100 protein-coding genes, 4 tRNA genes, 1 other RNA gene and 4 pseudogenes (2 of these 109 running past the window's edge) are annotated in these 114,381 nt (G+C 70.5%); 69 read left to right on the top strand and 40 right to left on the bottom strand.

Going from position 1 to position 114,381, the window contains the following annotated elements; genetic code table 11:
* Positions 1–64 carry the 5' end (the start) of an ABC transporter permease gene (locus JSY14_RS03100; RefSeq protein WP_259557304.1) on the bottom strand. The gene continues 989 nt to the left of window position 1, outside the view, so 64 of the gene's 1,053 nt are visible here — the first part of the coding sequence; its start codon is at positions 62–64; its stop codon lies beyond the left edge, outside the window.
* On the opposite strand from JSY14_RS03100, the gene JSY14_RS03095 reads away from it, so the two are divergent.
* The 4 genes from JSY14_RS03095 (at position 18) to JSY14_RS03080 (ending at position 6,169) form a co-directional block, all read left to right on the top strand.
* Entirely contained in the window at positions 18–803 is a 786-nt protein-coding gene (locus JSY14_RS03095) for a glycosyltransferase family 2 protein (RefSeq protein ID WP_259557303.1), read from the top strand. The two genes, JSY14_RS03100 and JSY14_RS03095, sit on opposite strands and share 47 nt — an antisense overlap.
* A gap of 338 nt (positions 804–1,141) precedes the next feature.
* Positions 1,142–4,345, top strand: a complete 3,204-nt coding sequence (locus JSY14_RS03090) for a glycosyltransferase family 4 protein (protein ID WP_259557302.1) — start codon at positions 1,142–1,144, stop codon at positions 4,343–4,345.
* Between the two features lie 3 nt (positions 4,346–4,348).
* The gene (locus JSY14_RS03085) at positions 4,349–5,359 is read left to right on the top strand and encodes a hypothetical protein (RefSeq protein WP_259557301.1); all 1,011 of its coding nucleotides are present in this window, start codon (positions 4,349–4,351) and stop codon (positions 5,357–5,359) included.
* Positions 5,360–5,683: 324 nt separating this feature from the next.
* The gene (locus JSY14_RS03080) at positions 5,684–6,169 is read left to right on the top strand and encodes a hypothetical protein (protein WP_259557300.1); all 486 of its coding nucleotides are present in this window, start codon (positions 5,684–5,686) and stop codon (positions 6,167–6,169) included.
* 14 nt (positions 6,170–6,183) lie between these two features.
* Here the strand turns inward: JSY14_RS03080 and JSY14_RS03075 are convergent, their stop codons facing one another.
* Positions 6,184–6,555 carry a hypothetical protein gene (locus tag JSY14_RS03075; RefSeq protein WP_259557299.1) on the bottom strand — a complete coding sequence of 124 codons (372 nt, stop codon included), beginning with the start codon at positions 6,553–6,555 and terminating at the stop codon, positions 6,184–6,186.
* A gap of 177 nt (positions 6,556–6,732) precedes the next feature.
* Here JSY14_RS03075 and pseI point away from each other — a divergent pair, with 177 nt between their 5' ends.
* Entirely contained in the window at positions 6,733–7,806 is a 1,074-nt protein-coding gene (gene pseI, locus JSY14_RS03070) for a pseudaminic acid synthase (protein WP_259557298.1), read from the top strand.
* Here pseI and JSY14_RS03065 read toward each other — a convergent pair.
* Together JSY14_RS03065 and JSY14_RS03060 are read right to left on the bottom strand one after the other, a co-directional pair.
* A complete protein-coding gene (locus JSY14_RS03065) occupies positions 7,787–9,295 on the bottom strand; it encodes a bifunctional UDP-2,4-diacetamido-2,4,6-trideoxy-beta-L-altropyranose hydrolase/GNAT family N-acetyltransferase (RefSeq protein WP_259557297.1) in 1,509 nt (502 codons plus the stop codon). The two genes, pseI and JSY14_RS03065, sit on opposite strands and share 20 nt — an antisense overlap.
* Positions 9,292–10,029, bottom strand: coding sequence for a glycosyltransferase family protein (locus JSY14_RS03060; RefSeq protein ID WP_259559520.1), 738 nt, complete (start codon positions 10,027–10,029; stop codon positions 9,292–9,294). Before JSY14_RS03060 ends, JSY14_RS03065 begins: the two co-directional genes overlap by 4 nt.
* Before the next feature lie 75 nt (positions 10,030–10,104).
* Here JSY14_RS03060 and pseB point away from each other — a divergent pair, with 75 nt between their 5' ends.
* The 3 genes from pseB (at position 10,105) to JSY14_RS03045 (ending at position 13,987) form a co-directional block, all read left to right on the top strand.
* Entirely contained in the window at positions 10,105–11,094 is a 990-nt protein-coding gene (pseB, locus tag JSY14_RS03055) for a UDP-N-acetylglucosamine 4,6-dehydratase (inverting) (RefSeq protein WP_259557296.1), read from the top strand.
* Between the two features lies 1 nt (position 11,095).
* Entirely contained in the window at positions 11,096–12,226 is a 1,131-nt protein-coding gene (gene pseC / locus JSY14_RS03050) for a UDP-4-amino-4,6-dideoxy-N-acetyl-beta-L-altrosamine transaminase (RefSeq protein ID WP_259557295.1), read from the top strand.
* 219 nt (positions 12,227–12,445) lie between these two features.
* Positions 12,446–13,987 (top strand): IS1634 family transposase, encoded by a 1,542-nt coding sequence (locus tag JSY14_RS03045; protein WP_259557294.1) that lies wholly within the window; start codon positions 12,446–12,448, stop codon positions 13,985–13,987.
* Positions 13,988–14,034: 47 nt separating this feature from the next.
* Here the strand turns inward: JSY14_RS03045 and JSY14_RS03040 are convergent, their stop codons facing one another.
* Together JSY14_RS03040 and JSY14_RS03035 are read right to left on the bottom strand one after the other, a co-directional pair.
* A complete protein-coding gene (locus JSY14_RS03040; protein WP_259557293.1) occupies positions 14,035–16,053 on the bottom strand; it encodes a DUF6541 family protein in 2,019 nt (672 codons plus the stop codon).
* Entirely contained in the window at positions 16,050–16,469 is a 420-nt protein-coding gene (locus tag JSY14_RS03035) for a DUF2304 domain-containing protein (protein WP_259557292.1), read from the bottom strand. Before JSY14_RS03035 ends, JSY14_RS03040 begins: the two co-directional genes overlap by 4 nt.
* A gap of 92 nt (positions 16,470–16,561) precedes the next feature.
* Between JSY14_RS03035 and JSY14_RS03030 the strand changes: the two genes are divergently transcribed.
* Complete coding sequence (locus JSY14_RS03030; protein ID WP_259557290.1) at positions 16,562–17,269, top strand: glycosyltransferase family 2 protein; 708 nt, start codon at positions 16,562–16,564, stop codon at positions 17,267–17,269.
* Between the two features lie 64 nt (positions 17,270–17,333).
* On the opposite strand, the gene JSY14_RS03025 is transcribed toward JSY14_RS03030, so the two are convergent.
* Positions 17,334–18,452 (bottom strand): LCP family protein, encoded by a 1,119-nt coding sequence (locus JSY14_RS03025; protein ID WP_259557289.1) that lies wholly within the window; start codon positions 18,450–18,452, stop codon positions 17,334–17,336.
* Positions 18,453–18,810: 358 nt separating this feature from the next.
* Here JSY14_RS03025 and JSY14_RS03020 point away from each other — a divergent pair, with 358 nt between their 5' ends.
* The 6 genes from JSY14_RS03020 to JSY14_RS02995 are packed head-to-tail and all read left to right on the top strand — an operon-like array spanning position 18,811 to position 25,734.
* Positions 18,811–19,791, top strand: coding sequence for a glycosyltransferase (locus tag JSY14_RS03020; RefSeq protein ID WP_259557287.1), 981 nt, complete (start codon positions 18,811–18,813; stop codon positions 19,789–19,791).
* Positions 19,788–20,768: a glycosyltransferase gene (locus JSY14_RS03015; RefSeq protein ID WP_259557285.1), complete on the top strand. Its 981-nt coding sequence runs from the start codon at positions 19,788–19,790 to the stop codon at positions 20,766–20,768. Before JSY14_RS03020 ends, JSY14_RS03015 begins: the two co-directional genes overlap by 4 nt.
* 54 nt (positions 20,769–20,822) lie before the next feature.
* The gene (gene glf / locus JSY14_RS03010; RefSeq protein WP_259557284.1) at positions 20,823–21,980 is read left to right on the top strand and encodes a UDP-galactopyranose mutase; all 1,158 of its coding nucleotides are present in this window, start codon (positions 20,823–20,825) and stop codon (positions 21,978–21,980) included.
* 9 nt (positions 21,981–21,989) lie between these two features.
* The gene (locus tag JSY14_RS03005; protein ID WP_259557282.1) at positions 21,990–24,041 is read left to right on the top strand and encodes a glycosyltransferase; all 2,052 of its coding nucleotides are present in this window, start codon (positions 21,990–21,992) and stop codon (positions 24,039–24,041) included.
* A complete protein-coding gene (locus tag JSY14_RS03000) occupies positions 24,038–24,961 on the top strand; it encodes an ABC transporter permease (RefSeq protein WP_259557281.1) in 924 nt (307 codons plus the stop codon). Before JSY14_RS03005 ends, JSY14_RS03000 begins: the two co-directional genes overlap by 4 nt.
* A gap of 56 nt (positions 24,962–25,017) precedes the next feature.
* On the top strand, positions 25,018–25,734 hold the full coding sequence (locus tag JSY14_RS02995; protein ID WP_259559518.1) for an ABC transporter ATP-binding protein: 717 nt from the start codon (positions 25,018–25,020) through the stop codon (positions 25,732–25,734).
* A 54-nt stretch (positions 25,735–25,788) separates the two neighbouring features.
* Here the strand turns inward: JSY14_RS02995 and JSY14_RS02990 are convergent, their stop codons facing one another.
* Positions 25,789–26,502 (bottom strand): TIGR03089 family protein, encoded by a 714-nt coding sequence (locus JSY14_RS02990; RefSeq protein ID WP_259557279.1) that lies wholly within the window; start codon positions 26,500–26,502, stop codon positions 25,789–25,791.
* Positions 26,499–27,587 carry a coenzyme F420-0:L-glutamate ligase gene (cofE, locus tag JSY14_RS02985; RefSeq protein ID WP_259557277.1) on the bottom strand — a complete coding sequence of 363 codons (1,089 nt, stop codon included), beginning with the start codon at positions 27,585–27,587 and terminating at the stop codon, positions 26,499–26,501. The genes JSY14_RS02990 and cofE overlap by 4 nt, the downstream gene beginning before the upstream one ends.
* A gap of 144 nt (positions 27,588–27,731) precedes the next feature.
* Between cofE and JSY14_RS02980 the strand changes: the two genes are divergently transcribed.
* The 3 genes from JSY14_RS02980 to JSY14_RS02970 are packed head-to-tail and all read left to right on the top strand — an operon-like array spanning position 27,732 to position 33,187.
* Entirely contained in the window at positions 27,732–28,028 is a 297-nt protein-coding gene (locus tag JSY14_RS02980; RefSeq protein WP_259557276.1) for a WhiB family transcriptional regulator, read from the top strand.
* A gap of 12 nt (positions 28,029–28,040) precedes the next feature.
* Positions 28,041–31,469: a glycosyltransferase family 2 protein gene (locus JSY14_RS02975; RefSeq protein ID WP_259557275.1), complete on the top strand. Its 3,429-nt coding sequence runs from the start codon at positions 28,041–28,043 to the stop codon at positions 31,467–31,469.
* On the top strand, positions 31,466–33,187 hold the full coding sequence (locus tag JSY14_RS02970; RefSeq protein WP_259557274.1) for a DUF5719 family protein: 1,722 nt from the start codon (positions 31,466–31,468) through the stop codon (positions 33,185–33,187). The genes JSY14_RS02975 and JSY14_RS02970 overlap by 4 nt, the downstream gene beginning before the upstream one ends.
* 69 nt (positions 33,188–33,256) lie before the next feature.
* Here JSY14_RS02970 and JSY14_RS02965 read toward each other — a convergent pair whose 3' ends face one another.
* Positions 33,257–33,703: a metallopeptidase family protein gene (locus tag JSY14_RS02965; RefSeq protein ID WP_259557273.1), complete on the bottom strand. Its 447-nt coding sequence runs from the start codon at positions 33,701–33,703 to the stop codon at positions 33,257–33,259.
* A gap of 105 nt (positions 33,704–33,808) precedes the next feature.
* On the opposite strand from JSY14_RS02965, the gene JSY14_RS02960 reads away from it, so the two are divergent.
* Positions 33,809–34,111: a DUF3499 family protein gene (locus JSY14_RS02960; protein WP_432803595.1), complete on the top strand. Its 303-nt coding sequence runs from the start codon at positions 33,809–33,811 to the stop codon at positions 34,109–34,111.
* Positions 34,104–35,756, top strand: coding sequence for a phosphomannomutase/phosphoglucomutase (locus tag JSY14_RS02955; RefSeq protein ID WP_259557271.1), 1,653 nt, complete (start codon positions 34,104–34,106; stop codon positions 35,754–35,756). The genes JSY14_RS02960 and JSY14_RS02955 overlap by 8 nt, the downstream gene beginning before the upstream one ends.
* On the opposite strand, the gene JSY14_RS12375 is transcribed toward JSY14_RS02955, so the two are convergent.
* Positions 35,711–36,559 (bottom strand): RDD family protein, encoded by an 849-nt coding sequence (locus JSY14_RS12375; RefSeq protein WP_285892241.1) that lies wholly within the window; start codon positions 36,557–36,559, stop codon positions 35,711–35,713. The genes JSY14_RS02955 and JSY14_RS12375 overlap by 46 nt on opposite strands.
* 117 nt (positions 36,560–36,676) lie before the next feature.
* Here JSY14_RS12375 and JSY14_RS02945 point away from each other — a divergent pair, with 117 nt between their 5' ends.
* Positions 36,677–37,672, top strand: coding sequence for a stage II sporulation protein M (locus JSY14_RS02945; protein ID WP_259557270.1), 996 nt, complete (start codon positions 36,677–36,679; stop codon positions 37,670–37,672).
* Between the two features lie 87 nt (positions 37,673–37,759).
* Here the strand turns inward: JSY14_RS02945 and JSY14_RS02940 are convergent, their stop codons facing one another.
* From JSY14_RS02940 to JSY14_RS02920, 5 genes are read right to left on the bottom strand one after another with little or no spacing between them, the layout of a single operon-like run.
* Positions 37,760–39,058 (bottom strand): DUF58 domain-containing protein, encoded by a 1,299-nt coding sequence (locus JSY14_RS02940; protein WP_259557269.1) that lies wholly within the window; start codon positions 39,056–39,058, stop codon positions 37,760–37,762.
* A 2-nt stretch (positions 39,059–39,060) separates the two neighbouring features.
* Positions 39,061–40,089 (bottom strand): AAA family ATPase, encoded by a 1,029-nt coding sequence (locus JSY14_RS02935; protein ID WP_259557268.1) that lies wholly within the window; start codon positions 40,087–40,089, stop codon positions 39,061–39,063.
* Positions 40,086–41,270: a DUF4350 domain-containing protein gene (locus JSY14_RS02930; RefSeq protein ID WP_259557267.1), complete on the bottom strand. Its 1,185-nt coding sequence runs from the start codon at positions 41,268–41,270 to the stop codon at positions 40,086–40,088. Before JSY14_RS02930 ends, JSY14_RS02935 begins: the two co-directional genes overlap by 4 nt.
* Entirely contained in the window at positions 41,267–41,917 is a 651-nt protein-coding gene (locus tag JSY14_RS02925; RefSeq protein WP_259557266.1) for a DUF4129 domain-containing protein, read from the bottom strand. The genes JSY14_RS02930 and JSY14_RS02925 overlap by 4 nt, the downstream gene beginning before the upstream one ends.
* A gap of 3 nt (positions 41,918–41,920) precedes the next feature.
* Positions 41,921–42,910: a hypothetical protein gene (locus JSY14_RS02920; protein ID WP_259557265.1), complete on the bottom strand. Its 990-nt coding sequence runs from the start codon at positions 42,908–42,910 to the stop codon at positions 41,921–41,923.
* Positions 42,911–43,316: 406 nt separating this feature from the next.
* On the opposite strand from JSY14_RS02920, the gene mtrA reads away from it, so the two are divergent.
* The 7 genes from mtrA to secA all read left to right on the top strand — a co-directional run bounded on the left by mtrA (position 43,317) and on the right by secA (position 53,395).
* Positions 43,317–44,000 carry an MtrAB system response regulator MtrA gene (gene mtrA / locus JSY14_RS02915; RefSeq protein ID WP_259557264.1) on the top strand — a complete coding sequence of 228 codons (684 nt, stop codon included), beginning with the start codon at positions 43,317–43,319 and terminating at the stop codon, positions 43,998–44,000.
* Complete coding sequence (gene mtrB, locus JSY14_RS02910; protein WP_259557263.1) at positions 43,997–45,649, top strand: MtrAB system histidine kinase MtrB; 1,653 nt, start codon at positions 43,997–43,999, stop codon at positions 45,647–45,649. The genes mtrA and mtrB overlap by 4 nt, the downstream gene beginning before the upstream one ends.
* Positions 45,646–47,343 carry an LpqB family beta-propeller domain-containing protein gene (locus tag JSY14_RS02905; RefSeq protein WP_259557262.1) on the top strand — a complete coding sequence of 566 codons (1,698 nt, stop codon included), beginning with the start codon at positions 45,646–45,648 and terminating at the stop codon, positions 47,341–47,343. The genes mtrB and JSY14_RS02905 overlap by 4 nt, the downstream gene beginning before the upstream one ends.
* Positions 47,344–47,499: 156 nt before the next feature.
* Positions 47,500–48,312 (top strand): ComF family protein, encoded by an 813-nt coding sequence (locus JSY14_RS02900; protein ID WP_259557261.1) that lies wholly within the window; start codon positions 47,500–47,502, stop codon positions 48,310–48,312.
* Between the two features lie 67 nt (positions 48,313–48,379).
* Positions 48,380–49,042 (top strand): ribosome hibernation-promoting factor, HPF/YfiA family, encoded by a 663-nt coding sequence (gene hpf / locus JSY14_RS02895; RefSeq protein ID WP_259557260.1) that lies wholly within the window; start codon positions 48,380–48,382, stop codon positions 49,040–49,042.
* A gap of 64 nt (positions 49,043–49,106) precedes the next feature.
* Complete coding sequence (locus tag JSY14_RS02890) at positions 49,107–50,576, top strand: winged helix-turn-helix domain-containing protein (RefSeq protein WP_259557259.1); 1,470 nt, start codon at positions 49,107–49,109, stop codon at positions 50,574–50,576.
* Positions 50,465–53,395 carry a preprotein translocase subunit SecA gene (secA, locus tag JSY14_RS02885; RefSeq protein WP_259557258.1) on the top strand — a complete coding sequence of 977 codons (2,931 nt, stop codon included), beginning with the start codon at positions 50,465–50,467 and terminating at the stop codon, positions 53,393–53,395. The genes JSY14_RS02890 and secA overlap by 112 nt, the downstream gene beginning before the upstream one ends.
* A 69-nt stretch (positions 53,396–53,464) precedes the next feature.
* Here secA and JSY14_RS02880 read toward each other — a convergent pair whose 3' ends face one another.
* Both JSY14_RS02880 and JSY14_RS02875 read right to left on the bottom strand, forming a co-directional pair.
* Positions 53,465–53,866, bottom strand: a complete 402-nt coding sequence (locus JSY14_RS02880) for an Rv3235 family protein (protein ID WP_259557257.1) — start codon at positions 53,864–53,866, stop codon at positions 53,465–53,467.
* Positions 53,866–54,765, bottom strand: coding sequence for a LysM peptidoglycan-binding domain-containing protein (locus JSY14_RS02875; protein WP_259557256.1), 900 nt, complete (start codon positions 54,763–54,765; stop codon positions 53,866–53,868). Before JSY14_RS02875 ends, JSY14_RS02880 begins: the two co-directional genes overlap by 1 nt.
* A 253-nt stretch (positions 54,766–55,018) precedes the next feature.
* Between JSY14_RS02875 and JSY14_RS02870 the strand changes: the two genes are divergently transcribed.
* A complete protein-coding gene (locus JSY14_RS02870; protein WP_259557255.1) occupies positions 55,019–55,567 on the top strand; it encodes a hypothetical protein in 549 nt (182 codons plus the stop codon).
* Between the two features lie 49 nt (positions 55,568–55,616).
* Here the strand turns inward: JSY14_RS02870 and JSY14_RS02865 are convergent, their stop codons facing one another.
* On the bottom strand, positions 55,617–55,859 hold the full coding sequence (locus JSY14_RS02865) for a helix-turn-helix domain-containing protein (RefSeq protein ID WP_259557253.1): 243 nt from the start codon (positions 55,857–55,859) through the stop codon (positions 55,617–55,619).
* Positions 55,860–56,099: 240 nt separating this feature from the next.
* Here JSY14_RS02865 and JSY14_RS02860 point away from each other — a divergent pair, with 240 nt between their 5' ends.
* Genes JSY14_RS02860 through JSY14_RS02850 form a run of 3 tightly spaced genes read left to right on the top strand, consistent with a single transcriptional unit; the run spans position 56,100 to position 58,424 of the window.
* Positions 56,100–56,744, top strand: coding sequence for a flagellar biosynthesis protein FlgA (locus tag JSY14_RS02860; protein ID WP_259557252.1), 645 nt, complete (start codon positions 56,100–56,102; stop codon positions 56,742–56,744).
* Positions 56,741–57,967, top strand: a complete 1,227-nt coding sequence (locus JSY14_RS02855) for a CpaE/TadZ family protein (protein WP_259557251.1) — start codon at positions 56,741–56,743, stop codon at positions 57,965–57,967. The genes JSY14_RS02860 and JSY14_RS02855 overlap by 4 nt, the downstream gene beginning before the upstream one ends.
* 4 nt (positions 57,968–57,971) lie before the next feature.
* A complete protein-coding gene (locus tag JSY14_RS02850; RefSeq protein WP_259557250.1) occupies positions 57,972–58,424 on the top strand; it encodes a DUF6912 family protein in 453 nt (150 codons plus the stop codon).
* On the opposite strand, the gene JSY14_RS02845 is transcribed toward JSY14_RS02850, so the two are convergent.
* Positions 58,403–58,903, bottom strand: coding sequence for a DUF2505 domain-containing protein (locus JSY14_RS02845; protein ID WP_259557249.1), 501 nt, complete (start codon positions 58,901–58,903; stop codon positions 58,403–58,405). The genes JSY14_RS02850 and JSY14_RS02845 overlap by 22 nt on opposite strands.
* A gap of 203 nt (positions 58,904–59,106) precedes the next feature.
* Here JSY14_RS02845 and JSY14_RS02840 point away from each other — a divergent pair, with 203 nt between their 5' ends.
* Positions 59,107–60,597: a sensor histidine kinase gene (locus tag JSY14_RS02840; protein ID WP_259557247.1), complete on the top strand. Its 1,491-nt coding sequence runs from the start codon at positions 59,107–59,109 to the stop codon at positions 60,595–60,597.
* A gap of 90 nt (positions 60,598–60,687) precedes the next feature.
* Here the strand turns inward: JSY14_RS02840 and JSY14_RS02835 are convergent, their stop codons facing one another.
* On the bottom strand, positions 60,688–60,936 hold the full coding sequence (locus tag JSY14_RS02835; protein ID WP_259557246.1) for a WhiB family transcriptional regulator: 249 nt from the start codon (positions 60,934–60,936) through the stop codon (positions 60,688–60,690).
* Between the two features lie 350 nt (positions 60,937–61,286).
* On the opposite strand from JSY14_RS02835, the gene JSY14_RS02830 reads away from it, so the two are divergent.
* Positions 61,287–61,805 (top strand): hypothetical protein, encoded by a 519-nt coding sequence (locus JSY14_RS02830; RefSeq protein WP_259557245.1) that lies wholly within the window; start codon positions 61,287–61,289, stop codon positions 61,803–61,805.
* Here the strand turns inward: JSY14_RS02830 and JSY14_RS02825 are convergent.
* Positions 61,772–62,481 (bottom strand): annotated as a pseudogene (locus JSY14_RS02825) (response regulator). The gene JSY14_RS02830 and the pseudogene JSY14_RS02825 overlap by 34 nt on opposite strands.
* Positions 62,478–63,596: a sensor histidine kinase gene (locus JSY14_RS02820; RefSeq protein ID WP_259557244.1), complete on the bottom strand. Its 1,119-nt coding sequence runs from the start codon at positions 63,594–63,596 to the stop codon at positions 62,478–62,480. The pseudogene JSY14_RS02825 and the gene JSY14_RS02820 overlap by 4 nt, the downstream one beginning before the upstream one ends.
* A gap of 69 nt (positions 63,597–63,665) precedes the next feature.
* Here JSY14_RS02820 and JSY14_RS02815 point away from each other — a divergent pair.
* Positions 63,666–64,551 (top strand): IS5 family transposase gene (locus JSY14_RS02815; RefSeq protein WP_259557243.1). Its coding sequence is split into 2 segments (ribosomal slippage): positions 63,666–64,013 and positions 64,015–64,551, totalling 885 coding nucleotides; the frame shifts between segments, so codons are not numbered across the junction.
* 223 nt (positions 64,552–64,774) lie between these two features.
* Here JSY14_RS02815 and JSY14_RS02810 read toward each other — a convergent pair.
* The gene (locus JSY14_RS02810) at positions 64,775–65,518 is read right to left on the bottom strand and encodes an SOS response-associated peptidase (protein WP_259557242.1); all 744 of its coding nucleotides are present in this window, start codon (positions 65,516–65,518) and stop codon (positions 64,775–64,777) included.
* Between the two features lie 2 nt (positions 65,519–65,520).
* Positions 65,521–66,933 carry a YihY/virulence factor BrkB family protein gene (locus tag JSY14_RS02805; protein WP_259557241.1) on the bottom strand — a complete coding sequence of 471 codons (1,413 nt, stop codon included), beginning with the start codon at positions 66,931–66,933 and terminating at the stop codon, positions 65,521–65,523.
* A gap of 293 nt (positions 66,934–67,226) precedes the next feature.
* Here JSY14_RS02805 and JSY14_RS02800 point away from each other — a divergent pair, with 293 nt between their 5' ends.
* The 13 genes from JSY14_RS02800 to ssrA all read left to right on the top strand — a co-directional run bounded on the left by JSY14_RS02800 (position 67,227) and on the right by ssrA (position 78,954).
* Positions 67,227–68,447: a TadA family conjugal transfer-associated ATPase gene (locus tag JSY14_RS02800; protein ID WP_259557240.1), complete on the top strand. Its 1,221-nt coding sequence runs from the start codon at positions 67,227–67,229 to the stop codon at positions 68,445–68,447.
* Positions 68,444–69,316 (top strand): type II secretion system F family protein, encoded by an 873-nt coding sequence (locus JSY14_RS02795; protein WP_259559516.1) that lies wholly within the window; start codon positions 68,444–68,446, stop codon positions 69,314–69,316. The genes JSY14_RS02800 and JSY14_RS02795 overlap by 4 nt, the downstream gene beginning before the upstream one ends.
* Positions 69,313–70,257 carry a type II secretion system F family protein gene (locus tag JSY14_RS02790; protein ID WP_259557239.1) on the top strand — a complete coding sequence of 315 codons (945 nt, stop codon included), beginning with the start codon at positions 69,313–69,315 and terminating at the stop codon, positions 70,255–70,257. Before JSY14_RS02795 ends, JSY14_RS02790 begins: the two co-directional genes overlap by 4 nt.
* A 58-nt stretch (positions 70,258–70,315) precedes the next feature.
* A complete protein-coding gene (locus tag JSY14_RS02785; protein WP_259557238.1) occupies positions 70,316–70,591 on the top strand; it encodes a hypothetical protein in 276 nt (91 codons plus the stop codon).
* A gap of 41 nt (positions 70,592–70,632) precedes the next feature.
* A complete protein-coding gene (locus JSY14_RS02780; RefSeq protein WP_259557237.1) occupies positions 70,633–71,040 on the top strand; it encodes a TadE/TadG family type IV pilus assembly protein in 408 nt (135 codons plus the stop codon).
* 68 nt (positions 71,041–71,108) lie between these two features.
* Positions 71,109–71,606 (top strand): TadE/TadG family type IV pilus assembly protein, encoded by a 498-nt coding sequence (locus tag JSY14_RS02775; RefSeq protein WP_259557236.1) that lies wholly within the window; start codon positions 71,109–71,111, stop codon positions 71,604–71,606.
* A 40-nt stretch (positions 71,607–71,646) separates the two neighbouring features.
* Positions 71,647–73,209 carry a glycerate kinase gene (locus JSY14_RS02770; RefSeq protein WP_259557235.1) on the top strand — a complete coding sequence of 521 codons (1,563 nt, stop codon included), beginning with the start codon at positions 71,647–71,649 and terminating at the stop codon, positions 73,207–73,209.
* Positions 73,210–73,220: 11 nt separating this feature from the next.
* Positions 73,221–74,342, top strand: a complete 1,122-nt coding sequence (gene prfB / locus JSY14_RS02765) for a peptide chain release factor 2 (RefSeq protein WP_259557234.1) — start codon at positions 73,221–73,223, stop codon at positions 74,340–74,342.
* A gap of 102 nt (positions 74,343–74,444) precedes the next feature.
* Positions 74,445–75,371, top strand: coding sequence for a cell division ATP-binding protein FtsE (gene ftsE, locus JSY14_RS02760; RefSeq protein WP_259557233.1), 927 nt, complete (start codon positions 74,445–74,447; stop codon positions 75,369–75,371).
* Positions 75,368–76,285 (top strand): permease-like cell division protein FtsX, encoded by a 918-nt coding sequence (ftsX, locus tag JSY14_RS02755; RefSeq protein ID WP_259557232.1) that lies wholly within the window; start codon positions 75,368–75,370, stop codon positions 76,283–76,285. The genes ftsE and ftsX overlap by 4 nt, the downstream gene beginning before the upstream one ends.
* A 139-nt stretch (positions 76,286–76,424) precedes the next feature.
* The gene (locus tag JSY14_RS02750; protein ID WP_259557231.1) at positions 76,425–77,729 is read left to right on the top strand and encodes a M23 family metallopeptidase; all 1,305 of its coding nucleotides are present in this window, start codon (positions 76,425–76,427) and stop codon (positions 77,727–77,729) included.
* A 121-nt stretch (positions 77,730–77,850) separates the two neighbouring features.
* Positions 77,851–78,357 (top strand): SsrA-binding protein SmpB, encoded by a 507-nt coding sequence (gene smpB / locus JSY14_RS02745; protein WP_259557230.1) that lies wholly within the window; start codon positions 77,851–77,853, stop codon positions 78,355–78,357.
* 226 nt (positions 78,358–78,583) lie between these two features.
* Positions 78,584–78,954, top strand: a transfer-messenger RNA (tmRNA) gene (gene ssrA / locus JSY14_RS02740).
* A 106-nt stretch (positions 78,955–79,060) separates the two neighbouring features.
* Here ssrA and JSY14_RS02735 read toward each other — a convergent pair.
* The 3 genes from JSY14_RS02735 to tdh all read right to left on the bottom strand — a co-directional run bounded on the left by JSY14_RS02735 (position 79,061) and on the right by tdh (position 83,202).
* Positions 79,061–80,752, bottom strand: a complete 1,692-nt coding sequence (locus JSY14_RS02735; protein WP_259557229.1) for a 3-ketosteroid-delta-1-dehydrogenase — start codon at positions 80,750–80,752, stop codon at positions 79,061–79,063.
* A gap of 111 nt (positions 80,753–80,863) precedes the next feature.
* The gene (locus tag JSY14_RS02730; RefSeq protein ID WP_259557228.1) at positions 80,864–82,084 is read right to left on the bottom strand and encodes a glycine C-acetyltransferase; all 1,221 of its coding nucleotides are present in this window, start codon (positions 82,082–82,084) and stop codon (positions 80,864–80,866) included.
* Between the two features lie 53 nt (positions 82,085–82,137).
* The gene (tdh, locus tag JSY14_RS02725; RefSeq protein ID WP_259559514.1) at positions 82,138–83,202 is read right to left on the bottom strand and encodes an L-threonine 3-dehydrogenase; all 1,065 of its coding nucleotides are present in this window, start codon (positions 83,200–83,202) and stop codon (positions 82,138–82,140) included.
* A gap of 426 nt (positions 83,203–83,628) precedes the next feature.
* Between tdh and JSY14_RS02720 the strand changes: the two genes are divergently transcribed.
* Positions 83,629–84,105 carry a COG1361 family protein gene (locus JSY14_RS02720; RefSeq protein WP_259557227.1) on the top strand — a complete coding sequence of 159 codons (477 nt, stop codon included), beginning with the start codon at positions 83,629–83,631 and terminating at the stop codon, positions 84,103–84,105.
* A gap of 433 nt (positions 84,106–84,538) precedes the next feature.
* Here the strand turns inward: JSY14_RS02720 and JSY14_RS02715 are convergent, their stop codons facing one another.
* A complete protein-coding gene (locus JSY14_RS02715; RefSeq protein WP_259557226.1) occupies positions 84,539–86,014 on the bottom strand; it encodes an IS1182 family transposase in 1,476 nt (491 codons plus the stop codon).
* A gap of 174 nt (positions 86,015–86,188) precedes the next feature.
* On the opposite strand from JSY14_RS02715, the gene JSY14_RS02710 reads away from it, so the two are divergent.
* The 3 genes from JSY14_RS02710 (at position 86,189) to JSY14_RS02700 (ending at position 92,169) form a co-directional block, all read left to right on the top strand.
* Complete coding sequence (locus JSY14_RS02710; protein WP_259557225.1) at positions 86,189–86,695, top strand: hypothetical protein; 507 nt, start codon at positions 86,189–86,191, stop codon at positions 86,693–86,695.
* A gap of 41 nt (positions 86,696–86,736) precedes the next feature.
* The gene (gene hrpA / locus JSY14_RS02705) at positions 86,737–90,606 is read left to right on the top strand and encodes an ATP-dependent RNA helicase HrpA (RefSeq protein ID WP_259557224.1); all 3,870 of its coding nucleotides are present in this window, start codon (positions 86,737–86,739) and stop codon (positions 90,604–90,606) included.
* Between the two features lie 111 nt (positions 90,607–90,717).
* On the top strand, positions 90,718–92,169 hold the full coding sequence (locus tag JSY14_RS02700; protein ID WP_259557223.1) for an NAD-dependent malic enzyme: 1,452 nt from the start codon (positions 90,718–90,720) through the stop codon (positions 92,167–92,169).
* On the opposite strand, the gene JSY14_RS02695 is transcribed toward JSY14_RS02700, so the two are convergent.
* On the bottom strand, positions 92,159–92,620 hold the full coding sequence (locus JSY14_RS02695; protein WP_259557222.1) for a VanZ family protein: 462 nt from the start codon (positions 92,618–92,620) through the stop codon (positions 92,159–92,161). The two genes, JSY14_RS02700 and JSY14_RS02695, sit on opposite strands and share 11 nt — an antisense overlap.
* A gap of 110 nt (positions 92,621–92,730) precedes the next feature.
* Here JSY14_RS02695 and JSY14_RS02690 point away from each other — a divergent pair, with 110 nt between their 5' ends.
* The 8 genes and pseudogenes from JSY14_RS02690 to rdgB all read left to right on the top strand — a co-directional run bounded on the left by JSY14_RS02690 (position 92,731) and on the right by rdgB (position 99,351).
* Complete coding sequence (locus JSY14_RS02690) at positions 92,731–93,135, top strand: DUF3039 domain-containing protein (RefSeq protein ID WP_432803594.1); 405 nt, start codon at positions 92,731–92,733, stop codon at positions 93,133–93,135.
* Positions 93,136–93,267: 132 nt separating this feature from the next.
* Positions 93,268–95,009 (top strand): annotated as a pseudogene (locus tag JSY14_RS02685) (DEAD/DEAH box helicase).
* 168 nt (positions 95,010–95,177) lie between these two features.
* Complete coding sequence (gene clpS / locus JSY14_RS02680) at positions 95,178–95,525, top strand: ATP-dependent Clp protease adapter ClpS (RefSeq protein WP_259557221.1); 348 nt, start codon at positions 95,178–95,180, stop codon at positions 95,523–95,525.
* Entirely contained in the window at positions 95,525–96,238 is a 714-nt protein-coding gene (locus tag JSY14_RS02675) for a DUF2017 family protein (protein WP_259557220.1), read from the top strand. The genes clpS and JSY14_RS02675 overlap by 1 nt, the downstream gene beginning before the upstream one ends.
* Before the next feature lie 82 nt (positions 96,239–96,320).
* On the top strand, positions 96,321–97,136 hold the full coding sequence (murI, locus tag JSY14_RS02670; protein ID WP_259557219.1) for a glutamate racemase: 816 nt from the start codon (positions 96,321–96,323) through the stop codon (positions 97,134–97,136).
* Positions 97,133–97,921: an MBL fold metallo-hydrolase gene (locus tag JSY14_RS02665; RefSeq protein WP_259557217.1), complete on the top strand. Its 789-nt coding sequence runs from the start codon at positions 97,133–97,135 to the stop codon at positions 97,919–97,921. The genes murI and JSY14_RS02665 overlap by 4 nt, the downstream gene beginning before the upstream one ends.
* A gap of 30 nt (positions 97,922–97,951) precedes the next feature.
* Complete coding sequence (gene rph, locus JSY14_RS02660) at positions 97,952–98,719, top strand: ribonuclease PH (protein WP_259557216.1); 768 nt, start codon at positions 97,952–97,954, stop codon at positions 98,717–98,719.
* Positions 98,716–99,351, top strand: coding sequence for an RdgB/HAM1 family non-canonical purine NTP pyrophosphatase (gene rdgB, locus JSY14_RS02655; RefSeq protein WP_259557214.1), 636 nt, complete (start codon positions 98,716–98,718; stop codon positions 99,349–99,351). Before rph ends, rdgB begins: the two co-directional genes overlap by 4 nt.
* A gap of 12 nt (positions 99,352–99,363) precedes the next feature.
* On the opposite strand, the gene JSY14_RS02650 is transcribed toward rdgB, so the two are convergent.
* The 3 genes from JSY14_RS02650 to JSY14_RS02640 form a co-directional block, all read right to left on the bottom strand.
* Positions 99,364–99,900, bottom strand: coding sequence for an NUDIX hydrolase family protein (locus tag JSY14_RS02650; RefSeq protein WP_259557213.1), 537 nt, complete (start codon positions 99,898–99,900; stop codon positions 99,364–99,366).
* Between the two features lie 29 nt (positions 99,901–99,929).
* Positions 99,930–100,577, bottom strand: coding sequence for a histidine phosphatase family protein (locus JSY14_RS02645; protein ID WP_259557212.1), 648 nt, complete (start codon positions 100,575–100,577; stop codon positions 99,930–99,932).
* Between the two features lie 61 nt (positions 100,578–100,638).
* A tRNA-Leu gene (locus JSY14_RS02640) sits at positions 100,639–100,720 on the bottom strand.
* 100 nt (positions 100,721–100,820) lie between these two features.
* On the opposite strand from JSY14_RS02640, the gene JSY14_RS02635 reads away from it, so the two are divergent.
* The 5 genes and pseudogenes from JSY14_RS02635 to JSY14_RS02620 all read left to right on the top strand — a co-directional run bounded on the left by JSY14_RS02635 (position 100,821) and on the right by JSY14_RS02620 (position 106,546).
* Positions 100,821–101,105, top strand: coding sequence for a hypothetical protein (locus JSY14_RS02635; protein WP_259557211.1), 285 nt, complete (start codon positions 100,821–100,823; stop codon positions 101,103–101,105).
* Between the two features lie 111 nt (positions 101,106–101,216).
* Entirely contained in the window at positions 101,217–101,987 is a 771-nt protein-coding gene (locus JSY14_RS02630; protein ID WP_259557210.1) for an SDR family oxidoreductase, read from the top strand.
* Positions 101,905–102,120, top strand: a pseudogene (locus JSY14_RS12515) (TetR/AcrR family transcriptional regulator); the annotation flags it as partial. The gene JSY14_RS02630 and the pseudogene JSY14_RS12515, both read left to right, overlap by 83 nt.
* Positions 102,121–102,698: 578 nt before the next feature.
* The gene (locus tag JSY14_RS02625) at positions 102,699–104,456 is read left to right on the top strand and encodes an ABC transporter ATP-binding protein (protein WP_259557209.1); all 1,758 of its coding nucleotides are present in this window, start codon (positions 102,699–102,701) and stop codon (positions 104,454–104,456) included.
* Entirely contained in the window at positions 104,453–106,546 is a 2,094-nt protein-coding gene (locus JSY14_RS02620) for an ABC transporter ATP-binding protein (protein ID WP_285892240.1), read from the top strand. Before JSY14_RS02625 ends, JSY14_RS02620 begins: the two co-directional genes overlap by 4 nt.
* A gap of 25 nt (positions 106,547–106,571) precedes the next feature.
* Here JSY14_RS02620 and JSY14_RS02615 read toward each other — a convergent pair.
* Positions 106,572–106,903: pseudogene (locus JSY14_RS02615) on the bottom strand (1-acyl-sn-glycerol-3-phosphate acyltransferase); the annotation flags it as partial.
* 111 nt (positions 106,904–107,014) lie between these two features.
* A tRNA-Lys gene (locus JSY14_RS02610) sits at positions 107,015–107,088 on the bottom strand.
* 130 nt (positions 107,089–107,218) lie between these two features.
* On the opposite strand from JSY14_RS02610, the gene JSY14_RS02605 reads away from it, so the two are divergent.
* Positions 107,219–108,115 carry an NAD-dependent epimerase/dehydratase family protein gene (locus JSY14_RS02605; RefSeq protein WP_259557208.1) on the top strand — a complete coding sequence of 299 codons (897 nt, stop codon included), beginning with the start codon at positions 107,219–107,221 and terminating at the stop codon, positions 108,113–108,115.
* Positions 108,116–108,122: 7 nt separating this feature from the next.
* On the opposite strand, the gene JSY14_RS02600 is transcribed toward JSY14_RS02605, so the two are convergent.
* Positions 108,123–108,953, bottom strand: coding sequence for an NAD-dependent epimerase/dehydratase family protein (locus JSY14_RS02600; RefSeq protein ID WP_259557207.1), 831 nt, complete (start codon positions 108,951–108,953; stop codon positions 108,123–108,125).
* Between the two features lie 597 nt (positions 108,954–109,550).
* Between JSY14_RS02600 and JSY14_RS02595 the strand changes: the two genes are divergently transcribed.
* Positions 109,551–110,411 (top strand): choice-of-anchor Z repeating domain-containing protein, encoded by an 861-nt coding sequence (locus JSY14_RS02595; protein ID WP_259557206.1) that lies wholly within the window; start codon positions 109,551–109,553, stop codon positions 110,409–110,411.
* 213 nt (positions 110,412–110,624) lie between these two features.
* Here the strand turns inward: JSY14_RS02595 and JSY14_RS02590 are convergent.
* Positions 110,625–110,700 (bottom strand) — tRNA-His (locus JSY14_RS02590).
* Positions 110,701–110,833: 133 nt separating this feature from the next.
* On the opposite strand from JSY14_RS02590, the gene JSY14_RS02585 reads away from it, so the two are divergent.
* The gene (locus tag JSY14_RS02585) at positions 110,834–111,211 is read left to right on the top strand and encodes a thiamine-binding protein (protein WP_259557205.1); all 378 of its coding nucleotides are present in this window, start codon (positions 110,834–110,836) and stop codon (positions 111,209–111,211) included.
* 15 nt (positions 111,212–111,226) lie between these two features.
* Here the strand turns inward: JSY14_RS02585 and orn are convergent, their stop codons facing one another.
* Positions 111,227–113,092 carry an oligoribonuclease gene (orn, locus tag JSY14_RS12440; protein ID WP_432803647.1) on the bottom strand — a complete coding sequence of 622 codons (1,866 nt, stop codon included), beginning with the start codon at positions 113,090–113,092 and terminating at the stop codon, positions 111,227–111,229.
* A gap of 176 nt (positions 113,093–113,268) precedes the next feature.
* Here orn and JSY14_RS02570 point away from each other — a divergent pair, with 176 nt between their 5' ends.
* Positions 113,269–113,964 carry an NADPH-dependent F420 reductase gene (locus JSY14_RS02570; RefSeq protein WP_259557204.1) on the top strand — a complete coding sequence of 232 codons (696 nt, stop codon included), beginning with the start codon at positions 113,269–113,271 and terminating at the stop codon, positions 113,962–113,964.
* Between the two features lie 95 nt (positions 113,965–114,059).
* Here the strand turns inward: JSY14_RS02570 and JSY14_RS02565 are convergent.
* Positions 114,060–114,132 (bottom strand) — tRNA-Arg (locus JSY14_RS02565).
* Positions 114,133–114,158: 26 nt separating this feature from the next.
* Positions 114,159–114,381, bottom strand: the 3' end of a protein-coding gene (locus JSY14_RS02560; protein WP_259557202.1) for a DNA-formamidopyrimidine glycosylase family protein. It continues 707 nt past the right edge of the window; 223 of the gene's 930 nt are visible here — the last part of the coding sequence; its start codon lies beyond the right edge, outside the window — the gene reads right to left on this strand; the stop codon is at positions 114,159–114,161.

Raw genomic sequence — 114,381 nt, 5'->3', positions numbered from 1 at the left:
CGGACGATGTGACTGCCGTGACGGAGAAGCTCCCGCTGGTGTCGGTCGTGATGCCCGTCTTCAACGGCGCTCACACCCTTGAGCAGTCGATGGGGAGTGTACTCGATCAGACCTGCGCCGATTTGGAGCTGCTGGTCGTCGATGACGCTTCCACGGACTCGTCGGCACAGGTGGTGGAACGCGCCGCGAGCGCCGATCCCCGCGTCCGCCTTCTGCGTCGCGCCAGCAGTGGCGGCCCGGCCGCAGCGCGCAACACGGCTCTCGCGTCCGCCCGAGGGAGGTACGTGGCCTTCTGCGACGCCGATGACCTTTGGCTGTCGCACAAGTTGGAGCGTCAGCTGGAGCTCGCCCGGACGTCGGGAGCAGCGCTCGTCTACTGCGGCTACCACCGGATCGCTGCAGACTATGCAGGCAGCGTGGCGCAGTTCACGCCCGATGGGCGTGTCGTGCGAGTTCCGTCGCGACTGACCCATGCCCAGCTGTTGCGTCGCAATGTCATCGGCAACCTCACCGCGGTGGTGGACACCGCACGAACAGGTCCGGTGCGAATGCCAGACCTTCCCGGTGCGGAGGATTGGGCGCTGTGGTTGAAGGTGGTGCGCGAACACGGACCAGCGGCCGGCATCGATCAGCCTCTGGCTCTGTACCGCACCGCGCAGGCTCATTCACATTCGGCCGATCGAGGCCGGGCGGTCCGCGCGGTGTGGCGCGTGCTCCGTCAGCAGGAGCACCTCAGCCGGCCCGGCGCCGCGGTGCGACTCCTCACTGGGATCGCGGCGGCGCTGCGGAAGCGCCGGATCTGAAACCGACGATGGCACGCCTACGGTGCCGCTGAGCTCGGCCGGAGCTGCCGCCCCTACGGGCCACACCGGGTAGTCTTCTGCGCATCATGATTCTTCTCTGTGTGAATGAGCTGGCCGGCCCGACGGGTTACCACAAATCGATTGTGGAGACTGCCAATGCACTGCATCGCGGTGGCTACCCCGTGTCCATGCTCTCCACGATTCCGGCTCCGGAGCGCTACCGGCAGGTCCAGAGGTGGCCGCTGGATCCCGGCATCCCAGCACTGGAGCTGAAGAACCTGCCCGCGGAGGGTGGAAGACTGCTCGCCCGCAACGTGCACCCCGTGTTGGAGGGGCGGGTGGCCGGGGTCCGCTACGCCCTGACCGAGAACCAGCTCGCCGCACTGCGTCAGCTCAACGCCTCCCTCGGCCCGGCCGACGTCGTTGTGTTCACGACTGCTCTGCAGGCCGCTATCTACCACTGGGCTCTCGACGGAGCCCCCCGTCGCGTCCGGACGGTTCTGCAAGTCCACGGTGACTACCGCACCCACAATGAGCTGTGGAACCTGGTGCTTGAGGCTCGCGACAGCATCGATGTCGTGCAGACTGTCGCAGAGGGCCTCAAGGGACAGTTCATTCCGATCTTCGGCGCTTCGAACGTTGTCTGTGTGCCGAACATCCACCACCCCAGCTCGATCGTCCGAGCCCCCCATGAGGGCGTCGAGGTGGTCCTGCCCGCGTCGTTCCAACATCGCAAGAACCAGCTGGACGCCCTGAGGGCTCTAGCACGGGTGGAAGACCCCTCAGTACGACTGAGTCTCTGGGGAAACATCAGCCACCTGAACCCCTACTTCATTGCAGTGCAGGAACAGATCCAGAAACTCGGTCTCCAGGATCGGGTCCGCATCCCGGGCTTCGGAACTGAGCAGGACGTCTACTCTCGGGCGGACATTGTGCTGATGACGTCCCTCTCGGAGGGCTTCGGGTACCCCCTGCTCGAGGCGGCCTACCACAGCCTGCCCACTCTCACCTACGACTACGACTTCGGTCCCCAGGACGTCGTCGAGGACGGCGCCAGCGGCTTTGTTGTGCCGATCGGCGATGTCGATGGTCTGGCTGCCCGGCTACGTGAGCTCGCCGCCGACCCGGGTCTGCGGGAAAGACTCGGGCGCCGTGCGCGCGAAGTCTTCGACGAGCGCTTCTCCCCAGAGGCGGTCGTGGCACAGTACCGCGAGCTGTTCGGAGCTCCGGCCGGGCGGTCATCTGCACTCGCTGATCTCTTCCCCGTGTCCGGTGGCGAACCGGTGCCCCTCGAGTCCATCTCCCATCGCATCACTGGCCCGCGTGGGCGGCGGCTCCACCGCATCACAGTGCGTGGGGAGGTGCCCCTGCACGCGGTGCGCATCGACAACGGCGAACGCACGGCGGAGCCGAAGGTCCGTCGCGATGCATCGCACACAGTCATCGAGTTCCCCGTGGGTTCGGCGGACATCGTGTCCTACGGGGCTGAACCGGGTGACACCGACCGGCACTACCTGGCCGGCCCCGCCCAGGGGACAGCGATGCCGGTGCTTCCGCGGCTGCGCCGGGACGCGAATTACGACATGGGGACGCCGCCCGTGGAGGACACGATCCACGCGACCAGCGGTGGCGCCGCTCATGTCGGGTTGAGCACGACACCGAAGGCCCTGGTCGGCTTCGCGGGCGAGGCTGTGGGGGCTGTCGTCTGGAAAGCCCAGCAGGTGCTACCCGCGATGCGCCCGACCAGATCGGCGGCATCCTCAGAGAGCGTCCCCGTCCCCTCGGAGGGTGGCACTTCAGTCGCAGACACCCCAGCACTGCCCGGCATCGACGGTCCGGCGACTGACCCGGCCGTCGACGCCGCCATGCCCGGTACGGTGGAGCCCGCGAGCGCCACCGCATCACAGACCGCGACGCCCCAGGAGGGGCGCGTCGATACGACATCTCCCGTTATAGCCATTCGCAATCTCGGCCGCGCGGCTGGTCTGCCCGCCCAGGCGCTACGCACCATCGGGACGGTCAGTCGCACCTACGCCAACACTGCAGGGAAGCTCTTGGTGCGCTCCGTAGCTGTGCGGCCCGCCGCGCCGACACGCCGCGAGCTTCCGCGCCATCCGTGGTTCCCGGTGACTTCTGGAGTGGACAACTTCGGGGAACCGATCAACGCTCCCGGCGGGGTCGAGGTGCAGGAGGGTGGCACTGCGGAGCGTCCCACTGTCCGCATTCGAGGCGAGTACGACTGGGTGGATCTGCAGGACGGGCACGCGCGTCGGCGCGTGGTCCCGCCGTGGAGCTACGGAGAAATGTTCGAAGCCATCTGCGCTGCGGAGGCGAAATATTCGCTGTTCGATCGCACGGGCCCCGGGGGCGTCCATCTGTGGGAGCTGGGTCGTTCCGCAGCCGTGATACAACTTGCGGAGGCGGCCGGTTTCTTCGGGCCCTCGCCGCAGGCTGCCGGCGTGGTGGACGACGTGTACACCGGGGCCAAGACTCTCCGGAAGGCCCCGCGAGCTCGCACGGTGGTCTTCGACTACCCCCGCCGTGGTCAGAGCGGCTACCGCACTGCGGCGTTCGTCGAGGAGGACACGCTGTTCGTGGTGCAGCCGGGTGGGGACGGCTACCCAGATGTCACAGAGGACAACCTGGTGTACCCGATGCATGAGTTCACCCAGTGGCGTCAGCAGTGGCGTCAGCGCTGGTCGCATCTGAGGGTGCCGGAGGTCGATGCGCGACCCTACGAGGCGGCGCTCTCTGACACGTTGGGTATCCGGGTGGACCTTGGCGACCATCTGCGTAACCGGCTGGCGAAGTTCCTGGCTGAGCGGGAGTTTTGGACTCCGGTGTTCGAGCGTGTGCAACCGGAGGAAGTCCTCATTGCGTCCAGTCACTGGAGTGCTGGTGTGGTCGCTGCGGCGATGCGATCAGGTGCGCGTGTCTCCGACATTCAGTACGCTCTGACCAGCCGGTACGCCCCAAGCTTCTGGTTCGGTCAGAAACCTCACTATGGGGCAACACGCTTTTACGCGTGGTCGGACTTCTGGGCGGAGCGCACCAATGTCTACCAGGAGCACAGCGTGGTTCCGCGACAGCAGCCTGAACTCATTGAACTGGCCGAGAAGTCGGGACAGAGTGTTGAGTGGGATATCTGCATCATCTCTCAACCACGGATCCTGCGTCGCCTTTTGGCTTTCGTGAGGGATCTCGTGCGGGAGCGGCCGGGTCTCCGCCTGGTGCTCGCCCCTCATCCGGCGCAGCGCGCGACAATCGCGCAAGACCTCGCGGCTGCGGGTCTCGACGAGCATGTGGTGATCTCGCAGGATGACACACTGCGGACGATGGCGCGTGCGGAGGTGTGCGTGGGGACGTTCTCGACCTCCCTGTGGGAAGCGGCGGCGTTGGGGAAGCCTACGTATGTGATTCAGGTGCCGGGCTACGAGGAGACCTTGGAGGACATCGAGTCCGGTCTCTTCCGTCTCGCGCGCTCACCGCATGATCTGGTGCCGTTCGAGGTCCCTGAGTTCCGTCACCGCATCTTCCGCTGACCGATGGACATCCAGAACCACTACTACGGCCACAGCGCGGTCCTGGCCCTGTACGCCGCGCAGCGCTCCGTTCGGCACATCGACGGGCTTCTCCAACACGGGTGGACGGTGGCCTCTCCCGTCCGGGTGCACTTCGCAGACTTCCCGACGTTGCCTCGCGGAGCACGGCGCCTGGTGTGGAGCCATCAGGCTCGTGGCTGGGACCCGGGCGAGGAGAGCGCACCGACGACTCCGATCGGGGCACCGTTCCTGTACCTCAGTGCATTGACGGCTTCGATCCCCGTCGAACCGCTCGGTACGGCGGTGGCGTTCCCCGTGCACGACACCCGGCTGGTGAAGATCGCCCAGGACGATGTCCTTGCGAGGGAGCTCGCTGAGCGGGAAGGGCCCTCGATCGTCTGCCTGCATCCCGAGGACCTCGACAGCCCGGTGCGCCTGCGCACTTGGCAGGAGCAGGGACATCGCGTGGTCAGCGCGGGTCAGCGTCGCGATCCGCTGTTCCTTGGCCGGATCCTCCGCCTGGTGCGCGGAGCTCGATCCGTGGTCTCCAACCAGCTCTCCACCGCGGTGATCTATGCCGCCGCAGAGGGCACCCCCACTGCGCTCCACGCCACCGGCATCTCCATCGGCGCACTGGGCACCAGTACTGCCGAGCGGACGCAGCGCCTGTGGCCGGAGTTCCACGCTCAGGATGCGAACGTGGACCTGCTGCGTGGGATCGCCCGCGCCGAGCTCGGCGCCGCGCACCTGAGAGAGCCGGATGAGCTGCGCGAGATCCTGGGATGGGACCGATGTGCGTTGCGACCCGCCGCGAGCTACTGGGCAGGCGCCCCGCTGCGTAAGGCCGGCGCGGTACTGGGTGTGTTCGATCGAGCCGAGGGCGCGGCAGATGCCGGCGCCGGGGTTTCCCCACTGACATTCCTGCGCCACCCCCTCAGCCACCTGCCTGGCCGTCTTCCCCGTCTGCCGGGCGATCACGAGCTGTTGCCGAATCCTCTCAGCCCTGTCGGCTGATTCCGGATCGCCCCCGCAGCACGACGTTCCGCGCACGATGCTCGGGGCACTGTGCGGTCGCGGACTCCTGGCGATGGAGGTGGGTGCCTCTTGCGACGCCGCCGACCTGCTGGAGTCCGAGATCGGTGAGGACCCGGCGTACACGCCCGCCGCCACTGCGCTGCCTTGTCTGGGCGCACGTCTGCAGGACGACCGCACGATGGTCGACCTTCGCAATGAGATCGGGTACGGGGCCCCGGGCGCCGGCCGCGCCGGTGCCCGCCCGGGCGACCGCGAGCAGGCCCTGACCCGCATACCCAGGGTGAGTACCTGCGCAGCTGGCGGGTGTGCCGCACGGCACCGCACTGTCAGATCCTCGAGCGCCGCTTCGGTCCCGGCTTCCTCAACTATCAGTCGCTGCCGGAGGACCCGGGCGCCTCCCTCGTCGTCGTCTCCGACGACGGTGTCAGCGACGAGATCCGCGGCGCGCAGCACCTGGCAGAGCTCTCCCAGCAGTACCGGGTCACCGCCACTTGCGATTCGAGACTGTGCAGCCGCCTGGAGCACAGCTTCCCGGACGCCCGATTCGTGGACGTTCCCCGCCGCATCCGCGGGATCCTCAACCCGGTCTACGACGGACGCTGGTGCGACCCGACCCTCGCCAGCCACCTGCCGGCTCACAACGACCCCTTGGTGGCCGAGGCGGACTACGTGGCCTTCGGTCAGAATCTCACCGTCAACCGCTTCGTGGGCATCCTGTCGCGACGCGACACTGTCGGTTACCTGCTGCAGGCTCCGAACCGGGCAGTCCTCCGCCTGGGAGCGGAGTGAGGATGGGTCTGGTCTCAACCAGCCACCTCGTCAGCGCCTCGCGCCGGACGATGTACCTCGGCCTGGAAAAGCTGGCGCCCCTGCTGGATGCCGACGGAGTCGAGTTCTGGTCCCTCCAGCATGGTCTCGGGGTAGCAGACGCCGAACTCCTGGATGCCCACGGGGTCCGGCAGATCACCGACATAGATCTCTTCGACGACGCTTCCGAGGGGCTGGCAGTCCTTGCCGCCTCGATGGACCTGGTGAGCGGACTGAGCACAGCCTCGATCGAACTGCCCGCAGAGGTCGGCACGCCGATCTGGCTGCTCGGGCTCAGCCCCCGAGAACGATCTCTGTCGCACCGCGGGGAGCCGGACCAGCACCGACGGGCTGACGTCCAACTCCACGATCATCGCCTCCCCCATGAATCGACTTCACCGCGCTCTACGAGGAGTGTGTGGACCTCGTCAGTGCCGAGTGTCGGCGGTGTCTGGTGCATCTCGTCCGCTCCGCGGGGCGGACCTGAGCGGGGGGGCTCCGCTCACACCTCGGAATCAGCCGCCCCGCTCCGGTACGATCTGCGCATGCCTACCAGCCAGAACGCTTCTTCCCAACAGATCCAGATCGGCGACCTGAGCGTCGGCGAGGCGCACCGTCCGTTCGTCGCGGCCGAGATGTCCGGCAACCACAATGGAGATCTGGGTCGCGCCCTCGAGATCGTCGACGCGATCGCCGAAGCGGGCGCTCCGGCCATCAAGCTGCAGACGTACACCGCAGACACCATCACGATCGACGCCGATGGGCCGGCATTCCGCATCACTGACAGTCATGGCCTGTGGGGCGGCCGAAACCTCTACAGCCTGTACCAGGAGGCCCACACCCCCTGGGAGTGGCATGAGGCGATCTTCGCTCGCGCGCGCGAACGCGGGATGATCCCGTTCTCCAGCCCGTTCGACGCCACGGCAGTCGATCTCTTGGAAGATCTCGACACTCAGGTCTACAAGATCGCTTCGTTGGAGATCGGAGACATTCCGCTTCTTCGACGGGTGGCCCGCACCGGTAAACCGGTAATCCTCTCCACCGGGGCTGCCGACGCCGGCGACGTGGACCTAGCTGTGAAGACCATCCGCGCAGAGGGTAACGACCGGATCGCCGTGCTCGGTTGCACCTCCTCGTATCCGGCCAGTGCCGAGGCCTCGAACCTTCGCACCATCCCAGTCCTGCGAGACACGTGGAACGTGGTCAGTGGACTGTCCGACCACACCAAGGGCATCGGGGTCAGTGTCGCTGCGGTCGCATTCGGTGCTGCGATCCTGGAGAAGCATGTGACGCTGCGGCGCGCAGATGGAGGTGTGGACGCCGATTTCTCCCTCGAGCCGCACGAGCTCAAAGCCCTGGTCGACGAGTCCTACGCGGCCTGGCTTGCCATCGGTGACGTGCACGTGGGTCCCACCGCGAGCGAAGCCGAAAGCCAGCGGCTCCGCCGCTCTCTGTACGTCACCGCCGATGTTGCGGCCGGCGACATTGTCACAGAGAACAACGTTCGCTCGATTCGACCGTCCGGTGGCCTCGAGCCGCGGTGGCTGGACGTGGTCCTCGGCCGCACGTTCACCCAGGATGTCCAGCGCGGCACCCCGCTTACCTGGGATCTCGTCTGACGAATACGTCGAATGCGCCGTCGCGGCGGTTCGGGTCGAGCACGTACCCCGCTCGGCGGAAAAGTCGTTGCGACGGCGCATTGTCAGGCAGGATCGACGCCACCAGAACGATCCCGGGGTGGTCGGCGAGGAAGACACGCTGCGCGGACGCCAGCACGTCCCCGGCAAGTCCGTGACCACGAGCCTCTGGTGCCAGAGTGATGGAGACTTCCCACTCCGCGCCCGAAAAGCCCGCCTCGTTCTCAGAGGCGAGCCTATCGAAACGCACCGTACCGACGGCTGTCTGTGCCCGCTCGACGACGTACAGGCATCGATCCGATCGGTGCAGCACACCGTAGTACCAGCTGCGGTGGCTTTCCCAGGACACAGGTTCAGTGGACCGCGAGACGGCCCGGGTCGCCGGATCATTCCGCCAACGCAACAGCAGTAGCGAATCCCCGGGGCCCGCAGGCCGGGCAGTGATCTCAGCGGAGTCACCACCGAGACGAGAAGCAAGTGCTACCTCCCAGGCGGCCACGATCCGTTCGGCCCCGAGACCGTCGACCGTTCTCCGACCGGTGCTCCAGGGATTGCCGGAGCGGAGATCCTCAAGGCCCGCCTCGAGGCGACGAACGGCGGTCGCGGGATCCTGACGCACTTGATCGAGAGTGCCCAGCCCGCGAGCCACTCCCGCTTCGAGTGCTGCCTCATAACCCGCGACCTGGTTGTCCACCACGGCCACCAGAAGGCTCGGCACGCCGATGCAGGCGAGCTCCCAGGCGGTGGTGCCCGCTGCGCTGAGCACCAGGTCTGCGGTGCACACGTGTTCGAAGAGCTCGGGGGACGGGGTGATGAGCTCGACTCCGTCTCCCGCCTCGGCACGCACGGCCGCCCAGTTCTGTTGAGGTGAGATGACACGGATTCGGCCGATGCCCTGCGCACGTGCACACACGGAGGCGATGGTCGCGGAAGCGCCCATTGCGTCCGTGCCACCCATCACGATCAGGACGTCAGCGCGGTCGGATAGCGGCCGGGGAGAAGCGGCACGATGAGCGCGCGCCTCCCGTACCTGGGCACGCATCGGTGCGTAGGCGATCCCCAGCAACACCTCACCGCTGCCGTCCGCGGGCCGCCCGACCCGCTCGGCGTGGATCGTCGAGTCGATCACGACATCGGCGGGCCGCCGACCGAACGTACTGTCCTCCATGGAAGAGAGCAATGCTCCGCTGACGGACACCTGGGCGCGCGCCTCGGGGCCGATGTCGTAGTTGTCCACGTGCACCACGCTCGCCCCTTGTTCAGCGGCCAAGACGCCCAGATCCTCCGGTGCTGGCGCGGTCTCCAGGGCGGCCTCGAGGAGCAGACTCTCGGCGAGCGGGGAATCGAACGATCCAGCGAGCACGACGCTGTGTCCGGCGTTCCGTGCGGCATCGGCGACCGAGAGAGCCCGGACCAGATGACCGATACCACCGTGCATGCTGGCATCGCAACGGATCGCGATGTGTGTCATCCGTCTGTCAATCGCTTCTGCCGCACGGCGGCGTTGAGCATCGCGATGTCGGGGCGGGACCGCAGGAGATCCACCACCTCTTGCCACGACGGCGGCCGGTCTCCGAGCTCGGCGACCATGGCGTCGAGCAGGTCCGCGTCCGCCTGAGTGTCCAGGGTCACCCGCAGATCGTTCGCTGCCGGCTGCACCACGACGCCCATGGTGCGGAATAGCTGCTTGCTGTCGTACAGGTACGACGTGACGTGTATGCGATGGAACGATTCCGCATCGCGATCGGCGATCTCCAGAGCAGCCCGGGAGGCGATCTCCGCGTCCAGCCCGCGAGGCAGCGTGCGTACCAGCGTGGTCGAGACATAATCGAGGGTCGGGTCAGTGCGCCACAGCGCCACCACCGAGGAGATCAGGTGCGGATCTGCTAGCGGACAGTCGGCTGTCAGCCGCACCACCGCGTCTGCCTCCGTCTCCTGCATGGCCAGGGCGAAGCGGGAGAGGACGTCGTTCTCACTCCCGCGCACCACGCGCACCCCAAGCTGACAGGCCAGATCGGCAACGGCGTCGTCGCCAGGCTCGGTGGAGGTGGCGACCACGACCTCGTCGACGCCTCGCGCCGCGTGGGCGGCCCGTACGATCCACCCGAGGGTGGGGCGCCCGGCCAGGGGCCGTAGCACCTTCCCCGGAAGACGAGACGAGCCCGTGCGGGCCTGGATGACAGCGACGATCCGTGCGGCATTCACCGTGCCATAATGGCACGCGAAGTCCGGGACGGTCGGCAACGACGGTCTCCCTCCACCACGTCGAAAGGGATCTGCATGTCCGTCTTCAGTGGTTCGTCCATCTTGGTGACCGGGGGGACCGGTTCCTTCGGCAAGGCCTTCCTCCGCGAAGTTCTGGACAACCATGACCCGCGGCGGGTCGTCGTGTTCTCCCGGGACGAGCTGAAGCAGTACGAGGTGCGCAACCTCTTCGGGAACGACCCACGTCTGCGTTGGTTCATCGGTGACATCCGGGATGAGCGTCGGCTGGCCCGCGCCCTGCATGGGATCGACTACGTCGTCCACGCTGCCGCGCTGAAGCAGGTCGACACCGCGGAATACAACCCGTTCGAGTTCGTCAAGACGAACGTGCTGGGCAGTCAGAACGTCATAGAGGCGTCCATTGACGCTGGCGTGAAGAAGGTTGTTGCGCTCTCCACCGACAAGGCGTCGAGCCCGATCAACCTGTATGGCGCAACGAAGCTCACCGCGGACAAGCTCTTCATCACCGGCAACCACTACGCGGCGGCGTACGACACCCGCTTCGCGGTGGTCCGCTACGGCAACGTGATGGGGTCGCGCGGATCGGTGATCCCGTTCTTCCGGAAGCTGGGCGCTGAGGGCAAGCCGCTGCCCATCACCGACCTCGCCTGCACCCGGTTCTTCATCACGCTGCCGCAGGCGGTGCAGATGGTCATCGCCACGTTCGACTTCATGCAGGGCGGTGAGCTGCTCGTCCCACGTATCCCCTCGATGAAGGTGACGGATTTGGCCCAGGCTGTGGTCCCGGGAGCCGAGATGGTTGACGTTGGCCTGCGCCCCGGGGAGAAGCTCCACGAAGAGATGATCAGCCCTGAGGAGGGTCGTCGCGCGGTGACCGTCAGGGACGGCAAGTACTTCATCATCCAGCCGGATCTCGCGACCTGGGGTTATAAGACCCCGGAGGGTGCAGTCCCGGTGGAGGAGGGGTTCTACTTCCGCTCCGACTCGAACGACCAGTGGTACACCCGAGAGCAGATCGCCGCCATCCTCGAGGAAGGTATCTGAGATGCTTCCGTACGGGCGTCAGTCCATCGACGACAGCGACGTCGAGGTCGTCGCGCGGACGATGCGCAGCGAATGGCTGACAACGGGCCCTGAGGTCGACCGCTTCGAATCGGCCGTCGCCCAGCGGGCTGGAGTTCCTCACGCGATCTCGGTGACCTCCGGCACCGCCGCCCTGCACGTGGCCTACGCGGCAGCTGGCATCTCGCCCGGTGATGAGGTGGTGACCACACCGTTGACGTTCGTGGCAACCGCCGCCGCGGCGGCCCTGCTCGGCGCGAAGATCGTGTTCGCCGACGTCGACCCGCGCACCGGGTGTCTCGACCCCGTTGCGGCAGAGGCGGCCGTCACCGATCGAACTCGCGTGGTCGCCGGTGTGGACTATGCCGGCGTGCCCGTGGACTCTGCCGCGCTCCGCGACCTCGCCACGCGCAGGGAACTCGTCTTCCTGGAGGATGCCGCCCATTCCATTGGTTCGACGCGCAATGGCGTTCCCGTCGGCTCGCTCGCGGACCTCACGGCCTACTCGTTCTTCCCCACCAAGAATCTCACCACCACGGAAGGTGGTGCGGTGGTCACCGCGAGCGATGAGCTGGCGGCACGGGCCCGTGCGTTCAAGAACCACGGTCTGGTTCGCGACCGTGCACAGCAGCGGTACCCGGACGAGGGGCCGTGGCACCAGGAGGTGCACTCCTTCGGTCTGAACTACCGCCTGCCCGATGTCCTCAGTGCGCTGGGAACCAATCAATTGCAGCGTCTGGACGCATTCGTCGCGCGCCGTGCGGAGATCAAGCGTGTCTACGACGACGCCCTCGTCGATCTGGACGGCGTGGATCTACCGGTTCAGCCCGAGGGCACCGCGCCCGCGTGGCACCTGTACCCCCTGCGGGTGCCCGCGCAGCGGCGCCGCGCCATCTTCGAGGCGCTGCGGGCCGATGGGATCGGTGTCCAGGTGAACTACATGCCCGCCTATTGGCATCCAGTGTTCGAGGACCTCGGCTATCAGCGCGGTATGTGCCCGGTGGCTGAGGAGTACTACCGCCGGGAGATTTCGCTTCCGATGTTCCCCGGTCTGACTGACGCAGATGTGGAGCGCGTCATTGCGGCCGTTCGCAAGGCGGTCGCCACCGCCTGATCGCGGGCACCATCAGCTGCCCGGGCGTCACTGATTCCGCCTCGGTCTCCTGCGACGAGATCGAGGCCCGTTGCCGCACCGCGGGCTATCTCGACGCCGGTGTCCGTCCTGAGTTGGACCTCTCGGGCCTGGTTTGAGAGATTTCAGTAGCGTTTCTGCTGGTCGTGGGGTTTCCAGGGTGGCTGGATGGGTCACTAATTGGGGGTAGGGTCGGGGGTTGTGAGCCCGTTTTTGAGGAAGGTGACCACGGCGTCTGGCGCGACTGCCGTGCAGGTGGTCGCTAAGGAGGGTCGGCGGAACAAGATCCTTGAGCATCTCGGGTCCGCGCATACCGAGGCTGAGCTCGCTGTTTTGATGAGGGCCGGCCGGGACAAGCTCAATGCTGGTCAGGAGACTCTCGACCTCGGCTTGGAGCAGGATCCCCAGGCAGCTGTGGTGCGGTCCATGCGGTCGCGCTTGCTGCTGGACGTGCTCCAGGCGACCTGGAGAGGGCTTGGTTTCGATGCGCTCGAGGACGAGGCGTTCTTCCAGCTCGTCGCCGCGCGTTTGATCTTCCCGACCTCGATGCTCGACTCTGCTCGCGTGCTGAGCGAGGTGGGGATCGATCCGGTGCATCGTTCAACGATGAAGCGCTGCCTGACCCGGATCCAGCAGTGCAAGTACCGCGACCAGATAGCGAAGAACTGCTTTGAACATGCCTCGACCAGCGGCGATATCTCTCTGGTGCTCTATGACGTCACCACGCTCTACTTCGAGGCCGAGCACGAGGACGAACTGCGGAAGGTCGGCTACTCGAAGGAGCGCCGAGTGGATCCGCAGATCGTGGTCGGGCTGCTGGTGGATCGGGGCGGGTTCCCGCTCGAGATCGGTTGCTTCGAGGGCAACAAGGCCGAGACCACGACGATCGTGCCGATCATCCAGCAGTTCCAGGCCCGCCACGGCCTGGCGGACATGGTCGTCGTCGCTGACGCCGGGATGCTCTCCACCGCGAACCTGACCGCCCTTAACGAAGCGGGACTGCGGTTCATCGTCGGGTCGCGGCAGGTCAAAGCCCCTGGTGACCTTGCACATCACTTCCACTGGAACGGTGACGCGTTCACCGACGGGCAGCTGATCGACACCATCACCCCACGTCACGGCAACACGAAAACCGACACGAAGCAGCACCGCCGGGAGCCGGTCTGGGACCCGACGGAGCATCCCGGGCACTGGCGGGCGGTCTGGGCGTTCTCGAAGAAACGCGCGACCCGGGATGGGCACACGCTGACCGCGCAGGAGAACCGAGCCCGCGCTGTGATCGACGGGGACGTGACCGTGAAGTCGACGCGGTTCGTGAAGACCACAGCGGCCGGTCGCAGCCTCGACGAAGCCTCCCTCAAGCGGGCACGGAGCCTCGTGGGGCTGAAGGGCTACGTCACCAACATCCCCGCGACGGTGATGTCCGCGGCGGAGGTGCTCTCCAGCTATCACGACCTGTGGCAGGTCGAGCAGTCCTTCCGGATGAGCAAGACGGACCTACAGGCCAGGCCCATGTTTCATCGGCAGCGGGACGCGATCGAAGCTCACCTCACGATCGTGTTCACCGCCCTGGCAATGGCCCGTCTCCTGCAGGCCCAGACGGGGTTCAGCATCCGCAAGATCATCCGGACCCTACGGCCGTTGCAGGACGTGACCATCACCCTGGCCGGCCAGGACATCACGGCCAAGGCCGAGCTCACCGACGATGCCCGCACCATCCTCAAGGCCCTCAAGATGACTTGACGCATGGGTCACTAAAGAGGTCCAACTCAGGTCCGTCGGCTGCGGCATCAGAGTTCGCGAGCTCCAGCACAGTCGACGCGGATCAGACGGGAGTGGTCAGTGGTGAATACGACCTCTCCGAGGTCGTCGCCACCCTGGCTGATGGGCGTGAACGTGTTGTCGTACTGGTAGAGGGTCCTCTCCACGTACACGTAGCCGATTCCCTGCTGTTCCAGGAGCTGACATTTCTGCGGTGAGCGGCCCGCGATCGGGACCGCGCGGATCACCTGCAGGTCCGCCTCCGTGAGAGCGGTGCCCGCCACGGGTACGTAGGCGTGCAGCCCGTGCAGCGCGAACATGTGGGCCGCGCCGGAGTAGGGACTGGCAAGAATCGCCCCACCGTTACGCAGTTCCGGCGCCGCCTGCGCGAAAGCAGCCCGCTCGTCAGCCTGGAGGAAGCGGCCGCGACCGGGGTACTCCGGGTCGAAGTTCTTCGCGGCGTTCTCCGCCCGGGCAGGGATCGATGTGAGCACGAGGACGACCGCAATCGCCGCGATCGCGGCGGCAGAACGTGTCCGGAGTCGATGCGGCGCCTGCCGAGTCCGTTCCAGACGGCAGCCCCACGCGCGCGCACCGGGAACTGTCAGGAGGCAGGAGAGCATGGCCAGCGGGATGGCAAGGCGGTCCTGACCACGGAAGTACAGGATGGACAGGTTTGCGGGAGAGTCCACGGCGGCATCGAGGTATAGGACCGCGATGAGGATCCATGCGACTCCCACCCAACGCAGCGTCCTCTCGCGCAGCGCCACGACCAGCCCCGGCCACCACAGCAGCGCGATGGCTGTACCGAGCGCCATCGGCCACACCGTGAGCAATCCGAGACCGATCTCCATCAGGGCAGTGGTCAACGATACCCTCAGGCCCCCGGTGAACCCCGTGATGCGGGACCCCGCAGGGGTGTACATGAGTGTAAGTACCGGCAGAATGGCCAGGATCGGCAGCACCGCGAGGGCGGGGTGCTCACGCCACAGCGGAGCCCCCGTCACCGCTGTGAGGACAGCGAGGAGCATGAGTGCGGTGACGGCGACATTCGGCTGCGCCAAAGTCAGCCCGATGCCCGCGAAGAGCACCAGCAGCACCGCCGCGAGCACGTTCCGGGCGCCGGTCTGGCGCGCTGCTGGATCTCGGCCTGTTGCCGACGTCGAGACGCGATCACGGGCCCTGACCCCGCGCTGGAGCGCCGAGTCTGAGACCGGGGTGGCCGACTGAGTCAAAGCACTCCACAACGCCGTCACAGCTGCCAGCGCGCCCGGTAGGGCGGCGAAGCCGACGAGGTTGGGGATGGGGGACAAATGAACCCAGAGGTTCAGGGGGCATGCGGGGATGACTGCAGCTACCGTCGCCGCCGCGGGAGGAGCCCAGGGCACCCGCGGGAATACGGCACGTGACAGCAAGGCGATCCCCACCAGCCACGGCACAGTGGACAGGACGACCACGGACGCGTTCAGAAGGATGGGAATCTCAATGCTGGGGATGATGGCCACCAGATCGTGGAAGGCGGCCGGGTAGGACCTGGGAACACCGGAGGTGCTGGCGATGGAGTTGAGCGTCAGACTGGACCCGTTGCCCGTTGACCGGATGTGTGCCAGCGCAGTGAGGTGGAAAAGTGTGTCGTAGCGCTCCAGGATCGCGTCGGGGCGACCGGCCGCTTGAGCGATCGGCAGCAGCGCCACTGCGAGGCCTCCGATGATCGCTCCGGCCCAGATCCAGCGCTGGGCGGGTGCGTCGCGCTCGGCCGAAACGGGGCCGAGCGCGACATTGGGCAGTGCCAGGCCCAAGGATCGCAATCCGACGGCGAGCACAAGAGTCACAACGGTGCTGGCGCTGAAGGCGATCCAGCTCCAGCGGACCTGCAGCAACTCGGCACCGATGGCTCCGAGACCTGCGATCGCCAGGCTCAAAGCAGGTGCGAGCGCCACAGCCAGACGGCGTGACCCTCCCAGCGTCCGCACAGTCAGCCACCCCGGAAGGTGACCGACCAGAAGAACGGCGATGGCGGCCAGCGAAAACTGGAGCAAGCCGCTCATCCGTGGTGTGTGTTGAGCGAGCGTTGGCGGTACTGCGCAGCCGGTTCGGCCTCATCGATGGCTAGGCGTCGGGCGAGATGGGTGGTGCGTTTTTCGGCATCCTTGGTCCGTGCCTCTTGCAGGGCGAGGAAGCCGAGCAGAACCAGAACTGTGGCGTAGAGCAGAAGGTCGGTTCCGCGTCCGACCCCTACGATGTGCGCGACGCGAGTGAGCATGGCGGGGAACAGCACGGTGAGGAGAGCGAACAACGCGAAGGCGATCACCAGCAAGCGGCGCACGGCCAGCTGCTTGGTTCCCCGGTGGATGAAGAGCCAGGCAACTATCGACACGATGCCCGCGATGAGGAGCGCCTGGATGATCATTGTGCGGCCCCCAGGGCCGACTGTTGCTCGCAGCACGTCAAGAAGTTCTTCCACGCCTTCAGGGTATCCTCTGCGAGCAACCTCGCTTCGCTGATGCACGCGGAGGATCAGCAAGGCTCTAATGAGCAAGGACCAGAGGAGACCTCATGGGGAGTTCCGACCCTTTGCGCGAAACTGCCGCGCCGGGGGCGGACGCCACCTGGTTCGTCATGCCCCTGTTCAACGAGGGGGCCGTGGTCGGGGATGTGGTGCGTGAACTGCGCCGCAGTTACCCCCTCGTCGTCTGCGTCGACGACGGCAGCACCGACGGTTCCGCCCAGGCGGCCGCGGAGGCCGGTGCGGCGGTGGTGCGCCATCCCTACAACATGGGGCAGGGCGCCGCGTTGAAGACCGGCATCGACTACGCCCTGCGGGACCCGATGATGCGGCAGGTCGTGACCTTCGACTCCGACGGCCAGCACCGGGTGGAGGATGCCGCCGAGATGATCGCCCTGCGGGAGGCCGAGGGCGTCGACATCGTGCTCGGCTCCCGCTTCCTCGACAACCGCACGAAGCCGGGCCTGCTGAAGCGGATGGTGCTGCGCGGCGCCGTCTGGTACACGAACCTCACCAGCGGGGTGAAGCTCACCGACGCCCACAACGGCCTGCGGGTGATCGGTCGTTCCGCCTGCGAGCGCATCACCATCGAGCAGAACCGTATGGCGCACGCCTCCGAGCTCGTGGAGGAGATCGGACGCCTTAAGCTCACCGTGCGGGAGCACCCGGTGCACATCCTCTACACCGACTATTCGCGGTCCAAGGGCCAGTCGGTGCTGAACTCGGTGAACATCGTCATCGACATGCTGTTCCGCTGAACCGGGCCGGTGGATCCGACCCGACGGGTCCGGCCCCACCGAGCCCACCCGGACAGGCGCGGGATCAGCCGGTCGTCCCGGGCGGTTCCGCGGATCCGTCGCGGATGCCCGCGAAGAACGACCGCACCTCGTCATCATCGGTGAGGATCGCCACCCCGGAGTGCCGCGTGCGGAACTGCGGATCCTCGATGGGGATCGACAGCACCCGGCCATCGTTCTGCGCGTCGCGCATCGTCAGCGCCATGCGACCGACGTCGAGGATGCCGCTGCGCTCGTCGGTGCGCAGCGCCGCGGAGCCGGCCCCGGCCAGCCGCACCTGCGCCACCGGGTTGAACAGCACCCCGGGGGAGGCGGAGCGCTTCATCAGTGCCGCCAGGAACTGCTGCTGACGCTGCTGCCGGCCGATGTCGGCCGTGGGGTCGAAGGCCCGGGCGCGCACAAAGGCGAGGGCCTGCTCGCCGCCGACGTCATGGCAACCCTGCGTCATGCGCAGGCCCGACTTGGGGTCGTCGACATCCCGGTCGATGCACAGGTTCACGGTGCCGACGGCGTCCACCAGGGAGGCGACGCCGTCGAACCCGACCTCGACGAAATGGTCCACCGTCAGCCCGGTGAACTCCTCGACGGTGCGCACCAGCAGGGCGGGGCCACCGAGGGCGTAGGCGGCGTTGAGCTTCATCCTCCCGTGGCCGGGGATGTCCACCAGGGTGTCCCGCGGCAGCGAGACCAGTGAGGAGCGGCCGTTGGGGGCGCGGTGCAGAAGGATGATGGTGTCGGCACGCTGCCCCTCGGTGCCGTCATCGGCGACGGTCGTGCCCCCGCGGCGGTCGGAGCCGGCCATGAGGTACGTGGTTCCTCGGGTTCCCTCAGCAGAGGAGAGCGCGTCGACATGCGCGATGCGGCTGTCGGCCCACCCCGCCAGCCCGATGCCCCATCCCAGGCTGATGACCAGCAGCAGGCACAGCAGCGTGGTCGCCTGCCGGACCGGGCGGGGGATGCGGCGGATGCCGCGGCGTCGCCGTGTCGACGGCCGCGAACCGCTGGGGCGGGGAGCGGGCGCCGGAGGACCGGCGGTCGGCGGACCCCCGATCTCCGCCTCGACCCGGGGCATCGGCCGGGTCGGTCGCTCTGCGGCCACCGGTGTCGCGGGGCCGATCCGTCGCACCGTCGATCCGGTGCGCACGGTGGATCCCGGCCCGGTGGGTGCGCTCCCGCGGGGAGCATCGGGGGCCGTCGCCCCGGGCACGACCCGTACGGAACCCCCCGGGCGGGCCCGATGGCCCATCGGACGGTGCGGTCGACCGGGCCGGCGCGGCGGGGTGTCTGGGCGTGAGTCCACGGATCTCTCTCCTCGCCGTCGTCGTGTGCGGTCGTTCCCGGGTCGCTCGGCCGATCACTGTAGCGCCGACTCCTCGGCGCGGCCGGGAGGCTCAACCGGTCCGGGTCCGTAGACTCGCGATGCCGCGTGCCCCACGGGGGCCGCCCCGCCGGGGTCGCCGCGCGGCACCCTGGTCGTGATCGGTGCGGAAGAAGGAGCGCGCGTGAGGTCGTCATCCGAAGCCCCGTCCGCCGGATCCCACGGTGCGGAACGGGTCGTCGCCGTCGTCGTCACCTACAACCGGCAGCAGCTGCTGCGGGAGTGCCTCGACGGTCTGGCCGCGCAGACCCGCCCGCCGCAGGCTGTGGTGGTCATCGACAACGCCTCCACGGACGCGTCCGGGCGTGTCGCCGCACAGCACCCCGTCGTCACCGAGACCATCCCCCTGCAGCGGAACGTCGGCGGGGCCGGGGGGTTCGCCACCGGCATCGCCCGCGCCCTCCAGGTGCACGGTGCCGACTGGGTGTGGGTGATGGATGACGACACCGTTCCGCGGCCCCGCGCCCTGGAGGCTCTGCTGCGTGCGGCCGACCGTGCCCGGCCGGTGCCCTCCGTGCTCAGCTCCCGTGCGGTGTGGACCGACGGCCGTGATCACCCCATGAACCGCTCCCGTGTGCGGGTGGGCGCCTCGCCCCGGGAGAAGACCCAGGCCCGCGCACTCGGTGCGCGGCCGATCCGTACCGCCAGTTATGTCTCGGCGCTGTTGCGCGCCGAGGACGTGCGCCGCCACGGGCTGCCCCATGCCGACTACTTCATCTGGTCCGATGACTTCGAGCACACCGGGCGCCTCCTGCGCCGGGGTCTCGGTCTGCAGGTGGACGACTCCGTGGTCGAGCACCGCACGCGGCTGTTCGGCAGTGCCCAGGCCTCCCCGGGAGAACGTTTCTCTCTCGATGTGCGCAATCGCCTGTGGGCGCTGCTCCGCACCCGTTCCTTCACCTGGTGGGAGCGGGTGCTCTACGGCGGGAGCACCGTCGTCGGCTGGATCCGTCTGCTGCGCCGTGAGCCCGATCTGCTGCCGCTGGGCGGGCGGGGTCTGCGCGATGCCCTGGTGCGTCGACCGCGTCCCTCCTGGCAGGTGCTCGCCGCCGATCCCGAGCAGGCTGCACTGATCCGTGCGGTCGATGAGGCGGCCGGTCGATGACGGCTCCGCAGATCACGCGCGGGACGGCACGGGGAACGCATCGGATCACCGCCCAGGACGTCACCGTCCTGATGCCGGTGTGGCGGGGTGACCGGCCCGACCGGTTCCGCGCCGCCCTGCGCTCCGCGACCGGTGACCAGACGGCACCGCCGGCAGAACTCCTCGTCGTCGTCGACGGCCCCGTCGGGAGCGATCTCGCCGACGTGCTGCACGCCGTGGAGGACGGGGAGTTCGGGCCCGCGCGGGTGCTGCGCGCGCCTGAGCATCGCGGCCTCGCCCCCACCCTGCAGGAGGGACTCGAGGCGGTGCGCACCGCGTACGTGGCCCGGGCCGACGCTGATGACCTGTGTCGACCCGAGCGCCTGGAGCTGCAGATCCGGGCCGTCCGTGCGCAGCCCGTGGACCTCCTCGGCGGGGCCATGCAGGAATTCTCCGAGGCGGTGCCGCGGGGGACCGGCCCACTCCGGGTGAGGCCCCTGCATCACCAACAGATCGTGCGGTACCTGCGCGGGCACAGCCCCTTCCACCACCCGACGGTCATGATGCGCGCCGACGCGGCGCGCGATGCCGGTGGCTACCGGGACCTTCCCCTGCTGGAGGACTACTGGCTGTGGGAGAGGATGATCCTGGCCGGAGCGCGCTGCGCCAACCTGCCCGACGTGCTCGTGGACTACCGCGTCGACGCCGACCTGTTCGCCCGCCGCGGTGGACTGCGTCTGCTGCGCAGCGATCTGAGGTTGCAGCGGATCCTGCACCGCGACGGTGTCATCAGCGCCCCGCGCATGCTGCTGAACCTCGGCCACCGGGCCGCCTACCGCCTCGCCCCCTGGTGGCTGCGCCGCTGGGGGTACCGGGTCCTGGTGGAGGGGCGCGCCCCGGCGCGTGCAGACGGAGCACCCGGGGCTGCAGAAGCGGGCCAGGGATCTGGCGGCGCGCCCCGGCGCGTGCAGACGGGGCGCACGGGGCCGCTGGGCTAGGGTGAGTCCGTCCTCGGCCCCTCGGGGTCGTCCCCTCGTGGAAAGGCACCGCCTGTGTCGACACCCGACCTCCTCATCGTCGGTTCCGGCCTGTTCGGCCTGACCCTCGCGGACCGTGCAGCCCGTGAGCATGGCGTGCGGGTCACCGTCATCGACCGGCGCGACCACATCGGCGGCAATGCCTACTCCGAGAGGGACGAGGCCACCGGCATCGAGATCCACCGCTACGGTGCCCACCTGTTCCACACCTCCAACACGCGCGTGTGGGAGTACGTCAACACGTTCACGGAATTCACGCACTACCAGCATCGCGTGTATACGAACCACAAGGGTGTGGTGTATCCGCTGCCGATCAACCTCGGCACCATCAACCAGTTCTTCCAGGCGGCGTACACCCCTGATGAGGCCCGCGCCCTCATCGCCGAGCAGGCCGGGGAACTCGCGGGCGCCGACCCCACCACCCTCGATGAGAAGGGCATCAGCCTCATCGGCCGCCCCCTGTACGAGGCGTTCATCAAGAACTACACGGGCAAGCAGTGGCAGACCGATCCGAAGAACCTGCCCGCCTCGATCATCACGCGCCTGCCGGTGCGATACACCTACGACAACCGCTACTTCAACGACACCTACGAGGGGCTGCCCAAGGACGGGTACACCGCATGGCTCGAGAGGATGGCGGACCACCCGAACATCGAGGTGAAGCTGTCCACCGACTACTTCGACACCTCGCAGCCGCTCAACAAGGACGCCGTGCGCGGTCAGGTGCCCGTGGTGTACACCGGTCCCCTCGACCGGTACTTCGACTACGCCGAGGGTGATCTGGGCTGGCGCACCATCGATCTCGAGACCGAGCATCTCGACGTCGGGGATTTCCAGGGCACCTCCGTGATGAACTATGCCGATGCGGACGTCCCCTACACCCGCATCATCGAGCCACGTCATTTCCATCCGGAGCGGGACTACCCGAAGGACCGCACGGTGATCCAGCGCGAGTATTCGCGCTTCGCCCATCGTGACGAGGAGCCGTACTACCCGATCAACTCCTCGACCGACCGAGAGCGCCTGCTGGCATACCGCGGTCGCGCCGAGCACGAGCCCCGCACCCTCTTCGGAGGGCGCCTGGGCACCTACCAGTACCTCGACATGCATATGGCGATCGGCTCGGCCCTCTCCATGGCCGACAACAAGCTGCCCGCGCTGCTGCGCGGCTGAGGAGGCGGCATGACTTCGACCACCGGCCCCACCGGCACCGTCCCGCAGGGGGAGCGGCGCCTCCTCCAGCGTCTGCTGCTGCCGCTGGAGGCGACCCCGGACATCGTGCCGCTGTACATCGAGCAGGACACCGCCCGGTCCGGCGCCTCGGGAGGTTCCTTCGGCCTCGGCAGCGCCGAACGCAGCGCGGTGAAGGAGAAGGCGGCGGAGGCCGCTCGCCTGTCCGCCTCCGGTCGATCCCAGGTCGAGCTGGACCAGTTGCAGGCTCGTCACAGTGTGCTCGTGCCGGCGCGGGCCATGCGGTCCTTCGGCACGTACTTCAACGCCTTCCCCGCCAGCTACTGGCGGCGCTGGACCCCTGTGCGGGAGGTGCGGCTCACGATCCGTACCAGTGGCCCGGGGCGCATCGTCATCCAACGCTCCACCGCGCGCGGTGCGATCCAGCGGGTCGATTTTCGTGTCGTCGAAGGGGAGACGGAGACCGTCGTGGACCTCTCCCTGGCCTCCTTCGGCGACGGCGGGTGGTACTGGTTCGACGTCCACGCCGGGGTGGACGACCTCGTCGTGCGCAGTGCGGAGTGGACCGCCGATGCTGCGCTGGCACGCGCCGAGGGCCGGATCTCGCTGGCCATGACCACGATGAACAAGGTCGAGTACTGCCTCGACAACATCCGCACGATCGCCGAGAGCGAGGACATCCGTGCGGTGCTCGACACGATGTACGTGGTGGATCAGGGGTCCGATCGCCTGCAGGACCACCCCGACCGGCTCGCGCCGCTGCAGCGAGAGCTCGGAGATCAGCTCACCATCATCGAGCAGGGGAACATCGGCGGCTCGGGCGGGTTCTCCCGCGGCATGTACGAGGCGGCCGTCGCCCGTCGCTCCACGTACGTGGTGAACTGCGACGACGACATCGTGATCGAGCCCGAGTCGCTGCTGCGCCTGACCACCTTCGCGGACTTCTGCACCCGGCCCACGCTGGTCGGCGCCCACATGTTCGACCTCAACAACCGTTCGGTGCTGCACACCTTCGGTGAGATCGTCGACCGCTGGCGCATCCAGCCGTCACTGCCCTCGCAGGAGGCCACGCTCGGCCACGACTTCGCCCTCGACCCCCTGCGGTCCACCCCCTGGCTGCACCGCCGCACCGACGTCGACTACAACGGCTGGTGGATGTGCCTGATCCCCACCCAGGTGGTGCGGGAGATCGGCCTGTCTCTGCCGGTGTTCATCAAATGGGACGACGCCGAATACGGCCTGCGGGCGAAGAACGCCGGATATCCCACCGTCTCCCTCCCGGGCGCGGGCGTGTGGCATGTCAGCTGGGTCGACAAGGACGACCTCGTCGGCTGGCAGGCCTACTTCCATGAGCGCAACCGCATCATCACGGCCCTGTTGCACTCCCCGTACCCACGCGGCGGCCGCGTGGTGAAGGAATCGCAGTTCATGGACGTGAAGCACCTGATCTCCATGCAGTACTACACCGAGGCCGGCCGTCTACTGGCACAGCAGGACGTGCTGCGCGGACCGGAGGTGCTGCACGACGAGATCGGCACCCGCCTGCCGCTGATCCGCGCCATGGCCGCCGAGTACGACGACGCCTCGATGGCTCGCGACATCGACGACTACCCGGAGATCCGCGTCGACAAGCCCCCGCGGAAAGGGCGCGGTTTCAGCCAGCCCGGCCGCGCCCTGCTCCCCGCCTGGACCGCGAAGACGCTGGTGAAACAGCTGGCGGTGCCGCCGACGGAGCGCTCGGCGGAGCATCCTCAGGCCGCAGTGCCGCACCAGGACGCCCGCTGGTGGCTGCTGTCGCACTACGACAGCGTTCTCGTCTCCAACGCCGAGGGGACCCAGGTGGCCTGGTACAAGCGCCGGCCCGATCAGGTCCGGTCGATGCTCTCGCGGGCCGTCGGCACCCACGTGCAGCTGTACCGCCAGTGGGAGAGTCTTCGCCGCCGCTACCGTGAGGCCGCCCCGGAGATCACGTCGTTCGCCGCCTGGGAGCGCACGTTCGCCGCGAATCCCGCGCCGCGCCGTGACGGCGACCAGGCCCGGTGAGCACCCCCGCGACGCGCCCCGCGGCCCGGGTACCCAGCCGCGCCGAACAGGCCGAGGGGTGGCGCGCCCCCGGGCAGGACGACGGCTGGCTGAACCCGATCACCCAGCGCTTCCTGCTGCGCCTTCTGGTGCGGAAGGAACTGCGGGTGCGGTACCGCGGCAGCGTGCTGGGCATGCTGTGGAGCTACGTCAAACCCGCCGTGCAGTTCGTGGTGTTCTACATCGCGCTCGGGGTCTTCCTGCAGCTGTCCAAGGGTGATGAGGCGTACGCCGTCTATCTGTTCTCCGGGATCGTGGTGATCAACCTCTTCGGGGAGGTGTTCGGCAACGCCACCCGATCCATCACCGGCAACGCGCCGTTGGTGTCGAAGATCTATCTGCCCGCGGAGTTGTTCCCCTGGTCCAGCATGCTGGTGGCCCTGGTGCATTTCCTGCCGCAGCTGTTGGTGCTGGTGGTGGGCGCGGCCCTGTTCGGCTGGCGTCCGGGGCCGGTGGAGATCGGCGCACTGCTGCTGGGATTGCTGATCCTGGTGGTCTTCACCGTCGGCCTGGGGTTGCTGACCGCTGCCTTCAATGCGGCCTTCCGCGACGTGGAGAACTTCGTGGACCTGATCGTCATGGTCGCCACCTGGCTCAGCCCGATCATGTATCGGATCGCTCTGGTGGAGGAGGCCATCGGCGGCACCCTGTGGTGGTGGTTGTACGTACTGAACCCGCTGACCATCGTGGTGGAGCTGTTCCACACGGCGTTCTGGCGCTACCTGCCGAGCACCCGCACCGCTGTGGCGGCCGATCCGAGCTTCGCGAGCACCGACGCGGCGGGGCTGTGGTGGGTGGGGCTGCTCATCGCCGCCGCCACCTTCGCCGTCGGCACCTTCGTGTTCGAACGGTCCAAGCGCCGCTTCGCCCAGGAGCTCTGAGGCGCGTGCAGATCGAGACCACGAACCGGCCGGAGCCGACACCGGATGCCCGCGAGATGGTGCGGGTGGAGCAGATGACGAAGCGGTTCTCCCTGCGGCACAACCGTTCCCTGAAGGAACTGGTGTTCTCCGCACTGCAGCGCAAACCGCTGGGGGATACGTTCCTGGCCCTCGACCATGTCGACCTCTCCGTCCGGGCGGGGGAGACGGTCGGGCTCATCGGGTACAACGGCTCCGGCAAGTCGACCCTGCTGAAGACGATCAGCGGGGTGCTGTTCCCCGATGAGGGACGCGTCATGTTGCGAGGCCGCGTGGCGGGCCTGATCGAGGTCGGTGCCGGTTTCCATCCGGACCTCTCCGGCCGTGAGAACGTGTACCTCAACGGCGCGATCCTCGGGATGACCCGCGAGCAGATCGATGCCCGGTTCGATGACATCGTCGCGTTCAGCGAGATCGAGCAGTTCATCGACACCGATGTGAAGTACTACAGCTCGGGTATGTTCCTGCGGCTCGCCTTCTCGGTGGCGGTGCACACCGATCCGGACATCTTCCTGGTCGACGAGATCCTCTCCGTCGGCGATGAACCGTTCCAGCGCAAATGCATCGCGCGGATCCAGGAGCTGCAGGCCCAGGGCCGCACCATGATCATCGTGTCGCACGAGCTGGACATGCTCGAGCGCCTGTGCTCCCGCATCGTCCTGCTGCGCAAGGGCACCGTGGTCTTCGACGGCGACCCGGAGGAGGCTGTGCGCACCCTTCGCGCGGAGGGCTGACACGCGGTGCGCCAACGGGTGTGCGGTGGAGTGCCGGGCCCGTGGATCGTCGTCTCAGCTCCCGGTGCCCGTCGGCCGAGCCTCCCCAAGCCCCTCCAGGCCCTCATCGCGTCGGGAGCGGTGGGACAGACCCGCGGACGGGCCGATGATCACGCCCCCCGCGGCCCACACCGCGAGGGCGGCAGGGAGACGGTCCAGGCCGTCCTCGTCGACCAGCAGCAGGGGGCGCCCGTCCGCACCGACCGCGGTGGGGACGGTCGAGGTGTCGGGTGCCGGGCCCGACCATGCCGGCAGGGTGACCATCAGCCGGTCAGGGGCGGAGCGGACCTCCTGCGCCCAGTCCCGCGCGAGCGGCGGCAGCTCCCCGCTGTACTGCGGTGCCAGGGAGAGTGGCTCCAGCACCAGCAGGTCCTCGGCGTCCTCGTGACGCTGCGGATGATCGGTCGCGACCACCTCGCCCTGCGCCGGGTCAGCCTCCGGATCGGTGTCGGCGGCGCCGAGCACGACCTGTGCGCCCAGCGACCACGAGGCGAGGGCCAGCACCATCCGCCGCCAGTGGGGCGGCAGATCCAGCTGCACGGTCGCACCGGGCGCGAGCATGACCTCGTCGTGCAGGTGACCGATCGCCTTCGTCACCCAGTTGGCGAGCACGTGGCCGGACAGCTCGATCCGCCCGTCGGCTCCGTACCAGACGAGGGCCGGTCGCGGCCCCAACCCTTCCCACACCCGCAGCAGATCGTCCCCACGGCGCAGCGTCACGGTCGTCATCGCGCTCCCTCCTCACTGGCCAGGTGCACCTCGATCGGGGGCAGCGGGCCGGTGAACTCCTCGGCCCGCAGGGCGGAGAGCACCCGCTCCCGCAGGGCCCCGGCCGCCACCCAGCCCGCGGCACCGGAGGCGACGGGCACGATCCGCAGCAGGATGCTCTCGCCCGTCGGAGTGCACTCGACCCGCTCGAGACGGGCGTCCGCGACCCCGCGGGAGGCGACGTCGAGGGCACGGGTGAGGCGCACCTCGTCGGCCTCCGGATCCATCTGGGCCACCGGCTCCTCCTCGAGGGGGATGCCCAGCGCGTGCCAGACGCTCTCCAGGCTGGGACGGCGGAACCAGTCATCCGGCCCGACACGGTTGAGCTCCCGCCCCGACACCTCGGGGCCGTGCACCACCTCCCCAGGCAGGCCCCGCAGCACTGCTGCCGGCACCCCGGCAGTCTTCCCCTTGACCAGGTCGGCGGCGGCGGCGCACTCGTCGGCCAGCGCCCGCACCGTCACGATCATGCGACGCCCGCGGGTGTCGTCCGTGCCGCGGAGGTCCTGAAGAGCCGCGAGGCCGCTCGCTCCGAGGGCGATGTCGGAGGCGCCGAAGCGCCAGATCCTTGAGACCGTGTCGGTGAGCACCACCCCCACGCGCACCCCGAAGGCCTCTTCGAGGGCCTGACGCAGGGTGGCCGCTTCCGCGTCCGGATCCTCCGGCAGAGTCAGGAGGCCATTGGGGGAGTTGGAGGCGTCGATGCCGGCCGCCGCCATCACCGGCCCGGAGACGGTCTCCACCACCGAGGTGATGACGCTGCCGTGGCGACGTCGCGCCACCAGACGGGTGGTGGCGCGGCGCAGGGCCGCGTCCTTCTGTGCCGGGTCCACCACCAGGCCACGCGCCTTGGACACGATCTTGGTCGAGACGCACACGACGTCCCCGTCGTGGAGTCCGACGCCCTCGTGCAGTGCGGCGACCAGTGCCGTGCCGAGGTCCATCCCCGAGCTCACCTCCGGCAGGCGCGTCACCGGGATCACATGCAGACCCCCGTCGGTCGCAGGGGAGGATGGTCCGTCCTGGTGGCGGGGCACTGACGGCATGGTGGTCCTCCTCGCTCCGCCCCCGGGCCGGGTGGCGGGCGCTTGACGCTGCGGAGTTACACCGGTGTACTTTAGTGGCCGAGCGGCCGGGCAGGGGCCCGCCGCGACCGCCCGGAGATCACCCCAGGAAGGACGACGGTGCCGATGGACCGCCATGCCGACGACGCGCGCCGTGAGCTCACCCTGCTGGATGTGAGCGGTCTGGTCGACGCCGATGACGACAGCCTCTCCTGGCATGAGCGGGCCCTGTGCGCGCAGACCGATCCCGAGGCGTTCTTCCCCGAGAAGGGCGGGTCGACCCGAGAGGCGAAGAAGGTGTGCGTCTCCTGCGAGGTGCGCGCCGAGTGTCTGGAGTACGCGCTCGAGAACGATGAGCGCTTCGGCATCTGGGGTGGCCTCTCCGAGCGTGAGCGCCGCAAGCTGAAGCGCCGCGCGGTCTGACCGGCGCAGCCCGTGACCTCTCGCCACGTCACTGCGGTCCTCCTCGCCGATGGGACCGGGGGGCCGCGTGCCCTGCGTGACACCCTCGAGGCGCTGGCGCTGCAGAACCGCTCTCCCGAGCGGGTCCTGGTGGTTGTCCCCACCTCCGCTCCGGAGAGCACGGAGGAGCTCCTCGACGATGCTCTGATGTCCGGCCGGGTCGATGACGTGCTGCGGGTGAGCGGGCGGGCCACCGCGACTGTCGCGGTGCGGGAGACCCTCGATGATCTGCGTGCACCCGGGGCGGACCATGCTGTCCGCCCTGCGCCCGCGTCGGTTGCGGTGAACGTGTCCCGTGACGGCGGTGCCGGGGAGGAGGACGCGCCCGCTCCCCGTCGGGGCCGCCGCCAGCGTGAGGTCGATCCGGAGGAGGAACGCCGGCGCCTCGTGCGGGAGGCCCAGAGCGCCGCGCAGGTGCCCGTCCGTTTGCGCGCCTCGGCGGGGGCCGCCCCCCGTCGGGCCGCAGGACGCCGCGCCGCCGGTGACGACTCCTGGATCTGGTTCCTGCGCGCGGATTCCGCGCCCGGCCATCGCGCCCTGTCGGACCTCATGGACCATGTGGCGCAGTCCCCGACGACCGCCGTCGCGGGCCCCAAACATGTGCGCCACCGGGAGGCCCCGGACGAGGGCCGCACCACGACCGCCGATGATGCCGATGGCCTGATCGACGTGGGTATCTCGCTCTCCCACGGCGGCCGCATCGTCACCGGTACCGATCCCGGGGAGATCGACCAGGGACAGTCCGACTGGCGCGAGGACGTCCTCGCCGTCACCTTCAGCGGCATGCTCGTGCGGGAGGAGACCCTCGCCCGCCTTGACGGGTTCGACCCGGCCCTGACCAGTCCCTGGGCGGAGATCGACTTCTGCCATCGCGTCTGGCGTGGGGGAGAGCGTGTGGCCGTGGTGCCCTCGGCGCGGGCCATCGCCGCCCCGCCACAGCGGCCGACGGCCGCACACGCCATGGAGCACCGTCGGGGCCGACTGCTGACGGTCCTCAAACACCGGACCCTGCCGATCGCCCTGCTGACACTGCTGTGGTACCCGCTGCTGACCATTGGGCGGATGCTCGCGGCGATCATCACCCATCAGCCGCGTCTGGTGTGGGTGGAACTCGTCGCCTGGGTGCAGGCCATGCGCTCGGTACCCGCGGTGCTGCGCCGGGGAGGGCGCGCGGGCCGGCAGGCCCGGGTGCCGCGCCGCCGCCTCGCCCCGCTGTATCTGCCGCCCGGGGCCGACCTCCGCCAGCATCTGGATGCACTGTGGACCCGGGCCTTCTCCGACGACGAACGCTCCCGTCGGATCCGACGCACCACCTGGGGCATCGCCGGCACCACCCACGGCGCCGATGACGCCGACTACGGTCGCCACCTGGTGTGGACGGCCGCGGTCGCGCTGGGCTCCGTGGTGCTGGGACTGCTGACACTGCGCGGGGCCCTCGGGCGCGGTGAGTTGCGGGGGCCCCTGCTGGTGGCCCCACCGCAGGACTGGCATTGGACCGCCCAGGCGGCCTGGTCCGGATGGGTGCCGACGGGGCTGGGTACCCGCGGACCGGCCGACCCCCTGGTGCGTCTGCTCGGCCACCTCCCCGTTCCCGGACCGGCCCTGGTGGAGGTGGTGCTGCTCGGGGCGCTTCCCCTGGCAGCACTGACGGCCTGGTGGGCGGCCGGGGCGATCACCCGGGCCGTCGGTGCCCGGTTGGTCCTCACGTTCCTGTGGGCGGCGGCGCCGCCGCTGCTGTCCGCCCTGACCCTCGGTGCCTGGCCGCTGGTGCTGGTGCATGTGCTGCTGCCGGTGCTGGCTCTGGCCGTCGGGCGCGCCATCGGGCTCGTGCACAAACTCTCCCAGGCCAACGTGGGAGCGGCCGCGGCTGGCGGCCTGGTGATGCTGGTCATCGCGGCGGTCCAGCCGGCACTGCTGCTTCTCGTCGCGGCCGCGCTGGGGCTTCTCGCCCTGGTGGTGCCCGGTCGGCGGGTGCGGCTGCTGTGGGTGCTGGCGCCCGCTCTCGCTCTCCTGCTCCCGTATCTGCCGGTGATCCTCGGGGCGCCGCGGATCCTCCTGGCCGTCGCAGGTGGTCTCGGGGCGCCGGTCCCACCGCAGACGGTGGACCTGGCCACGCTGTGGCCCACGCCGGCGCCGTCGTGGGAGTCGCTCACGCCGCTGCTGGGGGAGGGGGTCGCTGCCTGGGCCCCTCGTCTGATCCTGCTCCCGGCCGTCGTCGCCGCCCTCGCCGCGCCGTTCCTGGCGGGTGCCGCCGGGACCGCGGGCCGGTGGGGGCTGTCGATCGCCGGTCTCGGGCTGGCCACCGCGGCCCTGGTGCAGGGCGTTCCCGTCGCCGTGACGCAGGGGCAGGTCCGCCCGCCGCTGCTGCACGGGATGCTGTCCGTCGCCCTCCTCGGTCTGCTGGTCGCCGCCGCGGCATCGTTCGACGCCCTGGCCCGTCGTTCGGATGACGTCACCGAACGCCGGCGCCACCTCACCGCGGCGGTCGCGGGGCTGCTCGCCGCGACCTGCCTGATCGGTCTGGCCGGATGGGTCGTGGACCTTTCGGCGGCCTCCGGCCTGCAGCGCATGGAGGGGTCGACGGTGCCGGCCGCCGCCACGGATCCCGGTCTGTCGTCCGCGCGCAGCCGGGTGCTGCAGCTGTCCCAGGATCGTGACGGAACGGTCGAGACGAACCTGCTGGTGGGTGACGGCTCCGACACCTTCATTGAGCATGCGGCGGTGCGGGACGCCCGAGTGCTGGCAGCCGGTGGCCTCGCCGAGGACCTCGGCCGTCGCACCGAACTGCAGGCAGCGGCCGATGCCCTGGTCGGCACCGTCGACGCCGACCCGACGGCTCTGCGATCACTCGCCGTGGCGTACATCGTCGTCACCGGTGATCCGGCCGACAACCCCGAGTTGATGGGGGCCCTGGACAGCTCCCCGCTGCTGGAGAAGGTCACCCAGAACTCCCGGGCGTCGATGTGGCGAGTGGTCGACCCGGCCCCCCGCGCCGCGATCGTGCCGGTCGACGGCTCCGGGCGCGCCGCCGGGGATCCCCGCAGCACCGTCCTCGTGCCCAGCCGTCTGGTGGATGCCCGCACCACGGTCTCTCCGGAGGAGGCTCCGCGCCGCCTGGTCCTCGCGGAGCGGCGCGACAGCCGCTGGCAGGCCACTCTCGACGGGCGCCCGCTCACCCCGGTCGAGGATGACGGCTGGCAGCAGGCCTTCGAGATCCCTGCCGGGCAGGGTGGGGATCTTCGGGTGCGGGTGAAGGACCCGGTCGAGATCCCCGCGCGGATCCTGCTGTGGGGTGTGCTGCTGGTGACGGTGCTGGTGGCGCTGCCCTGGCGCTCGCGAGTGCGGGAGACCATTGAGAGGGAGGCCGATGAGCAGGCCTCGACGCAGGAGGACGGCCGATGAGCGGAGCACAGCACCCCGTCGACGGTCGATTCACCGACCGCCCGGACGCTGGTGGCCGCCCTGACGGCAGTCGCGCCCTGCGACGGCGCTCCGCGGCAGACCCCGCCACCGCCACCGGCCCGGTCGCACCGGGTCGCCGTTCCGGCCGCCTGATCCTCGGGGCGATCGCGGCGGCCGCACTGCTGGGGGCGGGCGCCGCGGTGGCGCTCACGCCCGTCGCCGAGCTGAGTGCCGTCGCGCCCGCGGAGCTCACCTCCCGGCCCGCCGCCGCCACCGTCGGTTGCCCCGGGCCTCTGAGCCTGCCCGAGGAGCTCACCCGCACGGGTGGGGACAGTGCCCTGGGCAGCACCGCGCCGAACCCGGCCATCGCCGTGCGGTCCGTCGCCCTGGATGGTGACTCCTCCGTCCTCTTCGGCACCGCGCAGGCCTCCACTACCCGCTCCAATCGTGACGGCACCGCCAGGGTCCCGACCATTGCGGCGACGACCACGGAAGGGCAGGAGATCGACGCCCCGGTGGAGACGTCCCCGCTGGCGGTGGCCGTGCAGACCATCCCGTCCGTCCAGGACGCCGCGCGCGTCGACCTGCGCGACTCCGGTGAGGCCGCCGCCGTGGGTGACGTCGTGCAGCAGACGACCACCTCCACGGGTGACTTCCGGTCCCGATCCCTGACCCGCTGCCAGTCGCCGAGCACCTCCGCCACGTTCCTGGGAGTCGGCACGGCCGCGGGGTCCACCACCACGCTGGTGCTCCACAACGATTCCGACCGGCCCGCCACCGCCTCCGTCCAGGTGTTCACCGCAGACGGACCGGCACAGATGGAGGGACGCTCGCGTGTGGTCGTGCCCGCCCACACCACGGAACAGGTGGTGCTGGAGTCCGTCGTGCCGGGGCAGGCCGCCATCGGTGTGCAGGTCGACACGGTCGGCGCCCCGCTGCGGATGACCCTGCAGGCCACCGAACGGGAGGGCCTCACCCCGCGGGGTGCGGAGATCCTCAGCGCGATGCCGGAGCCCGAGGCCGACCAGATCCTCCCAGGGGTCGTGGCGCGCGCGGGCGGGCCCGCCCCGCAGCTGGTCCTCATGAACCGCCGCGGCACCGATGTCCCGGTGACCGTCCGTGTGCTCGGACCGGCAGGACCCGTGAACCTGGCCGCGGTGTCGCAGCCCGTGACCGTCGCGGGCGGCACCGTGCAGCAGGTCACCCTCGAGGGCCTGCCGCCGGGCGACTACAGCGTCGAGGTCACCTCTGCGGAAGCGGTGGACGCTGTGGTGCGCAGCAGCGTGGCCGGATCCGATCTGCCGGGGTCGACAGTCGACGCGCCCCTCGATTTCGCCGTCGCCACCTCGGCGCCGCGTCTCGACGACGGAACCGTCCTCGCACTGTCACCGACCGGGCCCGACGGCCGGCTGGTGCTCAGCACCACCGAGGCCACCACCGCCACGCTCGTGCCGCTGGGGCCGGACGGTGCCGCCGGAGAACCCGTACCGGTGCAACTGCCCGCCGATCGCGCCGTGACGGTGCCCTCCACCGCGCTGGTGACCACGGCCGGACCCGCGGCCGCCCTCACCCTCGTCCCCGGCATCCCCGGGACCGTCACCGCCGCATGGGTGCAGGACGGGGGGACGCCCGAATCCTCCGGAGCGCTGCTCAGCAGCGTCACGGTGCGGCAGCGGATGCAGACCGGGGAGGGAGAGCTGACGCTGCGCAGTCGCTGACCGCGCCCGCTCACGGTCGGTGCTGCGTCGACGACACCCGACCCGCCCGGCCGCAGGGCGCGGGTCCGCTCAGTACTCCCAGGCCCCCGGATCCACCTGTTCCGGGTCCATCGCCAGCAGCGACCCCACCTGCTCGGCCAGCACCTGGCGCACCAGGATCTCGAGCTCCGCGGGGGAGGTGCTGCGCGTCTCGATCGGGCGGCGGAACAGCACGATCCGTGGCGGGTGCTCGCGATCCGCGGGGAAGAGCCGCGCCAGGGGAACGGACGCCGGCTCCCACGGGGCCGGATCCGAGGGAGGTACGTCCTCCACGGCGACCTGCAGATGCTCCAGGCGACGGCCGAACCGTTCCAGCAACGGCGCGGTCGCGTCCAGCACCGCCTCGTCGAAGATCTCCCTCCGGGTGCGGTACCCCGGCAGCGGCGGCGGGATCAGATGCCCGCGCAGACCCCGTCCATGGCGGTCCCGCCGGCGCCGAAGAGAGGGCCCCGGGGGAGTGAGGTCACGGGAGTCCATGGCGCGCCAGCCTAGTGGCCCTGACGGGGAGTTGCCGCGGCGCCGCGTAGAATCGCTGGAGTGCCCGCTCGAGAATGCTCCCGAACCGCGTGCAGCCGACCGGCGGTGAGCACGCTGACCTACGTGTACGAGGACTCCACCGCCGTGCTGGGTCCCTTGTCCGCGCAGGCCGAACCCCACAGCTACGACCTGTGCCGGGACCATGCCGAGCGTCTCACCGCCCCGCGCGGCTGGCGCCTGCTGCGCGTGCCGGGGGAGGCCTCCGCCCCTGACGACATCTCCGCGCTCGCGGCCGCCGTCGACCATCGACTCGACCCGGGGGTCACCACCCCCGGGTCCCCGACCCCGCCCCCGCCGTCCGGCGCCCCGCGCCGCGGCCTGCACGTCGTGAGGAGCCCTCGTGACTGACACCGCCCATCGCCCCGCCCCGGATCTCTCCGGGATCGTCAAGGCCTACGACGTGCGAGGCGTCGCCGGAGAGCAGCTGACCGTCGAGGTGGCGCGCGCCCTCGGCGCGGCCTTCGCGGATCTGCTCGACGCCGCCCCGCTCATCGTCGCCCATGACATGCGGGTCTCCTCCCCGGAGCTGTCCCGCGCGTTCGTCGAGGGTGCGGTGCGGCGCGGATCCACGGTCGCGTTCGCGGGTCTCAGCTCCACCGATCAGCTGTACTGCGCCAGCGGCTTGCATGACGCCGCCGGCGCCATGTTCACCGCCTCTCACAACCCGGCGCCCGACAACGGCATCAAGATGTGCCGCCCGGGGGCCCGTCCCATCGGGCGCGACACCGGCCTGCAGGAGATCCGCCGTGGCGCGGAGGCGTACCTCGCGGCGGGTGAGATCCCGGAGCGGGCGGGTGGGTCGCGTCGCGACGTCGACACCCTCGAGGACTACGTCGACACCATGCTGCGGCTGGTCCCGATCCGCGGGGACCGGCGCCTGCGGGTGGTCGTCGACGCCGCGAACGCCATGGGTGGCCACACCGTGCCGGCTGTGGTGCGGCGCCTGCCGACGCTGGAGATCATCCCGCTGTACTTCGAGCTCGACGGGACGTTCCCGAACCACGAGGCGAACCCGCTGGACCCGACGAACCTGCGGGATCTGCAGGCGGCGGTGCGCCGGGAGGGCGCCGACCTCGGCCTCGCCTTCGACGGCGACGCCGACCGCTGCTTCGTCGTCGACGAGAAGGGCGACCCGGTCTCGCCCTCCGCAGTGACCGCGCTCATCGCGACGCGGGAGATCGCCCGTGCCCGCGCCGAGGGGGAGGACCGTCCCGCGGTGGTCGCGAACCTGGTCTCCTCCCGCCACGTGCAGGAGGCCATCGAGGCGGCCGGCGGGCGACGGATCCGCTCCCAGGTGGGTCACTCGCTGATCAAGGCGCTGATGGCGGAGAACTCCGCGATCTTCGGCGGTGAGCATTCCGCCCACTATTACTTCCGGGATTTCTTCTTCGCCGACTCCGGCATGCTCGCCGCCCTCCACGTGCTGGCGGCGCTGTCCGAGACCGAGGGGCCGCTGTCGGAGCTCGTCGCCGAGCACTCCCCGTATGTCTCCAGCGGGGAGATCAACTCCCGCGTGGAGGACGCCCAGGCGGCGCGGGATCTCGTGCGCCGACACATGGAGACCCGTGGCGGAGTCCAGATCGACGACCTGGACGGCATGACCGTCACCCACTGGGACGACGCCGGGGACCCTGAGCAGAACTGGTGGTTCTCCCTGCGCTCCTCCAACACCGAGCCGCTGCTGCGACTGAACGTGGAGGCGGCGCAGCAGGCGACCATGGAGCGCGTGCGTGACGAGGTGCTCGCGCTGGTGCGCGGAGGGATCACGCCGAGCGGGTCCCCCGCCGTCACGGACGCACCGACGGACCGCCCGGCGGGTGTGGCCTCGGGCGCCCCGACGGGGGCGGATCTTCCCGGATGGGCCCGCGAGAGCCTGCGCTGCCCGCACTGCGGTGCGGAGCTGGAGGACGCCGCGGCGTCCCTGCGGTGCCGTGGCTGCGACCGCTCCTATGACGTGGTGGGCGGCGTCCCGCGGCTGCTGCCCCAGGACTGAGACTCTGGAGCCGTTCCCAGCAGGGCATCCTCCTGGGCGAGGGTGCGGCGCAGCCGCGCCTCGTCGCGTGCCGACCGCAGCGCCAGCACCGCCTGCAGGAACTCCTCCGGTGCGGTGCCCGGAGGCGGCGCCGGGGACACGAACGGGACGGCGCGGTGGGTGAGCTCACGCCCCCGGTTCCGCCGCGACTCCGGGTTCAGGTCGGCCGCGCGGGGCAGGAACGTGCGGATCTCCCGCGCCAGGTCCAGGGGCAGCCTGCCGACCTCCGCCGTGCGGGCCCAGGCCTCCAGCGACGGCGGTACCTGCGGGCGCGGGCGCTCGGCCACCCGCAGACGCTCCTGGATGACCATGGTGCCGGCGAGCATGTCACCCATTCGGCGACCCTTCCGGTCGATCATCGCGAGCAGCAGCGCCAGCCCACCGGAGGTCCCCCAGATCTCGAACACCGCGGCGACCGCCCGCAACAGGCTCTGGCGGCCGTGCACCGGTCCGCCGTCGAGACGCACCACCCGGGTGCCCAGCAGCAGGCGCCCCAGGGAGCGCCCGTCGGTGAGGGTCTCCACCACCAGTGGCAGCAGCACGAACGCCGCCACCGTGAGGAACACCTGGGCGGCGGTGCGCACCAGGTCGTCGTCGAACTCCAGCAGCGAGAGCGTCCACAACCCGAGCGTGAGCAGACCCAGCTGAACCACAGCGTCCACCAGGAACGCCAGGATGCGCGCGGGGAACGCCGCGGGCCGCAGGTCGAGGCGGACGGCCTCGCCGGTGACGACACGGTCCTCGACGATCGATGAGGCGGTCATGCCGCCAGTGTGCCGCGGCCGGGGCCGTCGGCGGATCCGACGAGGGTCGGTCGCCCGGGACGGCACCGGCGACTTTCGTCGCAGGACAGCGGCGCGTCGCCCGCCTACGGTGAGGGGGTGGAGACCGACGCCCTGACCGCCGTGCACTCCGGGACCTGGTCCCGGCTCGAGACCCTGGTGGCGCGCCGCCGCCTCGACGCCGACGAGGTCGAGGAGATGATCCGTCTGTATCGGCGCACGGCCGCGCACCTGTCGACGATCCGGTCGACCGACCCCGACCCACAGCTCGTCGCGCGGCTGTCGCACCTGGTGGCGCGGGCGCGATGGCGGATCACCGGGGCCCGCGCCCCGATGTGGCGGTCGGTGGTCCGCTTCGTCGGCACCGACCTGCCGGCGGCCCTGTGGTCGGCCCGCTGGTCGGCCCTGGTCGCCGCGGCGGTGCTGACGGTGTCCGCCCTGGTGGTCGGCACGTGGATCGCCCTGGACGACACCGCCCGCGACACCCTCATCTCCCAGGCCCAGCAGCGGCGCCTGGCCCAGCATGACTTCGTGGCGTATTACAGCCAAGGCGAGCCGGGATCCTTCGCCGCGTACGTGTTCTCCAACAACGCCTGGATCGCCGTGCAGTCGGTGGTGCTGGGTGTCACCGGGGTGTGGCCGCTGTGGATGCTGCTGCAAAACGGGGTGAACGTGGGCCTGATGGGCGGGGTACTGGCCTCCCAGGGGCAGCTGCCGACGTTCTTCACCTTCATCCTCCCCCACGGTCTGGTGGAGCTGACGGCGCTGGTAGTGGGGTCCGGGGCGGGGCTGCGGGTGTTCTGGGCGCTGTTGCGGCCCGGCCCGCTGCCCCGGCTGCAGGCCGTGGCGGAGCGGGCCCGCGCCATGGTCACGGTCACCGTCGGACTGGTGCCCGTGCTGCTGATCGCCGGGATCCTCGAGGCCTTCGTGACACCGAGCGGGTTGCCCGCGGCGCTGCGGGTGCTGATCGGCGCACTGGTGTGGGCGCTGCTGGTGACCCTGGCCGTGGTGCGGGGACGACGCGTCCACGCCGAGGGCGTCACGGGTGACCTCAGCGAGGAGTTCGCCGGCGACCGGGTCGCGGTCGCGGCCTGACCGTTCGGCAGCCGCTCACCCTGCCGGGGGGAATTAAGAGAGACCGCGGCGCCCGGGTCACAGGCGCCCGGGTGACAGGCACCCGGATCACAGGCGCCCGGCGGCCTTGAGGGCGAGGTACTGATCGGCCAGGCGCTGCGGCAGATCCTCCGGCCCGGCGTCGACGACGACCGCCCCGGCCCGCTCGAGCCCCTGCGCCGCGTGACCCCGCTCGACCCGCGAGGCCGCGGCGGCCGCCGCCCGGTACGCGGCCCGCACATCCCCGCGCTCGGCTGCCAGCTCCGCCAGCGACGGGTCCTCCACCGAGGCCACCACCAGCGGATGGTCGGCGGCGATCCGTGCCACCACCGGCAGCATGCCCGAGCCTGCTTCGGCGGCCTCCACCGGCGCCAGAAGCACGACCAGGTCCCCTCGGCGGGTCCGCCGATGCACCTGCGCCGCGATCATCTCCCAGTCCGTCTCCACCAGGGCCGCCTGCACCGGGGAGACGGTGGTGATGACGTCGTGCAGCACCGTCCGGGCGGGGGAGCCCTCGACGGAGGCGTGGGGGATGCGATCCGCACACAGCACATCGACCCGGTCACCCGCAGCGGCCGCCAGGGCCGTCAGCAGCAGCGCGGCGTCGATCGCGGCATCCAGGCGGGGCGCGTCACCGATCCTCGCCGCAGCGGTCCGGGAGGTGTCGAGGACGAGGAGGATCCGACGGTCGCGTTCCGGTCGCCAGGTGCGCACCACCACCGTGCGACCGCGGGCGGTGGCCCGCCAGTCGATCGACCGGACGTCGTCACCGTCCACGAACTCCTTGAGGGAATCGAACTCGGTGCCGGGGCCGCGGTGATGGACGGCGGCGAGCCCCTCGATCTCCCGCAGGCGGCGCAGTCGCGCCGGCAGGTGGCGCCGGGCCGGGAACGCATGGAGCGCGAGGAAGGCCCCCGGCACCGGCAGATCCGCCACGCGACGTGTCAGTCCCATCGGGCCGGTGAGGGCGATGGTCGGCCCCGGGCTGGTGTGTCGTCCGCGACGGACCGGGGTGAAGGACTGGGGGACGGCGCGGCGCTCCCCGGGGGGCACCACCGGACGGGACCGCTGGTCGGACAGGCCCGCGGTCGGGTTCCACGGGTCGCGCACCTGCAGCCGCACCGTGCGCTCCATCGGGTTGGTCAGCAGCAACCGCCCCGCCCCGGTGGTGCCGAGGCGGGTGGTGGACGGCGACTCCCGTGTCACCCGCAGGCGCCGCGGCGACCCGGCGGCCAGGACGTCGATGAGCAGGACCGTCAGCAGTGCCACGGTGCACACCAGGACCGTCGCCCAGTGCGGGGCGATCAGCAGCAGCGGGATGCCCAGCAGCGCGACCAGCAGGACACGCGGGGTGAGGGTGATGCGCATGATCAGCGGGGTACGGGCACCGACGCCAGCACCGCGGCGAGGACCGATTCGATCTGCGCGCCCTCCAGGTCGGCCTCCGTGGTCAGCCGTAGACGGTGGCCCAGGGTCGCGGTGCTCATGGCCTTCACATCGTCGGGGGTGACGAAGTCACGGCCCTGCAGGTAGGCCCAGGCACGGGAGGTGCGCAGCAGGGCGATGGCGCCACGCGGGGAGGCCCCCAGGGCGATGGTGGGGGAGCGGCGGGTGGCGCGGCAGATCTCCACGATGTACTCCAGCACTGCATCCTCGGTCTGCACCGCGGCGACCTCCCGCCGCGCCTGCACCAGGTCGTCGGCGCTGGCGACGGCCCGCAGACCGGCGGCCGCCAGATCGGAGGTGTCGAAACCGGCCGCGTGGCGCCGCAGCACATCCAGCTCGGCCTCCTTCTCCGGCAGCGGCAGCACAGCCTTGAGCAGGAAGCGGTCCAGCTGGGCCTCCGGCAGCGGGTAGGTGCCGTCGAACTCCAGGGGGTTCTGGGTGGCGGCCACCAGGAACGGATCGGGCAGGGGATGACTGACCCCGTCGACGGTGACCTGCCGCTCCTCCATGGCCTCCAGCAGCGCGGACTGGGTCTTCGGAGGGGTCCGGTTGATCTCGTCGGCCAGCAGCAGGTGCGTGAACACGGGGCCTTCACGGAACACCAGGTCGCTGGTGCGGCTGTCGTACACCAGGGAGCCGGTCACATCACCCGGCATCATGTCGGGGGTGAACTGGACGCGACGCATGGAGACATCGAGGCTCGCGGCGAGGGCGCGCACGAGCAGGGTCTTCGCCACACCCGGCACACCCTCCAGCAGCACGTGCCCGCGGCACAGCAGCGCGATCACCAGGGACGTCACGGCCGCGTCCTGACCGACGACGGCCTTGTGGATCTCCCCGGACACCGCCACCAGACGGTCGCGGGAGCCGGATGTGGGGGCCGCGGGGGTCGTCCCGGCCGCGATGGTCGTGCCCGGATCGCCGGGGATCGGTGGATCGGCGGGGATGCTCATGGGGTCTCCTTCGAAACGGGGGTGTGCGGTGCCGCGGGCAGCGGCGCGGTCAGGCTGTCGAGGTCCGAGGCGAGGCGCACCAGCTCCTCGTCGGTGCGTGGGGCGGGCCCGGCGAGCGTCCGCTTGGCGGCCACCGGATCGTGCGGCACGCCGCGGGCCGCCCAGCCCGCGAGGACCGCCTCGGCGTCGGCGTGACGGGTGATGCCCAGGCGCCCGGCTGCCCGGTCGATGGCGTCGGCGCGCAGGGCGGCCGCAGCCTGCTCCCTGCCCTGCGCGCGCTGCAGCAGACGGGCCCGCCCGAGGGTGAGCTCCTGCGCGCGGACCGTCACCGGGAGGGGTTCGACGATCACCGGCCCCAGCCGCGGGGCGAGCACCGCCACCGCCAGACCGATGAGCAGCAGGGTCCAGGCCCCGATCGGTCCCACCCAGCGGGGCAGCAGATCGAACGGACCGGGCGCGGTCTGCGCCAGGGGGTCGTCGGCGGAGGGTACGTACCAGGTGAGGTGTGGTCCGGCCAGGGCGTTCAGGGCGATCGCCGGGTTGTCCTCGGCGTCGACACCGTCATTGGTGAGCATCCGGTCCGAGCCGAGCACCGTCACGCGGTCGGTCACCACCACGGCGGCGCCGTCACCCTCGCGGAAGCACGAGGCCGCGCCCCCGGGGGCGGTGTACACGGTGCCGGTGGTCTCCTGCAGGTCGGTCGACCTCGGCACCGGCACGATCGTGCGGGCCCGCAACGACGCCGGACCACACCGGGCGTCTGCGACGAGACGCTGCCCGGGCTCGATCGTCCCCGCGGGGCGCACCCCGGGGGCGAGCACCGCCAGGGATCCGAAATCGGGGCGGAGCAGTACCAGATGGCCCGTGCCCTCGTCGCGGGCGGTGGCGAGCTCCTCCAGCTGGCGTCGGGACAAGACGGCGGGCCGTGTCACCAGCACGGTGTCACCGGCACGCAGGGCCTCTGCCGCCGCTGCCGTGGTGCGTCGGGCGGTGACGGTGGTGCCGTCCTGGCGCAGCACCGTCGCGACGGCGAGCGCCCCCTGCGGCGTCGGGGCGCTGATCTCCAGCGGCCCGTCCCGGTAGCCGGTGCGCAGCACCAGCACGACGGCAGCGGCCACCAGCAGAAGCCCGAGCACGAGGACGAGTAGGCGGTCGCCGGTGCGGCGCGCGGGGGCGCTCATGCGTGGACCTCTCCGGTGGGCGGGGGCGTGGGTGCCTCGGCGGTCTGCGGGTCGAGCTGCGGTCGGGCCTCGCGCAGGTACTCGGCGAGCTGACGGACGTCGGCGGCGTCCCGCGCGGTCGCGGGGCGGGACGAGTAAGCGGCGACATCAAAGGACTCCGAGGCGGCGATCAGGCGCGTCCGCGCGGCGGGGAAGGAGTGGGCCGCGGTCAGTGCGGCCTCATGGGCGGTGGTGCCCTCCTGCACCTCGAGCAGGGTGCGTTCCTGCAGGTCCCGGACGATCGCGCGCAGGGCCAGCACAACAGCATCGTCGTACTGGTGACGGGACTCGGCACGGGCCGCGAGCTCCCGCAGGCGCGCGGCAGACAGCTCCGGCGCGGCGGACAGATCCGCGCTGGCGCGCAGGGACCCGCTGCGTCGGACCCACCCGGTACGTCGCAGCAGCAGGACGAGCGCGCTCAGCAGCAGCGCACACAGCACGATGAGCAGGGCCACGCCCGTACGCTGCCCGCTGCCGACGGACTCCTGCAGACTGCGCCACAGGTCCGTCAGCCGGGCCAGCACCCAGCCGATGATGCCCTCGGAACCGCCGTAGCGGGAACGGGCGAGCTCCTCGAGGATCCGGCGACGCGCCTCGTCGGGATCCACGGGTCAGCCCACCGTGGTCGGGGCGTCGGTCCCCGCGGCCGGGGGGACGGCCCTGCTCGCTTCCTCCGGGGCGCCCCTCAGCATGCGGGCGAGGTCCAGATCCCAGGCCTCATGGCGCATCCGAGCGTCGGCGTACACGACCGTCTGGGCAGCCGCCATGTACGGCTGGGCGAAAGCGGCCACCAGCATCGTCAGCAGCGGGGAGAGGACCGTGACGACGAGGACGGCCCCGGTGGGATCCTCCGAACCGGACGCCAGAGCCGCGACGATGACCACCAGAATGAGCGGCACCATGACGACCGAGGCGAGCACCTGCATCACGACGGAGACGAGCACCGAGACGAGCAGCAGCTCACCGAAGGGGCGCCAGAACCGTCGTCCGCGGGTGAGGGCGAGGGAGCGGCGCAGCGACGCCATGCCGCCGATCTCCTCGGCGACCACCGCCGGGACTGCCAGGGAGGTACGGCCCCAGATCCAGAGGCTGAGGACCCCCGCGACCAGGCCCAGCACCACGATGGGGATCGCGATCAGCCAGTCCGGGCCGACCGCGGCGGCGCGCAGAGCGTAGGCGATGCCGACGACCGCCCCGATGGCGATCGCCCACACCAGCAGCAACAGGAGCCCGGGCACGAGAACGGCGAGGACGGCGGCGAGCCCGTGGCGTCGCAGGGCGGCGCGGGCTCCGGCGGAGGTCAGAGGTCGGCGGGTGGCCTCCCCGAGGGTGATCGCCGCGAGAGCGACCGTGAGCAGCGCCGAGGCGAGCCCCACGACCAGCGACGAACCGACCTGCCCGAGGATCGTTCCCAGCAGACCCGCGCCCCCGGCGCTCGGATCCTGCATGGTGCTCGGGTCGAGCGCGGACCGCAGGGCGGGGATCATGCCCACGCCCCCGATGAGCGCGGACAGGGCTCCACCGATCAACATCACCACCAGCGACAGGCCGAGGATGAGCTTCGGACGCAGCTGGTACAGCCGGGCGGCCGCCCCGAGCACCTCGGCCAGCGACAGCGGGCGCGGGGGAACAGCGGGGGCCGCTCCTCGAGCTCGCGGCGGGGACCGTCGGCCCCGTGCGCCGCACCGACCGGCGCGGCGAACGGGCCGGGTGCGGAGTACGGATCCGACGCCCGCGAAGTCTCCGGGGCCGGCGTGTCCGGGGCCGGCATGTCCGGGGCCGACGGGGCCGCGGGATGCTCGGGGCCGGCGCCGGGGGCGCTCCACGGAGTGGTCATGGCACTCTCCCTTCCCTCGCCGTGCGATCTGGCGATGCGTCCACAGATTCTGTTCCCGGGTTCCGCTCCCGCACGCTACGCGGCCGTGCCCGTCGCGGCCTACGACCTTGGTCGAGAGCGGGCGGCTCCGGTGGTCGGTCCTCGTCCTCCCCCGATGGCACAATGACGCCATGGCCACCACCCGCATCCTCGTCGTGGACGATGACCAGGCGATCGCCGAGATGGTCTCGATCGTGCTGCGCGGCAAGGGGTTCGACGTCGTCACCTCTCCGGACGGGGCCTCCGCCCTCGAGGCCCTCGGGGGCATCGATCCGGATGTGGTGCTGCTGGACCTGATGCTCCCCGGGATGGACGGGATCGAAGTGTGCCGCCGCCTGCGGGAGGTCTCCGACGTCCCCGTCATCATGCTGACCGCCCGCTCCGATTCCGCCGATGTGGTGGAGGGCCTGGAGGCCGGGGCCGACGACTACCTCACCAAGCCCTTCGACCCGGATGTGCTGGTGGCCCGGATCCGCGCCCGGGTGCGCCGCAGTGAGACCCCGACCACCGAGCGTCTGGCCATCGGTGACCTCACGATCGACGTCGACGGGCACGAGGTGCGCCGCGGGTCGGAGCGCATCTCCCTGACACCGCTCGAGTTCGACCTGCTCACCGAGCTCGCCCGCCGCCCCTGGCAGGTCTTCACCCGGGAGGCGCTGTTGCGGGAGGTCTGGGGATACCGGCACAGCACCGACACCCGCCTGGTCAACGTCCACGTGCAGAGGCTGCGCGCGAAGATCGAGAAGGACCCGGAGAACCCCCGGTACGTGCTGACCGTGCGCGGGGTCGGATACCGCGCCGGTTCGGAGGAGTGAGCACCGACGCGGCGCGGGCGCGCCTGGACCCCCGGTCGTGGCCGCTCGCCCTGCGCATCGTCACCGCCACGGTGCTGCTCACCACGCTCGCGGTCCTCACCGTCGGGGTGTATCTCTCCTCGGTCATCGCCGACGGCCTGCACACCCAGCGTCGGGACCGGGTGCTGGCGGAGTCCGTGCAGGTGCGGGCGGAGCTGGCGACGACACTGCAGGGGTTGACCTCCGCCACCGACTCGCAGCGCCAGGACGCCCTGGCGAGTTTCGCGCAGGCGGTGAGCTCGTCCGACTCGACCTCCCGCCGGGACGTCGCAATCGTGCCGGTCACCGGGGAGGGTTCCCTGTCGGTGGTGACGACCGACCGGCGTCTGACGGACCTTCTGACCGACGACGTCACCGAGGCGGTGGCGACCGCCGGCAGGGACCTGAGCTGGCGCAGCGTCGCCCTCGGTGGTGATGAGGACCGGCCGGTGCCGGGGATCCTGGTGGGCACGCGGGTGACGGTGCCCGGTGGGGACTCCTACGACCTGTACCTGGTGTACTCGCTGGAACAGGAGCAGGCCACCCTGTCGTTCGTCCAGAATGTGATGGTCGGCGGGGGCCTGGTGCTCCTGTCCCTGGTGGTCGGGATCGCCGTGATGGCCGCGCACGTGGTGACGAGCCCACTGCAGAAGGCCGCTCTGGCGGCCGAGCGGATCGCCGCCGGGGATCTCGCCAGCCGGGTGGATGCCTCCGGGGCGGATGAGCTCGCCCGGGTGGGCACCTCGTTCAACGCGATGGCCCGGAACCTCCAGTCCCGGATGTCGGAGCTGGAGGAGCTGTCCCGGATGCAGCAGCGTTTCGTCGCGGACGTCTCCCACGAGCTGCGCACACCGCTGACGACGATCCGCATGGGCACCGGGTTGCTGCACGCGCGCCGCACTGATCTGCCGCCGGACCTGGAACGCACCACGGAGCTGTTGGATGCGCAGGTCGTCCGCTTCGATGCGCTGTTGGCGGATTTGCTGGAGATCTCCCGGTACGACGCCGGAGCGGTGCGGCTGGAGGCCCGGGAGGAGGACCTCGATGAGGTGGTGACCCGCGCCCTTGAGGACGTGCAGGTGCTCGCGCGCTCCCGTGGCACCGCCCTGGTTCCTCGGCTGCACGTCCGCGGCCCCGTCGTCATCGACGCTCGCCGCATCGACCGCATCCTGCGCAACCTCCTCACCAACGCGATCGAGCACGGGGAGGGGCGCCCCGTCCTGGTGGAGACCGCCGGGGATGATCGGTCTGTCGCCGTCGTCGTGCAGGACCACGGGCGGGGGCTCAGCCCGGACGACGCCCGCCACGTCTTCGACCGGTTCTGGCGGGCCGATCCGTCCCGCGCCCGCACTGTCGGTGGGACAGGACTGGGCCTGGCGATCTCCGCCGAGGACGCGCACCTCCACGGCGGGTGGCTGCAGGCATGGGGACAGGTCGGCCAGGGTGCCGTCTTCCGCTTGACCCTCCCGCGGGAGCCCGGGGGAGTCCTCGCCCGGTCTCCGCTGCCGCTGCGACGCGGATCCGACGGGGCACCTCTGCCCGGGCACGACGACGAGGGGGAGGACCGCCGAGGGAGCCTTCCCCGGGCCGATGCCCTGCCGGACGTGGGGGTGGAGGAGGAACGTCCATGAACCACGCACCCACCCGGCGCCTCGTGCTCGCCGCCGCCCTGCTCCCGATGCTCGCCGGCTGCGCGCGCATCCCCATCAGTTCGGGGGTGCAGAGCACACCGTTGCCGTCCGCCGCGCAGGACGCGGCCCCGTACGTCGAGCCCCGGGGCCCGGAACCCGGCGCCGGTCCCGTGCAGATCGCCGAGGGGTTCATCCGGGCAGGAGCCGGCGCTGCCGACGACTACGCCGTGGCCCGCGAGTACCTCGATCCCGCCGTCGCCGAAGCCTGGGACCCGGGGGAGGCGATCGTGGTGTACGCGGCGGGGGAGGAGATCGTCGCGGAGGAGGTCGGAGAGGCCACCGTTCGGGTGAGCCTGCAGGTCATCGCCATGATCGATGCAGTCGGCGCACGCACCCGCCTGCCGGAGCCGACAACCCGGGAGATCGTGCTGCCGATGCGTGAGGTGGACGGCCAATGGCGCATCACTGCTCCACCGGCCGGGATCTTCCTCACCGACACCGTCTTCGGGTTGCTGTTCTCCGCCATCCGGCTGTTCCACCTGGACATCTCCCGCCGCCACCTCGTCCCGGAGATTCGGTGGGTCCCGGCACGCAGCCTCGCCGCCTCCGGGCTGGCGCTGCTGGGCACACCCCCGGTGGCGTACCTGGCGCAGGCGGTGACCTCCGCGCTCCCTGAGGGATTCACGGTGCGGGAGGCCGCCATCGGGACGGCGGGGGACGGTTCCCCGCGAGTGATCCTGCCGGCCTCCCTGAGCGCGCTCCCGGCGACACAGCGAGCCCTCGCCCTGGCGCAGATCGCGGCGACCGCCCAGAGCATCCCCGCACTGGCCGGTGTGCGGTTCATGCTGGACGGCGACGTGGTCGAACCGCCGGTGCAGGGAGCCCCGTGGCGACCGGGCGTCGGCCACCGACCCATCGGGGCGGGGGAGCGCGGGATGATCGCCCTGGACGAGCAGGGGCCGAGTGGGGCGCCGCTGCAGCTGGTGCCGGCCCTGGAGGACAGAGCAGTGCGCGGACCCGCCCTGGCCGCGCGCGGCCCCCTGGCCGCGGCCTGGGACCCGGCCAGTGGGGAGATCCTGCTGGCGTCCACGGACGGGAGCGTTCCCCTGCGCGCTGTCGCCGTCGGCGCGGGGGTCACCGCACCCAGCATCGACGACCACGGGTACGTATGGACCTCCGCCGGCACCTCCGCGGGGGCACTGCTCGCGCTGCACCGTACCGGCGGTGATGCCGACGTGCGGGTGGAGGTGCCGTGGCTGCAGCAGCGTCAGGTGCTCGGGATGCAGCTGTCGACCGATTCGACCCGTCTGATCGTGTTGTCACAGCAGGGCACCGCCCGGGTGTTGGATCTCGCCGCGGTGGTGCGAGATGACCGGGGGGCACCCCTCGGGGTCACCTCCCCGCGCCGGATCCACACCGAGCTGAGCCGGATCGACCAGGCCGTCTGGTACGACGAGACAGCGCTGCTGCTGCACGGAGCGGCGACCGTCGGTGCCGAACCGCGCGCGGTGCTGTTGGACTTCGCCACCGGGGAGGAGATGCTGTCGCTGCTGCGGGCGGGTACCGAGCGCCTTGCCGGCAGCTCCGCCGCCTCCTCCCTGTGGGCGAGCACCGGGGAGGGGGAGCTGTTGCGTTCGGATGGTGCCGGATGGGAAGCCGTCCCGTTCCCGGCCCGCGACCCCGCCTTCCACTGACGCTGTCGGTCCCGCGTCGGTCCCGCACCGTCGGTTTCGCGCCGTCGGTCCCGCACGCGCCTCGAGGGGGTCTGTGCGTCTCCTCCCCAGGGGGCCGTCGTCCCCACCGTCCGTCGGTCCGCCCTGCACCCCCGCCGGTCCTGCTGGGATCCGGGCATGCTGCTGATACGTGACGTGGCCCGACGGGTCCTGTGGGACACCCTCAGCCTGATGGTGGATGTCGACTGCCCCTGCGGGGCGCCGCCTCCTGCGCCGTGCCCCGCCTGCCGGGCGCTGCTGGCCAGCGGGCCCCGTCGCGTCGAGGCCCGCCATCCGGCGCTGGAGATGGTCACCGGAGCAGACCTTGACGCCCCGCTGGGGCCGGTGGAGCTGTCGGTTCCGCTGATGCCCCTGGTCGCCGCCACGGACTACGACGACCGGACCCGCGCCCTCGTGTTGGCCTGGAAGAACGGTGGGCGGGCCGCCCTGGTCGACCCCCTCTCCGCGGCGCTGCGGCCCGCCTGGGATCGCCTGCTGGCTGAGACGGGCCGGGCCGGGGCGGTGTCCCCCGTGATTATCCCCCTGCCCTCTACGCTCCGCGCCCGACTGCGCCGGGGTGAGGACCACACCGCTGAGCTCGCACGGCACCTTGCGCGTCGGACCGGTGCCCGGGTGCAGCGTCCCCTGCGATTGCACGACCGTGGGCAGAAGGGGCAGGGCGTGCGGGGGCGGTCCGTCCGCCGGCTCGGGATGCGTCCGGGGTGGCGGCCCCCGGCCTCCGGCGTCGTCCTGCTCGATGATGTCGCGACCACCGGGGCGTCGCTGCGGGCGGCACACCGCGCCGTCGTGGAGGCCGGGGGCGTCGTCCACGGCGCGCTCGTCCTCGCCTCCGCCCCGGGACCATCACCAGGGATCTCCCGTTCCGGGCGTGGCAAGATGGAGATCCCCCGATCCCCTGATCGGACCGTCCCCTCGACGTCGAGGAGGTGAGGCTCACCCGTCCCGTGCTCCGCGGCCGGGCCATGATGCGGCCGCACCCCAGACTGAGGAGGAACCCATGGAGATCAGTGTCGTCGGGCGTCATCTGGACGTCCCCGAGCGTTTCCGCCGCCACCTGGACGAGAAGCTCGAGAAGGTCGCGCAGCTGTCACCGGAGACCGCGCGCATCGAGGTCGAGATCTCGCACGAGAACAATCCGCGCCGGGCCGATGAGGCCGATCGCGTCGAGCTGACGTTCCGCGACGGACGCTCCGTCATCCGCTCCGAGGCCCGGGCAGACGATCTGTACGCGGCCTTGGATCTCGCGTACGCGAAACTCGTAGAGCGCCTGCGCCGCGCGCGGGATCGCCGTAAGGATCATCGTCGCGGACGCGACCGCGCCCACCTCGGCAAGGACGCCGCGACGGTGCGCACCATGCCCGGGGAGGACCTCGATCCGGCGCTGCTGACCGACGCCGTCCCCGCCGAACCGGCCCCCGCTGATGCGGCCGGTGATGATGCCGACGACGGCACCGCACCGGTCGCGGAGTTGCCCGTCGTGATCCGCGAGAAGACCCACCGGGCGCGTCCGATGAGCATCGACGACGCCCTGTACGAGATGGAGGCCGTCGGGCACGACTTCTACCTCTTCATCGATCAGGACACGCACCGCCCGAAGGTCGTCTACCGCCGAAAGGGTTGGAACTACGGCGTGATCGAACTCGAGGAGGAGAGCGCCTGAGCCTCCACGCGCCCACCCGGACGGACGGCGCCGGTGATCCCGGCGCCGTCCGTCGGTGTCCCGCATGACCACCACCCTCCGATGGACGACCGCGCGGCGGATCGCCCTGCGCTCCCAGGGCATCGGACGTTCCCGCACGGAGACGGTCCTCACGGGCCGCACCGCCGACCGCGCCCTGCAGCGGGTGGTGCAGCGCCTGCACCTGCTGCAGATCGATTCGGTCCAGGTGTTCGCCCGGGCACATCTGATGCCGGTCTTCACCCGCTGCGGCCCCTGGGAGGTGGCAGCCCTCGACCGGGCCGCCCGCCGCTCCACGCCCACTGCCGGGGGTGCGGCCCTGCGGGAGATGTTCGCCCACGAAGCGGCGTACACCACCCCGGAGGTGTACGACCTGTTGCGGTTCCGCCGCGCCGACGCGGCCACCCGTGACTGGGGCGCCGTCCGCCGGGCCGCCGCCGCCCATCCGGAGATCCTGCAGGACGTCCTGGACCATGTCGCTCGCAACGGCCCCGTCTCCGCCCCCGATATCTCCGCCGCCCTGGGGGGCCAGGACCGGCCCCAGGACGCGTGGGGCTGGCGCCGCACAGACCTCCAGTGGGTCGCCGAGTACCTGTTCCGCGCCGGGCGGCTGCACGCCGCGGGACGCGGCTCCCGCTTCGACCGCCTGCTGGTGACTCCCCCTGTCGGCCACCCGGAGGCGACCCCGGACCTTCCTCCGCCCAATGCCCGGGAGCGCCGCGAGGCCATCGTTCAGCTCAGCCGTCTCGCGCTGGGTGCCCTGGGGATCGCCACCGTCGCCGACATCGCCGACTATTTCCGACTCCCCGCGGCACCGGTCCGGGAGGCCCTCGACCGGCTGGAGGCGACAGGGGAGGCGGAACCGGTGCGCATCGACCGGGATGGCACCCTCGTGCCGATGCTCCGTCACCATGCCGCCCCCACCTCGGCCGCGCCTGTTCCCGCTGCCTGTCTGGTCAGCCCCTTCGACCCGATGATGTTCCACCGGCCGCGGGTGGCGACGCTGTTCGACGTCGACTACCGCATCGGGATCTACACCCCCCGGGACAGACGACGCAGCGGCTACTACTCCCTGCCGTTCCTGCTGGGTGATCGCATCGTCGCCCTCGTCGATCTGCGCGCCGACCGCCGCGGCGGGGTGCTGGAGGTCTCCGGGATCTATCCCGAACCCGCCCCGGTGCTGTCCCGTCGCCGACCGGGACCCCCGTATCCGAGATCGCGCCGGCGCTGGCGCAGGAGCTGGCCCGGGCCGCCCGCTGGCAGGGCCTCGACGCGGTGCTCATGCCCGCTGCGACCTCCGACGAACCGGACCTCGTCGGCGCCCTGCGGGAGGCACTCGGAGGTGTCACGGTCTGACGTCTTAGGATGGCCCAGGCCCGATCCGTCTGACCCCGGGGAGAACGAGTGGCGAACCTGTTCGACAAGATCCTGCGTGCCGGCGAGGGCCAGGAGCGCCGCAGGCTCGAGAAGATCGCCCACCAGATCGACCAGGCCGGTGACGTGTTCGCTGACCTGAGCGACGCCGAACTGCGGCAGGAGACGGAGACGTTCCGGCGGCGACTGGAGGACGGGGAGACCCTGGACGACATCCTGGTCGAGGCCTTCGCTGCGGTCCGTGAGGCCGCCGACCGGACCCTGGGGCAGCGGCCCTACCTGGTGCAGCTCATGGGCGGCATCGCCCTGCACCGCGGACGCATCGCCGAGATGAAGACCGGTGAGGGCAAGACCCTGGTCGCGACCCTCCCCGCGTATCTCAACGCCCTGGCCGGCAAGGGTGTGCACGTGGTGACCGTCAACGACTACCTGGCCACGTACCAGTCGGACCTCATGGGGCGAGTGTTCCGCGCTCTCGGTCTCACCACCGGTGTCATCACCACAGGGCAGAACCCGCAGGAGCGGCGGGAGGCCTATGCCGCCGACATCACCTACGGCACGAACAACGAATTCGGCTTCGACTATCTGCGCGACAACATGGCGCTGTCCGTCGACGACCGGGTGCAGCGCGGGCACTTCTTCGCCATCGTCGACGAGGTCGACTCCATCCTCATCGACGAGGCCCGTACACCGCTGATCATCTCCGGCCCGGCCGACGGGGACGTCAACAAGTGGTACGCCGAGTTCGCGAAGGTCGCCCAGACGCTGCGCCGTGATCGCGACTACGAGGTCGATGAGAAGAAGCGCACCGTGGGTGTGCTGGAGGCCGGCATCGACCGGGTCGAGGACCACCTGGGCATCGACAACCTCTACGAGTCGCTGAACACCCCGCTGATCGGCTTCCTCAACAACGCCATCAAGGCCAAGGAGCTGTTCAAGCGGGACAAGGACTACGTGGTGATGGGTGGGGAGGTGCTCATCGTCGACGAGCACACCGGCCGCATCCTCGCCGGTCGCCGCTACAACGAGGGCATGCACCAGGCGATCGAGGCGAAGGAGGGTGTGGCGATCAAGGCGGAGAACCAGACCCTCGCCACGATCACCCTGCAGAACTACTTCAAGCTGTACGACAAGCTCTCCGGCATGACCGGCACCGCCGAGACCGAGGCCGCCGAGTTCATGAACACGTACCACCTGGGTGTGGTGCCGATCCCGACGAACAAGCCGATGCAGCGTGTGGATCAGGGCGACGTGGTCTTCCGCACCGAGCGGGCGAAGTTCGATGCGGTCGCCGAGGACATCCAGAAGCGCCACCGGGCGGGTCAGCCGGTGCTCGTGGGCACTACCAGTGTGGAGAAGAGCGAGTACCTGTCACAGCTGCTGGACGCCAAGGGCGTGCCCCACGAGGTGCTCAACGCCAAGAACCACGCCAAGGAGGCGGCGATCGTCGCCATGGCCGGGGCGAAGGGCGCGGTCACCGTTGCGACCAACATGGCCGGCCGAGGCACCGACATCATGCTCGGCGGCAACGTCGAGTTCATGGCGCACGCCGAGCTGGAACGCCGCGGACTGGACGCCGAGGCCGACCCCGAGGGGTATCAGGCGGCGTGGGACCAGGCCGTGGCGGACGCCGAGGAGGCGGTGAGGTCGCAGCACGACGAGGTGGTCGAGCTCGGTGGCCTGTACGTGATCGGCACGGAGCGCCACGAATCCCGCCGCATCGACAACCAGCTGCGTGGCCGCTCCGGACGCCAGGGTGACCCCGGCGAGTCGCGGTTCTACCTCTCGCTGCAGGATGACCTCATGCGGCTGTTCAACTCGGCGACGGCGGAGTCGCTGCTGGCCCGCGGTGGGGTCGAGGAGTCCAAGCCCCTGGAGGGGCGCCTGGTCACCGGGGGCATCCAACGGGCGCAGCGGGCGATCGAGTCCCGCAACGCCGAGATCCGCAAGAACGTGCTGAAGTACGACGACGTCCTCGCCAAGCAGCGCGCGAAGATCTACTCCGAACGCGGAGCGATCTTGGAGGGTGAGGACCTCACCGGGCACGTCGACGGCTTCGTCGAGGACGTCATCGGTGGGTACGTCGATGCCGCCACCCGACGCCGCAATCCTGAGGATGTCGACCTGGAGGAGCTGTGGGGTGCCCTCCACGGCATCTATCCGGTCTCCATCACCATCGAGGAGCTGCTGGAGGAGGTCGGCGGGAAGGAGAACCTCTCCGCGCAGCGGCTGCGCGAGGAGGTCCTCGCAGATGCCCGGCTCGCCTATGACCGGCGTGAACAGGAGCTGGGTGAGCCCGCCATGCGTCAGCTGGAGCGGCGCGTTCTGCTCAGCTGCATCGATCGACGCTGGCGCGAGCACCTCTACGAGATGGACTACCTCAAGGAGGGCATCGGGCTGCGGGCGATGGCCCAGCGTGACCCGCTCGTGGAGTATGAGCGCGAGGGCCACCTGATGTTCAACGACATGATCGCGGGGATCAAGGAGGACGCCGTCGGTTACCTCTTCAACCTCGAGGTCCAGGTTCAGCAGCAGCCGCGCAGTGTCGTCCCGGCTGCGGTGTCCAGTCTCGTCACCGGGCAGGGCAGCATTCCGGCCGCCACGGCGGACGCTGCGCCGACCGGTTCCGTGGCTGTCGGCGCGCCTGATGCCGGCACCGTGGAGGCTGACAGCGCGGATGGCAACGGTGCGGAGGACCGTACGTCGCTCGGTACCGAGCCGGTCACGGACCGGAGCGACACCCCGACGGAGGAGGGCAGCCGCACGGAGGTCACGGACGGCACCGAGACGGAGGTGCGCCTGACCGCGCGCGGCCTGAAGGACGAGCTCGATCACCGACACCTGAGTTACTCCGGAGGGGGTGTCGACGACAGCCAGGCCGCGGCGCCGACCAGCCGCCGCGAGCGCCGCGCGCAGGCCCGGCAGGAGAAGGCAGAACGGCGCCGCCGCGCTCGCGGCTGATCTGCATCCGCGGCCAGAGCGAACGGCCCCCTGCCACATGGCGGGGGGCCGTTCGAGGTTCCGGGGGCTTCAGCCCAGTTCGAGCACCGTGACCCGCCATCCCGTGTGCCGCAACTCCCAGCGCAGGGCCAGGAAGCGGGCGCGCCCGGGCTCCCGCACCACTGCGCTCGCCTCCACGGTCTGTTCGTTCACGATGCAGGTGCGCACACCGGTCACGGCGATTCGCTGCTCGGGGGCGCGGCCGACCTCACCGCGCAGGCGGCGGCTGAGGGACGCACGACGCGTGAGCATCGTCATCACCTCGGGCACGACGAGTCGAGCCAGCGAGGTCGGCGGGCGCAGATCACGGGAGATCTCCACGGCGCTGCGGGCGACAGAGGCGGTCATCCGTACGGCGACCTGCGGGTCGTGCGGCGCGAGGGCCCGGGGCTGGGGGGAGGTGGTGAGGGGACGCTGATCGGTGACGGTCATCATCGGTTCTCTTCCGTGGTCGGGACGGTGACGGTCAGGACCTGACCGGGGAGGATGAGGTCGGGGTCATCACCGATGACCTTCCGGTTGTCCTCATGGATGGTGCGCACGAGGCGCTCGATGCGGTGGGGGGATTCCGCACCCGGGCCGAGAGCGCGGTCCGCGATGTGCCACAGGCAGTCGCCGGGGGCGACGGTGACCTGGTGCGTGCCGGTGACGGGGGATGCCGGCGGCGGGGTGGCCTCGGAACGGGAGTTCTGGGGGGTGTCGTCGGTCGTCGACCGTGCGGTGGGAGCCGGGGGCGAGGCCGACGGGGCGGGCGGGGAGTTCGGTGTCGATGTGGCGGTGGGCGCCGTGGCGGCAGAGGGTGCCGCGGGACCTGTGGAGGAGGGAGCGGACACACCCCACCCCAGGTGGGGGAGGGAGTCACGAGCCGGATCGGACCGCCCCGTCTCGGTCGGCACGGTGGACGCCGCAGCGGGCAGGGGCGGGAATGCCTGAGGTGCGGCCTGGGCTGTTCCGAGGGCCAGGGACCCGGCGAGGGCGGCTCCCGCGACACCGGCACCCAGCCGCCGCGCCGCTGCAGGGGCGATGAGGTGCAGCGCCCGCAGGGAGAGTCGACGGCGTGGGGTGTCCCCGGGAGAGAGGAGCACGAAGGCGGTGAGCAGCTGCACGAGGGCCAGGCGGGCCAGCACCACGGAGAGCGCACTCGCCACCAGCACCTGGAGCCCGAGCTCGAGCGCGGCGGTCGACTCCGCCGTGCGCGCCGCGGGCAGCAGAGAGACGGTGACCGTCGCGGCAGCCAGGGCCCCGCCGGTGGCGAGGAGCACGCCGAGCAGCGCCCGGCCGAGCGTCGGCTGGGCGGGGGCGGTCACCACGGGCTTCGCGAAATCCACCATGTCCTCGTCCTCCTCGCGGATCCCCCGGGTTCCTCGGGGATCCCAGGGCTCGGTGCTGTCTGGGTCGGGCGGGCGATCGGATCGCAGAGAGTGATGTCGGTCTCTGTGGCGACCCGTCGACCATGGTTCTTGATGTCGTTTGATGCTGTTTGCTGCGGCCTGAATGTAGCGAATCTCCGTGATATGCGCAACAGTGGGTCGCGACATAGACGTCGAAGGAGCCCGTGGGGCGCCCGAGCGGGAGGGAGAGCCGATGTCGATCGAGGGCATGTTCGACGACCTGGAGGCACGGTTCGCTCATCTGCAGGCACAGGAGAGGCGTGCCCAGGCCGAGGATCTCGTCCGGGCGGAATGGGCCCGAGTCTCCGTGAAGGATCGGTTGCGCGGCGCGCTCGACCACCCGGTCCGACTCCACGTGGAGGGGATCGATCCGATCGCGGGCCGGGTGCAGCGCGTCGGCGCCGATCATGTGGAACTGGGAGACCTCGCGGGTGCCCGACTCGCCGTCGTGCCGTGGCACGGGGTTCTCGCGATCGAAGGGCTACCTCGGCGGTCCGCCGCCGCGTCGTCTCGTCTGGACGAGCAGACCCTCACCAGCTGGCTCCGGGAGACGGCCCGGGACCACCTCGTGCTGCGCGTCGAATCCGTCGTGGGCAGCATCGCTGGGGCACGCGTCGTCGGCGTGGGAGCGGACGCCGTCGATCTCACCTTCCTGGGTACGGGCGAATCCCCCGGAGCAGATCGACGCGGAGGGGCGCTCACGCTGCGGCTGACGGCGGTGCGGGCCGTCCTGGTGGAGTGAGACTCCCGCGGAGGTGCCGCAGCGCCGGACGGTCGGAATCCGGGTGAGGTCAGGACCCGTGCGGCGTGCGCTGCGGGGACTGCGCTGCGGATTCCTCGTCGACGAACGCGGCCGTCTTCCGGTATTCGCGCTCGATGTACGCCTCGAGTTCGCTGAGCTCCACGCGCCACTGTCCCCGGCCGCCGACCTTGATCGCGCGCAGCTCTCCCGAGCGCACCAGGGCGTAGGCCTGGGCGGCCGAGATCGACAGCGATTCCGCGACGTCGGCGAGCGGGATGAAACGGGGCGACATGGGTCTCCTTCCGTGACGGTGGCGCCCATTCTGACAGCTGTCTGCTGGGCATGACGTCGACATCACACCGCTTGTGGACGGACAGCGGTTGTCCACAATCGGCGACGCTGTCGTGCCGCCGACGGTTCGTCCTCGCTAGCCTCACGATGCCTGCGGTCTCCCGCCCCCGGTGTCGTCCACCAGGGGGCCCGCCGGCCCCACCGGTCGCCGCCGGACCTTCTTCGAGGATTGGAGTGAAGCGTGTCGTCTGCACCTCCCGTCGCCCTGCGCCTGCGACGCCCGCGGTGGCGGGACCCCCGACTGCTCATCGGTCTTGCTCTGGTGCTGGGCAGTGTGCTCTCGGGGTCTTTCCTGATCTCCCGGCTTGCGGCCACCACACCCGTGCTCGTGGCGCGGGACACCGTGGTGGTCGGGGATGTGCTCGCTCCGGAGGACTTCACCGTGATGGAGGTGCGGCTCGGGGACCAGCAGGGCCGGTATATCTCCACCACCTCGGAGATCCCCCAGGGTGCGATCGCCGCGCGGTCGGTCGGGGCCGGTGAGCTGCTGCCCCGCGCCGCGGTGGGCCAGACCGTGGAGGCGCCCCTGCGGCCGGTGGTGATCCCGGTCGATGCGACGGTGGCGCAGTCCGTGACTCCCGGTGGGACGGTGGAGCTGTGGTCGACTCCGCAGGTGCGATCGGGGGAGGCCCCGAAGGCGCAGCGCCTCGTGGAGTCCGGAGTGGTGCGGCGCGTCGAATCGGGCAGCACTCTAGGCATGCGGTCGATGACAGTGGAAGTTCTCGTGCCCGCCGGTCAGCTGCCCGCGGTGCTCGAAGCGATGGCGCGGGAGGACAGGCTGGACGTGGTCGGCGTCCCCACTGCGGACGGGGCGGCCACTCCGTGATCGACGTCATCCTCTGCGCCAGTGGGGCCGACGAGGTCCGCATCGCCCACGACGCCGCACGGGAGCGCGCGGCCGGCCTGCGCATCGTCCGCCGCGCTGCTGACCTGGCCGAGGCGCTGGCGGCTGCCAGGGCCGGGGCCGGGCAGGCCGTGCTCATCGACCTGGGTGTGCGGGGCCTGGACCGGGAGTTCCTGGCTGATCTGCTCGCCTCCGGGGTCGCGGTGATCGGACTCACCCAGCCTGACGGGGAGAGCGGCGCCACCACCTTGGGTCTGCGTCACACCGTCTCCAGTGACGCCCCGATCGTCCGTATCGGTCAGGTTGTCTCGAGTGCCCTGATCCCCGAGGACGCCCCCGACGACGGAGCCTGGGTCCAGACCGAGCCGATGGTGCCGACACGGAGGGCCCGAACAGTGACTGTGTGGGGCCCCGTCGGCGCTCCCGGGCGCACCACCGTGGCGGCGAACCTTGCCTACGAGGCGGCTCTGGACGGAACGGCGACTGTGCTCGTCGACGCCGACACACACGGGCCGAGCCTCACCCAGGTCTTCGGTGTGCTTGACGAGGCTCCCGGCCTGCTCGCCGCGTGCCGAGCCGCAGCCCGAGACACCCTCGACGAGGACTCCCTGGAGGCGCTGCTGCCGCAGCTGGCACCGAACCTGCGGTTGCTCGGGGGCATCGGTGTACCGCGCCGTTGGGACGAGCTGCGCCCCAGCTCTCTCGAACAGGTCCTCACCGTCCTCACCGCACGCGAGGGGCTGTGTGTCCTCGACGCGGGTTTCGGCCTCGAGGGGGAGGAGGACGCCTGGGACTCCTTCGCGGTCTCCCGCGACAGCGCGGCGTTGACCGCCCTGCGTGCCGCGGACACCGTCCTCGTGGTGACCTCCGCGGACCCCATCGCCCTCACGCGGTTGCTGCGTGATGCCGACGCCCTGGTGGAACGGGCCTCCTCCGCGAGGTTACAGGTGGTCGTGAACCGGATGACCCCGGCCGTTCCCGCGGACCGGGTCCGCGGGATCCTGGCGCGGGCGTTCGGCGAGGCACCGGTGCATCTGCTGCCGGAGGACACCGCCGCCTGTCGGCGCGCCGCGTGGGACGGCGCCGCACTGGCCGAGTGCGCCCCGCGCAGTCCCCTGCGACGGGCCCTGCGCACGATGGTGCAGGACGGGGGCCTCACCGCGGTCGTCCCTCCGGAGAGCGCCGCCGTACCCATGGCAGGATGAGCACATGCGCGTGTATCTGCCCCTCGCCCCGGCTCTCCACGAGGCCGTCCGCAGCGGCGCGGCGGAGATCATGCTGACGGAGGTCACCCCTGCCTGGGCTCTGACGCCCGCCGCCCGCGCGGAGCGACCTGGGGAGGACGCCGAAGACCTCGAATATGACGCCGTGCAGGACGCCGCCCACGTGGCGATCCAGGGGGCCATCGGGCGGGGTACCGGCGCAGAGCGGGCCGTCGTGTTGGCGGCGGATGCCCCCTCGGCCGCGGTGCAGGAGGCGGGCGCCGAGGGAGGCGCGTACGGCGTGCTGATCGCGGCCGGTAGCCGTCTGCGGCCGGCCAGCATCCACGTCACCGAGCTCACCGCGGCCGCGGCGGATGCCGACGACACCGACCCGGCGCTGCTGTGGTTCGACCGGGCGGAGGGATCCGTTGCGCTGGACTACGCGCGCGAGGCCCAGTAGTCCCCGGCAGCCCGCTTCTCGGCCCGCAGCACCTGACCGACGAACGGCAGCGCGGCGCGCTCGAGCTTGGGGCCCAGCAGCGGCACCTTCGCGCGCAGGTCACCCACGATGTCGATGCGCGAGCCCTCGGCGGACCCACTGAGCTGCAGGTTGGTGGTCAGCACGGCCGGGGCGCCGACGACCTCCACCCGTGACCGGCCGCGGCGGCCGCCGTCGGCGCCCGGGGCCTCCCATTCCTGCGTTTCGCGCACCACAAGGCGGGAGCCCAGGAAGCGTCGCGCCATCTCGGGTGCACGCTCCACCGGCAGCTCCAGTTCCGTCACCACCTGCAGCGGGCCCTCAGGGGACCCCTGCACCTGGGCCTGGGAGCGACGGGCCTTCAGCACCGCCCCACGATGGGTCGCGTACTGCGGGTCGGCGTACATGCGGGCGGCGTCCTGCGGTGAACAGGGCAGCGTCAGGGTCTCTCGCAGTTCCATGGGGTCCTCCTCGCGGCCTCCGGCCCCGGGGCGGGGCCGTACCGGCCGTCTTCTGCAGTGTCGGAGGCACCCTAGCGGCCCGGCCTGCGGACGCACGGGGCGTGCCACTGCCCACCCCTCGGTGGTCTCCGCACGCGCCAGCAGACTCCCTCCATCGTCCGACCCGTGCCGTCCCTCCGGTGCGGCGCTTCTATCCTGGGCACATGCCCAGCCTCGACAAGTTCCACTCCGATACGCCTGGATCCGATGAGCGCAGCGCCCAATGGCTGCAGCTCCTGGTGGGGGATTGGAGTCTCGCCTCAGATCTCCTGCGCTCAGATCTGGTGCTGTGGGTGGCGCGCGACGGCGGCGCGGTCGCCGTCGCCCACTCTCGCCCCGCCACCGGGGCGACCGTCCACTACGAGGACCCTGTGGGAGAGGTCGTGTCGCAGGACGGAGACCCCCAGCTGCTGGCTGTCCTGCGCGGTGAGCTCGACGGGACCTCCCCGGAGCCGGTCGATCGCGAGGCCCGCCCCGCCCTGCGGCAACTCGTGCCGGTGAACCGGGACGGCCGGACCCTGGCGGCACTCTCGGTCGAGAGCCCGCGACGCGACCGTGCACCCTCCGCGAGCGACAGCGTCCTGCACCAGCTGGGGCAGAGGCTGCTGCGGATGGTCCGTGAGGGCACCTACCCGATCGCCGGGGCACCGATCCCCCCGCGGCGCGGGGCACCGCGCGTCGGTGACGGCACCGTGCAGCTCGACGCTCAGGGTGTCGTGACCTGGTGCTCTCCCAACGCCCTCAGCGCCTTCCACCGGTTCGGCATCTCCGGGGACATGACCGGACGGACGCTCGCGGAGCTCAGCACCGAGGTGCTGCAGTCCCGGGCACCGGTGGATGAGTCCCTGCCCCTGGTGCTGATGGGACGGGCGGCCTGGCGTTCCGACATGCAGGCCCGCGGAGGCACGCTGTCCCTGCGGGCGGTGCCGTTGCAGACGAACGGGGTACGGGACGGCGCGATCATCCTGGTGCGCGATGTCACCGAGCTGCGGCGTCGAGAGCGCGAGCTCATGACGAAGGACGCGACGATCCGCGAGGTGCATCACCGCGTCAAGAACAACCTGCAGACCGTCGCTGCACTGCTGAGATTGCAGGCGCGCCGGATGACCAGTGATGAGGCCCGCGACGCCCTCACCGAGGCGATGCGTCGAGTGTCCACCATCGCTCTGGTGCACGAATCGTTGCTGCAGGGCAGTGAGGAGTCGGTGTATCTCGATGAGGTGATCGACCGTTGCACCAGACTGGCGGTGGACGCGGCCAGCGCCTCGGTGCATCGCGCAGGCGGGGAGTCGATCCCCGGAGCGGGCCAGGTGGAGGTGCGCACCGAGCGCCTTGGACGTGCGGGGACCGTGCGCGCAGAGGAGGCCACGCCGTTGGCGCTGGTGATCACCGAGCTCGCCACCAATGCGGTGGAGCACGGTCTGGCGGAGACGGGCGGAACTCTCACGGTGCGCAGCGAACGGACCGGTTCCCACCTGGTCGTCCATATCGAGGACGACGGCGTGGGCATGAAAGGTGCCCCCTCGGGCCTCGGCACCAACATCGCACAGACACTGGTGCAGGGTGAACTCGGCGGCACTCTCACCTGGGCGGCGCGGCCGGATGGGGGAACACGCGCGACTATCGACGTCTACCTGGATCCCATCAGCCTCTGACGAGGGGCGGATCGCTCGCTTCGGCGAGCGAGCGGGCTGTTCGGACAGGGTCCTCAGGCGGGACGCGTCACCGCGGGTGGCGTGGTGTGATCAGCCGGCGCGACGGGCGCGGGCGTTGCGACGCTTCAGCGACCGCCGCTCGTCCTCGGACAGACCGCCCCAGACGCCGGAGTCCTGGCCGGTCTCCAGTGCGAACTTCAGGCAGGCGGTCATGACCTCGCAACGCTGACAGACGGCCTTGGCCTCCTGGATCTGGGTGATCGCCGGCCCGGTGTTCCCGATGGGGAAGAACAGCTCGGGATCCTGCGTGAGGCACTCTGCGCGGTGGCGCCAGTCCATTGCGTCCGTCGTCTCTTTCTGTCGGGGCCCGCACGCCGCTCGGGGCGTCGCGCGAGGAGTTGGCTGCTCGCATGGCGCGAGCCGCGTGGGGACTTCGGCGGCGTCCGGGGAACCGGCGGGGGCCGGGATCCGCGGGTCGCTTCCTTCCATTGTGGTCGTCGGCCTGCAGTGCGACAAGGGTACGAACGTGCTGGACGGGTGGGACTTCCCACACCCTCAGTTCTTGCTATCCCCCTGGTCGCCGGGCGTCGGTCTCCGCGACCCGACCGGGGGCCGGAGGATGCTCCGGCGTTCGTCCGCTCCCGGGGAGCGTCGGCGTCACCGAGTCCCCGGGTGGTTACAGTGCCCCCATGTCGTCGCACGAGTCCGTCCCCGTCCACACCGCCCCGCTGACCCCACGGGAGCGCCGTCGACGACGCCTCGCCGCTGGTCTGCTCGGGACGGAGGCCGTGCTCGTCCTGGTGCTCGCCACCAGCGCCCTCGTCCGGCGCGCGGAGGCCCCCGCCGAGGTGCAGGGGATGCTCACCGCGCTGGCGGTGTTCCTGGGGGTGTTCGCACTCGGTCTGGCCTTCGCGGTCGTGTCGCTGCTGCGCCGCGGGCGCTTCGGGCTGGGGTACGGGGTGACCTGGCAGCTGTTCCAGGCCCTGGTGTGCGCCACGATGCTCTCCAGTGGGATGCTGCTCACCGGCGCGGTGGGTCTGGCGCTGGCCATCGTGACCTTCACTGCGCTCCTGGCTCTGGTCCGCGCCACCCCGCTTCCGTACGAGGACGAGGACGACGACGACGGCGAGCGGGCGACGCCGCCGAGGGCATCTCGTGGCCGGGGGACGGGTTCTCAGCTGCCGGGCGCCACCAATCCGGTCTCGTAGGCGAGGATCACCGCGTGAACGCGGTCCCGCGCATCGAGTTTCTCGAGGATCCGCCCCACGTGCGTCTTCACGGTCGCCTCCGCCACGAAGAGTTCGGCACCGATCTCCTGGTTCGTCAGGCCCCGCGCGATCAACACCAGAACCTCCCGCTCCCGGTCCGTCAGCACGTTCAGCACGGCCGGGTCTCGCACGGGTTCGCGTTCGGCCTGCACCATCCGTGACAACAGGCGGCGGGTGGTGGACGGCGCGATGACCGCGTCGCCTCGATGCACCGTGCGGATCGCGGCCAGAAGGTCGGCGGGGTGCGCGTCCTTCAGAAGGAACCCGCTGGCCCCGGCACGCACCGCGTCCAGGACGTAGTCGTCGAGGTCGAACGTGGTGAGCACCAGGATCCGGGGGGGCGGTCCGGGGTGGTGCCCTCGAGGATCCGCCGTGTCGCCTCGATGCCGTCCATCCGCGGCATCCGCACGTCCATGAGAACGACGTCCACGTGGTGGGCGCGCAGCTGCTCGACCGCCTGGGCGCCGTCGTCCGCCTGCAGCACCACCCGCATGTCGGGCTGGCAATCGATCACCATCGCGAATCCGGCGCGCACCAGCGCCTGGTCGTCGACGAGGGCGATCCGCAGGTCCGTGACATCGGAATCCTGCGTGGACTGATCAGACGGCGGGATCATGCGGGGGCCTTCCGTACGGTGGGGTCGAGGGGCAGACGGGCGAACACTCGGTACCCTCCGGCGAGCAGCGGTACCGCTTCGAGGGTGCCGCCGAACAGGGCTGCCCGTTCGCGCATTCCGGCGATGCCCTGCCCACTGCCGCCGATCGCCGGGAGCGTCCCGGGGTCGCCCCCGGAGTCGACCGTCTCCAGCTGCAGGCTGTCGAGAGTGCGGGTGACGGTCACGCGAGCCTCCGCGCCGGCACCGGCGTGCTTGACCACGTTCGTGAGGGACTCCTGCACGATGCGGTAGGCGGCCAGAGAGAGGGCCGGCGGGAGATCCGCCACCGGACCCTCGACGTGGACGCTGACGGGGACCCCGGCACCGCTGACCCGGGCGGCGAGGTCGTCCAGGCCCGTCAGATCCGGCTGGGGTGCCACGGCGCTGGTGGGATCCTGACGCAGCACGCTGAGCAGGCGGCGCATGTCGGCCAGGGCCGACCGTCCGGTCTCGCCGATGGTGCCGAGGGCCTGGACCGCAGTCTCCGGGGAGTGCTCGGCGACGTACCGGCCGCCGTCGGCCTGCGCGATGATCACCGACAGCGAATGGGCCACGATGTCGTGCATCTCCCGGGTGATGCGGGTGCGTTCCTGCGCCACGGCGAGGGCGGTGCGCTGCTCCCGTTCGCGGATCGCCTGGTCGGCCGCGAGGCGAGTGAGGCGGATCTGCTCGGCGCGCACTCGATGGAAGCGCCCGACGGCCCACACCCCGCCGACCAGGATCAGACCCACGACGGTCAGGGCCACCCATCCGGCGGCGCGTCCGAGCCACCCGAACGCAGGATCCATCGAGACCCACACCGCGGCCTGAAGGCCCGCACCGAGCGCCGCGGCGAGGAGGGAGAGGGTCGCGGTGCGTTCACTGCCGAAGGCAGTGGCGCAGTACAGCGCGTAGAACACCATCACGTCCCCGGGGACCAGGGGCAGCGCCGCCAGGACGTGGCCGACTGCCAGCGCTCCGATCACGAGAGTCGCCCACCCGGTGCGCCAGCGCAGGCCGATCCCGGCCAGGAGCATCAGCACCGTGACGAGGACCCACCCGGGCATCCCAGCGATGAGCATGGAGGCGGTCAGCAACAGGAGTGCGGATCCCCCTAGGGTGTGTTGTGAAAGGGTGTCCCGCCATCGGCGGGGCACCCTTTCGGTATGAGCGATCGAGATGTGATCACGGACGAGGTGTGGGCGCTGATCGGGCCGTGCTTCCCCGCGCCGAAGGCGACGGGTCGGCCGCCGATGGATCGGCGGCTGGTCGCGGAAGCGGTCGCGTGGAAGTTCCGGACCGGGTCGCCGTGGCGGGACGTGCCGGAACGGTTCGGGAACTGGAACACGATCTACCGCCACTTCGACCGGTGGGCCAAGACCGGCGTGTGTGCGTGCGCGCTCGAGCGCGCCCAGCAGGCCGCCGACGCGCAGGGCGAGCTGGACTGGGTGTGCTCGATCGACTCGACGATCGTGCGCGCCCACCAGCACGCCGCGACCCTTCCCCGCCACACAGGGGGGCCCATCGAACTACAAGAATCTCGGGCCTGAGCCGGGCGACCACGCGATCGGCCGCTCCCGAGGCGGCCTGACCTGCAAGATCCACGCCGTCTCGGACGGGAAGGGCCGCCTGCTCGCCTTCGTCCTCACCGGCGGCCAGGCCGCCGACACGAGCCTGCTCCCCGAGGTCCTGGACCAGATCCGGGTCCCCAGGCCAGGCCCTGGCCGGCCCCGCACCCGCCCGGATAGGGTCCTCGCGGACAAGGGGTATCCCTCCCGCGCGAACCGGGCCTGGCTCGCCGAGCGCGGCATCAAGGCCACCATCCCCGACCGGCAAGACCAGGCCGCGCACCGGCGCCGACGCGGCTCAGCCGGCGGACGCCCGCCCGCTTTCGACCCCGAGGTCTACCGTGGACGCAACGTGATCGAGCGGTGCTTCGCCAAGCTCAAGCAATGGCGCGGCATCGCGATGCGCACCTGCAAGACCGCCCGCAGCTACGCCGCGGCCATCTCGCTCGCCGCGACCCTCCACTGGCTGACCAGCAAAGTTTGACAACACGCCCTAGGACGATGGCATCGATGAGCACCGGATGGTCGGCGATGAACCGGAACGGCGCATCCAGCCGTCGGTGCACGGAGGGTGCCGTCCGGGACGTCGGCGCAGAGGTGCCGGTGGGGATCATGCCGGCACCCTAGCGGCGGCGATCCCCTCGGGGCGTCATGCCGTCGGTGGATCTCGGGGCCGCCCGGGGTCGGATCGTCTTTGTCGAGAGGTCTCAGCGGGGTTCGACGCGGTCCGTCAGATGTGGGTCGTTCTCGCTGATCCGGCCGACGCGCGGATCCACCGGCCGCACCTCGAGGGTGGCATCGTCCAGCAGGTGGGCATCATCGAGGATCCACTGCTGGGCTTCGGCTCCGGAGTCCAGCCCGGGATCCAGCCACGCCTCCACCTCGTCCCGGCGGAGCATCACCGGAGTGCGGTCGTGGATCTCCGCGAGCTCACCGTTCGCGGCCCGCGTGATGATCGTGGCCGTCAGCAACCAGGCGCCGTCCTCACTGGCCGCGGGGCTCTCATGCTGCCCCGGGCCCTTCCACCAGGCCACCAGTCCGGCCAGGTAGAGGGGGGAGCCGTCGGCGGGAGTGATGAAATACGGCTGTTTCCGCGACCCGGACGCGGTGCGCTGCCACTCGTAGTAACCCGCGATCGGCACGATCGCGCGCCGCCGACCGAGGGACCCCCGGAAGCTCGGTTTCTGTGTGAGGGTCTCCCGCCGCGCGTTGAAGGTGCGCGACGAGAACGACTCGTCCTTCGCGAACGGCGGCAGGAGCCCCCAGCGGGCCACGCGCAGGGCGCGCAGCGCCTCACCGGTCTCGTCGTCGACCGTCTCGGTGACGACGTGGATCGGCACGGTCGGTGGCACGTTCCAGCGGGCGCGCAGGCTCCCGTCGGTCAGATCGACGGCGCCCAGGTCGTCGAGCAGCGGCTCGATCTCCTGGACGGTGGCGAAGCGCCCGCACATGGTCAGTGCTTCCGACGGAGACGGTCGAACAGGCCGCGGCGACGCGGCGCGGCATCCCGCGGGCCGTGCGCGGCGGCATCACGGTCCACCGCCGTCCGCGCGAGGTCCGCATGGCTCGTCGCCCCCGCGGTGGCGCGCTGGGCCTGGCCGGGATCAGCCGGGGTCTCGGTGCGGGCTCGTGCGGCGGAGGGGTCGTCCGTCTCCGCGGTGGGATCGTGGTCGTCGCCGTCGGCCCGCCCGGGGCGGTGTCCGGTGGTCTCGCGGTACTCCTCGACGTCGGCGTCCGCCGCGTCGCGTTCGTCCTGCTGCTTCGCCGCGGCGATCTCCTCGCGGTTCTCGTTCAGGCCCTGCAACCGCAGCTCGCGGGCCTCGTCCACGAGATTCTCGTACTTCTTCTCCTTCTTCTCGGCGCCCTTGTCGTCCTTCAGCCCGATGGTGAGGGACTTCTCGGCGGCGCGACCGGCCGCGAGCTCCTTCACCCGCTCGTATTCGGCGTCGACTTCCGCCCCCATCACCAGCACGATGTTGATGATCCACAGAGCGAACAGCACCGCCATCAGGCCGCCGATGGCGCCGTAGCTGGAGTACCCAGCGATGGTGGCCATGTAGACGGACAGCAGGCCCAGAGCCACGATGATGCCGATGACCGCGAAGATGCCGCCGGGGGAGAAGAGACGGAACGGGCGACGCACGTTCGGGGTGGCCCAGTACAGCAGCGACACGATGATCATCAGCAGGGCCAGCATCAGCGGCCACTTCACCCAGGCCCAGATCGGAAGGAAGGTGTCCAGGAGGAAGGAGATCGCCTCGGTGGCGCCCAGCGGTCGGGCCAGCGGCACGAGGATCGACTGCACGATCGTCTCGTTCAGCAGGATCGACACCACCATCACCAGGATGCCCAGGATGATCACGGCGGTGACGCCGAGCATGGTGGCGAGATTGCGCAGCATGCCGCGGCCCTCGGGCACCTCGTGGATGAGGTTGGAGACACGGCTGAAGGCCTTCACGTACGCGGAAGCCGACCACAGAGCAGTGGCGATACCGATGATCAGCGCGATCGTACCGCTGCCGGTCTTGCCGAGCAGGGCGTCGACGGTCGAATCGACGGCGCTGCCAGCATCCATCTGAGCACCGATGCCGGAGGAGGCGATCGCCTGCTTGATGAGGTCGGCGACCTGGTCCTTCATGTCAGCCAGCAGCAGCGACGTGAGGGAGAACAGGGCCAGCAGCGTCGGCGCGATCGACAGCACCATGTAGTAGGTCAGCTTCGCCGCCTGGTCGGTGCCCTGGTCGCGGGAGAACTCCGCGAAGACGCGCTTGGCCAGGTACTTCCAGCCGCCGGTGGGGACCGAGGCGTTCTCCGGGCGGTCGTCGAACCGCGGACCGGCCTGGGTAGAGGGGGAGCTGGGGGACATGGGACCTCCCGGTCAGTGGGGCGCAACAGCGCGGCAATCCTCGCACGCGTGGGTGACGAACGGGGGAGGAGGCGAGCGAACGGTCGGTGACGGTGCGGGGCGGGGCGCGGGCCTCCCTGGAACCTTCGTGCCACCGGTGCGACGAAGGTTCCAGCACTTGTCCACATGATCCACAGGGTCTCTGCGCGGCAGTTCCCGGCCTGCCTAGGGTGACGCCGTGCGTGAGGTGGGTCTCACCTGACGCGTGCAGAACGGACGGTTGACGACCGGAGGGAAACCCGAGGGGAGGCGGCGTGACGGCGCTGGAGATCATCGAGGCGGAGGCCAGGGAGCTGATCCGTCGTCGGGGCCTCGACACGCAGGCGGGGCAGGTCGACCGGCTCGTCGCCGACGTGGTCGCGGACTACGAGGAGCGAGCGGAGAAGGGCGCGGTCCCGCCGCTGCCTGATCCAGAGTCCGCCGTCGCGGAGATCTCCGCGAAGATCGGTGGCTTCGGGCCCCTGCAGGAGTTCCTCGATGACGACTCCGTCGAGGAGATCTGGATCAACTCTCCGTCAGAGATCTTCGTGGCGCGCAGCGGCCGCAGTGAACTGACCCCGCTCGTTCTCGACGCCGCCGAGATCCGCGCTCTCGTGGAACGGATGCTGGTCAGCTCCGGTCGGCGGCTCGACCTCAGCTCCCCCTTCGTCGATGCCCTGCTGCCCGACGGCAGTCGATTGCATGTCGTCATCCCGTCGGTGACCCGGAAGCACTGGGCGGTGAACATCCGGAAGTTCGTCGCCCCGGCGCATGACCTCGCAGACCTCGTCCGCCTCGGCTCCCTGGACCGCACGGCCGCGGACTTCCTCTCGGCGGCCGTCGGATCCGGCCTCAACGTCATCGTCTCCGGCAGCACCGGCGCGGGGAAGACCACCTTCCTCAACTGCCTGGCCGCGGCCATGGGGCCACGGGAGCGGGTGGTGACGATCGAAGAGGTCTTCGAGCTCGACATCCGATTGCGTGACGTCGTTGGCATGCAGACCCGACAGGCGAACCTCGAGGGCACCGGTGAGATCAGCCTGCGCCGTCTGGTCCGTGAGGCGCTGCGCATGCGCCCCAGCCGGATCATCGTCGGGGAGGTCCGCGAAGCGGAATCACTGGACATGCTCATCGCACTCAACAGTGGCCTGCCGGGGCTCGCGACGATCCACGCGAACTCCGCCCGGGATGCGGTCACGAAGCTGTGCACCCTGCCGTTGCTGGCGGGGGAGAACGTCTCGAGTCGCTTCGTGGTGCCCACGGTGGCGAGCGCCATCGATCTGGTCGTGCATCTCGACATCCTTCCCAGCGGGCAACGCCGGGTCCGGGAGATCGCCGCCCTGCCGGGCCGCGTGGAGGAGGGTGTGGTGGAGATCGCCGACCTGTTCCACCTGGAGGGCGACCGGCTGGTGCGGGGCGACGGCTTCCCGCCTCACCGCGAACGTTTCACTCGCGCTGGTCACGACCTGCGCCTGCTGCTGGGGAAGGCCGCCTGATGGCCGGGGCCGCGCTCGGTCTGATGCTCGGCATCGGTCTGTTCTGTCTGTGGTGGTCGGCCTGGGAGCGCGAACCGGGAGCGCGGCGCGAAGGACACGTCCCGGCGCTTCTGCAGAACCTCGCCGACGATCTGCGCACCGTCGGCCTGTCCACGGTGTCTCCCATGGCCCTGCTCGGGCTGAGTGCGGGGATCTCCCTGGTGGTCCTGGCGGGCGTGCATGCCTTCTCCCGCGCACTGGTGCCCTCTGTGACGCTCGCCGTGATCTGCCTGCCCCTGCCGATCCTGGTGGTGCGCGGGGCCGCTCGCCGTCGCCGGGTCAGCCTGCGGGAGGTGTGGCCGGAGGTCGTGGACCACATGAACTCCGCGGTCCGTGCCGGATTGTCGCTGCCGGAGGCTCTCGTCCAGGTGGGTCAGAAGGGACCGGAGGAGCTGCGGGACCCGTTTCTCGAGTTCGGTCGGGACTACCAGGTCAGTGGCGATTTCGGCAGCTCCCTGGACCGATTGAAGGACCGCCTGGCGGACCCGGTGGGCGACCGCGTGGTGGAGGCCCTGCGCGTGACTCGCGATGTCGGCGGGACGGATCTCGGGCGGTTGCTGCGCACCCTCGCCGCATTTCTGCGCGAGGACGCGCGTACCCGGGCGGAACTCGAGGCCCGGCAGTCGTGGACCGTCAACGCCTCGCGGTTGGCGCTCGCGGCGCCGTGGCTGGTGCTGGCCCTGATGGCCACTCGCCCGGAGGCCGCCCAGGCGTATGACACCGCTGCCGGGGCCGCGGTGATCGTCGGCGGCGGGGTGGTGTCCCTGGTGGCATATCGAGTGATGCGCATGATCTCGCGGCTGCCCCAGGACGAGAGGGTGCTGCGATGAGCGGCATCGCCCCGGCAGCCGTCGGCGCCGCGCTCGGACTCACCCTCGGGGTCGGTCTGCTGCTGCTCGCCCGCGTCGTCCCCGGGTGGAGGGTGCCCCCTGTCGAACAGCGCATCGAACCGTATCTGCGGCGGGACCGCGGATCCTCCCTGCTCACCCCCGGCACCGAGGAGCGAGGGCGCCTGCGGGTGGTGCGGACCCTCCTGGGGCCCGTCGCGGATGCACTGCTGGGCGTGCTGGAACGGCTCACCGGAGGCCCGGAGCAGGTGGAGCAGCGCCTGCGCCGCGCCGGTCGCCGTGGCAGCGTCGAATCCTTCCGCGTCGAGCAGGTGATGGCGGCGCTCGCCGGCGGCGTGGCGGGGACCATCCTCGCCATCGCGGTCGTCGCCGGGCGAGGCGCCTCCGTGCTGCTGGGCCTGCTGCTGATCGTGCTGGGCACCATCGGGGGGATCCTTCTGCGGGACCACCTGTTGACCCGGGCCGTGAACCGGCGGGCGGCCCGTATGAGCCGCGAATTCCCCACGGTGGCGGACCTCCTCGCCCTCGCCGTGGCGGCGGGGGAGAGCCCCGTCGCCGCGATGGAGCGAGTGGCCCGGAGCAGCAGCGGTGCCCTCCCGGAGGAGTTCGCCGCGACGGTGGCGGAGATCCGCGCCGGTGCGACCGTCTCCGACGCCCTCATCGGTCTGGGGCGTCGCACCCCGCTGGAGTCTCTCGGCAGGTTCGGGGAGGGCGTCGCCGTGGCTATCGAGCGCGGCACCCCGCTGGCCGATGTGCTGCGCGCGCAGGCGCAGGACGCCCGGGAGGCCTCACGCCGGGAACTGATGGAGATCGCGGGCCGACGGGAGATCCTCATGCTCCTGCCGGTGGTGTTCTTCGTCCTGCCCCTGGTGATCGTCTTCGCCATCTTCCCCGGGATCGCCGTGCTCGATCTCTCCCTCTGACCGGACCACCCCACCCCATCCACCAGCCCCCTGGGGCACCACCACGAAGGAGAACACCATGACCACCACCACCCTCACCTCACGCCGTCGGATCGCCGTCGGCCGCCACCGCTCCGGCGCCATCACCCGCGGCGGCTTCGCCCGCCCTCGCCCCGGCGCAGCGCCCAGCTCCCTGTGCAGGCGATTGGCTGATGACCGCGGAGACGTCCCGGGCTGGGTGCTCATCACCCTCATGACCGCCGCCATCGTCGTCACCCTGTGGGCCGTCGCCTCCGAACAGATCGTCCAGATCTTCGAGAACGCCATGGCCCCGTTCCTCAACCGCCAGCTGTGAGCAGCGGCCCCTGGCGGTCCCCCCTGGATCGCGCTCGCGCGGTGAGGGACGAACGACCCCGCGGGGGGCTGCACCGGCGCCTGATCGAGGACCGCGGAAGCGCGGTCGTCGAGTTCCCTCTGGTGGCGGTGGTGGTGCTGCTGATCGCCCTGGCAACGATTCAGGCAGCCCTGGTGCTCCACACCCGCAACACCCTGACCGACGCCGCGGTGCATGGGGCGCGGACCGCCGCTCTCGTCGGCAACACCCCCGAGGACGGAGAGCAGCGCACCCGGCTGCTCATCTCCCAGTCCCTCGGCGCCGGGTACGACGCCGAGGTCACTGCCAGGTCCAGCCCGGAGGGGCGCATCACCGTGGAGGTGGAGGCGGCGGTGCCGCTGATAGGGCTCATCGGCCCCGCCGGTACGCTCCGGGTCGACGGCCATGCGACGGACGAGGAGTCGTGGTGAGGATGCGGCCCACCCGACGCAGCTCGGCCCCGGCCGGGTGGTCGCGGAGCATCAGAGACACCCCCTCGGTGCTCGCCGAGGACAGCGGCAGCATGCTCGTGGAGTTCGTGGCACTGTCGGTGCTGCTGCTCATCCCCATGCTGTACCTGGTCGTGAGCCTCGGCAGCGCGCAGGCGGCGCTGTTCGCCGCCGACACCATCGCCCGAGATGCGGCCCGCCACCACGCCACCGCACCGGATGCGCAGACCGCCACTCTGCGTGAACAGCAGATGACCCGCCAGGTGCTCGAGGACCACGGCCTCCCGGCCGGGGCCGCGACCGTCGAGATCATCTGCAGTGATACGCCGTGCTCCGCCCCCGGGGGTGACGTGCGGGCGGAGGTGGCCGTGCAGGTGCCGATCCCCGGACTCGGCCCGGTGCTCGGTGACGGCGGGCCGATCCGCATCAGCGCCACCCACCTCGCGCGGGTGGATCTCCACCGGGCCGCCGAGGGGGCCGCCCATGAGCCGCCCCGCCCACGACATTCAGCTCCGCGCTGCTCGGGACCGCTGTGCTCGCGTCCGTGACGCACGGGACCGCGCCGGTGGAGCCCGCGACGACGGTTCCATGAGTGTCCTCACCCTGGGACTGATCGTCGTCATCCTCATGGTCGTGGCGCTCGGAGCGGCGGTCTCCTCCGTCCAGCTGGATCGTCACGAGCTGCAGGACGCCGCTGACGGTGCCGCGCTCGCCGCCTCCCAGGGCATCGATGAGAGCGGGCTGTACGAACCGGATCGCGATCGCACGGGGATCCCGCTGTCCGAGGGCGAGATGCGACGGGCCGCGCGCAGCTATCTGGATGCGTACCCCTTCGAGAGCCCCCGATTGCGGGATGTCACCCTGGTGGACGTGACCCGGCAACCGGGCGGTGAGGTCACGATCCGGCTGGCGGCCCGGACCGACCCGGCGCTCATCGGTTGGTTGACCCGCGGCGCCGACCGTCCCGTCCCCTCGAGACCACCAGCACCGGCCGGGCCCGGTGAGTCGTTCGGCCCGGCGCCGCTCCGGCACGATGGGGTGATGAGCGACGTCCTCGTGGCCCCCGACAAGTTCAAGGGCACTCTCACCGCTGTGCAGGTCGCAGAGGCCCTCACCTGCGGGCTGCACCGCGCGCGCCCGGAGCTCTCCGTGCGCTCCCTGCCGATCGCCGATGGCGGTGATGGCACTGTCGATGCGTTCTGCGCCGCCGGGTGGACACCCCAACAGGTCACCGTCAGCGGTCCGCTCGGCGACCCCGTCACCGCCCGCCTCGCGCGGCGCGGCGACCGCGCGGTCGTCGAGCTCGCCATGACCAGCGGTATCACCCTGCTGCCCGCGGGTGAGCTGCACGGGGAGCGCGCCGGAACCCGGGGCCTGGGGGAGGCGATCCTCGCCGCCCGCCATCTCGGCGCCCGACGGCTCCTCATCGGCGTCGGTGGCAGCGCGAGCACCGACGGCGGCGCCGGGATGCTGCAGGCCCTCGGCGCCCGGCTGCTCGACGCCGACGGTCGCGACATCGGTCCCGGCGCCCGCGGCCTCGCCGACCTGGACCGTGTCGACCTCGAGCCCGCCCGCCGGGCACTCGACGGCCTCGAACTCCAGGTCGCCTGCGACGTCACCAACCCGCTGCTCGGTTCCGAGGGCGCCGCCGCGGTGTTCGGCCCTCAGAAGGGACTGACCGGCCCCGCCCTGGAGGCCGCGGACCGGGCCCTCGCCCGCTTCGCGTATCTCCTCGACCCGACCGGGGCGCTGGCCGCCCGCCCCGGGGCCGGCGCCGCCGGGGGCACCGGGTTCGCCCTGCAGGCTCTTGGTGCCGAGCACGTTCCCGGTGCGGACGCCGTGCTCACCGTGCTCGCCGCGGACGCCGCTCTCGACGACAGCCGGGCCGTCGTCATCGGGGAGGGGCGGCTCGATGAGCAGACGCTGCAGGGCAAGGGACCCGGTGAGGTCGCGCGGCGGGCACGGGCCCGCGGGCTCACGGTCCTGGCCGTCGCGGGCGCCGTGGCCCTCGACGAGGACACGCTGCGGCGCGCCGGCATCGACCGGACGTGGGACCTCACCGCGCTCGGCGGCTCTGTCGAGGCTGCCATGACGCGCGGAGCGGACCTGCTGACCCTCGCCGGCGAGCAGATGGCGAGGGCCCTCGCGTAGACTCGCCCCTCGTGGCCACCATCGACTTCTCCGAAGAGATCCCCGCCCTCCGAGCGACCCTGGCGTCGATCGAGAAGGTGACGGATCTGGATGCGCTCACCCGGAAGATCGAGGATCTGGAGGCCCAGGCCGCCGCCCCCGACCTCTGGGACGATCCCGACGAGGCGCAGAAGATCACCAGCGCCCTGTCCCATGCGCAGGCGGAGCGACGCCGTGTCGACGAGCTCGGGTCCCGTATCGATGACCTCGAGGTGATGGTGGAACTGGCGGCGGAGGAATCCGATGCTGACACCCTGGAGGAGGCGGAATCCGAGTTCGCCGCCATCCGCAGGGCCCTCGATGAGCTCGAGGTGCGCACTCTCCTCTCCGGTGAATACGACGAGCGCAACGCCGTGGTGACGATCCGCGCCGGCGCCGGTGGCGTCGACGCCGCGGACTTCGCCGAGATGCTGCTGCGCATGTACCTGCGGTGGGCGGAGCGCCACGAGTACCCCACCAAGGTGATGGACACCTCCTACGCCGAGGAGGCCGGGCTGAAGTCGGTGACCTTCGAGGTCTCGGCCCCCTACGCCTACGGGACCCTGTCGGTCGAGGGCGGTACCCACCGTCTGGTGCGCATCAGCCCCTTCGACAACCAGGGCCGCCGCCAGACGTCCTTCGCGGCGGTCGAGGTGATCCCCCTGATCGAGTCGACCGACTCCATCGAGATCCCCGAGACCGAACTGAAGATCGACGTCTTCCGCTCCTCCGGCCCGGGCGGCCAGTCGGTGAACACCACCGACTCCGCCGTGCGCATGACCCACATCCCCACCGGCATCGTGGTGTCCATGCAGGACGAGAAGTCGCAGATCCAGAACCGCGCCGCCGCCCTGCGCGTGCTGCAGTCCCGCCTGCTTCTGCTGAAGAAGCAGGAGGAGGACGCCAAGCGCAAGGAACTCGCCGGTGACGTGAAGGCCTCCTGGGGCGACCAGATGCGCTCCTACGTCCTGAATCCGTACCAGATGGTGAAGGACCTGCGGACCAACCACGAGACCGGCAACACCACCGCCGTGTTCGACGGGGAGATCGACGACTTCATCGAGGCCGGCATCCGCTGGCGTGTGCAGCAGCAGCGCGAGACCGGGGACGCCTGAGCGCCCTGTGATGCTCGCACCAGGTGCCGCCGAGGCCTTCGCCCGCGCGGCGAGGGGGCCTAGGCTGGCCCGGACAATGACCCCGGTCGACGGCAGGAAGACGTGATCCGCTTCGACAACGTCAGCAAGACGTATCTGCGCGGGCAGGCGCCCGCGCTGCAGAACCTGAGCATCGAGTTCGAGCGCGGCGAGTTCGTGTTCCTCGTCGGTGCCTCCGGTTCCGGCAAGTCCACCCTCATGCGCCTGGTGTTGAAGGAGACGACGCCCACCCGCGGCAGCGTGTACGTGGCGGGCAAGGACCTCGCCACGATCCCGTCGTGGCGCGTGCCCGCCTTGCGGCGCGAGATCGGCATGGTCTTCCAGGACTTCCGACTGCTCCCCTCGAAGACCGCATACCAGAACGTCGAGTTCGCTCTCGCGGTGATCGGCACGCCCCGCCGGGTGGTGCGCCGCCTGGTGCCCGAGGTGCTGGAGATGGTCGGCCTGGAGGACAAGGCGAAGCGTCTGCCGCATGAGCTCTCCGGTGGCGAGCAGCAGCGTGTCGCCATCGCCCGCGCCTACGTGAACCGGCCCTCGATCCTGCTGGCCGACGAGCCCACGGGAAACCTCGATCCGGCCACCGCCGAGGGCATCCTGGAGCTGCTCGCGCAGATCAACGACCGAGGCACCACCGTGGTCATGGCCACCCATGACCGCGCCGCCGTCGACCGGATGCGCCGCCGCGTGGTCGAGATCGTCGGTGGGCGGGTGGTGCGCGACGACGAGCACGGCACCTATGAGTCCGTCGACCCGCAGAGCGTCATCTCCGGCAATGCGGAGGACGGTGAGGACGCCTGGGCGGAGGTCGCGATCGACCCCGGCGAGATCCACCACGATGTGGAGGACGAGGATCTGCTCGAGGAGGGCGGACACCGGGTCGAGGATGAGAGCACCTTCGGGGAGGAGGCCTTCGAGGAGGAGGACTTCTTCGACGAGGCCGAGCCCGGCGCGGAGCACACTGCCGACGACCCGAGGGAGGTGCGGCGATGAGGGCGCAGTACATCCTCTCGGAGATCCTCACCGGTCTGTGGCGCAACATCGCCATGGTGATCTCGGTGATCATCGTGACCGCGGTCTCACTGAGTTTCGTCGGTGCCGGCCTGCTGATGCAGAAGCAGATCCTCGACATGAAATCCACCCTGGTGAAGGAATCCCAGGTCACGATCTTCATGTGCTCGCCGCACTCCACCGCCGCCACCTGCGCCGGCGGCGCCGCCACCGACGCCCAGATCCAGTCGGTGCGCGACGCCCTCGACGGGGAGGTCCTCTCCCAGTACGTCTCCACCTATGACGAGCGCTCGCAGGAAGAGGCCCTGGCGATCTACCAGGAGCAGTTCGCCGGGGAGGCCTTCGCCGACGACTTCACCGCCGCGGACCTTCCGGTGTCGTTCCACATCACCCTGAGGGACGCCTCCCGTTCCGACGCCGTGGTGGAGTTCTTCCAGGGACGCGATGGCGTGGACGACGTCACCAACCTGCTCTCCGTCTACGCGCCGTTCATCGACGTCCTGAACCAGTCGACCTACTTCGCGCTCGGCGTCGCCCTGTTGATGCTGGTGGCTGCGGTGCTGCTGGTCGCCACCACCATCCGCATGTCAGTGGCGAACCGGCGCCGCGAGATCGCCATCATGCGCCTGGTGGGCGCATCCAACGTGTTCATCCGCCTTCCGTTCCTGCTGGAGGGTGCGGTGGCCGCGGTGATCGGCGGTCTCATCGCCACCGGTCTGCTGTGGCTGGGGTTGCGCTTCCTCGTCGAAGGGTGGATCGCCCGCACTCTCGGCAGCGGCATCATCTCGGTGTCCACGGCAGACCTGCTGTGGGCGGGACCGCTGCTCGTGGTGCTCGGGGCGCTGCTGTCGATGATCTCGAGTGTGGTCTCGCTCAACCGGTACCTCAAGATCTGACAAAGAATCGCCCGCAGCGACCGTCCCGCTGGTAACTTGCCCGATATCGGTGCCCCGGGGAGCGGCCGTGGACCCTGCAGGTCCCACAAGCCATCGCACCTCGCCGGCGCCCTGCCGTTCCCTGTCGGAAGGTCTCACCGTGATCCGATCCGTGCGCCGTCGCGTCGCGACTGCTCTGAGCGCCTCGGCGCTCGTCCTCGCCTGCCTCGCCTCGGTGTCCACGCCGGTGCTCGCGGAGGGTTCACGTGAGGAGAAGGAGCAGGAGAAGCAGCAGGTCGATCGGCAGATCGAGGAGCTGCGCATCGAGCTCGACGACGTCAATGCCGATCTGCGCGACACCTACCTCGCGCTGGCCCAGACGGAGCTGCAGATCCCCCAGGCGCAGTCGGATCTCGAGAACGCCCAGCAGGCCCTGGCCGATGCCCGCCAGAAGGACCAGGAGACCGGCCGGCGCCTCGCCGCGGCCCAGCAGGAGGAGAAGGACCTCGAGGCGCAGGCGGAGCAGGGGCGTCAGCAGATCGATTCCGCGGATTCGGAACTGTCCGCTCTCGCCCTCGAGGCGTACAAGGGCGGTGGCATGCCCGACCCCACCTCGATCTACGTCGGGACCGCCAAGCCCCAGGATGCCGTCGATCGCTCCATGAACTACCGCCTGGCGATGGAGGCGCAGGGCTCGGCGCTGCAGGACCTGCGCACCGACCAGTCCGTGACGGCCAACGCCGCGGACCGCCTCACCGCGGTGCGCCAGGAGATCGCCGATCTCAAGCGGCAGTCCGAGCAGGCCGTGGCCCAGCGGCAGCAGGCGGAACAGCAGGCCCGTGACGCGAAGACCGCCCTCGACGCCCTGTACGCCGACCAGACCTCGAAGAAGAACGACCTCGAGGCCAAGAAGACCAAATACCAGAACGACTCGTCGACACTGAGCGCCCGCTCCCAGACCCTGGACACGCAGATCGCGGAGATCGCGCGGCAGGAGAAGGAGCGCGAACTCGCTGCCCGGCAAGCCGCCGCCAACAGCGGCGGGGTCTACACCGGCACGCCGAGCGCCACGGGATTCGCGGCCCCCGGTCCGGGCGGTGTGAACTCGAACTTCGGGTGGCGTGTGCACCCGATCTACGGCACCCGCAAACTCCACGCCGGCGTGGACCTCCCCCTGGCCTGTGGAACCCCGGTGCACGCCACCGCCGATGGTCAGGTGATCTCCGCCGGGTACAACGGCCGCGCGGGCAACAAACTGATCCTCAGCCACGGCCTGCGGGGGAACACGCTGGTCACCAGCTCCTACCACCACCTCCAGGGTTTCGCGGCCTCCAGCGGTCAGGTCGTCAAGCGCGGCCAGGTGATCGGGTATGTCGGCACCACCGGCTCGTCCACCGGATGCCACCTGCACTTCGAGATCCACGAGGACGGCAACCCGGTCAACCCCATGAACTACCTGGGCTGACCACCGGTCGCCACGGAAAAACGCGGGAGCCCGCGCCAGTCGCGACGTATCCTGGGGTGTCCGTGCGCTCCACGATCCTCGGTGCGCACTCCCTGACGTGACACAGCAGGAGGTGGGTCGTATGGCCGGTTCGAAGGGAACCGCCGGTCGGTCCGGGCAGGCCGACGGCCCGAAGAAGACACTGATCGCCTCCAACAAGAAGGCACGGCACGACTACCACATCGACGACACCTATGAGGCGGGCATCGTGCTCACCGGCACCGAGGTGAAGTCCCTGCGTGACCGCGGCGCCTCCCTGGTGGACGGCTACTGTTACATCGAGGGGGGTGAGATGTGGATGGAGGCCGTGCACATCGCCCCCTACGTCAAGGGGACCTGGACGAACCACGCCGCCCGCCGCAAACGCAAGCTGCTGCTGCACCGCCGGGAGATCGACAGGCTCGCCGGGAAGACCCGGGAGAAGGGCTACACGATGGTGCCGCTGGAGATGTACTTCCTCGGCTCCCACGCGAAGGTCGTCGTCGCCCTGGCCCGCGGCAAGAAGGAATGGGACAAGCGCCAGACACTGCGGGAGAAGCAGGATCTGCGTGAGGCACAGCGGGCGATGCGGCGCCGCGAGCTGGTCTGAGCACCGCCCCCCGGCTCGCGCCACCGCCGCCGCCGGTGAGCCCGACCGCGTCGCACCCGCGCGCATGACCCGCACGTGAGCGTCGCCATATTCCGTTGGGCAGCGGCCGGTCGGGTTGTACAGTGGTCTGACCGTGGACAGGACGTCCCCTCGGGAACGCCCCGGTTGACAAGTCGATAGCGCGTGCGTGGCAGCCCTCGAGCTGCCGTTTGCGACTCCACGCTCAGGGGCCGATCGGTTTCGACGGTCGTTGTCCAGCGAGGGGAAGCGGGCCGAGAAGCCCAGGTCATCTCGTAAACGTCCCTGGGAAACCAATAAGTGCCGAATCCAAGCGCACTGACTTCGCTCTCGCTGCCTGATCAGCGACAGCAGTCTGGAACCCCGGGCTTGCTCCTGACCCGGATCGTTCCATCATCCAAGGAGCCACTGCTTCCGACCCTGGTCACCGGGGTCGGGTGAACACCTCAGAGTGACTGAGTCCGTCGACGACGTGTCCGTGTGAGCGTCGGGACTGAGAACACGCCTTCACGGACTGCGCCCGGAGAAGCCCTGGCTCCGCACGATCGGACGCGGGTTCGATTCCCGCCGGCTCCACGACGCACGCGCCACCCCGACGGCCCCGGCCGACTCCTCGCGAGTCGTCCGGGGCCGTCGTGCATCCAGCACCCCTGCGGGACAAGGCGCCGGGCGCACCGCCGTCCCGTCACGGACGGCGCGCGGCGTCCTCCGCGGCGAGCATGCCGAACACCAGCCCCTGCCCGATGGTGGCCCCGGCGCCCGGGTACGTCGTGCCGAAGGCGTTCGCCGCGGCATTGCCGATCGCGTACAGGCCCTCGATCACCGACCCATCGGGCCGCTGCACCCGCGCGCTGCCGTCGGCGCGCAGTCCACCGCAGGTGCCCAGATCCGAGGGGACCACCCGCACCGCATACAGCGTCCCGGCCAGGGGCCGCAGGTTGGGGTTCGGGGTGACCGTCGGGTCCCCGTAGTAGTTGTCGTAGCGGGAGGCGCCCCGACCGAACTCGCGGTCGTAACCCATCGCGGCGCCCCGGTTGAAGCGATCCAGCTGGGCGGCGAAGGCGTCGGCCGGGACGCCCATCGCCGCCGCGAGCGCCCGCGGCTCCTCGGCCCTCACCGCGATCCCGGCGTCGTACCACTGCCGGGGCAGTGGGGTGCGGGGGAAGGAGACGGTGCCGAACACGTAGGAGTTCTTGTACTCCTGGTCGAACACGATCCACATGTCGCCGATCGGGTCGTCCGAGGTGGCGCGCCGCACCCACTCCTGTCCGAAGCTCATGTAGTCGATGGATTCGTTGAGGAACCGCTCACCGTTCGTCCCGACCATGAGGGAGCCCGGCAGGGAACGCTCCGCGAGCATTACGGTGGGTTTCGCATCAGCGATCGGTGCGATCGCCGGGAACCACCAGGCCTGATCCATCAGGTCGGTGGCGCCGCCCGCCTCGATGCCGGCGCGGATCCCTGCGCCGTCATTGCCGGGGGCACCCATGGTCCAGTGATCCAGGGCCTGGCTCTGATGCTCACGCCGCATGGCCATGTCGTGGTCAAACCCACCGGTTGTGAGCACCACGCCGCGGCGGGCCCGCACGGTGACCTCGCGGCCCTCGTGGGCCAGCACCGCGCCGGTGACCCTGTCGTCCTCGACGAGGAGCCGCCGCAGCGAGGTGCGTGTCCAGATCGGAATACCGGCCCGCAACGCACCGGCGAACAGGCCGCCGACGAGTGCCTGACCGGTGGCGGTGTATTCGCGGCGCAGCGCCATGCCTCCCACACCCTGGATGACGCGCCGCACGATCTTCGGCAGCGCGGTGCCGGGTGCCTTCGCCATGAGGTTCATCCAGCGGTAGTCGACACCCGTGACCGGCATCGGTATCGGAGCGCGGAAGGCAGGGGGGATCAACCGGTCGCGATGCTCACCGAGGTGGGTGCGCAGATCGAAGGGCGTCGCCTCGCAGGTGCGGCCGACCGCCGAGCCGCCCGGCTGTTCCGGGTGGTAGTCGGAGTACCCCTTGGCCCACTGGAACTGCAGCGGGGTGGCACGCCGCATGAGGGAGACCGCGCGGGGGCCATGCTGCACGCACGCCTCGCGGCGCTCGCGGGGCGCGGCCTCACCGACCAGCGCATCGAGGTAGGTCAGTGCCTCCTCGGGGGAGTCGTAGCCGCCTGCCTCCCGGACGACGTCATTGGCGGGGATCCAGAAGGCACCACCGGACAACGCCGTGGAGCCGCCGACATGCTCGGTGGATTCGACCACCAGCACGTCCAGACCGAGCTCGTGGCCGGCGAGCGCGCACAGCAGGCCGGTGCCGGAACCGACGACGAGCAGGTCGACCTCGGTGTCGACGACGTGGGGAGGAGCGGTGTGCAGGGCGGCCATCGGCGTGCTCCTTGGTCGAGGTGCCGGTGGGGTCCTGTCAGTCACCGTAGGTCAGGCCGTGACCCAGACGGTAGGTGCTGCCCTCCGCGTCACGCGGTGTCGCGGGTGGGATCAGGCGGCCTGCTGGGCCGCCTCGCGGGCGGCGACAAAAGCCCTCACACAGGTCTCCACATCCTCGTCGGAATGCGCGGCGGACAGCTGCACGCGGATGCGCGCCCTGTCCTTGGGCACCACGGGGTAGGAGAAGGCGGTGACGTACACACCCTGCTCCAGCATGGCGTCGGCCACGCGGCCGGCGAGCGCGGCGTCGCCGAACATCACCGGGATGATCGCGTGCTCCCCGGGCAGCAGCTCGAATCCCTCCTCCGTCATGCGGCGACGGAAGAGGGCGGCGTTCTCGAACAGTTGCTTGCGCAGCTCCGCACTGTCCTGCACCAGGTCGAGTGCCGTGAGAGTCGCGGCGACGATCGACGGGGCCACGGAGTTCGAGAACAGGTACGGGCGCGCCTTCTGGCGCAGCACGGCGATGATCTCCGCGCGCCCGGACACGTACCCGCCACTGGCGCCTCCGAGGGCCTTGCCGAAGGTGCCGGTGTACAGGTCCACCCGGTCGGAGACGCCGAAGTGCTCGGGGGTGCCGGCCCCGGTCTCGCCCATGAACCCGACGGCATGGGAGTCGTCCACCAGCACCAGGGCCCCGTACTCGTCGGCGAGGTCGCAGATCCCGTCCAGCGGCGCCAGGTAACCGTCCATGGAGAACACGCCGTCGGTGACGATGATGCTGCGGCGGGCGCCCCGGCCGTCGTTGAGCTGCTGGGCGGCCTCCAGCTGTGCCCGCAGGTCCTCGAGGTCGGCGTTGCGGTAGCGGAAGCGGGCGGCCTTGGACAGGCGGATGCCGTCGATCAGGGAGGCGTGGTTGAGCTCATCGCTGATGATCGCGTCCTCCTTGCCGAACAGCGATTCGAAGACACCGCCGTTCGCGTCGAAGCAGGAACCGAAGAGGATCGTGTCCTCCGTCCCGAGGAAGGCCGACAGGCGCTGCTCCAGCTCCAGGTGGATGTCCTGGGTCCCGCAGATGAACCGCACCGAGGCCATGCCGAAGCCGCGCTCGTCGAGGGCGCGCTTGGCCGCGGAGATCATGTCCGGATGGTCGGCCAGACCCAGGTAGTTGTTGGCGCAGAAGTTCAGGACGTCACCGCTGTCGCGGCCGGGCAATCCCGCCTGGATGTGCGAGGACTGGGGGGTGGTGATGGTCCGCTCCTGCTTGAAGGTGCCGGCGGCCCGGATCTCCTCCAGTTCGGCGGACAGCTGCTGCTTGAGGTCGGTGTACACGGTGATCCTCTCGAGGTCGTCGGGTGGAACGGTCGGATAGGCCGGTCCCTGGCTCAGTCGGTGGTCGTCCAGTCCAGGACGATCTTCCCGGCCGCTCCGGTGCGCGCCAGCTCGAAGCCGCGCTCCCACTCGTGGGCGGGCAGCACGTCGCTGACGGTCGACAGCACGCGTGCGCGCAGCTCCTCACTGCTGGTGAGCATCGCCGACATCGCGTTCCAGGTCTCGAACATCTCGCGGCCGTAGATCCCCTGGAGCGTCAGCATGTGGGTGATCACCGTCGTCCAGTTGATCTCGAACCGGCGGGCGGGCAGACCCAGCAGGGAGATCTTCCCGCCGTGGTTCATGTTGTCGATCATCTCCTGGAGAGCGCTGGCCTGCCCGGAGATCTCCAGCCCGACGTCGAAGCCCTCGCGCATCCCGAGCGAGGCCTGGGCCTCCTTGATGCGGGTGGTGCGGACATCGACGGTGAGGTCGGCGCCGCATTCCTCGGCCATGCGCAGGCGATGCTCGGCCACATCGGTGACCACGACGTAGCGAGCGCCGGCGTGGCGGGCGACGGCAGCGCACATCTGCCCGATGGGGCCCGCACCGGTGATGAGCACGTCCTCACCCACCAGCGGGAACTTCAACGCGGTGTGGACGGCGTTGCCGAAGGGGTCGAAGACGGCGCCCAGCTCCGGGCTGATCACGTCCTCACGGCCGTCATGCTCGTGCACCCACACGTTGAAGTAGGGGATGGCGACGTACTCGGCGAAAGCGCCGTCGCGCTGGACACCGACACTGCGGGTGCGGATGCACATCTGCCGGCGACCGGCGCGGCAGTTGCGGCACGTACCGCAGACCACGTGACCCTCACCGGAGACCCTGTCGCCCACGCGCACATCGCGCACCGACGCACCGACTTCGATGACCTCGCCGTAGAACTCGTGACCGGGGATGAACGGCACGGTGTCGCACATGGCCTGGGCCGAGGCGTCCCAGGTCTGCAGGTGCAGATCGGTGCCGCAGATGCCGGCGCGCATCACCCGGATCAGGACGTCGAAGTCACCGACCTCGGGGACGGGGGCCTCGGTGAAGTCGAAACCGGGGCCGGGGGCGGACTTGCGCAGGGCGCGCATCGTGCGCGGGGTCATCATCGTCCTTTCGCCGTCGCTCGGGCGTCCGGCGCTGCGGGTGCCGGGCTGTCCTCGAGTCTAGTGAGCCGCTCGGGGTCGGCCCTCTCGTGGCCGCGTGGACCGCGTCCGGGGAGCCGGAGGGGATGTCCATGATCCGGACGCGACAGGCCACGCGCTCCGGACATGGCGTGGTGTCGCACGAATGCCCTGTGATCTGCGCATTCGCTGCGCGGCGGGTGCTCGGCCCATGCAGTCCTGATCCATCCCGGAGGGTGTCTGCTTCGCCAGGAGATCCGTAAATGTCCCTTTCAGTCGCCGAACACGCTATCGTTCTCGCCACCATCGACACGTGCCGGAAGAAATGTCCGGCGCGACGCGGTGTTGCGTCGTGTGTCCCCGCAATCTTTCACCGGCTTGAAAGAGTCCGCTATGACCGTCCCCGCCCCTCGGCGCACCCTCCTCCGCGCCGCCGCCTGGGCGGCCCCCGTGGCCGCTCTGAGCACCGCGGCCCCCGCCCTCGCGATCAGCCCCACGACGCCGATCGACGTCACCTACAACCAGGAGTCATGCAAGCAGACCGGTGACTTCGGCCCCGACGGCAAGAAGCGTTACCGCCTGGTGTTCGACGTCGAGAACCAGACGAACCAGCCGCTCGAATACCGCGTTGTCAGCATCGTGGTGGAGCCGAACTCGGACACCCCGATCACGTTCTTCGACATCACCACCACCTGGGCTGGCACGCTGGAGCCGGGTGAGAGCGCGACGGTTCGCGAGGTCTCCGACGCCAGTGGTGACCTGGGCAATGGCACTGCCAAGGTGGACATCGAGGTCCGCTTCACGGATGGGTCGACCGAGACGGTCACGACGTTCGTCCAGGTGGAGTCCTTCCCGCCCTGCCAGGACTGACCCGGCCCGCATCTCCACATCGCCGGGGACCGCTCCCGCAGGGGAGCGGTCCTCGGCCGTCGAACCGGGAACCATCACTCGGACGGCCTCGAGGCCGGTGGATCGAACGGCCGCGATGGCGCCCGATTGTCCAGTTTGTCTGGTCGGTGGACGATCCCGGACGGTGTCGGTGCAGAGTTCTTGCGTGAACCGGTGGTCTTATAGACCGTTGGCATGTATGGTGGGCCCGGTCGTACCCGCGGGGTGGGTATCAGCTAGGAGCGCGGGTCGGTAAGGGGAAACGGAGTCGCCGATGGTCGCGTGTCGATCATCAGGCCTCGTCGGTCGGCATCCGTCGGATGGGGCTGTGCTGGTCGCCGGAGCGCCGCTGCGTGGCCCGGAGGATCGGTAGGGCGCTGTGCCCGGGCGGTGCAAGCCCCCGCGCGGGCCCTGGTCAGGTGGTCTGGAGGGTGGCCAGGCCGCCGGTGCCGAGGTGTTGGTAGAGCTTTCGCAGGTTGTGACAGGCCGACAGGAGCAGCCACTCTCCGCGTGCTGCTTCCAGGCCGCGTAGCAGGAGCTGTTTGGCGTTCTGCAGGGTGGACATCTGTCCGAACACCGGTTCCACGATCGTCTTGCGGCGGGCGTAGACGGCGTGGCCGCGTTTCGTCTTCAGCGTCCGGGCCATGCGCTGCTTGGCGGTGGCGTTCTTCGGGATCGGCCCGCGTGGGGCCAGCGGGGCCGGCTCGTTGTGCTTGGTCCGGCCGGTGGCGATGAAGAACTCCGTGCCCGTCTCGACCCTCAAGGCGGTGGCCTGGGTGAGGTTGTCCTCGCAGCAGTAGCCGGCATCGGCCAGCACCTCGCCGGGAGCCTGGCCGGTGTTGGCTGCGGTCTGCTCGGTCAGCGGGATCAGGTTCGCCACGTCGGCGGCGCAGTCGGTCACGTCGGTGGCCACGATGACCTGGTGGGCCTCATCGACCACGGCCTGGGCGTTGAAGCACTGATGGAACGCCCCGTCGGAGGTCTTCATGATCCGTGACTCGGGATCGGTGAAGTTGCGCTGCGCCTTCGGTCTGACGGTGGCCTTGGCCTCGGCTGCCGCGACCCGCTGGGCGGTGGTCTGCTCGTCCTCGCCCTTCTGTTCGGCCTTCTCCCGGGCGGCGGCTGCGGCGCGCTGGCGGGCCTCTTCTTCCAGCGCCGCCTTGGCCTGGCGGATCTTGGCCAGGCGGGTCTCGCGGCGGCGCAGCTCCTCGGGCAGCTCATCACCGCGTCGGTCTTTGCCGTACTTGGCGTCCTCGGCCTTGTCGATCTCCTCGGCCTCGGCCAGCAGCTCGGAGACCTCCTGGGCCAGGACCTTCTCTCGTTCGCTCATCCGCGCGTAGCTCATCGCCTTGCGCCGCGAGGCGTTGGCACGCACCTTCGTGCCATCCAGCGCCACCCTCCCGAGCTTGACCATGCCCGCGGCCTGGCACAGCGCCAGCGCCTGGAGGAACAGGTGGCCCAGCGCTGAGAGGTGGCGCTTGCGGAAGCGGGCGATGGAGCGGTAGTCCGGGGCGCTGCCGGCTGCCAGCCAGCGGAAGGTGACCACGTCCACGCAAGCGCTCTCCAGCTTGCGCGAGGAGCGCACCCCGGTGGTGTAGCCGTACAGCAGAATCCGCACCATCAGCCGCGGGTCATACGGCGGGGCGCCCCGCCCCTCGCTGTAGGCCGCGTAGATCCGTGACAGGTCCAGGTGCTCATCAACCAACTCGGCGATGAACCGCGCCATGTGCTCGCCCGGCAGCCACTCATCCAACGACGGCGGCAGCAACAGGTCCTGCTCCGGAGCGAACGCCCGGAACGTCTTGTCCGCACCGGCGACCTCCTCGCCAGTTGCAGGCTCCGGTGCCGGTCGCCGGAAGGCCTCACCGTCGAACAACTCCTCACCGCTCATGACCAGATTCTCCCGGCTGCCGTGCCCTCAGCCGCGGACCGGGACTGGCGTGTTACTGACCCACGCTCCTAGGTGCGCCGTCCAACACGATGGTCCAGCAGACGATCGCAGCCCGCGGCGATTGGGGACGTACGGGGTCGGTTGACCGTCCCCAGCCGCAGTCAAGGAGAAGACATGTCCGACCTCGTCGATCGCAGTGGTGCATCGCGCACCGGTCGTCGTTCCCTCATGAAGGGGGCCCTGTGGGCCTCCCCGGTGGTCGCCATGACCACGATCGCCCCCGTCGCGTCGGCCTCGCCCTGCTCGGTGGCCTCGGTGAATCTTCTGTACGCGTGCAAGAACACCGGTGGCAGCGAGGGCAAGAAGAAGACGTACACCGTGGCCTTCGAGCTGTCGGCGTTGAGCACCGCGACGGGAACCGCGAACGTGACGGTCGAGAGCATCTACCTCCACACCAATTCGGGATTTGAGACGTCGGAGTTCCAGGGCGCGAGCTACACCTTCACCGTCGAACCGGGGGAGACAGAGGTCGCGACCTTCACCTCCAACGTCAGCGGCAATCTGGCCAACGGCTCCGTGACGGTGTCCCTCTCCGGCGACTGGGAGGGCCGCCCCGACGGCCAGCCCTGCTCGTGGGAGGCGGGCCCCTTCTCGATCGGCTCCCTGCCGCCCTGCAAGTGAGCCCCGCGGGGGCGTGGCGCGTCGCCTAGAGTGGTCGCGCCATGACGACGCCCTCTGAATCTCCGGATCCGCGGTGGAACTATCCCGCGGACCTGCCGGTCACGCAGCGCCGTGAGGACATCCTCACGGCGCTGCGTGCGCATCAGGTGGTGGTGATCGCCGGCGAGACCGGTTCAGGGAAGACCACCCAGCTGCCGAAGATGCTGTTGGAACTGGGCTGCGGCAGCGAGGGCCGGCTCATCGGCCATACCCAGCCGCGACGCCTCGCCGCCCGCTCCGTCGCGCAGCGCATCGCCCACGAACTGGGGGAGCGGCTCGGTGAGGGCACCGTCGGATACCAGGTGCGTTTCACCCGCGAGGTCGCGCAGGACGCCCGTCTGAAGCTCATGACGGACGGCATCCTCCTCGCCGAGATCAGCCGCGACCGGCTGCTGCGCCACTACGATGCGATCATCATCGACGAGGCCCACGAGCGGTCCCTCACGATCGACGTGATCCTCGGGTACCTGAAACAGATCCTGCCGCAGCGGCCTGACCTGAAAGTGGTCATCACCTCCGCGACCATCGATCCCGAGCGATTCGCCCGGCACTTCGCGACCCGTCAACCCGACGGCACGGAGCGCCCCGCCCCGATCATCGAGGTGTCGGGTCGCACCTACCCCGTCGAGATCCGGTACCGCCCCCTGGTGCTGGAACCCGACCTGGGGGAGGAGGACGACCTCGAGGACATCCACTCCGTCGAGCGGGACCTGGACGAGGCGATCGCCGACGCGGTCGATGAGCTCGCGGCGGAGGACGCCGGTGACATCCTCGTCTTCCTCCCCGGGGAGCGCGAGATCCGCGAGGTGCAGGACTCCCTCGAGGCGCATCTGGCGCGCGGCGGCCGCCACCGTCTCCCCACCGAGGTGCTCCCGCTGTTCGGTCGACTGTCGGCCGCGGATCAGCAGAGGATCTTCTCTCCCCGTGCCGGGGGGACGGTCCGGCGGATCGTGCTGACGACCAACGTCGCCGAGACCTCGCTGACCGTCCCCGGCATCACGGCCGTGATCGACTCGGGTCTGGCCCGTATCTCGCGCTACTCCCAGCGCACCAAGGTGCAGCGTCTGCCGATCGAACCCATCTCGCAGGCCAGCGCGAACCAGCGCTCCGGCCGCGCCGGGCGCACCTCCCCGGGGGTGGCGATCCGCCTCTACTCGGAGGAGGATTTCATCGCCCGCCCGGAGTTCACCGAGCCGGAGATCCTGCGCACCTCGCTCGCGAGCGTCGTGCTGCTCATGACGTCGCTCGGACTCGGGGATGTGGAGTCCTTCCCCTTCGTGGAACCACCCGCGAGCCGGGCCGTCGCCGACGGTGTGCGCCTGCTGGAGGAGCTCGACGCCATCGAGTCGGCGCCCCGAGCTCCCGGGGGCCGCCGCCTCACCCGGACGGGTCGCCTGCTCGCCCGGTTCCCCCTGGACCCGCGGATGGCGCGGATGCTGCTCGAGGCCGACCGTCTGGGGTGCCTGCGCGAGATGCTGGTGATCGTCGCCGCCCTGGAGATCCAGGACCCGCGGGAACGCCCCCTCGGCAAGGAACAGCAGGCGGCGGAGAGGCACCGCCGCTTCGCAGATGAGACCAGCGATGTCCTCACCCTGCTGAACCTCTGGAACCACCTGCAGGAACGCCGTCGAGACCTCTCCGGAAGTGCCTTCCGGCGTGAGGTCCGCGAGGACTACCTGCACTATCTGCGGATCCGGGAGTGGTGGGATCTGCACGGCCAGCTGCGGGACATGGCCAAGGACGTCGGCCTGCACACCTCCTCCACGCCCGCCTCTCCGGAGGCGATCCATGAGGCCCTGCTGTCCGGTCTGCTGTCGCACGTCGGGCTGTATGACGAACGCACCCGCGAATACGTCGGCGCCCGCGGCGCCCGCTTCGCCCTGTGGCCCGGCAGCGCCGTGGCGAAGAAGCGCCCCGACTACGTGGTGGTGGCCGAACTGGTCGAGACCAGCCGCCTGTGGGGGCGGGTCGCCGCGCGCATCGACCCTCGCTGGGTGGAGCGGGTCGGGGCGCACGTGCTCAAACGGTCCCATTCCGAACCGCACTGGTCCCGGAAACGGGCCAGTGCCATGGTCCACGAGAAGGTGACCCTGTATGGAGTGCCGATCATCGCCGATCGTGTCGTCGGGTATGGCCGCGTCGATCCGGAGCACGCCCGGGAGATCTTCCTCCAGCAGGCGCTGGTCGAGGGTGACTGGACCACACGCCACCATTTCTTCCGTGACAACCAGGCGCTCCGGGAGCGGCTCGAGGAGCTCGAGGCGAAGTCCCGTCGCCGCGACCTGATCGTCACCGACGAGCAGATCTTCCGCTTCTACGACGAGCGGATCCCTCGCGACGTCGTCTCGGGCGCCCACTTCGACGCCTGGTGGAAGAGGCAGCGGCATCAGACCCCGGACCTGCTCACCCTGACGGAGAAGGACCTCCTGGCCCAGGGGGAGGAGGTCACCTCCGCGATCCTGGCGGACTTCCCCGACACCTGGGTCCAGGGAGACCTGACGCTGCCGCTGACCTACTCCTTCGGGGATCTGGGGAAGGGGCCGCGCGACGGCGTGACCGTCACGATCCCTCTGGCCGTGCTGAACCGCGTGGAGCCGCGCGGCTTCGACTGGCTGGTGCCGGGGATGCGCACGGATCTGGTCACCGAACTCATCCGCTCCCTGCCCAAGCCGATCCGCAAGCATCTGGTGCCCGCTCCTGAGCGGGCGCGGGCGGTCGCGGAGGTGCTGCACGATGACGACCCGGATGCCGGGGAGCCCTTCGTCGAGGCCGTCGCCGACGAGCTGGTGGCACTGCCGGGGGTCCCGGAGGATCTTCCCCTGTACGGCCAGGAGTTCGACCTCACGAAGCTCCCCGAACACCTGCGCATGCACTTCCGCGTCGTCGACGGCCGGGGAGCGCAGGTGGGAGCCGGGACCGACCTCGAGGCCCTCAAACGTCGCCTGAAGCAGCGGGCGGAGACCTCCGTGTCCCGCCAGGGTGAGGACCTGGCGCGCCACGACCTCCCCGAGTTCCCCGACGACGGAGTCCCGGCCCGCCACGACGGCACCGTCGGAGGGCTGAAGGTCACCGGGTACCCCGCTCTGGTGGCCCGGCGGGGTGGGGACGGACGCGTCCTGGCGGTGGACCTGAAGGTCCTGGCGACCGAGGCCGAGCAGGCGGCTCGCCACCGCGAGGGCGTCATCGCCCTGCTGGATCGTGCCCTGGGTGCGGATCTCGGCGCCGTCCTGAACGAGCTGCCCGGCCCGACCAAGCTGGCCGTCGCCGGCACCTCCCCGTACCCCAGTACGACGGCACTGCTGGAGGACGCCTCCCTCACCGCTATCGACCATCTGCTGGGGGAGGAGGATGTGCGCACCCGAGAGCGGTTCGACGCCGTGCTGGCGCGGATCCGGGCGCAGCACCGGGAGGTCGCCGCGCAGGCCGTCCGCGATGCGGCCGCTGCCCTCGCGGCACAGGCGCGGCTTCTGAAGGCCCTCTCGAAGGTCTCGTCCCTGAGCATCCTCGATCGGCTCACCGCGATCCGCGAGCACGCCTCATCGCTGGTGGGGCCGGGTTTCATCCGGCACGCCGGGGTCGATCACCTGGGAGACCTGACGCGGTACCTGCGGGCCGACGAGATCCGCCTGGAGAAGCTGCCGGAGAACCCGCAGCGCGACGCCCAGCATGCCTGGCAGGTGGCCGACATCGAGCAGCTGTGGGAACGCACCCGTGCCTCCCTCGATCCCACTGCCCGGCGGAGCGCTGCCGCCCGCGAGATCCCCTGGCTGATCGAGGAGTATCGCGTGAGCCTGTTCGCGCAGACCCTCGGCACCTCACAGACGGTGTCGGACAAGCGTCTGCGCGCGGCGATCGCAGCCGTCGGCCGCTGAGGTCTCCGTCCGGCCCCCCGGACGGTAGTCGGGTGGATGCGGCCGTCGCCGTGCGAACCCGGTCCGTCCAGGGGCAGACGCCCCGTGCTGTGCGGCCGTACCATGACCGCCATGTCGACGACGCCCAGTGTGAGCTACTCCATCACCATTCGGCTCGAGTTCGCCGCCCGCTCCGCCGCGGTCAGCGACATCACCGGGACGATCGAACGCCACGGCGGTTCGGTCACCGCCCTCGACGTCTCGGCCTCGGGCCCGGAGCGCATGCGCGCCGACATCACGGTGCTCACCGCCGGCCACGATCACGCGATGTCGGTCGTCGACGCGCTGCGGGAGCTCGAGGGCGTGGAGCTGGGGAAGGTCTCGGACCGCACCTTCCTCGCCCACCTGGGCGGAAAGCTCACCGTGGAGTCGAAGGTCCCGATCCGTCACCGCGACGACCTCTCCATGGTCTACACGCCGGGTGTCGCACGCGTCGTGAAGGCGATCGCCGACCATCCCGAGGACGCCCGCCGTCTCACCATCAAACGCAACACCGTCGCGGTGGTCACCGACGGTTCCGCCATCCTGGGGCTGGGCGATCTCGGTCCGCTGGCCGCCATGCCGGTGATGGAGGGCAAGGCTGCGCTGTTCAAGCGCTTCGCCAACATCGACGCCTTCCCGATCTGCCTGGACGCCCACGCGGTCGACGACATCGTCTCCCACGTCAAGGCGATCGCCCCGGTGTTCGCCGGCATCAACCTGGAGGACATCTCTGCGCCGCGGTGCTTCGAGATCGAGGATCGCCTGCGCGCAGAGCTCGACATCCCCGTCTTCCACGACGACCAGCATGGCACCGCCATCACCGTCGTCGCCGCCCTGCGCAATGCCCTGCGGGTGGTGGACAAGGAGATCTCGCAGGTGCGGATCGTCATGTCGGGCGCCGGCGCCGCGGGCACCGCCATCCTGCGGCTGCTGCGCGCCGCCGGGGCCCGGGACATCCTGGTCACGGACATCCACGGCATCGTGCACCAGGGACGGGACGATCTGGAGGGGCGCCTCCCGTGGATCGCCGAGGTCACCAACCCCACCGGTCGCACCGGGTCTCTCACCGACGCACTGGAGGGAGCGGACGTGTTCATCGGCGTCTCCGCCGGGAACATCCTCACCGCCGATGACATCGCCACCATGGCCGATCGGGCGATCGTCTTCGCCATGGCGAACCCGACGCCCGAGATCGACCCGGTGGAGGCCGCCAAGCACGCCGAGGTCGTCGCCACCGGGCGCAGCGACTTCGCCAACCAGATCAACAACGTCCTGGCCTTCCCCGGGGTCTTCCGGGGGCTGCTCGATGCCCGCGCCACCGACGTCTCCGACCGGATGCTGCTGGCGGCCGCGCAGGCCCTCGCGGATGTCGTGACCCCGGCGGAGCTCAACCCCACCTACATCGTCCCCAGCGTGTTCCACGAGGGCGTGACGAAGGCCGTCGCCAGTGCCGTGGAGAAGGTGGCCCGCGAGGAGAAGGGCACGGTCGACGCCATCACCGGAGCCATCCCCGCCGTCCACGCCGACGAGATCAGCCTCTGACACCCCCGCCCCCCGCGGCCGCGTCCGCCTCCGATGCGCCCGCGCGGGCGCGGACACGCCGCTCCCACGCCCACGCCCCGAGTCCCGCGGCGATGCCGACGGCGTCGGCGGCGAGATCCCCGGGACTGGCGGCCCGGTCGGGCAGCAGGGCGCCCTGGATCAGCTCCACCACGATCGCGTGGACGATCGCCCCGATCACCACCCAGCCGACCGGGAAGCGTCGCACCGGCGCGAGGAACCGGGCCAGTGCCCAGACCAGGAACCCGAACAGGGCGATGTGCACCAGCTTGTCGAGACCGGGGATCTGTCCCGCACCGGCGGGGGAGGGCACCCGCGGCAGGTAGAACACGGCCTGCAGCGCCACCGCGAGGAGAGCCGGAACGGCTCGGGTCGCGGGGCGGGGACCGTGCCCCGGGGAGGCCGCGGGCGGGATCGCGGTGGGTGTCGGCATGCCCCCATCCTCCCGGATGGCCGTCTCCGCGGCGATGTCGACCTCTCACCGGCGGCGGAGGCCGCCGCGCTAGGCTCGGCGCGATCGGACCACGACGAAGGAGATGCCCCGTGAGCACCGTGCGCCAGACCACCCCCCGCTTCTCCACGCCCTCGGACCCCGACCGGCTGGACCCGTACCGCGCCGACCCGGGGGCCTCGCCCACCGGCACCGCCGTGCTGGAGCGCCAGCGGGAGGAGCAGGAGCAGCGCACCGACGATGGGGATCATGACCGCTTCGCCCACTACGTGCGCCGTGATCGCATCACCCAGGCCGCGTTGGACGGCACCCCGGTGATCGCGCTGTGCGGGAAGGTGTGGGTGCCGGGCCGCGACCCGAAGAAGTACCCGGTGTGCCCCCAGTGCAAGGAGATCTACGACGGCCTGCGCGACCCGCAGGACGGCGACGGCGGCGGCCAGGGAGGCCCCGGCGGGGGCCGCGGCGGCTTCCGCGGGTTCTTCGGCGGACGTCGCTGAGCTCACGCTGCCCCGGGGCGCGCCCGGCCCCGGGTGTCGGACGGCGGCGGTACGGTGGACCGCGCTGTGAGTCAGAACCCCTTCCATCACACCGGCGATCCGCACCGCCCCTCCGAGGCAGCTGCGCGCTCGCTGTCCCCGGCATATCCGGAACGGGCCGCCTGGGGCACCGCCCCGAAGCTGCGCGCCTGGCAGGCGGAGGCGCTCGAGCTGTACCGCCGCACCGCCCCGCGGGACTTCCTGGCGGTCGCGACACCCGGCGCCGGCAAGACCACCTTCGCGCTGCAGGTCGCGGCGCGTCTGCTGGCGGAGGGCACCGTCCGGCAGGTCACAGTGGTCGCCCCGACCGAGCACCTGAAGACCCAGTGGGCGGATTCCGCCGCCCGCGTGGGCATCGCCCTGGATCCGCACTTCACCAACGCCCAGGGCGCCCACGGACGGCACTTCCAGGGAGTGGCGGTCACCTACGCGCAGGTGGGGATGAACCCGCGGGTGCACCGTGCCCTCACCGAGGATGCCCGCACCCTGGTGATCCTCGACGAGATCCACCACGCGGGTGACGCCCTCACCTGGGGTGATGGCGTGCGCGAGGCCTTCGACCCGGCGACCCGGCGTCTCGCCCTGACCGGTACCCCGTTCCGGTCCGACGACGCGCAGATCCCCTTCGTCACCTACGAAGAGGACGGCGAGGGCTTCCTCCGCTCCCGCGCCGATTACACCTACGGGTACAGCCAGGCCCTGCGGGACTCGGTGGTGCGGCCGGTCATGTTCATGACCTACTCGGGACGGATGCATTGGCGCACCAAGGCGGGCGATGAGGTCTCGGCGCAGCTCGGCGCCCCGGAGACGAAGGACATCACCCAGCAGGCGTGGAGGACTGCGCTCGACCCCGACGGGGAGTGGATCCAGGCCGTGCTGTCGGCCGCGGACCGGCGCCTCACGGAGGTGCGCCGCCATGTTCCCGACGCCGGCGGTCTGGTCATCGCCACCGATCAGCGCACCGCCCGCGCCTACGCCGCGATCCTGGAGCGCCTCACCGGCCAGGCCCCACCCTGGTGCTGTCCGACGACGCGGGTGCCGGCCGGCGGATCGAGACGTTCTCCGCCTCCCAGGACCGGTGGATGGTCGCGGTGCGCATGGTCTCCGAGGGTGTGGACGTGCCGCGTCTGGCGGTCGGTGTGTATGCCACCTCCACCGCCACCCCCATGTTCTTCGCGCAGGCGGTCGGGCGATTCGTGCGCTCTCGAACGCGCGGGGAGACCGCCAGCGTGTTCCTGCCGAGCGTGCCGATCCTGCTGGCGCATGCCGCGGCCCTGGAGGCCGAGCGCGACCACGTGCTCGATCGACGGCCCGACACCGGGGACGAGATGACCGGTCTCGACGAGCACCTGCTGGAGGAGGCCAACCGGGAGGAGAGGGCCTCCGGGGAGCAGTTGGAGATGTCCTTCGAAGCCCTCGAGTCGGAGGCCTCCTTCGACCGGGTGCTGTTCGACGGCGGCGAATACGGCGCCGGGGCCGTCGTCGGCTCGGAGGAGGAGCAGGACTTCCTCGGGATCCCCGGGCTGCTGGACGCCGATCAGATGCGCACCGTGCTGCAGCAGCACCAGGCCGACCAACAGCGTCGCCGGGCCGCCGAGGGACGCACCGGCCCGCAGACCCCGTCCTCAGCGGTCGACCATCGACGTCTGATGGAACTGCGCAAGGAACTGAGTTCTCTGGTCTCGGCCTGGGCCCGCAGGTCCGGGACACCGCACGGTCAGGTCCACACCACCTTGCGCTCCCGCAGCGGTGGCCCCGCAGTGCCGCAGGCCTCCGCCGAGCAGCTGCAGGCACGGATCGACATCGTGCGGGGCTGGTTCGTCGGACGACGCTGAGCGCCGCAGCGCCGTCGCGCGCCGGGACCCGCCGGGACGAGTCGTCTGTCGGGCCCCCTCCCTAGACTGAGACCCTTGACACCGGGATCCCTGACCCGTGGATCCCCGAGACCGTATCGTGCGGCGCCCCGCGCGATCCCGATCCGTCCGGCCCGAGGAGGACACCCGATGACGCAGAGCGACTCCGGCGGTGGTGCGCACCCCGCGCCCGGCCTGCCCGGGGGAGTGCTGGCGCCCGACCGGGACCCCTCCGCCGCACACACCGACCCGGGGGAGTTCCGCACCGTGGTGTGGAACGATCCCGTGAACCTCATGAGCTACGTGGTGCATGTCTTCCGCAGCTACTTCGGATACTCCCGGCCGGTCGCCGAACAGCTCATGCGGCTCGTGCACGAGGAGGGCCGCGCTGTCGTCTCCCGGGGGTCGCGCGAGACCGTCGAGAGGGACGTGCGCGCCATGCACGGATTCGGGTTGCGCGCGACCGTCGAACGCGCCGGCCAGGACGGGGATGCCTGATGGCACACGCCTTCCGCCGCCGCTCCGACGGTTCCGTCTCCTGCCGTCTCGAGCAGGAGGAGAAAGCGGTCATCGCCCAGATCGCGCAGGAGACACGGGAGCTGGTCCGTCAGGATCTCGGCCTCACCGAGGAGCCGGAGGCCGTGCGCCGGGCCGCCGACAGCGAGGACCCGCTGGAGCGCCTCGAGGCCGAGCTCGCCTCCACCAGTGCCCGGTCGCCCCGTGACCCCGCGGTGCGCCGCCTGTTGCCCGACGCCAGCGATGACCCCGAGGTGGCGGCCGAGATGCGTCGGTTGGGCCAGCATGACCTCGCCACAGCCAAGACCGAGGGCCTGGCGCGTCTCCTGCAGCTAATCGATGCCTCGGGCCTGCGGGAGAGCGAGGTCAGCGTGCCTGCCGAGGACGTCGAGGGCGTGCTGCGGTCCCTGACCGATCTGCGCCTGGTGCTGGCGGAGCGGCTGGGCCTGGAGCGCGACGGCGACTTCGAGACCCTTCGTATGATCGAGGAGATCGGCCGCCGGGTGCCCGGGGCCGCGGGGCGGGATGAGGAGTCCGACCTCACCGCCCTGATGGCGGCGGTGTACGAGTTGCTCACCTGGTTGCAGGAGAGCCTACTGCAGGTTCTGGACGACGGAACCATCGGGGGGACGGTCGACGGGCTCGGCGACGGGTTCGCCGATGGGTTCGACGACGGGTTCGGCCGTCGGCGCTGAGTGCCGGAAGGGTCTGTGAGTTCGGTTGCTTTCCCCGGAAGCCACCTCCGAGGCGGTCGCGGCGCGGCCTAGCCTTGGTGCGATGAACACTGCGCCCATCGGCATCTTCGACTCCGGCGTCGGAGGGTTGACCGTCGCGCGGGCCATCCTCGATCAGCTGCCCCACGAGGAACTGCTGTACATCGGGGACACCGCCCACACGCCGTACGGTCCGCGACCGCTCGCCGAGGTGCGCTCCCTTGCGCTCGGCATCATGGATGAACTGGTGGCGCGGGGTGTGAAGATGCTCGTCATCGCCTGTAACACCGCCTCCGCCGCGGTGCTGCGTGACGCCCGCGAGCGGTACGACGTCCCGGTCGTCGAGGTCATCCAACCGGCGGTGCGGCGCGCGGTGGTCGCCACCCGCAACGGTCGGATCGGCGTGATCGGCACCCTCGCGACCATCGGGTCCCGCGCCTATGAGGACGCCTTCGCAGCGGCACCCCAGCTGGAGATCACCTCCGCCGCGTGCCCCCGGTTCGTGGAGTTCGTGGAGCGGGGCGAGACCACCGGCCCCGAGGTGCTGGCCGCCGCCGAGGAGTACCTCGAGCCGGTGAAGGCCGCCGGGGTCGACACCCTGGTGCTCGGGTGCACCCACTACCCGATGCTCGCAGGGGCGATCAGCTACGTGATGGGTCCGGAGGTCACGCTGGTCTCCTCCGCCGAGGAGACGGCCCTGGACGTCTACCGGCTGCTCAGCGCGGCCGACCAGCTGCGCAGCGTCGGGGACTCGCCGCGCCACGTGTTCACGGAGACCGCGGAGCGCACGGGCGGCCCCACCATGTTCGCCCGTCTGTCGCAGCGCTTCCTCGGCCCGTCGGTCACCATGACCTCGACTCTGCCGGTGATCACGCCGTGAGGCTGCGGGTGATCGGCTGCTCGGGCAGTTTCGCCGGGAGCCGCAGCGCCGCCTCCAGCTACCTGCTGGAGCAGGAGGATGCCGACGGCCGCACCTGGCGGGTGCTGATCGACCTCGGCAGCGGGGCGTTCGGACCCCTGCAGAGCGTCATCGACCCGGCCCAGCTGGACGCGGTGGTGATCTCCCACCTGCACCCCGATCATTTCCTCGACCTCACGGGCCTCGAGGTGTTCTGGGCGTACAACGTGCGCACCGACCTGCCGGTGCTGGACATCCACGCTCCGGCGGCTCTCTGCGACCGGATGCGCGGGGTGATGGGCCGGGCCGGGGATGTGCCCGACGGCGTCGACTGTGCGCCCTTCAGACATGTCGTCATCACCGACGGTTACACCACGCAGATCGGCCCCTTCACCCTCGAGGCCCGTGCGGTGGTGCATCCGGTGGAGGCCTACGGTTTCCGGGTGAGCGCCGGAGGGGCGGTGCTCGCCTACTCCGGGGACTCCGATACTTGCGCGGCCCTGGACGAGCTGGCCCGCGGGGCCGATCTGTTCCTGTGCGAAGCCGGATACCTCGAGGGCCGTGATGACCGATTCCAGGGCGTCCACCTGACCGGTCGCCGCGCCGGGCAGACCGCCGCCCGCGCCGGTGTGCGCCGCCTCGCCCTCACCCACATCCCCGAGTGGACCGATCCCGCCGACACCCTGGCGGAGGCCCGCGCGGAGTACGACGGCGACCTCACCGTGGTGCGGGCGCTGGATATCCTCGAAGTCGCGCCCCGCGCCTGACGCGCGCCCGCCGACCCCGAGGAGACCCTGATGCCCGCACCCGCCCCGTCCGCCCCCGCGTCCGGTCCCCGCGTCGACGGCCGCGCCGCCGACCAGCTGCGTGCAGTACGCCTGACCCGCGGCTGGCTCGACCATGCGGAGGGCAGTGTGCTGGTGGAGTTCGGCCGCACGCGCGTGCTGTGCGCCGCGAGTTTCACCGAGGGCGTGCCGCGGTGGAAGAAGGGCTCCGGCACCGGATGGGTCACCGCCGAGTACGCCATGCTGCCGCGAGCGACCGGCACCCGGTCCGACCGGGAGAGCGTCAAGGGCCGCATCGGCGGCCGCACCCATGAGATCTCCCGCCTGATCGGCCGTTCCCTGCGCGCCGCCGTCGACCTCGACGCCCTGGGGGAGAACACGATCCAGCTCGACTGTGACGTGCTGCAGGCCGACGGCGGCACCCGCACCGCAGCGATCACGGGCGCCTATGTGGCCCTGGCCGATGCGATCGCCTGGGGCAAGCGCCACGCCGCGGTGCCCGCCGCCGCGGACGTGCTGCACGCCAGCGTCAGCGCCGTGAGCGTCGGTGTCGTCGATGGTCGCCCCGTGCTCGACCTCGAATACCGCGAGGATGTCGCCGCCGGCACCGACATGAACGTGGTGATGACCGGGGACGGACGCTTCGTCGAGGTCCAGGGCACCGCGGAGGGCGCCCCCTTCGACCGCGATGAGCTGAACGCCCTCCTGGACCTCGCCGCCGGCGGATGCGCCGAGCTCACGCGCCTCCAGCAGCAGGCCCTCGCGGAGGAGATCGGATGACCGCGCCCGTGGTCGTCCCCGCTAGCGCCCGCGCCCTCCTGGCGACACACAACCGCGGCAAACTCGAGGAACTGCGGCGGATCCTGGCCGAGGCGGTCCCCGGGTTCACCGAGGAGTCGCTGGTCTCCGCCGGCGGACTCGAGCTGCCGGACGTCGTCGAGAACGGCGTGACGTTCGCCGAGAACGCCCTGCTGAAGGCCCGGGCGGCCTGCGCCGCCACCGGGCTGGTGGCGATCGCCGACGATTCCGGCCTTGCGGTGGACGTGCTCGGCGGGGCCCCCGGGGTGTTCTCGGCCCGCTGGAGCGGACGCCACGGCGACGACGCCGCGAACAACGCCCTGTTGCTGGCCCAGCTCGGGGACGTCCCGGACGAGCACCGTGGCGCCGAGTTCGTCTGCGCGGCGGTGATGGTCACCCCTCAGGGGCGCGAGGTCGTCGAGACGGGGCGCATGCGCGGGCGTCTTCTGCGCGGCCCCCGCGGGGGAGGGGGTTTCGGCTACGACCCGCTGTTCATACCCGATGGGGAGGACCGCACCTCGGCGGAGCTCAGCCCCGCGGAGAAGGACGCCATCTCGCACCGCGGCCGCGCCTTCCGGGCGCTGCTCCCGGCGCTGCGGGACGCCCTGGCCTGATCTCGCCCCGGGTCAGCACACCCCGGCGTGGGCGAGGGCGCGCCGCACGATCACGTCGTGCCCGCCCTCGAGCTCTGCGAGGACCCCGTCCTCGGTCAGCTCGGACACGTCGAACCACCCCAGGTCCAGGGCGTCCTCCTGCGGGGCGGTCTCTCCGTCGACCGGCACGATGTACGCCAGGGAGATGGCATGCTGCCGCGGGTCGTGGAACGGGCTGAGCCCCGGGGTGGGGAAGTACTCGGCCACGGTGAACGGCACCGGGCTCACCGGGATCCGCGGCAGCGCCATCGGCCCGAGGTCCTTCTCCACGTGCCGGGAGATCGCTTCACGGATGGTCTCGTGCACCAGGATCCGACCGGAGACGATGGAGCGGACGATCCGTCCGGCGCCGCTGGCGCGCAACAGCAGCCCCACCTGGCTCACCTGTCCGTCGACGTCCGTGCGCACCGGCACGATGTCGACGTACGCGATCGGTAGCTGGCGGCGCAGCGCGGCCATGTGCTCGGGGTCGAACCAGGCCCCTTCGGTGTCGACGGCGGTGCGGTCCATGACGGCCTCCTGTGGCTGAGGGCGAGTGGTCAGAGGGGGCGGGGTGCGGCTCCGGGGATGAGCGCCGGTTTGTCGAGGATGAACCGGGGGTTCTGATCGTGCGACCGCACCTGCACGATCCGCTCCTCGGCGACGCCCGCGATCATCTCCACCCCCCAGGTCGTCCCCTCCAGGGTGATCACGGAGAGGGTGCCGTTGGGGATGGAGTCGAGCGGCCGCTCGGCGATGCCGGACAACAGGAAGCGGATCAGCGTGCCATGGGCGACGACCAGGACGTTCTTCCCCGGGAAACGCTGTTCGAGGTCCTCCAGGGCGTCGTATCCGCGGTCCGCGACCTGCTGGTGGTCCTCGCGACCGGGGAAGGAGCGATCCGGGTACAGACGTTCCATCTCGTCCACCGGTCGGCCCTCCGCGGCGCCCCAGTCGATCTCGCGCAGCCTCACGTCGGTGCCGCCCCAGGGGATGTCATGATCCTCGGCGATGATGCGTGCGGTCTGCTCGGCGCGCTGCAGAGGTGAGGAGACCACCGTGTCCCACGGGATCGCCGGCAGAGGTTCGAGGGCGTGATGCGCCTGCTCCCGGCCGGTGTCGTTGAGCGGGATGTCGCTGGACCCCTGGAACAGTCCGCGGAGGTTGTAGTCGGTCTGTCCGTGGCGGACGAGTCCGAACAGCGTCACGGCCTCACTCCTTCCTCGATGCGCCCTCGGCTGCCTCACCCGAGGCGGTGCGGGTGCCGGGTGCGCGAGGCGGGACTCGAACCCGCATGCCCGAGGGCACCGGAACCTAAATCCGGCGCGTCTGCCAGTTCCGCCACTCGCGCGCCCGCCCAGCGTACCCGCGGCAGGAACGGCGACGTGCCGGAGTCCGGGGCGACGCGGGTACGATGCCCAGGACACCCGACCGACGGATGGAGCATCCCCATGGGCAAGGACACCCAGGCATCCCTGACCGATATGCGCGACGAGGCCTACCGCCGCCAGGACAACCTGGCCGCCGACATCGACGAGCTGCTGGACCGTCTCCACCCGGTGCACGCCGCCAAGCGCTGGATGAACGAGGCCAAGTCCGTCGGCGCGGGTTTCTTCGTCGCCGATGACGGCAGCACCCACCTGCCCCGCGTGGCGGCGGTTGCAGGTGGCGTCATCGGCACGATCGGTCTGATCACCGGCCTGTCCGTTCTCGGCTCCCGCCGCCGCCGCGACTGAGCCCGCCGGCGCGCCCCCGCCGGGGCGCGCCTCCACCCTGTGGCCCCCGCTTCTCCGGCCCGTCGGGTTCCCGGACCTCGGGGCCGTCCCGCACTCTTCCCAGGAGCACCCATGACCTCCCTGACCGGACGCACCGCCGTCGTCACCGGATCCTCCCGCGGCGTCGGGGCCGACACCGCCCGACTCCTCGCCGCCGAGGGCGCGAACGTGGTCGTGAACTACCGGCAGAAGGCCCCGCGGGCGAACAAGGTCGTCGCCGATATCGAGGCCGCCGGGGGTGCGGCCGTCGCGGTCGGTGCCGACCTCACCGATCCCGAGGCGGTGCGCACGCTCATGCGGACCGCCGTCGACACCTACGGCTCCCTCGACCTTCTGGTGCTCAACGCCTCCGGTGGTATGGAGAAGGACCTCGGGGAGGACTACGCGCTGCGATTGAACCGGGACGCCCAGCTGGACGCCCTGCGTGCCGGGACCGAGCTGATGGCCGACGGCGGTCGCGTCGTGTTCGTCACCAGCCACCAGGCCCACTTCATCCGTGAGGTGGAGACCATGCCGGAGTACGAGCAGGTGGCGCTGTCCAAGCGCGCCGGGGAGGATGCCCTGCTGGCGGAGGTCCCCGCTCTGCAGGAACGCGGTATCTCGCTGGTCGTCGTCTCCGGGGACATGATCGAGGGTACCGTCACCGCCACTCTGCTGGACCGCGCCCGTCCGGGGGCGTTGGAGGAGCGCCGCGAGGCCGCCGGTCGCCTCTACTCGGTCGCGGAGTTCGCCGCCGAGGTGGTGCGCATGGCGCAGGCCGATGTGCCGACGGGCCACGTGGAGCTCGTCGGCGGCGCCGAGGACTTCCTGGCCCAGTCGGGCCCCCGGTCGCAGGACGCCTGACCCCCGGGTGGTGCGCACCCGGTCCGCGGTGCTCGACGCCCTGGTCGCGCTCACGGTCGAGGGTCGCACCTCGATCTCCGTGCATGAGATCGCGCGGGAGGCTGGGGTCAGTCGAGCCGCCCTGTACTCCCACTTCCCCAACGGGATCGAGGACATGGCCTTCGCTCTGCTCGACTCCTATGTCGAGGTGATCGACGCGATGACCCGGCAGGCGGGCCTCGACGGCGAGGGAGAGGGGACCGAGGGGCGGCTGCGGGCCCTGCTGCATGCGGTGGTGGAGGTCGCCGCGTGGCGTCGCCGGATGCTGGCCGCCGCCCTGGAATGGAAGCTGCCGGCCGCGGTGCGTGAAGCCGTGATCGACAACCTCGCCCAGCGTCTCGATCATGCCCTCACGGCCCGGCCCGGGGAGGAACCGGTCGGATGCAGCGGGGCACAGACCCGCGCCTACGCCGCCGGCCTCGTCACCGTGATCATCGACCGGCTCCGGGCCGAGAACGCAGACCGCCCCAGCGCCGACGAGCTTGAGACCATGGTGCTGGCCCTGGCCCCCGGTTGGCTGACCCCGCCTGAGAGCGGCGTCGGCATGTCCTGGCCGGCTCGCCCGACTGATTCGCCCGACCGCCCCCGGCCACCCCGCCCTGCGGACCGCCGCACCCCTGCCGTCCTCCCGTCACGTCCCGTCCGACCTTCTGAGAGCGAGAACCCCCACCCATGCTGGGCACCCTCTGGCGGCGCTATCTGCCGCCGTACACCCCTCTGCTCGTGGCCGTCCTGGTGCTGCAGCTGCTCGCCACCCTCGCCACCCTGTACCTGCCCAGCCTCAACGCCCGCATCATCGACGAGGGCGTTGCGGTCGGTGACACCGCCCAGGTGTGGCGCATCGGCGGCCAGATGCTCGCCGTGGCCCTCGCCCAGGTGGTGGTGGCGATCGCCGCCGTGTGGTGCGGCGCCCGGGTGGCGATGGCGCTCGGCCGCGACCTGCGCCGCGCCGTCTACACCCGCGTCGACGACTTCAGCGCCGAGGAGCTGGGTCGCTTCGGCGCGCCCACCCTCATCACCCGCGGCACGAATGACGTCAACCAGGTGCAGATGGTGACCCTGATGGGTCTGAACTTCATGGTGGCGGTGCCGATCATGGCGATCGGCGGGATCATCATGGCGATCCGGGAGGACGCGGGGCTGTCGTGGCTGGTGTGGGTCTCGGTGCCGGTGCTGCTGGTGATCGTGGGTTATCTGGTGTGGCGGCTGCTGCCGCTATTCCAGCGGATGCAGGGCAACCTCGATGATGTGAACGGCGTGCTGCGCGAGCAGATCATCGGCTTGCGCGTGGTGCGCGCCTTCGTGCGGGAGGACTTCGAGACCGGCCGCTTCACCGACGCGAACCGCGCCATCACCGAGACGTCCGTGGCGATCGGTCGCCTGTTCGTACTGATGGGCCCTCTGATCACGATGATCCTGCACCTGGCCACCGCCGCGGTGCTGTGGTTCGGCGGACATCGGGTGGATGCCGGGCAGGTGCAGATCGGCTCCCTCACCGCCTTCATGCAGTACCTGCTACAGATCCTGGTCGCGGTGATGATGGGCACCTTCATGATGATGATGCTTCCGCGCGCGGTGATCTCCGCCCGGCGCATCGGCGAGGTGCTCGAGACGCAGCCGAGCCTGCACGAACCCGCGTCCCCGCGTCTGCCGCAGCGGCGTGAGGGCCGCGTCGAGTTCCAGGACGTCACCTTCGCCTACCCCGGGGCCGAAGCCCCCGTGCTCGACGGCGTCAGCTTCGTCGCCGAACCCGGCACCACCACGGCGATCATCGGCTCCACCGGCGCCGGGAAAACCACACTGCTGAACCTGGTGCCGCGGTTGTACGACCCGACGCGCGGGTGTGTCCTCATTGACGGGGTGCCGCTGACGGAGCTGCCGCGCGAGGAGATCACCCGGGCGGTGGGCCTCGTGCCGCAGCGGGCCTACCTGTTCAGCGGCACCGTCGCCGACACCCTCCGCTTTGGAGCTCCCGAGGCCACCGAGGAGCAGCTGTGGGAGGCTCTGCGCATCGCTCAGGCCGAGGACTTCGTGCGCGAGCGGCGCACCGGGGAGGGGGAATCGGCCGCCACCGGGCTCGCCTCGCGCGTGCGCCAGGGCGGCACGGATCTCTCTGGCGGGCAGCGTCAGCGCCTGTCGATCGCCCGTACGCTCGTGGCGCGCCCGCGGGTGTATTTGTTCGATGACTCCTTCAGCGCCCTCGACGTCACAACCGACGCCCGCCTGCGGGCAGCCCTCGACGAGACCCTCGGTGACGCCACCCGGATCATCGTCGCGCAGCGCGTGGCCACCATCACCGGGGCCGATCAGATCCTGGTGCTGGATGCCGGTCGGATCGTCGCCCGCGGCACCCACCAGGAGCTTCTCGCCAGCAGTGAGACCTACCGCGAGATCGTCGACTCGCAGATCAGTGCGGAGGAGCTGGCATGACCTCGCGATCCATCCCCGAATCCGCCGGCGACCGGCACGCGCCCGACACCTCCGGCTTCCCGTCGGCGGACACCAGCGGTGATTCGACCGGGCCTCAGCACCTCAGCGACGAGGAGATCCTCGCGATCCAGGAGTCCGGCGCCACCGATGAGTGGGGTGGCGGGCCGGGGCGTCGCGCCAAGGCGTTCTGGCCCTCGGCCCGCCGCATGCTCGGCCTGTTCCGCGGCCACGAACTCGGCATCGCGATTGTCACCGCGATGGTCGTCGGCTCCGTGGTGCTGAACGTGTGGGCGCCGCACGTGCTGGGCCGCGCGATGGACGTCATCTTCGGCGGGGTGCTCTCCGCGCGGATGCCCGCGGGGGCCACCGCTGCTCAGGTGATCGAGGGGCTGCGTCGTGCCGGCCGCACCCAGGAGGCGGAGATGCTGTCCGGCATGACCTTCACCCCCGGGCAGGGGGTGGACTTCCCTGCGCTCGGCCGGCTGATCCTGATCGTCCTCGCGATGTACGTGGTGGCACAGCTGCTGATGTGGCTGCAGGGGCGCGTGCTCAACGACATCGTCATGCGGGTGGTGTTCGACCTGCGGCAGCGGGTGGAGGCCAAGGTCCACCGCCTGCCGCTCGCAGCCGTCGATGCGCGTTCCCGCGGTGATCTGCTCTCCCGCACCACCAATGACGTCGACAACGTCCAACAGGCCCTGCAGCAGGCCCTTGCGATGCTGCTGCAGTCGGTGCTGACCATCATCGGCATCGTCGGCATGATGCTGTGGCTGTCCTGGCAGCTGGCACTCATCGCGCTGATCGCCCTGCCGGTCGCAGCGGTGGTGGTCGGGGTGATCGGATCGCGCTCGCAGAAGCTGTTCGCCGAGCAGTGGCGCGAGACCGGCCGTCTCAACGGTCACATCGAGGAGTCCTTCACCGGCCATGAGCTGGTGACGGTGTTCGGCCGTCAGGCGGACATGGCCCGACGCTTCGAGGAACGCAACGAGGACCTGTTCTGGGCGGCGTTCAGCGCCCAGTTCCTCTCCGGCATGATCATGCCGATCATGCAGTGGGTGAACTGGCTCGGTTACGTCGGGATCGCCGTGGTCGGGGCGCTGCGGGTGGCGAACGGTCAGATGACCCTGGGCGCGGTGACCGCGTTCATCCAGTACTCCCGCGAGTTCAACCAGCCGCTGGGACAGGTGGCCGGCATGGCGAACATGCTGATCTCCGGTGTCGCGTCCGCGGAGCGGATCTTCGAGCTGCTCGATGACCCCGACCAGCCCAGTGACGAGGAGATGCGCTCGCGAGTCATGGCCGACACTGGAGCACACACCGCGGCACCGGGTGGCGGCTCCGCTGTCCGCGGGGAGGTCGAGTTCCAGCACGTCGCCTTCTCGTACACCCCCGAGGCGCCGCTGATCCGCGACCTCAGCCTCCTGGCCCGGCCCGGGCAGACGGTCGCGATCGTCGGCCCGACCGGCGCCGGGAAGACCACCCTGGTGAACCTGCTGCTGCGCTTCTACGAGGTCGATGCCGGGCGCATCCTGCTCGACGGGGTCGATGTGCGGGCCCTCGACCGGGCCGAACTGCGGTCCCGCACCGGGATGGTGCTGCAGGACGCGGTGCTGTTCGAGGGCACCATCCGGGAGAACATCCGCTACGGCCGACTGGACGCGACCGACGACGAGGTGATCGAGGCCGCGCGCGCCGCCTACGTGGATCGGTTCGTCCACGCCCTGCCCGACGGATACGACACCGTGATCGGCCAGGATGGCGAGTCGATCTCGGCGGGGGAGCGGCAGCTGATCACCATCGCCCGGGCGTTCCTGGCTCGGCCGACACTGCTGATCCTCGACGAGGCCACCAGCTCGGTGGATACCCGCACCGAGGTTCTGGTGCAGAAGGCGATGGCGGCGCTGCGCAGCGACCAGACCAGCTTCGTCATCGCCCACCGGCTCTCCACGATCCGCGACGCCGACGTGATCCTGGTGATGGAGCACGGCGACATCGTCGAGCAGGGGAGCCACGCGCAGCTGCTGGCCGCCCGCGGTGCCTACCACCGCCTGTACACCTCGCAGTTCCGCGGCGGCCTCACGGAGGAATGAGGGCCGGAGGCCCGGTGCTGGTGTGGGTGCCATCGGGGGTGACCACCAGGCTGAAGGTGCGGTCGCGACGCAGCTGCTCCACGACCGCCTCGACCAGACCACCGGGGCTGGAGCGGTCCACCGGGATCCCTCCGAGGGCCCGCATCACCGGGCCCTTCCATCCGCGGAACAGGGAATCTTTGCCCAGCCAACGGATGGAGATCCCCAGCCGCCAGGCGATCGCGAGCATGAGGACGAAGTCCCAGTTGGAGGTGTGCTGTGCACCGATCAGCACGGAGGAACGGGTGGGCGCGGGCGCAGTGCGCAGACGCCACGGACTGACGCCCAGAAGGCATGCGCGAGGAGGCGGCGGATCATGGGCTGACCGTACCCTGGTGGGGGCTTCAGAGGGTCATCGCGGCCCGACGGGCAGGTCGGGGTCGGGAATGCGAGAAGCCCCTGTCCGGGAGACAGGGGCTTCTGTGCGGGTGCGCCATCAGGGACTCGAACCCCGGACCCGCTGATTAAGAGTCAGCTGCTCTAACCAACTGAGCTAATGGCGCCAACGGAGGAAGACATTACCCGTGTTCGGCGTCCCGTCCAAGCCTGAGGGTCACCCGTGTGAGCGATGCGACAGCCCAGGTGGGTCGCCTAAACTCGGATGCCACCGTCCGCCCGAGGAGGAGAGTCGACGTGAGGATCGCGGTCACCGGCGCCACCGGAGTTCTCGGCCAGGAGGCGGTCACGGCGCTGGTCGCGGCGGGCCATGAGGTCACCGGCATCACCCGGCAGGATCGCGGCGTCCCCGTCGTGGAGGGCCGCGGCGCCCGCTCGGTGGTCGCGGACGTCTTCGACGAGACCGCGATGACCCGGGTTCTGCGCGGGCATGACGTCGTCATCAACACCCTCGGCCACATGCCGGTCGGGATGACGGCGATGCGCCCGCTCGCCTGGCGCGAGGATGACCGTCTCCACGCCGAGGCCTCGGTGGCGATCGCAGCGGGCGCGGCGCGCGCCGGGGTCCGCAAGCTCATCCAGGAGTCGACCGTGTACCTCTACCCGGACAACGGCGATGAGTGGATCGGGGAGGACAAGCCGCTGAGCGTGCGCAACCAGGCGTTCCGCCCCCGGGTGCAGGAGATGCGCGCGGCCGTGGACTTCGCCACCGGGGGGCGCAGCGCCGTGATCCTCCGGCTCGGGCAGCTGTTCGGCCGCGACCCGCAGAGCACCTACGCCCTGCGCGCCGTGCGTGAGGGCGACCCCATCCTGTTGGGGAAGCCCTCGAGCTACATCACCCTGCTCCACCATCGTGATGCGGGGCGAGCCTTCGTGGCGGCGCTGCAGGCGGGCAGCGGGTTCTACAACGTCGGCGGGGAGCCGATCCGTCGCGAGCGGTGGGCGAAGGACCTCGGTCGCGAGGCGAAGGCCGACGGGCCCGCGAAGTTCTTCCCCGAGATCGCGCAGACCCTGGTGGGTACGCGGCTCGACGTGCAGCGGCGGTCGCTGCGGGTCTCGTCCCTGCGGTTCCTCGGCGAGACCGGATGGCGGCCGACCATCGGCCCGTCGACCCCGGGCTGGTCACACCTCTGAGGCGGTCTCAGGACCCCTTGGGCCAGGAGTCCCGCACGGGGGCGCCACCCTCCACCACGGTCTCCGTCGCACCCGGAAGGTCCGTCCAGGAGTCCTGGGGGCGGTACCCGAGCTCCAGCATGGTGTTGGTGAGATCCCAGCGTCGGTTCGGGTTGTCGCTGATGGCGTAGTACAGGCCGAAGCGCACCTCCGCCTCGATGGCGCGGCGCACCACCCGGGCGGCATCGTCGGGACTCAACCACATCGCGCGCAGCACGTCCTCGTCGGCCTTCAGGGGGTCGTCGTCCACCCAACCGATGCGCAGGCAGATCACGTCCAGGCCGTGCTCATCGTGGTAGAAGCGGCCCAGGGTCTCCCCGAACACCTTCGAGACGCCGTACAGCGAATCGGGGCGCGGCACCTGATGCGGATACACCGGCCACTGCTCGTGGCGGTCGTACATCCCCATGGCGTGGTTGGAGGAGGCCAGGACCACCCGCCGGGTGCCCGCGCGACGGGCCGCCTCCAGCACGGTGCGGGTGCCGATGATGTTCGCCTCGAGCACCGCCTCCCAGTCGGACTCCGGGGATGCCGCTCCGGCCAGATGCACGATCGTGTCCACACCGTCCAACAGGGCCTGGACCTCGTCCACGCTGCCGAGGTCGGCGCGCAGCAGGGAGGTCTCCTGCCGGGAAGTGCGCGGCGTGCGGCCGTGCTCCAGGATCTCGTACTCGTCGCCGAGGCGCTCGACCAACCCGAGGCCCACGGCTCCGGTGGCACCGGTGATGAGGATGCGGCGGCGAGGATGGGCGGGCGTCCCGTCCTGTGATGCAGGGGCGGGTTTCTCGTGAGTGGTCATGCTCCCAGTGTGGGAGGCCTTCCCGAGTCCCGCCTGTGCGCCGGGGCACTCGCCGCGGCCGCCCGGCCAGGCGGGCGCACGCGGATCGCCTTCCGCTGGCGCGCACTGCTGCTCTCCCGTCCGGTGCATGCGGTGGTGCAACCGCTGCGCACGGACGAAAAACAGGGGGCCGAAAATGAAGATTCGGTGACGGATTTGGGTCACATTCGGCTGCTCTGGTGGGATCGGACGGTCCTCTGCGTCCCATCACCACCGCCACCTGGGGGTGCTGCGGCCGCCGGGGACTGCAGGCCACGAACCCGTGTGAGCGAGGACATCCTCAGGGGCGAAAGGGTGCGGTTCCAACTATCTCTGAATGCCGTATTCGGGGCGAACAAATATCATTACCGGCCGGTATCCGCTCATTCTCCAGGAAAGGAGGACGCCTATTCTCTGCGTCTGACGGGCGCCCCCACGTCTCGCGTGCTTCCCCGAGCACTTCGCGCCAGGCGGTCTCCGCGCCCTCGGGCTCCCGCCCCCGACCCCGAGAAAGGTTCAGCCTGTGACGTCTCAGATCTCTCGTCGCACGATCGCCCGCGGTATGGCGTGGTCCGTGCCGTGGCCGCCGTCTCCTCCCTTGCGCCCTCCTTCGCTGCCAGCAGCCCGACGATCGTCACCGAACAGTGCCAGGACAACCTCCCGGCCGGAGTGGGGCCGTACTGGCCGACCGACGGTTCCCACGTCTACTCGTCCACCGGTGGGGATGCCAACACCAACGTCACCACGGCGTTCAACTACGGCATGAACGACGCCTCCGGCGTCGGCTCCGTGAGCATCTACTTCGATGACGGTGCTGCCCAGTCGTGGGTCGCCGATCCCTACGTCACGATGAACAACGGCAACACCTACTGCGGCTTCGCCTCTCTCGGTGGCACGGCCTCTTTCGTCTCCCCCTCGGGTGTGAACTCCTCCACCTCCGTCATGTGGTACGGCACCGCGGGCCTCACCGACGACGCCCTGTGGAGCGGCGTCACCGCGCACCTGCCCTTCGTGTACTGGTGGACCGACCCGGCCACGGGGACGCTCTACAGCGCCCAGTACGAGATGCTGATCACCTACCCCACCACCGACGCGTTCTCCGCCGGTGTGCAGAACATGACGGTGCAGTTCGTGGAGGCGCCCTACGGCTGCGCCAACCAGCAGTGCACGTCCGAGACCCCGGTTATCCGCAACGTCACCCCGAACTACCCGGCGGCCGGCTCCACCGTCACCATCACTGGCTCCGGCTTCACCGGTGCCACCTCGGTGACCTACTACGGGCACGAGCTGCAGTACACGGTCGTGAACGACACCACCATCGAGGCCGTCATGCCGGATCCGTGGCCGGCAGGGTTGTCGTGGGGCATCGTCTACGACGTCGTGGTGTGCAACTCCACCGGCTGCTCCGACGGCTACGGCATCGCCCGCGGCGCCAACTGAGAGCCGCCACCGTCTCCGAGAGTCCTCCGGCACTCGAGCGGCACCACCTGACGCGCCGTCGTCCTGCGGGACGGCGGCGCGTCCGCGTATTCCAGGACGGCCCACCCTGTACTGGCCGTGGGGTAGGCCGTCGTGCCGCGGAGGACGACCCGTGCGTCACCCCCCAACGACGAATCGCGCCACCGCCTGCAGGCGATGACGCGATTCTCGATATGGGGTGAGCGACGGGATTTGAACCCGCGACCGCCTGGACCACAACCAGGAGCTCTACCAGCTGAGCTACGCCCACCATGCTGCGGACGAGCCGCAACGAGAGACCATCATACCCGGTCGGCAGCGCATTCCGTGCCCGGAGAGTACCGGAAGAGATGTGATGCCCGTCGCCTCTGGCCCCGGGTCGATCCCCGTGGGAGAGTGGAGGCATGATCGTCGCCTTCTCCGTGTCCCCGGCTGGTGAGCCCTCCGACCCGACCGTCCACCGTTCCCTCGGCCCAGGCGCTGACTCCGCCAGCGTCCACGACGCCGTCGCCGCGGCCGTCCGCATCGTGCGTGACTCCGGTCTGCCGCACCGGACCAGCTCGATGTTCACCGAGATCGAGGGGGAGTGGGATCAGGTGATGGACGTCGTCCGCCGCGCGACTGAGGAGGTCGGGCGCTACGGCTCCCGGGTCTCGCTGGTGCTGAAGGCCGATATCCGGCCCGGCCGCAGCGGGGAGCTCGACGGCAAGCTGCAGCGGCTGGAGGCGGCTCTGGACCGCGCCGCGGAGGGACGCGACCGTCCCGCCGACGAGCGGGCCTGAGCGCCAGCTCGGTGGTCAGACCGCTCGCTCCACGAGGCCGTCGCGCAGCGCGGCCGCGAGGGTCGGCGTCTGGGGCAGCCGGGGGATGAGCGTCGCCTGGAAGGCGTGGTAGATGTCGGGCTTGCCCGGCCAGGTCACGCCCTGCGGGGTGTTGTCGGGGGCGAGCTCATGGAACCAGGAGCCGTCCTCCGCGTCGATCAGATGCGCCGCGATGTACTCCCAGTACTGCTCATAGCGGTGCGCCCAGGCAGAATCCCCGGTGGCCCGGTACATCACCGCGCACGCCCCGACCGCCTCCGCGGCCACCCAGTGCATGCGCTCGCGGGTGACCGGGCTGCCGTCCCAGTCCACGGTGTACACGAAGCCCGGGGCGCCGTCCTGTCCGAAGGAGTCGACCGCCCGGGTCAGCAGCTCCTCGGCAGCTTCGAGCATCCAGGCCGGGGCCTCGCCCTCGAGAACCTCGAGAGCGGCGCGCGCGTGCAGCGCCAGGCGCGCCCACTCGATGCTGTGGCCGATCGTCGCGCCGTAGGGACGGAACGGATGCGCGGGCTGGTCCCGGTTGTAGTCCGGCAGGGGCGTCCAGTCGGCGTCGAAGTGCTCCGGGATCCACCAGTCGTGGGCGCGCGCGAACTCGTCGAGGGCGCGCTGCAGGATCCCGGTCGCGCGATCCAGCCAGCGCCGTTCCCCGAGAACATCCGCGGCAGCGAGCAGCGCCTCGACGGTGTGCATGTTCGCGTTGATGCCGCGGTAATCCTCCAAGGCGGTGAAGCTGCGGTCGAACACGTCCACGCTCATCCGCGCCTCGGCGTCGAAGAAGCGCTCGTCCAGCACCTGCAGAGCCTCGTCCAGCAGCTCTCGCGCCCCGGGACGCCCGGCCGCGGTCGCGGAGGCCGCGGCCAGCACCACGAAGGCATGGGCGTAGGCCTGCTTCGAGTCGTCCACCGGGGTGCCATCGGCCACAGCGGCGAACCAGCCGCCGTGCTCCGCATCACGGAACACCCCGCGCAGCGAGGCCACCCCGTGGTCGGCGAAGCGTCCGCAGTCGGGGCGGCCCAACAGGTGGCCCAGGGCGAAGCAATGCGTCATCCGGCAGGTGATCCACAGCTCCGCCGGGTGCGACAGGTCCAGTTCCCCCTGTTCGTCGAGCCAGCCGAAACCACCGTCCTCGCGCAGCGACGCCGCCCCGAACTCCAGCAGGGCATCACCCTCTCCCTCCAGCCACGCCCGGTGCGAGGGACGCTCGAGCCACGGCACGGGCGTCGGCAGCGGGCCGCCGACGGCGGCGTCCACGGGGGCTGCGGGGGCGGGCTCGGCATCGGGCACGATCTCCAGGGCCTTCGCGGCGGCCTGCGCCTGCGGGGTGGTCGGTCCGGGCGGCGCGGTGAACAGCACCTCGCGGTAGTACTTCAGCTCCTGGATGGATTCGAGGATGTCCGCCAGCGCCCGGTGCCCACCGTGCTTGACGGGGGTGTTGAAGTACACCCGCGGGAACCAGCGCTTGGCGAGCTCCTTGAGGCTGGAGACGTCGATGGTGCGGTACGACAGCCACTCAGCGAACTCGGGGACGTCCTTCTCCAGGAAGGCGCGGTCGGTTCCGACACTGTTGCCCGCCAGCGGCGCCTTCCCGGGCTCGGGGCAGTACTGCCGCACGTAGTCGAGGCACACCTGCTGCGCCTGCTCCAACGTCATGCCGTCCGCAAGCTCATCGAGCAGACCCGAGGTGGTGTGCATCTGCCGCACGAAGTCGTTCATCCCGGCGAGGGCCTCAGCCGGCGGGGCGATGACCACATCCACCCCCTCGCCCAGGATGGTGAGGTCACCGTCGGTCACGAGCACGGCGATCTCGACCAGCGCGTCGCGCTGCTTGTCCAGACCGGTCATCTCGCAGTCGACCCAGATGATCCGATCGGTGGTCTCGGAGGCGGAGGCGGCGGAAGTCACCGGCTCAGGGTACCGCCGGGGAACAGGCAGGGCGTGCGGGGCGTTGCTCCGACGGCGGGGTGGGACCGACACCTGCCGCCGCGCACCACAGACACACCAGGCAGGAGGCACGACCGATGCAGCAGCCACGGCGACTGGGCATTCTCGGCGCGGGGAAGGTGGGCATCGTGCTCGCCCGGCGCGCACTCGCCGCCGGGTATCAGGTGCGGATCGCCGGTTCGGGTGCCCCGGACCGGATCGCCCTGATCACCAGTGTGCTCGCGCCCGGGGTGACGGCCGTGACGAAGGAGGAGGCGGCCGCGGACTCGGACGTGGTGATCCTGGCGCTGCCGCTCGGCAAGCACGCCGGCATCCCCGTCGAGCAGCTGCGCGGCACCCTGGTGCTGGATGCCATGAACTACTGGTGGGAGACGGACGGGCCGATCGAGGAGTTGTCCGGTCCGGCGGCGTCCACCAGTGAGTTCGTGCAGCAGTTGCTGCCGCACTCCCGCGTGGTGAAGGCCTTCAACCACCTCGGGTACCACGGCCTCGAGGACTGCGCCCGACCGGCGGGGGACCCGCAGCGGGTGGCGGTGGCGCTCGCCGGGGCGGAGTCGGATGTCGCCGAGGCGGCCCGGATCGTCGACGACCTGGGGTTTGATCCACTGCCTATTGGGGACCTGCGACAGGGGGTGCGGCTGCAACCGTTCACCGAGGCTTTCGGGGCGCGTCTGCCACGGGCGGAGCTGCGGGACGTGGTGGAGCGTTTTCCGCAGACCGACCGCGGACGCGTCGTCACGGAGGCGCTCGCGGCGGCCGACCGGGGGCGGTGAGCCCGGGGGCGCGCCGGTCAGTGAACCGGGGCCGCCCCGGAGGAACAGGGTGCCCCCACCCGGACTCGAACCGGGGCCGCCCCGGAGGAACAGGGTGCCCCCACCCGGACTCGAACCGGGAACCTGCGGATTAGAAGGCCGTTGCTCTATCCATTGAGCTATGGAGGCGGGTCGGTGGGACCGACTCGACCATGCTAGTCAGCGCGGTCCCATCGCCGGACCACCGGCGGCGCTCCGGGCGGTCGGGGCTGGCAGCGGGGGCAGGTGTAGACGGATCGCTCGCCCTGGTCGGGGGCGGCCGGGTCGATGATGTATTCGCGCACGATACGGCTGCCGCAGCGGCGGCAGGGTCTGCCCACCCGGGCGTACACCCACAGGTCGCCGTCGCGGCCCATCGCCCCGCCGGTGGTGATCCGC

This window comes from Brachybacterium sillae, from assembly GCF_025028335.1.
In the GTDB taxonomy this organism is placed as follows: Bacteria; Actinomycetota; Actinomycetes; order Actinomycetales; family Dermabacteraceae; genus Brachybacterium; species Brachybacterium sillae.
The sequence above is the reverse complement of the archived record's forward strand: the minus strand, read 5'-3'. Positions and strand labels throughout refer to the sequence as shown.

Bases quoted from the DNA above. Each gene is read 5' to 3' on its own strand.
- orn (WP_432803647.1), bottom strand. From the start codon at position 113,092: ATGACCGGTCTGGACAAGCAGCGCGACGCGCTGGTCGAGATCGCCGTG.
- JSY14_RS02650 (WP_259557213.1), bottom strand. From the start codon at position 99,900: ATGGACCGCACCGCCGTCGACACCGAAGGGGCCTGGTTCGACCCCGAG.
- JSY14_RS02790 (WP_259557239.1), top strand. From the start codon at position 69,313: ATGAGCGGCATCGCCCCGGCAGCCGTCGGCGCCGCGCTCGGACTCACC.
- JSY14_RS02805 (WP_259557241.1), bottom strand. From the start codon at position 66,933: ATGTCCCCCAGCTCCCCCTCTACCCAGGCCGGTCCGCGGTTCGACGAC.
- tdh (WP_259559514.1), bottom strand. From the start codon at position 83,202: ATGCGCGCCCTGCGCAAGTCCGCCCCCGGCCCCGGTTTCGACTTCACC.
- JSY14_RS02900 (WP_259557261.1), top strand. From the start codon at position 47,500: ATGCTGCTGATACGTGACGTGGCCCGACGGGTCCTGTGGGACACCCTC.
- rdgB (WP_259557214.1), top strand. From the start codon at position 98,716: ATGACCGCGCCCGTGGTCGTCCCCGCTAGCGCCCGCGCCCTCCTGGCG.
- JSY14_RS03065 (WP_259557297.1), bottom strand. From the start codon at position 9,295: ATGACACACATCGCGATCCGTTGCGATGCCAGCATGCACGGTGGTATC.
- rph (WP_259557216.1), top strand. From the start codon at position 97,952: ATGCCCGCACCCGCCCCGTCCGCCCCCGCGTCCGGTCCCCGCGTCGAC.
- JSY14_RS02635 (WP_259557211.1), top strand. From the start codon at position 100,821: ATGGGCAAGGACACCCAGGCATCCCTGACCGATATGCGCGACGAGGCC.
- JSY14_RS02830 (WP_259557245.1), top strand. From the start codon at position 61,287: ATGTCGTCGCACGAGTCCGTCCCCGTCCACACCGCCCCGCTGACCCCA.
- JSY14_RS02700 (WP_259557223.1), top strand. From the start codon at position 90,718: ATGTCGACGACGCCCAGTGTGAGCTACTCCATCACCATTCGGCTCGAG.
- JSY14_RS02845 (WP_259557249.1), bottom strand. From the start codon at position 58,903: ATGGAACTGCGAGAGACCCTGACGCTGCCCTGTTCACCGCAGGACGCC.
- JSY14_RS12375 (WP_285892241.1), bottom strand. From the start codon at position 36,559: ATGACCGCCTCATCGATCGTCGAGGACCGTGTCGTCACCGGCGAGGCC.
- ftsX (WP_259557232.1), top strand. From the start codon at position 75,368: ATGAGGGCGCAGTACATCCTCTCGGAGATCCTCACCGGTCTGTGGCGC.
- mtrA (WP_259557264.1), top strand. From the start codon at position 43,317: ATGGCCACCACCCGCATCCTCGTCGTGGACGATGACCAGGCGATCGCC.
- smpB (WP_259557230.1), top strand. From the start codon at position 77,851: ATGGCCGGTTCGAAGGGAACCGCCGGTCGGTCCGGGCAGGCCGACGGC.
- JSY14_RS02970 (WP_259557274.1), top strand. From the start codon at position 31,466: ATGAGCGGAGCACAGCACCCCGTCGACGGTCGATTCACCGACCGCCCG.
- hrpA (WP_259557224.1), top strand. From the start codon at position 86,737: ATGACGACGCCCTCTGAATCTCCGGATCCGCGGTGGAACTATCCCGCG.
- JSY14_RS02995 (WP_259559518.1), top strand. From the start codon at position 25,018: ATGGTGCGGGTGGAGCAGATGACGAAGCGGTTCTCCCTGCGGCACAAC.
- JSY14_RS02865 (WP_259557253.1), bottom strand. From the start codon at position 55,859: ATGTCGCCCCGTTTCATCCCGCTCGCCGACGTCGCGGAATCGCTGTCG.
- JSY14_RS02965 (WP_259557273.1), bottom strand. From the start codon at position 33,703: ATGGACTCCCGTGACCTCACTCCCCCGGGGCCCTCTCTTCGGCGCCGG.
- pseI (WP_259557298.1), top strand. From the start codon at position 6,733: ATGCCTACCAGCCAGAACGCTTCTTCCCAACAGATCCAGATCGGCGAC.
- JSY14_RS02905 (WP_259557262.1), top strand. From the start codon at position 45,646: ATGAACCACGCACCCACCCGGCGCCTCGTGCTCGCCGCCGCCCTGCTC.
- JSY14_RS02585 (WP_259557205.1), top strand. From the start codon at position 110,834: ATGATCGTCGCCTTCTCCGTGTCCCCGGCTGGTGAGCCCTCCGACCCG.
- JSY14_RS02620 (WP_285892240.1), top strand. From the start codon at position 104,453: ATGACCTCGCGATCCATCCCCGAATCCGCCGGCGACCGGCACGCGCCC.
- JSY14_RS03085 (WP_259557301.1), top strand. From the start codon at position 4,349: ATGGACATCCAGAACCACTACTACGGCCACAGCGCGGTCCTGGCCCTG.
- JSY14_RS02715 (WP_259557226.1), bottom strand. From the start codon at position 86,014: ATGAGCGGTGAGGAGTTGTTCGACGGTGAGGCCTTCCGGCGACCGGCA.
- JSY14_RS02870 (WP_259557255.1), top strand. From the start codon at position 55,019: ATGTCGATCGAGGGCATGTTCGACGACCTGGAGGCACGGTTCGCTCAT.
- JSY14_RS02840 (WP_259557247.1), top strand. From the start codon at position 59,107: ATGCCCAGCCTCGACAAGTTCCACTCCGATACGCCTGGATCCGATGAG.
- JSY14_RS02625 (WP_259557209.1), top strand. From the start codon at position 102,699: ATGCTGGGCACCCTCTGGCGGCGCTATCTGCCGCCGTACACCCCTCTG.
- JSY14_RS02720 (WP_259557227.1), top strand. From the start codon at position 83,629: ATGACCGTCCCCGCCCCTCGGCGCACCCTCCTCCGCGCCGCCGCCTGG.
- JSY14_RS02835 (WP_259557246.1), bottom strand. From the start codon at position 60,936: ATGGACTGGCGCCACCGCGCAGAGTGCCTCACGCAGGATCCCGAGCTG.
- murI (WP_259557219.1), top strand. From the start codon at position 96,321: ATGAACACTGCGCCCATCGGCATCTTCGACTCCGGCGTCGGAGGGTTG.
- JSY14_RS03040 (WP_259557293.1), bottom strand. From the start codon at position 16,053: ATGAGCGGCTTGCTCCAGTTTTCGCTGGCCGCCATCGCCGTTCTTCTG.
- cofE (WP_259557277.1), bottom strand. From the start codon at position 27,587: ATGCCGTCAGTGCCCCGCCACCAGGACGGACCATCCTCCCCTGCGACC.
- hpf (WP_259557260.1), top strand. From the start codon at position 48,380: ATGGAGATCAGTGTCGTCGGGCGTCATCTGGACGTCCCCGAGCGTTTC.
- JSY14_RS03005 (WP_259557282.1), top strand. From the start codon at position 21,990: ATGACTTCGACCACCGGCCCCACCGGCACCGTCCCGCAGGGGGAGCGG.
- JSY14_RS02880 (WP_259557257.1), bottom strand. From the start codon at position 53,866: ATGACCGTCACCGATCAGCGTCCCCTCACCACCTCCCCCCAGCCCCGG.
- JSY14_RS02600 (WP_259557207.1), bottom strand. From the start codon at position 108,953: ATGACCACTCACGAGAAACCCGCCCCTGCATCACAGGACGGGACGCCC.
- JSY14_RS02935 (WP_259557268.1), bottom strand. From the start codon at position 40,089: ATGAGCATCCCCGCCGATCCACCGATCCCCGGCGATCCGGGCACGACC.
- JSY14_RS03030 (WP_259557290.1), top strand. From the start codon at position 16,562: ATGGGGAGTTCCGACCCTTTGCGCGAAACTGCCGCGCCGGGGGCGGAC.
- JSY14_RS02570 (WP_259557204.1), top strand. From the start codon at position 113,269: ATGCAGCAGCCACGGCGACTGGGCATTCTCGGCGCGGGGAAGGTGGGC.
- JSY14_RS02785 (WP_259557238.1), top strand. From the start codon at position 70,316: ATGACCACCACCACCCTCACCTCACGCCGTCGGATCGCCGTCGGCCGC.
- JSY14_RS02710 (WP_259557225.1), top strand. From the start codon at position 86,189: ATGTCCGACCTCGTCGATCGCAGTGGTGCATCGCGCACCGGTCGTCGT.
- JSY14_RS02810 (WP_259557242.1), bottom strand. From the start codon at position 65,518: ATGTGCGGGCGCTTCGCCACCGTCCAGGAGATCGAGCCGCTGCTCGAC.
- JSY14_RS02875 (WP_259557256.1), bottom strand. From the start codon at position 54,765: ATGGTGGATTTCGCGAAGCCCGTGGTGACCGCCCCCGCCCAGCCGACG.
- JSY14_RS02890 (WP_259557259.1), top strand. From the start codon at position 49,107: ATGACCACCACCCTCCGATGGACGACCGCGCGGCGGATCGCCCTGCGC.
- JSY14_RS02770 (WP_259557235.1), top strand. From the start codon at position 71,647: ATGAGTGTCCTCACCCTGGGACTGATCGTCGTCATCCTCATGGTCGTG.
- JSY14_RS03015 (WP_259557285.1), top strand. From the start codon at position 19,788: ATGACGGCTCCGCAGATCACGCGCGGGACGGCACGGGGAACGCATCGG.
- clpS (WP_259557221.1), top strand. From the start codon at position 95,178: ATGACGCAGAGCGACTCCGGCGGTGGTGCGCACCCCGCGCCCGGCCTG.
- JSY14_RS02990 (WP_259557279.1), bottom strand. From the start codon at position 26,502: ATGACGACCGTGACGCTGCGCCGTGGGGACGATCTGCTGCGGGTGTGG.
- JSY14_RS02675 (WP_259557220.1), top strand. From the start codon at position 95,525: ATGGCACACGCCTTCCGCCGCCGCTCCGACGGTTCCGTCTCCTGCCGT.
- JSY14_RS02940 (WP_259557269.1), bottom strand. From the start codon at position 39,058: ATGCGCATCACCCTCACCCCGCGTGTCCTGCTGGTCGCGCTGCTGGGC.
- JSY14_RS02850 (WP_259557250.1), top strand. From the start codon at position 57,972: ATGCGCGTGTATCTGCCCCTCGCCCCGGCTCTCCACGAGGCCGTCCGC.
- JSY14_RS02735 (WP_259557229.1), bottom strand. From the start codon at position 80,752: ATGGCCGCCCTGCACACCGCTCCTCCCCACGTCGTCGACACCGAGGTC.
- JSY14_RS02630 (WP_259557210.1), top strand. From the start codon at position 101,217: ATGACCTCCCTGACCGGACGCACCGCCGTCGTCACCGGATCCTCCCGC.
- pseB (WP_259557296.1), top strand. From the start codon at position 10,105: ATGTCCGTCTTCAGTGGTTCGTCCATCTTGGTGACCGGGGGGACCGGT.
- JSY14_RS02980 (WP_259557276.1), top strand. From the start codon at position 27,732: ATGGACCGCCATGCCGACGACGCGCGCCGTGAGCTCACCCTGCTGGAT.
- JSY14_RS02695 (WP_259557222.1), bottom strand. From the start codon at position 92,620: ATGCCGACACCCACCGCGATCCCGCCCGCGGCCTCCCCGGGGCACGGT.
- pseC (WP_259557295.1), top strand. From the start codon at position 11,096: ATGCTTCCGTACGGGCGTCAGTCCATCGACGACAGCGACGTCGAGGTC.
- JSY14_RS02930 (WP_259557267.1), bottom strand. From the start codon at position 41,270: ATGAGCGCCCCCGCGCGCCGCACCGGCGACCGCCTACTCGTCCTCGTG.